Below are 107,457 nucleotides of genomic sequence, written 5' to 3'. Positions count from 1 at the left end.
GCACTCGTAGAACTGGCCGATGTTGCAGGTGCCGTCGCCGAAGAAGGCCGCCGTGACCGAGTCACTGGCGGCATCGCCAAGGGCATCGCGCTTGTAGCGGCTGGTGAAGGCGGCCCCGAGGGCCACGGGGATGCCCTCGCCGATGAAGGCGTAGCCGCCCAGGAGATGGTGTTCCCGTGAAAACAGGTGCATCGAGCCGCCCCTGCCCTTGCTGCAGCCTGTTTCCTTGCCGAACAGTTCGCTCATCACCTGGCGGGCCGGCACACCGCAGCTGAGCGCATGCACGTGATCGCGGTAGGTGCTGCAGAACCAGTCGTGCTGGGCCTTCATGGCCTTGATCACCCCCGTGCTCACGGCCTCCTGGCCGTTGTAGAGGTGCACGAAGCCGAACATCTTGCCGCGGTAGTACATCTCCGCGCACTTGTCCTCGAAGCGCCGGCCGAGGGTCATGTCGCGGTAGAGCATCAAGCCCTCCTCCCGCGTCACCGTGGCGGGGGTGGCCGGATAGAGGTTCTCCAGGCGCTCGGCATGGGGACCCGCCACGTGGGTGGACTCGGCGGAACAGCCCGGAACCCCGGAGTCGGCCAGGCCGGAGGCCGCCGAACTGTTGCGACTGGTGTGTGCCTGGGTCATGGGGGAAAGCTCGTCAAGCGGGCCTGGGGCAACGCCGGATCCTGGAGCGAACTGTACGGGGTCTGGGCACCGGAAATGTTCGTGCCGCTGCCAAAACCGGAGTCCCTGTCTACAGTCGGCCACTGAGGCCAGCGCGGGTTGGAACTGCCGATCGATCACTTCCGGTTGCTCGGTGTCAGCCCGACCACGGACGCCCAGTCGGTGCTGCGCACCCTGGAGCAGCGCCTCAACCGGGTGCCGGAGCAGGGCTTCACCGCCGAGACCCTGCAGGCCCGGGAATCCCTGCTGCGGCTGAGCGCCGATCTGCTCACCGACTCCCACCGTCGCGAGGCCTACGAGTCGGAACTCACCGCCCTGGGTGGTGAGGACCACCCGCTGCAGGCGGCCCTGGAGATCCCCACCAGCCGGGAGCTGGGCGGCCTGCTGCTGCTGCTGGAGGCCGATCAGCCGCTGGAGTGTTTCAGCCTGGCGCGACGGCTGCTGCAGCCCCCCCAGGCCCCCACCCTCGGCAGTGGCCGCGAAAGCGACCTCAGCCTGCTGGCTGGCCTGGCCTGCCTGGCCGGTGGCGCCGAGCTGCAGCGGCAGCGTCGCTACGAGGCCGCCGCCCTCACCCTGCGGGAAGGCCTGCAGTTGCTGCAGCGCATGGGCCAGCACACTCCCCTGCGACAGCGGGTGGCCGAGGAGCTCGCCCAGTTGCGACCGTTCCGCGTGCTCGATCTGCTCAGCCGCAGCCTTGCCGCCAGCGACGAGCGCGCCGAGGGCCTGAAGCTGCTGGAGGAGCTTGTGCAGGAACGGGGCGGCCTCGAGGGAACCAGTTCGGCTGGCATGAGCCCCCAGGAGTTCCAGGCCTTCTTCCTGCAGATCCGCGACTACCTCACCGTGCAGGAGCAGGTGGACCTGTTCAGCCGCTGGGCCGATCAGTCGGCCGTGGCCGACTTCCTGGCCAGCACGGCCCTCACCGCCTCCGGCTTCGCCCAGCGCAAGCCGGAGCGGATCGCCGCGGCCATGCAGCGGCTGCAGGCCTCCGGCCAGGACGGCATCCAGCCCCTGCTGGCCTGTCTGCACCTGCTGCTGGGCCAGGTGGAGGCAGGCCAGCAGGTGTTCAGGCGCGGCGCCAGTGAGGACGCCAAACTGAAGCAGTGGGCCGAGCAGCGCAGCGACGATCCCCTGGCCCAGCTGTGCGACTACTGCCGCGACTGGCTCAAGGGAGACGTGTTGCGCGGCTACCGCGACCTGGAGGCTGACCCCGATCTGGAGGCCTATTTCGCCGACCGCGATGTGCAGGCGTTCATCGAGCGCCTGCCGCAGCCCCTGATCCAGGCCGATCCCCCCGCCGGCGACCTGTTCAGCCAGGCCGGCTGGCCTGACAGCCCTGCTGCTCCGGCTGGCCTGGCGGGGCAGTGGCCTGAGGTCGAGCCAGCCCTGGGCCTGGAGAGCGATCGAGAGCCCATCAGCTCGGAGGACAGCGGGGCCAAGGCCTCCTGGACATCCCGGCTGCGGGGCGCACTGCCTTCCATGGCACTGCCTTCGATGGCACTGCCCTCAATGGCCTTGCCCTCGCTGCGGATCCCCGCGATGCGGAGGCCTGAGCTGCGGCTGCCGGCTGTCGCCCTGCCGCGCTGGAGGCGCTCCAAGGGCCTCAACCTGAGCAAACACAGCAGGCACCTGCGGCTGCCCCGCAGCCGCCGCGGTCGCCTCCTGGTGGCCGTGGCGGCTGCCGGAGTGCTGGGCGCTGGGCTGTGGGCTCTGCTGCGGCCACGGCCCCAGCCCATGCCGATCCCGGTGGAAACCACGCCGGCACAGCCTGCAGCGCCGCCGGCCGGCCCCGAGGCAGCAGCCCCGCCGCCCGCCCAGCCCGCCCGCCCCGTGCCGCTGCAGGTGGCAGAGCCCTCCCAGGCCCAGGTTCAGGCCCTGCTCGAAACCTGGCTGGCGGCCAAGGCCGCCGTGCTGGCCGGCGGCGAGAGCCCGGTTCCGCTCGACTCCATGGCCCGTCAGGGCGAGATCGCCTACCTGCAGCAACAGCGCCGCGAATCGGCCGCCAGGCAGCAGACGCTCAAGCTCAACACCACCGTGACCAATCTCACGATCGAAGAGCGCTCCCCCAGGCGCATCGCCGCCCTGGTGAGCCTGCGCTACAGCTCCCAGCCCATCAACGCCGCCGGGGAGCCTGCCGGCCCGGCAGCCCAGGCCGATCTGCGCAACCGCTATGTGTTCGGCCGCGACGGCGACACCTGGCGGGTGGTGAGCTTCTCGCCCCTGCGCTGAGGCCAGAGCCTGCCACGCCGGTTTTTACCATCGGTGGCAGCGGTGCCCCCGCGCCCACCTCTCCCCAGGCCTCTCCGCGATGTTCGACGAGCTCTCCCAGCGGTTTGAAGACGCCGTCAAGAACCTGAGGGGCCAGGCGGCCATCACCGAGGGCAACGTCGAAGGGGCGCTGAAACAGGTGCGGCGCGCCCTGCTGGAGGCCGATGTGAGCCTGCCGGTGGTGAAGGACTTCGTCGACGAGGTGCGCCGCAAGGCCGTCGGAGCCGAGGTGGTGCGGGGCATCAGCCCCGATCAGAAGTTCATCCAGGTGGTGCACGAGGAGCTGGTGGAGGTGATGGGTGGCGAAAACGCCCCCCTGGCCGCTGGAGGGACGGCGGAGACGCCCTCCGTGGTGCTGATGGCCGGCCTCCAGGGCGCCGGCAAGACCACCGCCACCGCCAAGCTCGGCCTGCACCTCAAGGAGCAGGGGCGCAAGGCGCTGCTGGTGGGCGCCGATGTCTACCGTCCGGCGGCCATTGAGCAGCTCCGCACCCTCGGCGGCCAGATCGGCGTGGAGGTGTTCAGCCTGGGCACTGAGGCCAGACCGGAGGCCATCGCGGCGGCGGGCATCGCCAAGGCGCGGGCCGAGGGTTTCGACACGGTGCTGGTGGACACCGCCGGCCGCCTCCAGATCGACGCCTCGATGATGGAGGAGATGGTGCGGATCCGGGAGGCCTGCAGCCCCGATGAGGTGCTGCTGGTGGTGGACGCGATGATCGGTCAGGAGGCCGCCGAGCTCACCCGCGCCTTCCACGAGCAGGTGGGCATCACCGGAGCGGTGCTCACCAAGCTGGACGGCGACTCCCGCGGCGGTGCCGCCCTCTCGATCCGCAAGGTGAGCGGCGCTCCGATCAAGTTCATCGGCACCGGCGAGAAGGTGGAAGCCCTGCAGCCCTTCCACCCCGAGCGGATGGCCAGCCGCATTCTCGGCATGGGGGATGTGCTCACCCTGGTGGAGAAGGCCCAGAAGGAGGTGGAGCTGGCCGATGTGACGCGCATGCAGCAGAAGCTGCAGGAAGCCAGCTTCGACTTCTCCGATTTCGTGCAGCAGATGCGCCTGATCAAGCGCATGGGCTCCTTGGGCGGGCTGATGAAAATGATTCCTGGGATGAACAAGATCGACGACGGCATGCTGCGCCAGGGCGAAGAACAGCTGGGCAAGATCGAGGCGATGATCAGCTCGATGACGGCCACCGAACGGGAGAATCCCGATCTGCTCGCCTCCACCCCCTCGCGCCGGCGGCGCATCGCCGCCGGCAGCGGCCACAGCCCCGCCGAGGTGGACAAGGTGCTGACCGACTTCCAGAAGATGCGTGGCTTCATGCAGCAGATGACCCGGGGCGGCGGCATGCCAGGCATGCCCGGCATGGGGGGCATGCCTGGCATGGGCGGCTTCCCGGGGATGGGTGGCGGCATGCCTGGGATGGGGGCGCCTGCTGCCGCTGGCCGCAGCCGCAAGGCCCACAAGCCCCCCAAGAAGCGCAAGGGGTTCGGGCAGCTCTAGGGAGGTCGGGCCAGGGGGTACATTGCTTGTTTGGACACCTAGCGGCAAGGCCCCGATGATCAAGCTCCGCCTGAAGCGGTTCGGCAAGAAGCGGGAAGCGAGCTTCCGCCTCGTGGCGACGAACAGCACCTCCCGCCGGGATGGTCGACCGCTCGAGGAGCTCGGCTTCTACAACCCCCGCACCAAGGAGACCCGCCTCGACACCGAGGCGATCCGCGCCCGCCTGGCCCAGGGTGCCCAGCCCACCGCCACCGTGCTGAGCCTGCTCGAGCGGGGCGGTCTGGTCACCAAGACCGTGCGCTCCTCCGTCGTGGTGGGCCAGGCCAAGCAGGCCGCCGCGAGGGAGGCCGCCGCCAAGAAGGAGGCCCGCGAGGCCGCTGAGGCCAAGGCCGCTGCCGCAGCTGAGGCAGAGACCGCTGCGGCAGCCGCCGCCGAGCCTGCTGCCGAGGCTTGAGCTCCAGCCCGGCGGCTGAGCCAGGAGGCCGCAGCGGCGCCTCCGTGGCCCTGCCTGATGCCACCGCCGCCCTGGCTCTTGCCGGTGAGGCGGAGGCCACCCTGCGGCGCCTGGAGGCTCTCACCGGGGCCTCGCTGGTGCTGCATGGCCTTGAGCTGTGGATCGGCGGCCGGCCCCGCCAGATCGAGCGTGCCCAGACCCTGGTGGACATGCTGCGCCCGCTCTGGCAGCAGGGCCAGGCCATCACCCCGGTGGATCTGCAGACGGCCCTGCAGGCCCTCGACACCAACCAGGGGGCCGCGCACCGCTCCCTGGGCGAGCAGGTGCTGGCCAGAAGCCAGAGCGGCCAGCTGTTGCGCCCCCGCACCCTGCGCCAGAAGGCCTACGTGGAGGCGATGGAGCGCCACGACCTCACCCTGGCCCTGGGCCCCGCCGGCACCGGCAAGACCTTTCTGGCCACGGTGCTGGCCGTGCGCATGCTCAACGACCGCAAGGTGCAGCGGCTGATCCTCACCCGGCCGGCCGTGGAGGCCGGCGAGCGGCTGGGCTTTCTGCCAGGCGATCTGCAGCAGAAGGTGGATCCCTACCTGCGCCCCCTCTATGACGCCCTGCATGCCCTGCTGGGCACCGAGCGCACCAGCGCGCTGCTGGAGAAGGGGGTGATCGAGGTGGCGCCGCTGGCCTACATGCGCGGCCGCACCCTGGCCGATGCCTTCGTGATCCTCGATGAGGCCCAGAACACCACCGCCGCCCAGATGCGCATGGTGCTCACCCGGCTGGGCGAGAACTCGCGCATGGTGGTCACGGGCGATCCCACCCAGCTGGATCTGCCGCCCGGGGTCACCAGCGGCCTCAAGGAGGCGGCGGAGGTGCTGGAGGGGGTCGAGGGCATCGCCGTCTGTCGGCTCGGGGCCGCCGACGTGGTGCGCCACCCGCTGGTGCAGCGCCTGGTCACCGCCTACGCCCAGTGCGATGCCCGCCGCCAGAGCCCAGCCCCTCCCAGGCGGTCGTCATAGGGAGATCCACACCTCTCGGAGCCCAACGGGGACGGGCACCGAGGCGCCGGCACTGCCAGGATGAGCCCAGTTCGATTTCCCGGTGCGCCATGCCGGCCAGCAGCAATTTCCAGGAGGCCATCCGCGAGGCTCAATCGAGCGCCCTGGTGGGCCCCAATGTGGTCAACAAGGCCCTTCCCTACGTGGGCGGTGGCATGGTCCTCACCGCCGGTGGGGTGATCGGCGGCCTGGCCCTGATGGCCGCCAATCAGGCCCTGTTCATGCCGCTCTTCTGGGTGGCCCTGATCGGCAACTTCATCCTCTTCTTCGTGGCCCAGAACGTGGCCACCAAGGGCAACAACGCCACGGCCCTGCCGCTGCTGGCGGCCTACAGCCTGATCACCGGCTTCACCCTCAGCGGCATCGTGGCCTATGCCCTCTCGGTGGCCGGTGTGGGGGCCATCGGCACGGCCACCCTGGCCACGGGCATCACCTTCGTGGTGGCCTCCTTCGCGGGCCGCCGCATGAGCGACAGCGTCGGCCAGGCCCTCAGCGCCGTGGTGGGCCTGGGCATCATCGGCCTGCTGATCGCCATGGTGGTGCAGATCGTCGGCAGCCTGTTCGTGCCAGGCATGTTCGGGGGCAACGGCTTTGAGTTGCTGATCGCCGGCTTCGGCACCGTGCTGTTCATCGGCGCAGCCTTCGTGGACTTCTACACGATGCCCCGCACCTACAACGACGACCAGTACCTGGCCGGCGCCCTGGGGATGTACCTCACCTACATCAACCTCTTCATCTTCCTGCTGCGGCTGATCATCGCCCTGCAGGGCGGTGGCCGCCGCGACTGACCATCCCTTGGGGAGTGACATCAGTGCTCCACTTCCGTGCTCCACTGATGCCATCGCTCCACTGATGTCATCCCAGGCTTTTCAAGCCGCTTGCGCCCCCCAGGGGCGCTTTTTTCTGGGAACTGCAGAGGGCAACACCGGACACTGGCCTTGCCCTCCGCCGCTCACCCCTCCGCCACGGCCTCCACGGCTGCGGCGATGGCCTGGCGTTGCTCGGCGTCGTAACCCCAGCGATCGAGAAAGGCCACATCCTCACCCTCAGCAGCGGCGGCGGCCGCCAGCAGCGTTTCCAGCCGCTCCTTGACACCGAGGGGCTCCAGCAGGCGCAGCAGCTCGGTGCAGCGGCTGGCCACCCGCAGCGAGGCCTGCTGCTGTTCAGCATCGTCGGCGCGGCCGTGGTGCAGGGCCATGGCGGTGCTCATGGCCAGATTGCGGGCGGTGAGATCCACCACTCCCACCCCCGCAGTCCTCAGCTGCAGCACCAGCGGCTCGGGAAGCCGGTCCATCAGCGGACAGTCGCCCACCAGGCTCACCACGAAGAAACCGCGGGCCCCATCCCGGCTCGCCACCAGCTCCCCGAGTCGATCGGCGAGCACCTCATCACTGAGCTCGCCGTTCTCCCAGAGCGCCAGCCACTGCGCCGTGATCTCCATGGCCTGCTGGAAAGTCGGTTCAAGGGGTGTGGTGGTCATGGCGATCGCGATGGGAGGGGTCCAGCGATCTCTGAGGTTATGGAATCCGGGCGCCGCTGCCGCTGGCCATGCCCAGACTGGGAAGGCCCTGCCAGCCACCGTGTCCACCAGCGAGTCCAGCCATGCCACAACTGACGCGACGCTGAACGCGACTGCTGAAGCACAGGCGACCGAAGGCGTGCTGCTGCCGATTCCAGATCCAGCCGAATCGGCCCGGATGCTGCAGCCCTCCCCCGCGGAGGGCCCGTTTCGCTCCGGTTTCGTGGCCCTGGTGGGGCGGCCCAACGTGGGAAAGTCCACCCTGCTCAACCAACTGGTTGGGGAAAAGGTGGCGATCACCTCGCCGGTGGCCCAGACCACCCGCAACCGGCTGCGGGCGATCCTCACCACCGCGGCGGCCCAGCTGGTGCTGCTCGACACCCCCGGCATCCACAAGCCCCACCACCTGCTGGGCGAGCGCCTGGTGAAGACGGCCCGCAGTGCCATCGGCGAGGTGGATGTGGTGCTGCTGCTGGTTGATGGCAGCCAGCCGGCCGGCCGCGGCGATGGCTTCATCGTGGAACTGCTGCGCCATTGCCGCGCCCCGGTGCACCTGGCCCTGAACAAGCACGATCTGGTGCCGCCCGAGCAGGCCGCGGCCCTGGCGGGCAGCTACCGCGACCTGCTGGCCGGTCGGGGGGATTTCGCCAGCCCCGGAGGCAGCCAGGCGCTTGGCTGGCCCCTGCACCCGGTGAGCGCCCTCAGCGGCGAGGGCACCACGGAGCTGGTGGATGCCCTCAGCCAGGACCTGCCCCCCGGGCCCCAGCTCTACCCGGCCGATGCGGTCAGCGACCAGCCCGAGCAGCTGCTGATGGCCGAGCTGATTCGCGAGCAGGTGCTCACCCACACCCGCGAGGAGGTGCCCCATTCGGTCGCGGTGAGCATCGATCGGGTGGTGGACGACGGTCCCCGCACCGCCGTGCTGGCCACGGTGCTGGTGGAGCGCTCCAGCCAGAAGGGCATCCTGATCGGCAAGGGGGGCCGCATGCTCAAGACCATCGGCCAGGGGGCCCGGCTGCAGATGGAGAAGGTGTTCTCCGGCCCCGTGTACCTGGAGCTGTTCGTGAAGGTGGTGCCGGGCTGGCGACGCAACGCCGCCCGCCTGGCGGAGCTGGGCTACCGGGGCGACTGAGGGCCACGCAGGGGCAGGCGACTGAGAGGATGGGGCCATGAGCGACACCCCAGCTTTTCCGCCTCAGGAGATCGGAGCCTTCCTGCGCTTCTGCGCCGGTGAGTGGATGGGCCTGCGCAGCCAGTTTGCCCTCGGCGAGGTGGTCGAGGAGGAGGGAGCCAACGGCGATGAATGGCACAGCAGCGAGCGCGGCGAACTGCTGGTGACCTTCCTGGAGCCCACCGACGACGGCCCCGGTGGCCTGCGGGTGGGGCCCAGGAATACACCACCCAGGGAGTTGCTGTTCAGCGCCGACGGCCTCTTCAGCAGCAGCGCCTCTGGAGAGGGCTCCAGTGCAGCGGGCCCTTCCGGCGGCCTGCAGGGCCACTGGCAGCTGTGGCCCGATGGCAGCCTGGAGTTGTGGCTCAGCCAGGGCGATCGCGAGGTGCGCGAGCGGATCTGGTTCACCAAGCCCAACCTGCGCCTGCGCAGCACGGTGGAGCGCCAGAGCGACGGCACCCCAGGCCAGGCCAGCTTCAGCACCGAGATCCGCCGGGTGAGCCAGCCGGCCAGCGGCGGCTGACGGCCATGCGCCTCGATGTGGTCAGCCTCGCACCGGAGGCCTTCACGCCGCTGCTCAGTCTGGGCGTGATCGGCCGCGCCTTTGCCGCCGGCATCGCTGAGCTGCACGTGCACAACCCCCGCGACCACGCCAGTGATCGCTACCGCAAGGTGGACGACGTGCCCTACGGCGGTGGCGCCGGCATGGTGCTCAAGCCCGAGCCGGTGTTCGCCGCCGTGGAGGCGATCCCGGTGCTGCCGCGGCGTCGGGTGCTGCTGATGAGCCCCCAGGGGGTGCCGCTGGGTCAGGGCGACCTGCGCCGCTGGGCCGCGGAGCACGACCAGCTGGTGCTGCTCTGCGGCCACTACGAGGGCTTCGATGAGCGCATCCGCAGCCTCGCCCACGAGGAGGTGTCGCTCGGCGACTTCGTGCTCACCGGCGGCGAACTGCCGGCGGCGGTGGTGATCAACGGCGTGGTGCGCCTGTTGCCGGGAACGGTGGGCACGGCAGCCTGCCTCGACGACGAGAGCCACAGTGCCCTGCTGCTGGAGCATCCCCACTACACCCGCCCGGCCAGCTTCCGGGACATGACCGTGCCGGAGGTGCTGCGCAGCGGCGACCACGGCGCCATCGCCCGCTGGCGCCAGCAGCAGCAACAGCAGCGCACGCGCGAGCGCCGGCCAGACCTCTACAGCCGCTGGCAGCAGGCCAGCGGCGACTCCGGCGGCGGCTGAGCTCAGCCCTTCTCCTGCAGGCCCCTGAGGGCTGTGAGCAGCGAGGCCGGGCTCTGGGGATCCACCATCAGCACAGTGCCCCCCTTGGCATGGGCGAGCTGTTCGCCCATCTCCATCCAGTCGCGGGCCAGGAGCAGCCGCAGGGCCTCGGCGGCGGCGGGGTCGGCGGCGATCGCCCTGGCCAGGCAGGTGGCGGCAGCGGCGCGGGCCTCGGCCTGCAGGCTCTGCTGCTTGGCCTCCGCCTCGGCCTGCAGCAGCAGCGCCTGGGCCCGGCCCCGGGCGGCGTTGAGTTCACTGTCGCGCACCCCCTCGGAGCGCAGGATCGCGGCCCGCTTCTCGCGCTCGGCCGTCATCTGCTGCTCCATCGCCTGCTGCACCCCGGCGGAGGGATGGATGTCGCGCAGTTCCACCCGGGTCACCTTCACGCCCCAGGGGTCGGTGGCCAGATCCAGCTCGCGCAGCAGGGCCTCATTCACCTCCTGGCGGGTGGTGAAGGTCTGATCGAGGTCGAGCTTGCCCATCTCCGCCCGGATCTGGGTGAGCACCAGGTTCACCATGGCGGCCTGCAGGTTGTCGACGCCGTAATAGGCGCGGGAGTGCTCCAGCAGCTGCCAGTACACCACCGCATCCACCTCGATCGACACGTTGTCGCGGGTGATGCACTGCTGGGGCGGGATGTCGAGCACCCGCTCCTTGAGCGACTCGTGGCTCACCACCTTCTCCACCACGGGCAGCACGAAGGAGAGGCCCGGCTGCAGCTGGCGGTCGTACTTGCCGAGACGCTCCACCAGCCGCGACTGGCCGCCGCTGGTGACCTTGACGCTGTTGATGCCCAGAAAGGCCATCACCACCAGGGCCGGCAGGCTGAACAGGGCTTCCATGGCGGGTAGGGGGCTGAGGGGAGAGCGGGGGGGCAGGCGCGACGCCGGGGCTAGACCTGGCCCTGATCAGGCTAGGTCTGCCTGCCCGCCTGGGTGTCCCGGGCCACCGTCTGCCCTGGCACCAGGCCAGCATGGATCCGCCCCATTCCCTGACCCATGGCACTGGCATCGGTGATCTGGCTGCTGGTGGGCCTGGCCCTGCTCGGCCTCGAAGGGCTCGGGGCTGAGTTCGATGGTCTGCTGGAGGCTGCGGTCGCGGCGCTGGTGGTGTCGGCGCTGAGTGCCCTGCTGCCCTGGCCGCCGCTGCTGCAGGTGGTGACCTTTGCCGTGCTCAGCGGCCTGGGGCTGCTGGCGCTGCGGGGCTGGGAGCGGCGCAGCCGTGAGCGCTCGATCCCCGCCAGCGGCCACAGCCAGCGGGCCGCAGTGATCAGCGGCTTTGAGGGCACGGCGGAGGGGCGGGTGCGCTGGCAGGGCCAGAGCTGGGCCGCCACCAACCTCGAGACCAGCCGGACACTGCAACCAGGCAGCGCGGTGACCGTGATGGGCCGCGACGGCAACCGGCTGCAGGTGCTGCCGGACGCAGCTCCAGGCGAGCTGCCTGGTGGGTCAGGGCACTGAGTCCAAACCAGGCGGCAGGCCAACCGTCGCGACCTGAGCGCGGCCAGCCCAGCGAAGCGACTCCACGGTGCGGAGCAGACTCGGAGCTACGGCCTGCCCCCCTTGTGAACGCCATGACAGCCCCCCCGGCCCTGCGGATCGGCAATGGCTACGACATCCATCGCCTGGTGCCGGGTCGGCCCCTGATCCTGGGGGGCCAGAGACTCGCCCATCCCGAGGGCCTGGGTCTCGACGGCCACAGTGACGCCGATGTGCTCGTGCACGCCATCATGGATGCCCTGCTCGGGGCCCTCTCCCTTGGCGACATCGGCCAGCATTTCCCGCCGGAGGACGCCCGCTGGAAGGGGGCCGACAGCCTGGTGCTGCTGGAGCAGGTGATGGCCCTGGTGAGGGAACGCGGCTGGAGGATCGTGAATCTCGACAGTGTGGTGGTGGCGGAACGCCCGAAACTCAAGCCCCACATCGCGGCCATGCGCGCCGCCATCGCCGCTCGACTCGGCCTCGATGACGACCAGGTGGGCGTCAAGGCCACCACCAATGAGCGGCTCGGGGCCGAGGGCCGCGAGGAGGGCATCTCCTGCCACGCCGTGGCCCTGCTGCAACGACCGTGACCGCACCCCGCAAGCCAGTGCCGCGGGACGACCTGCCTAGGCTCACCGGCCCGCCGAGGCCATTGCGACGGCTGCTGCTGGTGCTGCTGCTGGCCGCACTGCTCGGCGGGATCAGTTCACCTGCTGCGGCCCGGGCCCCCATGAGCACCTCCTCCCCCACCACCACAGCAGAGACCGGCGTTGTGGAACTGCTGCGGCTGGGGGTGAAGGCCCAGTACCGCGAGGCCTGGCTGGAGGCCGAAGCGGCCAGCTGGGGGCCCTGGCTGAAGCAGCAGGAGGGCTTCCTGGGGCGGCAGCTGTTCTGGGATCCTGAGCGGCAGGAGGGCACCCTGCTGATCCGCTGGGCCAGCCTGGAGCAGTGGAAGGCGATCCCGATGGCTGAAGTGGGCGAGGTGCAGGAGCGCTTTGAGCGGCTGGCCCGTGAGCTCACCAGCAGCGACACCGGCAGCGAGGCTGCCAATCCCTTTCCGCTGCTCTATGCCGCTGAGCTTCAGCCGCAGCCCCAGCTGGAACGACAGCCCGGTCTCCAGAGCGACGTCCCAGCCGATGGCTGAGGCCCTCTCATGCGCCCTCAGCGAGGCCGACGACTGCTGGATCTGATGGAGATGGTGTGGATCAAGCCCTGACAGCACCCCGGCCATGAACGAACCCACGCCCGCCCTGGACCACCGCCTCGACCTGCAGCGTCGCCAGCGTCTCGGCATGGTGGAAGCGGTGTGGGGGGAGCACAAGAGCGCCGAGCAGATCGCCGCCATTGCCACCAAGCTCTGGGATGCCGGCGAGGTGCTGCTGGTGACCAGGGTGTCGCCGCAGAAGGGCGAAGCCGTGGCCGCCCTGCTGGAGACGCCGGCCCTGCGCTATCACTCCGAGGCCCGCTGCCTCACCTTCGCGACGCCGGCATCCCCGGAGCCAGGCGCATCCCCGGAGCCGGGCGAGGCCTTTGCCGGCGCCGCTACCGCCCGGGTGGCTGTGCTCGGGGCCGGCAGCAGTGATCTGGGCGTGGCCAGCGAAGCGCTCCTGGCCCTGCAGTGCCATGGGGTGGGGGCCGAGCTGGTGCTGGATGTGGGCGTGGCGGGGCTGCACCGCCTGCTGGATCAGCTGCCGCTGCTGCGATCGATGGACGTGCTGATCGCCTGCGCCGGTATGGAGGGCGCCCTGCCGACCGTGCTGGCCGGCCTGTTGCCACAGCCCGTGATCGGCGTTCCCGTGGCGGTGGGCTACGGCGTCAGCGCGGGCGGCATGGCGGCCCTGCACGGCATGTTGGCCAGCTGTGCACCGGGGCTCACGGTGGTGAATGTGGACAACGGCTACGGGGCGGCGATGGCCGCCCTGCGCATCCTCAGAGGTGCTGGAGCTGGGGATAGGCCGTGAGCAGCTCCTCGGTGCTGAACACGTCTCCAGTGCCATCGGGCTGCCAGATCACTTCAATCGCCAGCAGATCGGAACTGGCCACCCCGCCGAGCACCTGCAGTGACTGACGCAGTTCTTCAGCCGTGGAGGCTCCCTTGATGGTGAGGCGTTGGCGCGAGGCCACCAGCAGGGTCACGGCGATGAAATCGCTGCCGACATCGCTGTCACCAGCGGCGGAAGCGGCGCCAGCAGAGCGGCGGCCCGCCACGTTGGAGGTGAGCTCGGCATCGAGCTTGCTGCGCTCGGCCATGGAGAGGCGGTTGAAGGTGGACTCGGCGCTGGCAAAGGGCACCTGGCCCACTTCCGCGTTGGCATAGACCCAGAGATCTGGATGGCGCAGCAGGGAGAGGGTGGTTTCCTGCAGCACGGTCTGCAGCCCACTGGTGGATCCGGTGTCGGCGCGGCCAGCCAGGGCGCGCAGGTCGTTCTGGAGATCGCGGGCCGAGGCCAGCAGGCCCACCTGCAGCTGACTGATGGTGACCGGGCCATCCACCCGGGGGGCGTAGCCGGAACCGCCCGGCAGGGAGGGGCTGCCGCCGCCGACACCGCGCAGGGCATTGGCGATCAGGCCCACCACGGCCATCAGGATCAGGAAGCCGAACAGGCCGCCACCGCCGAAACCGAAGATCGGAATCAGGAAGGGGAAGCCGATGCCGCCACCCCGCATGCCACCACCGCCGCGCATGCCGCCACCGAAGCCGCCACCACCGCCGCCGCGGGGCAGGGAGGGGGCGGCGCGGAAGCTGCCGCCGCCGATGCGGCCGCCCCGGGCCGCCATTGAGGGTTCAGGCGCCCAGAGCAACAGCGTGATCACCAGGGCGGGCAGGGCCAGAAGGCTCACCGTGCGACGCCACCAGCTGCGGCGCCAGCGTGGCTGGCCAGAGAGGGCCTGGGTGGGCTTGGAGGAGTTGGAAAGCGGCAACAGGGCCGGTGCGAGTGGGAAAAATCTAGGAACCACCTCCCACGATGGTGACCACCTCCAGCACATCGGATTCCACCACCTGCTGCTGAGCCCAGTGCTGACGCGGCAGGATCGTGCCGTTGAATTCCACCACCACGAGCTGGGGGCGGTAGCCCAGCTGGGGCAGCAGCTGCTCGAGGCTCTGGTCCGCGGGGCACTGGCGGGCTTCGCCGTTCAGCTGAATCGTGATGGCGGCGCCGGGATCCTCTAGGGGCATGGTGATCGCCTGGCCCCCATGGGCCTCAGGGCTCTGAAGCTAGGGGACTCCCCACGCCCCTGGCTCAACTGGGCCGACCCAGGCCAGTGAGCAGGGCACGGCTGGCGGCGGCGGGGTCGGCGGCCTCCGTGATCGCCCGCACCACAGCGATCCGCTCGGCGCCCACCCGCTGCAGCTGGGGGATCGTCTCCAGGCCCAGGCCACCGATGGCGAAGAAGGGAATCGGGCAGGCCGCCGCGGCCTGGCGCACGTACTGGATCCCCACCGGGGCCCGGCCCGGCTTGGTGGGGGTGGCCAGCACCGGCCCCACGCCCACGTAGTCGCAGCCATCCCGCAGGGCCTGCTGGAGCTGGGGCAGGGCATGGGTGCTGCGGCCGATCAGCCGCCCCTCCCCCAGCAGTCGCCGTGCCACGGCGGGCGGCAGGTCGTCCTGGCCCAGGTGCACCCCATCGGCATCCACCGCCAGGGCCAGATCAATGCGGTCGTTCACCAGGAACAGGGCGCCATGGTCGGAGCAGAGGCGCCGCAGGGCGCGGGCCTGCTCCAACCGCTGCCCGTCGCTGAGCGGGGCACCATCGGGGCCTGGGCTGCCGGGCTTGGCCCGGTACTGCACCAGCCGCACGCCGCCGTCGAGGGCGGCGGCCACCACGGCCTCCAGCTCGGGCATGGGGCTGGTCACCAGATAGAGGTGGCAGCGGGCCAGGAGCTGGCGGCGGCTGGCCCCATCGCGACTGCCCTGCAGCAGGGCCACCTCCAGGTCGTAGAGGCCGTAGCGGATGGCCGCGGCCGCCGCGGCCAGGGGGGGATCACTGCTGCGGCCGAACTCCTCCAGCACCCGCAGGGCCTCCTGCACCCGGGCGGCATTGGCGGCCACCACCTGGGCGGGCTGGCGGCGCTCCGCCTGGGCGGGGTGGCCGAGGCCGGCGCCAGAGTCGCTGGCGGTGTGGCGGGCCAGCTTGTAGGCGTCGCGGTGCAGCCGCCCCAGCGTCTGGCGCATGTCCTTGGTGCGGCTCACCAGGTCGGCGCGCTCCAGAGCGAAGCGGGCCCAGTCCTCCAGCACCCGCAGGCCTTCGCGGGCCCGATCGAGATTGGCGTCGATCAGGCGCCGCACCGCCAGGTCATCGGCAGACTCCTGGGCTGCGCAGGCGTCCTGGGGCTGCTCCTGGGCACTGCTGGGGCCTGGGTGGGGATCGGGAAGGGCCATGGGGCGGCGGCGTGGTGAAATCAGCACAACCGGCTGAAGTTGGGCCGGTCAGGCCTGTCTAGGTTGGAGGCTCTGATCGGGTCGACAGGCCCAACCCGAGGCCCCGATGGATCAAGGCGGTTCGGACAGCCCGATGCTGGTGCTCGTGTCAGGGATTCTGCTGCTGGGCGGCATCGCCGCCTTCATGGGCTGGGGCCTGACCCACGCCTACCCCGGCGGCTAACAGGCTGCGGGCGGCCGCGGCATCGCTGGCGATCTGAGCACAGAGCGCGGCCAGGTCGGCGAAGCGCTCCTGGCTGCGCAGCAGGGCCACGGGCTCCACCCGCAGCTCGAGCCCGCCCAGCTGCAGGTCCTGATCGAGCAGGTGCACCTCCACGGCTGAGCTGGCCTGGGGGTCCACGGTGGGCTGGGGTCCGAGGTTCATCACGGCGGGCAGCCAGCGGCCGTCTGCCGTGGGCTGGCCCTCCAGCTGGCCATTGAGCTGAACCCGGGCGGCATAGACGCCCTCCTTGGGCAGGAACTTGCGCCCGTCCACCCGCAGATTGGCGGTGGGCCAGCCCAGACCCCGCCCCAGCCCCTTGCCAGCCACCACCTGGCCGCTGAAGCGGTAGGGCCGCTGCAGCAACCGCTCCGCCTCAGCGAGATCGCCGGCGGCGAGGGCCCGGCGGATCCGGCTGCTGCTGAGCCGATCGCCGCCGTCACTGAGCATCGGCAGCACCGTCACCGTGAGACCCCGGGCCGACCCCAGGGCCATCAGGGTGTCGGTGTCGCCCTGGCGGCCCACCCCGAAGCGGAAGTTGCTGCCCACGGCGATGCGGCGGGCATCCAGCTGCCCCACCAGCACCTGGTCCACGAAGGCCTCCGGGTCGAGGGCGGCGAGGCGGCGATCAAAGGGCACCAGCACCAGCTGGTGGATGCCCAGGGGACCGAGCAGCTCGAGCTTCTCCGAGGGCAGATCGAGCCGCAGGCGCGTGTCGCCATGCAGCACCTCGCGGGGATGGGGCCAGAAACTCACCACCGTGGGCACCAGGGCCGGCACGGCGGCGTCGGAGCGGCCCTCGCCAGCCACGGCCGCGATCACGCGCCGATGGCCCCGATGCAGACCATCGAAACTGCCAAGGGCAATGGCGGTGGGGCGCTGGGCCTCCTGGGGGGTTCGCAGCGGTATCAACGCGACAGATCCCAACGCCGGGGCAGGCCGCCCAGATCCTCCCATGGCACCTTTGGGGGGGAATTTCAGTGCACCCATGGCTGACCGCCTCGATCTGCAGCAGATGTCCGCCGCTCTGCGGCGTGTGGGCTGGGTACGGTTCTGGACCCAACTGGTGCTCGCCGTGGTGGTGGTGGGGGTGCTGGTGTTCAACAACATCGGCGGACGGCTTGCCGCCGACTCCTCCCGCGCCCTGGGGCTGGGCCCGGGAATCTCCCTCACCACGCTCTCGTTTCTGCTGCTGCTCGGCTGCCTGTGGCAGAGCTGGCTGGTGGTGCGCTGCGGCCGGGCCCTGGCCAGCCCGGTGCGGCCCAGCCGCGGCGAGACCGGCCGGCTGGTGAAACGCGGCCTGCTGATCGATCTGTCCGGCCTGACACTGGCTGCCGTGGGCTACCAGGCCATGGCCGGCAGCCTGTTCGTGCAGGCCTCCCAGCAGGTGCCGGGCTTCTTCGGGGCGCAGTTGCAGGGTCAGGCCGGACGAGGCGGCCGTCTGATCGGCCTGCCGATCACCTCGATCGAAATGTTCTCGGTGCTGGGCAACACCCAGGTGCTGTTCGCTCACCTGATCGGCCTGGGGATCAGCCTCTGGCTGCTGCAGCGGATTTACAGGCCCACCTGAAGCTGGTCATCCCGGGGAAGATCCAGCTGGGGCAGGTCCAGCGTGGCGCCGCGCCAGAACAGCTCCGGCTGCAGGGGCGACAGGGACACCCCGCCGCCGTGAACGTGGGCCACATCCACGGGCCAGTCGGCGGGTCCCGCCACCTTCGCCTCCAGGTCGTTGGCCACCTCCCCCGCCAGCCAGTAGTAGGTGCGGCCGCGGGGGTCGACGCGGCGGTCGAACTGGTCGGTGTAGCGACGCACCGCTGTGCGGCACCAGCGGAGGGGTCCCAGGCTCTCCGCCGGCAGCGGAGGCACATTCAGATTGAGCAGCATGCTGGCGGGCCAGCCTTCGGCCAGCATCGTCTCGGCCACGTCGAGGGCGATGGCGGCGGCGGGCACGAACTGGCGCCACTGGAAATCGGCACTGCTCACCGCCAGCGAGGGCAGGCCCTCGATCGTGCCTTCCATGGCCGCACTCACCGTGCCGGAATAGAGCACATCGGTGCCGAGGTTGGGGCCGTGGTTGATGCCGGAGAGCACCAGATCCGGCCAACTCTCCAGCAGGGAGAACAGGCCCAGCTTGACGCAGTCGCTGGGGGTGCCGCTGCAGGCCCAGGCGGTCACGCCGTCGTCGAACAGCTCATCGGCCCGTTCGGCCCGGATGGGGGTCTGGAGGGTGAGGCCATGGCCGGTGGCGGAGCGCTCCTGGTCGGGGCACACCACCGTGACCTCATGGCCGCGGGCCACAGCCGCGTTGGCCAGGGTGCGGATGCCATCCGCAAAGATCCCGTCGTCGTTGCTGATCAGGATCCTCAGGGGGGTCATCGGCGCACGTCGGGGCTGCTCCGTACAGTCTCCACCTTGCCCATCGAGCCTGCGAACGCCGTGAGCGCCGCCTCCTCCGCCACCTCCAGCTCCAGCGCCGGCTCGGCCTCCGGCGCTGGCTCAGGCCCTGCCGCAGTCAGCCTGGAGCAGCTCAACGGCCAGCTGGAAGCCCTGGAGGCGGAGGCCGCCGCCGCCATCGGCGCCGCCACCAGCGCCAGTGACCTGGAGGATCTGCGGGTGGGCCTGCTGGGCAAGAAAGGCAAGCTCTCCGCCGTGCTCGGGGCCATGGGCCGCCTGCCCGGGGCCGAACGTCCCCTGGTGGGCCAGCGGGCCAACGTGCTCAAGGAACAGCTTCAGGGCCTGCTGGCCCAGCGGCTGGGGGCCGTCAAGGCCGCGGCCATGGCCGAGCGCATCGCCAGGGAAAGCCTCGATGTCACGGCCCCATGCAGCTACGTGCCGCCCGGCCACCGCCACCCGCTGATCAGCACGATCGAGGAAATCGTGGACGTCTTCTCCGGCCTCGGCTACCGGGTGTCGGAGGGCCCCGAGATCGAGAGCGACTACTACAACTTCACCGCCCTCAACATCCCCGAGCATCACCCCGCCCGGGACATGCAGGACACCTTCTACCTCCAGGACAGCCGCCTGCTGCGCACCCACACCTCGCCGGTGCAGATCCGCCATCTGGAGAACAACCCGCCGCCGGTGCGGGTGATCGCCCCGGGCCGCGTCTACCGCCGCGATGCGGTGGATGCCACCCACTCACCGGTGTTCCACCAGGTGGAGGTGCTAGCCATCGACGAGGGGCTCGACTTCAGCCACCTGCGCGGCACGGTGACGGCCTTCCTGCAGCGCTTTTTCGGCGACCTGCCGGTGCGCTTCCGGGCCAGCTACTTCCCGTTCACCGAGCCGAGCGCCGAGGTGGATGTGCAGTGGCGGGGCCGCTGGCTGGAGGTGATGGGCTGCGGCATGGTGGATCCGGCCGTGCTCACGGGCATGGGCCTTGATCCGGAGCGCTGGAGTGGCTTTGCGGCCGGCCTCGGCGTGGAGCGCTTCTGCATGGTGCGCCACGGGATTGACGACATCCGCCGGCTCTACACCAGTGATCTGCGTTTCCTGGAGCAGTTCTGATCACCAGCGGCTCCGCGCCGGCCGTCAGGCTCAGCGCCCATAAACTCAGGCAGCCCCCTGCCCACCGATCGGTGCCCCGAGTCGGACTGATCGTCAATGACGGCAAACACCTGGCCGTGAAGACGGCGGATGCCATCGAAGCGCGTCTGACGGCCAGCGGTCGCGAGGTGCTGCGGGTGAGCAGCTCCGGCGGCATGGTGGGCTTCGCCAATCCCGACCAGCAGATGCGCGCCAAGGGCTACACGGCGTGCGTGCCGGCCAGTTTCAGCGAGGAACTGGAGCTGGCGATCGTGCTGGGCGGCGACGGCACGGTGCTCTCGGCCTCCCGCCAGACCGCACCGATCGGTGTGCCCATCCTCACGATCAACACAGGCCACCTGGGCTTCCTGGCCGAGGCCTATCTGCACCAGCTGGACGAGGTGCTCGAACAGGTGATCGCCGGCAGCTGGACGGTGGAGGAGCGCACCCTTCAGGTGGTGAGCGTGCTGCGCAGCGAGCAGCGGCGCTGGGAGGTGCTCTGCCTCAACGAGATGGCCCTGCACCGCGAGCCGCTCACCTCGATGTGCCACTTCGAGATCGCCATCGGCCGCCACGCCCCGGTGGACATCGCCGCCGACGGCGTGATCCTCTCCACCCCCACAGGCTCCACGGCCTACGCCCTCTCGGCCGGCGGCCCGGTGATCACGCCCGACTGCCCGGTGCTGCAACTCACGCCGATCGCCCCTCACTCGCTGGCCTCGCGGGCGCTGGTGTTCAGCGACCGGGAACCGGTGACGATCTTCCCGGCCACCCCCGAGCGGCTGATGATGGTGGTCGACGGCAGCGCCGGCTGTTACATCTGGCCGGAAGACCGGGTGCTGATCCGCCGCAGCGAGCATGCAGCCCGCTTCGTGCGCCTCAATGACCACGAGTTCTTCCAGGTGCTGCGCAACAAGCTGGGCTGGGGGCTTCCCCACGTGGCCAAGCCCGGCAACGAGCTCGAGCCCCTCTCCGGCGACGAGCCGATGGCCAGCCGCGAAGGTCGGCCATGACTCCGGCCAGCGTCTGGCTGCTGGGGGCGGAGGCGCAAGCGCTGGGACCGCGGCTGCAGGCCTCGGGCTACGCCCTCTGGCAGCCGCAGAGCTCCGGCAGCGCCGGGCCCGATGTGGTGGTGCTCACGGCCTCCCAGGCGGAGAGGATCCCGGCGTTGCGGCAACGGTTCGGCGCCACCCCCCTGCTGCTCAACATCGGCGAGGACACGGTGGAGGCCCGCGCCCACTGCCTCAGTGCCGGCGCCGACGACTTCTGGCTGTCCAGCCTCGGCCCGAGCGATCTACTGATGCGCCTGCGGCTGCAGCTCAGCCTGCGCCAGAGCCTGGTGGTGCCCACCCAGCTGCTGCAGGTGGCCGACCTGACCCTCAACCCCAGCACGCGCGACGTGCGGCGCGGTCGGCGCCATGTGGCCCTCACGGCGCGGGAATACGCCCTGCTGGTGCTGCTGCTGGAGCGGCGAGGCACTGTGGTGAGCCGCGATCAGATCCTGCGCCAGGTGTGGGACGACAACCAGGCCACCAGCAGCAACGTGATCGAGGTGTATGTGCGCTACCTGCGCCAGAAGCTGGAGGAGGGCGGTGCCAGGCGGTTGATCCACACCGTGCGCGGCCAGGGCTATTGCCTCAGCGAGCGGCAGCCGCCTGCGGGAGGGGTCTGATGGGGCTGGCGCGGCGGAGGGGTGTGTCGCGGCTTGTGGGCGGTGCCGGGCTGCTGGCCCTGATCGGGCTCGCGGCGGCAGATCTGGCCTCCAGCCAGCGAACCCTGGCCCAGCCGGCGGAACCACCCCAGACCCTGCCCCTGGAAGCCCGCTGGTGCCTGGAGAGCGAGCGCTGCATCCTGCTGGAGGTGGCCGAAGAACCCCAGGAACAGGCCCTCGGCCTGCAATTGCGGCCGCCATTGCCCCCTCTGCGCGGCATGTGGTTTCCCTTCCCGCAGCCCACGCCGGCCCGGTTCTGGATGCACCGCACCCCCGAGCCGCTCGACATGCTGTTCGTGGCCGGCGGCAAGGTGGTGGCCCTGGAAGCGGCCACCAGCCCCTGCCCGCGCTTGCCCTGCCCCAGCTACGGCCCGGGCGTGCCCGTGGACGGGGTGCTGGAACTGGCGGGAGGTCAGGCGGCGGCCTTAGGCATCCGGGTGGGCACAGCGGTGCGGATCGAGCCCTTCAGGGCCGCTCACCCCTGAGCACCAGCACCGGATTCAACGGCGCCAGGCGAGTACCCGCCGCCAGCGGCGCCCCTCGCCAGCTCTGGTGCTGAGCCACCGTCACGGCCAGGCCGGCCCGCTCCAGCAGGGGGCGCAGCTCAGCCAGGGCTTCCAGGGTGGCCAGGGGGATCACCACCACACCGCCTGGCCGCAGACGCGGCAGCAGCGCCTGCAGGATCGCCGCACGGTCGCTGCCACCGCCGCCGAGGAGTACCCGATCCGGATCGGGCAGCTGGCTGAACACCGCCGGCGCCCGACCCTCCAGCACGGTCTGGGGCTGCACCCCCAGGCGCTCGGCGTTCGCCCGGATCAGGGCGGCGGACCCACCCCTGGCCTCCACCGCCCAGAGCTGCAGCTGCGGCCGCAGCCGCAGGGCCTCCAGGCCGATGGAGCCCACCCCGGCGCCGATGTCCCAGAGCAGCCCCGCTGCCGGCAGATTCAGATCGGCCAGCAGCTGGATCCGCACCTCCCGCTTGGTCATCAGGCCGGGGCGATCGGCATGTTGCAGGAAGATCCCATCCGGCAGGCCGAACAGGGGCAGGGTGGCCGGATCGGGGGGCGGCGGTGGTTCAGCGATCAGCAGCACCAGGTGCAGGGGATCCAGGTCTGCCGGTAGGGGAGCTGTGGGAGCCAGCCGCTGCACCCGCTCCTGGGGGTGGCCCAGCCGCTCGCATAGCCACACGGCGTAGGCCGCCTCCAGGCCGGAGGCACGCAGCATCCGGCGCACCTCCTCGGCACCGCCCCGGCCGGGGTCAGTGAGCACCGCCAGGGCGGCGGGCCGCTTCTGCAGCGCCGCCGCCAGGGGTTGGGGGTCCCGGCCGTGGAGGCTGATCCAGCTGGCGTCCTGCCAGGGACGGCCGAGGCGGGCGAAGGCCAGCTGCAGGGAGCTGGGGGCGGGCTGAAACCGAAGCTGGTCGGGGCTGAAGTGCTGCAGCAGCAGCCGGCCGATGCCGAACCAGAGCGGATCGCCGCTGGCCAGCAGAACGGCCGGCCGGCCGGCTGCCAGGGCCTGCTCCAGAGGCCCATGGATCAGCTCCGGTCTGTCGCTGGCCAGGAGTTCAGGGCCTTCCGCTCCCGCTGGGATCCGGCCAGCCGCCTGCTCCTGCTGCCACCAGGGGGCCAGGTCGGCCAGCAGCCGCGCCGGGGCCAGCACCAGCCGAGCCCTCCGCAGCAGCGCCAGGCTGCTGGGGGCCAAGCCGGCCACACCGGCGGCGTCGGTGCCGATCACCTCCAGCACGCCGCGCTGCGTCGCGGCCGGCTCGCGGCCATCAGTTGCTACCAGCTCGCTGCCCAGGGTGTCCATGGCCATTGGAGCCATGATGCTGAAGCAACTAGGGCTCTTTGCGACCATGCCCGCGCTGCCCGCGCTCCCGGCGGACAGACCGTGGCTGGCCACTGTGGTCTGGACGGTCATGGCTGAACAGAGCGCTCTTCCAGCCAGGCTTCCAGCTCCTGCACGGGGGCCTCATCGTGGGCGTGGGCGCTGAAGTCGCGGTGGCGAATCATCACCATCCAGAGGTCACCATCCAGAGATCGCCATCGCGGATCAATCCCTGGGCAAAGGCTTCTCGGGTGGTGTCGCAGGAACCCAACAGCTCCACGGCTTCCCTAAGCCGCGCCAGAGCGCGGCGGTCATTGGCGAACCGCTGGATCCAGCAGTTGTCAGCCTCCGGCATGGCCCCCGGGGTAAAGAAGAAGCCAGGACTCTCGGATTCAGGATCCCCATTGGCGTGGGGCGCCATCATGGCCAACTGAGCCTTCACCGCCCCGGCATGAGCGACCGCCGCCAGCGCATCCACGAGCTGGTGCTCACCCTGCTGGCCCAGCAGCAGGACCTGGAACTGCTCAGTGGCGACAGCACAGCCCTGCCCAGCGGTGATCCCGGCAACTGGATCGAGCGCAATCGGCGCGTCGTGCAGCGCTACCAGGCCCTGGTGCGCTCCGCCGTCACCCTCGATGCCCTGATCGACCAGGAAGACACCGGCCATCTCTGACAAGCTGGCCCCACTTCCCTCCGCTCCATGGCGCGCCTCGGACTCTCCACCCTCAAGACCCTGCTGCAGGGCCGGGGGGCCGGGGCACCGGGCAACCCACCGCCGGCCAGCTGGTCGCGGCCCTTCGGCCTGGGCTGGGAGCAGCCCTACACGGTGCGCTACGCCAGCAACCTCGATGACGGCCCCAACCACGGCATGCCCCTCGGGGGCTTCGGCGCCGGCTGTCTCGGCCGCGCCCCCGATGGCAGCTTCAACCTCTGGAACCTCGATGGCGGTGAGCACTGGTTCGGCTGCCTGCCCGACTGCCAGTTCGCCCTCTATGAGAGCGATGGCGACAGCAGCCGCGCCCACGCCCTTGCCGTGGCCCCCGGGGCCGATGCCTCCCGCCCGGAGGCCGGAGCACCCCTGACGGCCTGGAGCTGGTATCCGGCCAGCTCCAGCGAGCGCAGCACCGGCACCTACGCCGCCCGCTATCCGCTCAGCTGGACGAGCTACACGGGGGTGTTCGCCGCCCAGGTGGGCTGCGAGGCCTTCAGTCCGATCCTGCCGGGCGACTACCAGCGCAGCAGCTACCCGGTGGCGGTGTTCCGCTGGAGCCTCAGCAACCCCAGCCGCCGCCCCCTCGATCTCTCGTTGCTGCTGAGCTGGCGCAACACCACCGGCTGGTTCACCAACACCGACCCCACAGCAGCCGTCAAGTTCCGCGACGACGGCAGCCCTGAGCACAACTACCTGCCCGCCATCGGCCGCAGCGAGGGTCAGCGCAACCGCTGGGTCGACGACGGAGCGCTCAAGGGCGTGCTGCTGGAGGGCCAGGTCGCCGACCCGATCGCCGAGGGGCAGGGCCAGTGGTGCATCGCCACCGATGCCGGCCTGGAGCAGCGTCACCCAGGGCTGCGCATCCAGCGCTGCAGCCGCTGGAACCCTGCCGGTGACGGCGCTGAGCTGTGGGAGCCCTTTGAGCGCGATGGCTCGATTCCCGACAGCAACAACGACCGCCGCAGCGGGGCGAACGACCCCGCCAGCGCCGCCCTGGCCGTGCAGCTGCGGCTCGAACCGGGCGAAACGATCGAGATCCCGGTGGTGATCAGCTGGGACCTGCCCGTGACGGCCTTCGCCACCGGCAGCTCGGCCCTGCGGCGCTACACCGACCACTTCGGGGCCAGCGGCGCCAACGCCGCGGCCATCGCCGCCGAGGCCCTGCGCGACTGGGGTGGCTGGCTGGAGCAGATCGAGGCCTGGCAGCGGCCGGTGCTGGAGCGCACCGACCTGCCGGAGCCGCTGCGCATGGCCCTGTTCAACGAGCTCTACGACCTGGCCTCCGGCGGCAGCCTCTGGAGCGCCGCCAGCCCCGAGGACCCGGTGGGCCGCTTCGGGGTGCTGGAGTGCCTCGACTACGCCTGGTACGAGAGCCTCGATGTGCGGCTCTACGGCTCCTTCGCCCTGCTGCAGCTGTGGCCGGAGCTCGACAAGAGCGTGCTGCGCAGCTTCGCCCGGGCCATCCCGGCGGCCGATGCCACGGCCCGGCCGATCGGCTGGTATTTCACTCAGGGCAAGGGCCGGGTGGAGGCCCCCCGCAAGCTGGCCGGCGCCACCCCCCACGACCTCGGCGCCCCCAACGAGCGCCCCTGGGACGCCACCAACTACACCGCCTACCAGGACTGCAACCTCTGGAAAGACCTGGCCAGCGACTTCGTGCTGCAGGTGTGGCGCACCTTCCGCCTCGCCCCCGGCGGCGAAGACCTGCGCTTCCTGGCCGACTGCTGGCCGGCGGCGGTACAGGCCCTGCAATACCTCAAGAGCTTCGATGCCAACGACGACGGCCTGCCCGACAACGGCGGCGCGCCTGACCAGACCTTTGACGACTGGCCGCTCAAAGGGGTGAGCGCCTACTGCGGCGCCCTCTGGATCGCCGCCCTGGAGGCGGCCCTGGCCATGGGGCAGCGGCTGCAGCTGGAGCTGGGGCTCGACACCTCCAGCCAGCAGCGGCAGTTCAGCAGCTGGCTGGAGCAGTCGCGCGCCAATTTCGATCGGCTGCTCTGGAATGGCGAGTACTACAACATCGATGCCGAGAGCGGCACGCCGGTGGTGATGGCCGACCAGCTCTGCGGCGACTTCTACGCCCGCCTGCTGGGTCTGCCTCCGGTGGTGGCCGACGAGCGGGCCCGCAGTGCCCTGCAGGCGGTGAAGGAGGCCTGCTTCGAGGGCTTCGCCGGCGGCAGGCTGGGCGTGGCCAACGGCCTGCGCCGCGATGGCACCCCGCTCGATCCCAACGGCACCCACCCCCTGGAGGTGTGGACCGGCATCAACTTCGGTCTGGCTGCCTACTACCGGCTGATGGGCGAGCAGGCCACAGCGCTGGCGATCACCGGCGCCGTGGTGGAGCAGGTGTACAGCGGCGGCCTCCAGTTCCGCACGCCGGAGGCGATCACCGCCGTGAACACCTTCCGGGCCTGCCACTACCTGCGGGCGATGGCGATCTGGGCCCTGTGGGCCACCCACACCAACTGGCAGCCGATCCCCGGTGCCGAGCGGGAGGCGCTGGCATGAGCGGCGTCGTCAGCCTCGTGCTCGCCCTGCTGCTGGGCCTGGCTGGCGGGGCGCCGGCCCTGGCCCAGGTGCACGCCCACCCGGATGAGAACGGCGTGCCCGTGGTGCGCAGCCTCGAGAGCCTGCGCGACCTCGACTACCAGAGCTGGCAGCTGGTGGCCTACCGCCAGGGCCGCCCCGGCGGTCCGCTGCGGCTGCGTGTGGTGGGCTACCCCGGCAGGGTGCGCCTGAATCACCCCACGGCCTTGCTGGTGCGCAGCGGCCGCAACAGCTGGGAGCTCGGCGACCTCACCCTGGACAACCCCCAGCTGGCGGCCGATGGCCGCGATGCCGCCGCCGAGTTCGATCTGGCGCCGCTGCTGGCCGACCTGCAGCAGGATCGGCCCCTGCGGCTGCAGCTGCCCGGCGTGTTCGTGGAGTTGCCGGTGCCGCCCTTCGTGGTGGCGGAATGGCGCAGCCTGTCCAGCGCCCCCCTGGGATGACGGCCCGGCAGCGGGCCTGGCGCCCCTGGATGCAGCGGGCCCTGCAGCTGGCAGCCCTGGGCGCCGGCCGCACCAGCCCCAATCCGATGGTGGGCTGCGTGGTGCTGGATGCACAGGGCCAGCTGGTGGGGGAGGGCTTCCATGCCAGGGCCGGCGGGCCCCATGCCGAGGTGGGCGCCCTGGCCCAGGCGGGCGAAAGAGCCCGGGGCGGCACCGCCGTGGTGAGCCTGGAGCCCTGCTGCCACCACGGCCGCACGCCGCCCTGCACTGAGGCGCTGCTGGCGGCGGGCCTGGCCCGGGTGGTGGTGGCGATGGCCGACCCCAATCCCCAGGTGGCCGGCGGCGGCCTGCAGCAGCTGCGCCAGGCGGGGCTGGAGGTGATTGAGGGCGTCTGTGAAGCCGAGGCGCGGGAGCTGAACCGGGCCTTTCTGCACCGGCTCAGCCACGGCCGCCCCCTCGGCATTCTCAAGTGGGCCATGGGGGTGGACGGCCGCACCGCCCTGGCCAATGGGGCCAGCCAATGGATCACAGGACCTGAGGCCCGCGGCTGGGTGCATGGCCTGCGGGCCCGCTGTGACGCCGTGATCGTAGGCGGCGGCACCGTGCGGGCCGACGATCCCCTGCTCACCTCCCGCGGGCGGCGCCGGCCGGAGCCGCTGCGGGTGGTGATCAGCCGCAGCCTCGATCTGCCCAGGCAGGCCAGGCTCTGGAACACCAGCGCAGCCCCCACCCTGGTGGCCCACGGCTACGGCGCCCCGGCCCGCAGACGCTTCCAGCTCGACCGGCTCGGCATCGAACGGCTGGTGCTGGAGCAGTGCGAGCCCCAGGCCCTGCTGGAGCACCTGGCGCGGCGCGGCTGCAACCAGGTGCTGTGGGAATGCGGCGCCGAGCTGGCCAGCGCCGCCCTGCATCAGCAGTGCGTGCAGGAGCTGGCGGCACTGATCGCCCCCAAAGTGATGGGCGGCACCCCGGCCCGCACCCCCCTGGGGGATCTGGGGTTCACTGGCATGGAGCAGGTGCCCAGCTGGCAGACCAGCGCCCCCCGCGGCCTGGGGCCCGATCTGTTGTGGCGGCTGCGCAGTCCGAAGAGCTGATCGCCATGTCCCCGTCCACCGCTGCCGCCGCGGCCCTGCCCTTCAACCTGCAGCTGCTGCTGGCGGGGCTGCTGCTGGCCGCGGCGCTGTGGCTGGTGCTCGACCAGCTGGCCCGCCGCTTCCGCAGCGACTCCCTCTGGCGCGCCCTGCTGCTGCTGAGCAAGCTCAGCCTCTGCCTCACCCTGGCCCTCGGCACAGCCCTCTGGTGGGCCGCCGGCCTGGCCGCTCCGGATCTGCTGGCCCAGGCCCGGGGTGGCGCCGCCCTGCGGGATGGCCTGATCGCGGTGGGGGTGTTCTGGACCCTGCTGCGCTGGAAGGCTGAACTCAGCGGCAAGGCCGAGCGCTACGCCGGCCAGTTGCTGCCACAGCTGGACGGCAAAGACCGGATGTTCCTGTTCGACGTGCTCACCAAGCTGCTGAGCATCCTGATCTGGGTGCTGCTCAGCTTCCAGGTGCTGCAGATGTTTGGGGTGTCGCCGTCGGTGCTGATCACGGCCGGGGGCTTCGGGGCGGCGGCCCTGGGCTTCGGGGCCCGCACGATTGTGGAGAACGCCCTCAGCGGCCTGAGCATCTACATCAACCGGCCCTTCACGATCGGCGAAACGATCAGCCTGCCCCAGCTCTCCCTGCTGGGCACCGTGGAGAACGTGAGCTGGTTCTACACCCGCCTGCGCGATCCCGATCGGCAGCGCATCTATGTGCCGAACGGCGTGTTCACCACCCAGCCGGTGCAGAACGTGGCCGAGATCGACAACCGGCGCCTGGTGATTCCCTTCGGCCTCAGCTACGGCGACCGCCACCTGATTCCGGCCATCTGCTCAGCCCTGCAGGAGCGGGTGCTCGAGGTGGAGGGTGTGGATCGCGCCAAGGACCACCTGGTGCACTTCATCGGCTACGGCGACTCGAGCCTGGACCTGCGCCTGATCTGCTTCGCCCTTAGCGGCGACATCAAGGTGGCCTGGGCCGTGCAGCACCGGGTGCTGCTGCTGATCGGTGCAGTGGTGGCCGAGCACGGCGGCGGCATGCCCTTCCCCACCCGCACCCTCATCTCAGCTCCGGGTGGGCAGGATCTCCCTTGAACGGGCCCTGCAGCCAGGGCAGGATCCAGCCGCCGTAGAAGCCGCCGGGCTGGGGCTGCACCGGCTCGCCATCCACCCAGCAGCCGTCCATCAGGGCCGGATAGAGAGAAAACCAGCCCGCCAGGGCGCTGAAGCGCTCGGTGGGCTGGGGATAGCTCCACAGGGCGCGGCTCAGCCGGCGCTCCTGCGGGCCACCGTCATCCCGCAGCAGATCCCAGTAGCTGGCCACCCCCTTCCACTCGCAGAAGGAGCGGCCGGAGCCGGGCCGCAGCCATTCGCTGCGCAGGGCCTGAGGCGGCAGGTAGATCGTGGGCGGGTGGAAGGTTTCGAGCACCCAGAGGGAGTGATCGCTGCTGGCCAGCTCCTCGCCCAGGGCCCGCACCTGCACGGGCAGGCTGCAGGCCACCAGGGCCGGAGGTCGTGGATAGCGCGCCACCTGATCTGGCCGGCGGCTGGTGATCGGCTGGTCCCAGTCGGAAGGCTCAGGGCCGCCGCCTTGGGGTGGGGGGAGGCTCTGGCCCATGGGATCAGGCCTGGATGAAGTGGCGCAGCTTGCGGGCCTCGATGCCCGCCCGGTGCTGCAGTTCCACATCACTGAGCTGGGCGTCCTGGCGCTCCTGGGCGGCGAGCACATCGGCTTCCTCCACGCCGTAACCACAGGAGCGGGCCAGCTCCAGGAACTCCACCAGCTCCAGGGGCTGGTTCAGGCGGGCGGCCAGGCTCTCCTGGCTGCGGGCTTCGGCCAGAAAGGCATCCAGTTGCTCCAGGCTCACCAGGGCAGCTCCAACTGTTCCTGGTCTAGCGGTGCACACTGCGGCGCTGGCTTCGGGAGGGGCTCCAGTCGCCAGGCGCTGCCATCCCAGGGCTGCAGCAGGGGCTCCAGGGCCCGCAGGGCGGGGCCGTCGCAGGGGGCCAGCCAGGGCTCCTCCAGGCCGTCCGGCACCACCACGGGCATGCGGTGGTGAACGGGAGCGATCAGGTCGTTGGGCGTGGTGGTGAGCACGCAGCAGGTGTCGAGCTCGCTGCCTTCGGCGCCGATCCAGCGCTCCCACAGCCCCCCCAGCCAGAACGGCGCCCCGTCGGCGCGGCGCACCTGATGGCCCTTCTCCTGGAAGGCATCGGCGGGGATCAGGCAGCGGTGATGGCGCCAGGGCCCGCGAAAGCTGGCCTTCTCGGCCACGGTTTCAGCGCGGGCGTTGATCGGCCGCCGGCAGCCGCCGGGGTCCTTCACCCAGCTTGGCAGCAGACCCCAGAGGGCCAGGGCCGCCCCCAGCTGGCCATGCTCCTGCCGCAGCAGCAGCAGCGGTTCCCCGGGGCGGATCTGGGGCCGGGGGGCGTAGTGCTGCCGCAACCCCGCTGGCAGGGGGCCCTGGAGCCTGGGCAGCAGGCGGTCGAGCTCGCTGGTGAGGGAATAGCGGCCGCACATGGCAGGGACGGTGAAGGATCGGTTCTCCCAACCCCGGGTCGGTTCGGGCTCTCACCCACCAGGCCTAGCTTGGGCACACCTATGGCTGCCGCACCATGCCGATCCGACAGGATGACAAAGGGCCCTCGCGGCGCTTCGGCCTGATCAATCTGATTCTGATCGGCTTCGGCGTTCTGCTGCTGTTCAGCAACTTCCTTCCCAACGGCTCCTCCCAGGTGCCCCGGGTGCCCTACTCCCTGTTCATCGACCAGGTGAACGACGACGGCGTCAAGCGCGCCTTCATCACCCAGGAGCAGATCCGCTACGAACTCAAGGAGGCCCCTGCCGAAGGAGCCCCCACGGTGCTGGCCACCACACCGATCTTCGACATGGACCTGCCCCAGCGACTGGAGCAGCACGGCGTGGAGTTTGCCGCCGCACCGCCCCAGAAGCCCAACTTCTTCACCACCCTGCTGAGTTGGGTGGTGCCGCCGCTGATCTTCATTCTGGTGCTGCAGTTCTTCGCCCGCCGCAGTGGCATGGGCGGTGCCCAGGGGGCCCTGAGCTTCACCAAGAGCAAGGCCAAGGTGTACGTGCCCGATGAGGAATCCCGCGTCACCTTCGCCGATGTGGCCGGGGTGGATGAGGCCAAGACCGAACTCACTGAGATCGTCGACTTCCTCAAGACCCCGGAGCGCTACGCCGCCATCGGTGCCCGCATTCCCAAGGGGGTGCTGCTGGTGGGGCCTCCAGGCACCGGCAAAACCCTGCTCTCGAAGGCCGTGGCAGGCGAGGCCAGCGTGCCCTTCTTCATCATCTCCGGCTCGGAGTTCGTGGAGCTGTTTGTGGGCGCCGGTGCGGCCCGGGTGCGCGATCTGTTCGAAGAGGCCAAGAAGAAGGCGCCCTGCATCATCTTCATCGACGAACTCGACGCCATCGGCAAGAGCCGCTCCGGCTCGATGGGCGTGGTGGGCGGCAATGACGAGCGCGAGCAGACCCTCAACCAGCTGCTCACCGAGATGGATGGCTTCACGGGCCAGGACAAGCCGGTGATCGTGCTGGCGGCCACCAACCAGCCCGAAACCCTCGACGCCGCCCTGCTGCGGCCCGGCCGTTTCGACCGCCAGGTGCTGGTGGATCGCCCCGACCTCTCCGGCCGCAAGATGATCCTCGAGATCTATGCCAAGAAGGTGAAGCTGGCCGAGGGCGTTGACCTCGATCGCATCGCCCAGGCCACCAGCGGCTTCGCCGGCGCCGATCTCGCCAACCTGGTGAACGAGGCCGCCCTGCTGGCCGCCCGGGTGAAGCGCACCAGCGTGGAGCAGGGCGACCTCAATGAGGCGATCGAGCGGGTGGTGGCCGGCCTTGAGAAGAAGAGCCGGGTGCTGCAGCCCGAGGAGAAGAAGGTGGTGGCTTACCACGAGGTGGGCCACGCGATCGTGGGTCACCTGATGCCCGGTGGCGCCAAGGTGGCCAAGATCTCGATCGTGCCCCGTGGCATGAGCGCCCTCGGCTACACCCTGCAGCTGCCCACCGAGGAGCGCTTCCTCAATTCCAAGGAAGATCTCGAAGGCCAGATCGCCACCCTGCTGGGCGGCCGCAGCGCCGAGGAGATCGTGTTCGGTGAGGTCACCACCGGTGCCGCCAACGACCTGCAGCGCGCCACCGACATCGCCGAGCAGATGGTGGGCACCTACGGCATGAGCGAGATCCTCGGCCCCCTGGCCTACGACAAGCAGGGCGGCAGCCGCTTCCTCGGCGCTGGCAACAACCCCCGCCGGGTGGTGAGTGATGCCACGGCCCAGGCGATCGACAAGGAGGTGCGCAGCCTGGTGGACCGGGCCCACGACCGGGCCCAGGCGATCCTGCGCCACAACCGCTCCCTGCTGGAGAGTATCTCCCAGGAGATCCTTGAGAAAGAGGTGATCGAAGGCGACAACCTGCGCGATCTGCTGGCTGAGAGCGTCATGCCCGAAGACGCCAAGGCCCTGGCCTGAGCCTGAGCCCCCCTTGACTGGGGGGCTCACCATCTCCGATAAGGGATGTTTGAACGGGGCCCGATGGCCAGTCAGCCCACGTCTGCCGGCGCCAGCCTCGCCGCTCTCCAGGCCCTGCGCGGCCTCGACCTGCTCTCCTCAGCCGACCTCAGCGCCGAGCAGACCGCCGCCCTGCTGGATCTGGCCGCAGCCCTCAAGCGCGGCACCCGCAACATCGACCTGCGCGACAAGGTGCTCGGCCTGATCTTCACCAAGGCCTCCACCCGCACCCGCACCAGCTTCAACGTGGCGATGGCGCGGCTGGGCGGCCAGACCATCGACCTGCAGCCGGGCATCACCCAGGTGGGCCGCGGCGAGCCGGTGGCCGACACCGCCCGGGTGCTGAGCCGCTATGTGGATGTGCTGGCCGTGCGCACCTACGACCAGGAGGAGCTGGCCGAGTACGCCCGCTGGGCCTCGGTGCCGGTGGTGAACGCCCTCACCGACCTGGAACATCCCTGCCAGGCCCTGGCCGACTACCTCACCCTGCAGGAGGCCTTCGGCGACCGGGCCAGCGACCTGGCCGGCCTCACGCTGAGCTACGTGGGCGATGGCAACAACGTGGCCCACTCCCTGATGCTCTGTGGCGCCCTGCTGGGCGTGAACGTGCGCATCGGCTGCCCGGTGGACTACAGCCCCGATGCCGCCGTGCTGGAGCGCTCCCAGGCCCTGGCGGCTGAGCGTCAGTGCGTGGTGGAGGTGCACCACGAGCCGGTGGCGGCGGTGCGGGGTGCCCATGCCCTCTACACCGACGTCTGGGCCTCCATGGGCCAGGAGGACGAACAGGAGCGCCGCGACGCCGCCTTCGCCGGCTGGTGCCTCGATGAAGACCTGATCGCCGAGGCCGACAGCCGCGCCATCGTGCTGCACTGCCTGCCGGCCTACCGGGGCAAGGAGATCAGCGCCGGCGCCATGGAGGGTGCCGCCAGCCGCATCTTCGATCAGGCCGAGAACCGCCTGCATGCCCAGCAGGCCCTGCTGGCCGCCCTGCTGGGAGGCATCTGAGCGGCATCCGGGCGGCCCACTGGACAAACCGACCAGGGGGCGGTACATCTGTATCAGTGACAGCGCCGCGGTGCCCCGATCCCAGCCTGACGTGCTCACCCAGGCCCAGCAGGAGCTCTACGACTGGCTGGCCGACTACATCGGCGCCCATCGCCACAGCCCCTCCATCCGCCAGATGATGGAGGCCATGGGGCTGCGCTCGCCGGCGCCGATCCAGAGCCGGCTGCGGCATCTGCAGCAGAAGGGCTGGCTCACCTGGCAGGAGGGCCAGGCCCGCACCCTGGAGCTGCTGGGGGGCGGCAGCGGCGGCATCCCGGTGCTGGGCGCCGTGGCCGCCGGCGGGCTGGTGGAGCCCTATGACGACCTGCAGGAACGGCTCGACCTGGCCCCCGTGCTCGACACCCGCGGCCTGTTCGCCCTCACCGTGAACGGCGACTCGATGGTGGAGGCCCACATCGCCGATGGCGACGTGGTGCTGCTGGAGCCGGTGGTCGATCCCGCCCGCCTGCGCCAGGGCACGATCGTGAGCGCCCTGGTGAACGGCAGCGGCACCACCCTCAAGCACTTCCACCGTCAGGGCGCCACCGTGACCCTGGAGGCCGCCAACCCGGCCTATGAGCCGATCGTGCTGCCCGCCGACCAGGTGACCGTGCAGGGCAAGCTGGTGGCCGTCTGGCGCCAGGTGTGAGGGCCCACCGCGTTGTAAGCTCCAGCAGCGCCAGGCAAGGCCACCAGGCCTAACGGTTGAGCGACCAGCGTTCTTCCAGCCGTGCGTTCACAACGGGGCCATAGCTCAGCTGGTAGAGCACCTGCATGGCATGCAGGGGGTCAGCGGTTCGAATCCGCTTGGCTCCATTCCAAGTACGCTTTCCCACCTGGCTTCTGAAGCGGGTGGACCTTCTTCTTGTCTCCACTCCATCAGTGAGCGCAGAAATGGGCGCAGAATCGCCCCTTCCTGGCTGCTTGCCTCGATTGCCTCACTGAGATGCGGCTTTCACGGTCGTTGATCCGGTGACGATCATCCAGCCCAGCTTCTGCGCGGGGCCCACCCGGGCCAAGCCACAGTCGCTCCATACCCTGCTGGTCACCTGCTTGCTACGGCATAGCGATGACCAAGCACCCCTAGTCCACCTCAGAAGAGCTCCACGGTCTCACGGTCCAGGCGGCCATCGGGTGTCTCAGACTGGTTTCAGTCTGGATCTGATTGATGCCGGGCAGAAAGTCCAGGATTCACTTGGCTTATTCCTGCCGCTGCGGTTGGCGACACGGCGAACCACTCCTCCAGATCAGCCGGCTTGAATTGGTCCGCCTGGCCCTCGCCAGCGGCAAGGCACGCCCGCAAGCGGCTGAGGATCGGGCGGTTCCTGATGGGCCTGAAGGGCTTCGGCGCGCTGGGCCAGATCCGCAGCAGCCTGCTGGATCACATCCACGAAGTAGCTGAGCCAGGCGCTGTGGTCAGGGTCATGGCGCCCTTGGTAGAAGTCCACGGGACAGCCGATCTGCAGGGCTCCGTAGTAGCGCTCCCGAGCCCCCAACTTGGTCTTCCATAACGATTGATTGCTGTTACTGTCCACAGGATCAGCTTCGGCAGGCATGGCTCTGTCTGGGGACATTCCCCCGCTCTATCAGGAGCCAAAACTCCACTCCGGCCTGCGGCGATGGCGTGAGACTCGTGCCATCTGCTTCGACCTCAAGACGCTGCGAAGGCACCGATCGAAGGTTCAGGAGGCATCCCAGACCCTCTCTCGCACTGGCCTGATCGTGATTCGTGGCGCGGCGTCCAGGCAGGCCGTTGACGCACTAGCCACCATGGCAGAACGCACCTGGGACGACGTTGCCGCGTTGACGCCGGGGCGTGAGCTACCGCACTTGATCCTCAACCGCGGTGAGCATCGGCTGCTACGTGGCTACAAGGCCCTTGTGGAGAGCACCAAGCCGGTGGTGAATTTCCGGCATGAAGAAGACGACGGCATGATGGATGTTTTCCATCCTGAGAATCTTGTTCCGGAGAATCGGCAACTGATTCTCAACTGCCAGCATGAAGACCTCGTTGAGACCCTGGCCCGCAGAGCTTTCGACAGAAAGCTGAAAGTGAAGTGCCGAAACCTCTACGTCAGCAAGGGAGTGGAGAACACGCGCTTCTACCACTGCGACGGAGAGAGAATCAAGGTCAAGTCATTTGTTTATGCCAACGACGTCAATTGTTTTGATACAGGCCCCTACTGCTACATCATGTGTTCACACCACGATGCAGCCCTGCGACAGAAGAACCAGGCCTTTAACGAGCACCACGGCCTCAACAAGCATGAATACCGCTTGCTGGCTGGACATGTCGCTCTTCCCGTTTTCTGCCGCGCCGGCGACATGGTGATTTCAGCGCAACATGGTGTCCACCGAGGCCACCCGCAAGCGGCCTCTGCCACACGCATTGTCCTCGTCAATCTGTATCAATAGCCTCGTTGAATCAGGTTTAACCGCCCATGCAGAGGGCGAGCTCAACCTCCCCAGATGAACTTCAGGGCCGCCACATCGGAGCTGGTGTAGCCGAAGTTGCGGCGGACGTTGTAAGACATCACCGTGTCCTTGGTGGTGTAGCGGGGGTTGAAGCCGTTGCCGAAGGGGTGATCGAGCCCGAGCACGTGGCCGATCTCATGGTTGATGATGCGCCGCTCACTGCGGGTGAGCCGGCCTCCGCGGCGTCCTTCCCAGGCCACCTCAAACCAGCCGGGGCGGCGGGAGGCGAGGCCGATTGTGCTGCCGCCCAGGTCTTGCACGGCGCTGATATCGAGATCCGAAACGCGGCGGCTGGTGTAGGCGAAGCGCAGGCCTGTGATGCGATCCAGCCGCCGGAAGGTGCCGCGGATGAACCGCGCTTCGACGCGCGACACCGGCAGAGCACCGAAGGCCCCGCGGCGGTTGATCCACACGTTCACCACGCCATCCCGACCCGAGAAGCGATCCAGGGAGCGGGCCCATGACGGATCGATGATTCCTGCGACAGCGATGCCCACGACGGCCCAGGCCTACCGCACTAATCCTCTCTTAACCGCAGCTTGGCCAGCGGGGGCTATCCATGGACCTGTCCTCTGCGAGGACCCTGTCGCTGTCCTCCCCATGTCCCTCAGCTCCACGAACGCCCTCAGCACCATCGAGGCCCTGGCACAGAAGCGCAGCGTTCTGACCATCGCTGCCGGGGACGTGCTGTTCCACAGCAACGACCCCGGTGATTGCCTCTACGGCCTGCTGGAGGGCACGGTGGAACTCGACTGGGATGCCGGCAGCCTGGTGGAGACCATCGGCCCGGGCGAGACCTTCGGCATCGGCGCCTTCCTCGATCCCTCGCACCGCCGCTTCGGCACCGCCACCGCCAAGACGCCCTGCAAGCTGCTGGTGATGAACCAGCAGGAATTCCTGTTCGCCGTGCAGGAGATGCCGATGTTCGCCCTGGAGATGCTGCAGTCCCTGGGCAGCCGCCTGCGCGACCTCAAGCGCCGGGCCCGGGTGTGAGGGCGGCCTGGAGCAGCGCCAGCCGCTTGGCGTTCACGCCCAGGTCGGAATCCCCCAGCCGCGACACCGAACGGGCCTGCAGCAGCCCGGCATCGGGATCGGCGTAGAGCTCCACGTCATCCACGAAGCCGAACAGGGCACTGCTGGCGGTGGCATGCACCTAGCCGCCCTGCTGCTCGACCAGCTCAACCCGGGGCTGCTCCAGCAGCACCGGCAGCACCAGCTGCAGCGCCGCCTCAGGGTCGGCCACCGGCCAGCTCTCCCTGGCGCAGTGGGCGGGCGATGGGCAGGCCGCCAGGGCCCCCTGCTCCAGGCCCAGGTCGGTCGGCACCGGACCCACCAGGTGAAACAGGCCCAGGCTCAGGGCCAGCAGGCTCTGGATCAGGAACGGAGGCAGCAGCATGGTCACGGTGATTCCAGGCGAGGGGAGGGGCTCAGCGTTGGGGTGGGTGGCGACACCGGCGGCTCCAGGAACGGATCCAGGAAGCTCAGCGGTCTCGCCATGGTGGCCGAATAGCCCAGCAGGCCGGGATCGCGGTGGCTGTACAGGAGGGTGTCGTCGGTCTCCAGCAGGAAGGTGCCGCCGCGCTGGGTGAGGTGGCGGTCGTGGGGCACATAGGTGCGCCAGCGGCCGAGCACTTCCGCCATGTTGCCCAGCCGCAGCAGGGCCAGCTCGAAGGGCCGCAGGAACCCCTCCCCGCCGGCCAGGGCCAGCAGCGAGCCGCGGATCGGCGGCAGGGGCGGCACCAGCACGGTGTCTTCGGCGGCAAGGCGCTGGGCGGCGCTGCGGTCGCCGCTGTAGCCGCGCAGCACCTCCGCCAGGGTGCCGGGCGAGGCGATCCCAGCGCACATCAGCAGCAGCGATGGCCAGGGTCCGCCCGGAGCCTGCAGGCCTGGGGAGAGGCCCAGGGCCCGGTGCAGCCAAGGCTCCGACTCCACCTGCAGCCGGTCAGCGGGAAACCCGGTGAACGCGCAGAAGCGCTGCGCACCGGCCGCCTCACCGAGGCCGATCGCCAGCAGCGCGATGCCGGCCGCCTCGAGCCGGGGCAGCACGGGCACGAGTTGCTGGGCGTATTCGAGGCTGTCGAAATCCCCCAGCTGGGGCAGGATCAACACCAGGCGGCGCTGCCCCGGCCCCATGCCGCTCACCCCTGCCAGCCTCTGCAGCAGGGGCTCCACCTTTCCTTCCGCTTCCATGGCCGGCGATGACAGCACCCGTGGCCCAGACCCTGGCATGGGCGGCGGGGCACTCGCGGATCTGCGCCAGGAGTATCGCCGCGGCGGCCTGCGGCGCTCGGAGCTGGCCGCGGATCCGGTGGAGCAGTTCCGGCTCTGGTTCTCCCAGGCCCAGGCGGCCGCCGTGCCGGAGCCCAACGCCATGGTGCTCTGCAGCAGTGATGGCCAGCGGCTGAGCTCCCGCACGGTGCTGCTCAAGGCCTTCGACCAGCGCGGCTTCGTGTTCTTCACCAACTACGAGAGCCGCAAGGCGCGCCAGATCGCCCAGCAGCCGGCGGTGTCGCTGTTGTTCCCGTGGTATGTGCTCGAGCGTCAGGTGGCGATCGAAGGACAGGCCGAGCGGATCTCCGCTGCCGAGTCGCTGGCCTACTTCCGCTCACGGCCCTGGGGAAGTCGCCTGGGGGCCTGGGTGTCGCAGCAGAGCCAGGTGATCAGCTCCCGCCAGATCCTGGAGATGCAGTGGGAGCACATGCGGCAGCGCTTCGCCGCCGGGGAGATCCCGAGGCCGCCCAGCTGGGGCGGCTTTCGCGTGGTTCCGGCCACGATCGAGTTCTGGCAGGGCCGCGAGAACCGCCTGCACGACCGCTTCCTCTACAGCCGTCAGAGCGCGCCGCCCTGGCGCCTGGAACGGCTGGCCCCCTGAGATCTCAGTGGCTCCACAGCCCCAGCCACTCCTGCTGGCGCTGGGGCACCGAGCCCTCGGCCGGTTGCCAGAGCTGCTGCACCAGGCCAGCCCCGGCAAAGAGCGCGGCAATGGCCTCCGGATCGCTGCCCCAGGGCGGGCCGCCGGGGCGTCCATGGCACCAGAACAGTCCCAGCAGCCAGCCCCCGGGCCGCAGCAGCCGGGCGATGGTGTGGGCGTAACTGGGGCGCTGGGCGGGGTCGATGGCGCAGAAGCAGGTGTGCTCCAGCACGCCATCGAGGCTGGCGGCAGCGAGCCCCGTCTGCTCCAGGGCAGGGGGATCGAGCAGATCGGCCTGCAGCCACTGCAGCCCGGGGCGATCGGGACCATGCCGCCGGCGGGCCTCCTCCAGGGCCAGGGCACTGAGATCAAGGCCCACCGCGTTGAACCCGGCCCCGGCGAGCAGGGCCACCTCATGGCCGCGGCCGCAGCCCGGCACCAGCACCCGCCCAGGCGGCCGGGGAGCCAGCTGGTGGTGGAGCAGAAAGCGCTCCAGGGGAGGCGCCGGCTGGCCCAGTTCCCAGCCATCACGCCCCTCGCGGTAGCGCCGATCCCAGCGCTGGGCTTCGGCAGAGGAGGAGGGCGTCATCCGGAGCTGGCGCGACTGGGGCCAGGCTGACAGCAGCAGCCGGGCAGGGAACCCGTCCCCAGCAGCCCTGGCCTATTGCAAAGCGGAGTCATTATGAGTTAACTTCAGCAGCATCTGGCCCCGGCCAGCGCTTCGCCTGTTCCATCCGCCCGTTTCCACAACCCCCATGGCCATCCTCAACCGCGTTCCCAGCGTCACCTTCAAGACCCGCGTGCGCGATGCATCCGTGCCCGGCCCCAACCCCTTCCGCTGGCAAGACCTCAGCAGCGACGAGATCTTCGCCGGCAAGCGCGTGGTGATCTTCTCCCTGCCCGGCGCCTTCACCCCCACCTGCTCCTCCAACCACCTGCCCCGCTACGAGGAGCTCTACACCGAGTTCCAGGCCCAGGGCATCGACACGATCGTGTGCCTCTCGGTGAACGACGCCTTCGTGATGTTCCAGTGGGGCAAGCAGGTGGGCGCCAACAACGTGATGCTGCTGCCCGATGGCAACGGCGAGTTCACCCGCAAGATGGGCATGCTCGTCGACAAGTCGAATCTGGGCTTCGGGCTGCGCTCCTGGCGCTACTCGATGCTCGTCAACGACGGCGTGATCGAGAAGGTGTTCGCCGAGCCCGAGTTCGGGGACAACTGCCCCATCGACCCCTTTGAGGTGTCCGATGCCGACACGATGCTGGCTTACCTCAAGGGCACCAGCCCTGCCGGGGTGAGCGAGGCGCGCCGCAGCTTCGAGGGATGAGCTGAGCGGGGCTGGACTGTGTTGAGCGGCTGGACTGTGACGATTGGTAGGAGGGTGACGAACGCTACGGGCGCTTCCTTAAGGTTTTCGTCAGAATCTCGCCATCAAGGTTCACCCCCGCACCGCCCCTGGCGCTCATGCTGATGACCAGCTCCGGATCCCTCCTCGCCCTCGCCGGGCTGCTCGGCTTCACCCTGGTGGAGGTGGCGCTCCAGTTCACGGGTTGAGCCGTGCCCTGCGCCCCTCCCAGCGGCGCAAGCCCAGGCCCAGCAGCGCCAGCAGCAGCAGGGGCGTCTCCCGCCAGTGGCCGTAGGGGCTGAGCCGGGTGATCGGCACGGGTTCAAACAGAGCCGTGCCGGCCCGGCCTGGGGCCATCCGCCCCTTCACCTCACCGCGGGAGTCCACCAGCAGCCCCGGACCCGTGTTGGCCGAGCTCACCAGCCAGCGGCCGGCTTCGATGGCCCGCAACTGGGCCAGGGCAGCGAACTGCTGCTGCAGCATCAAGGGATAGGGATCGAGATTGGCGCTGGCCAGCAACCAGGTGGCGCCCTCCCGGGTGGCCGCGCTCAGGGCCATGCCATCGGAGAGCTCGTAGCAGATCGCCACTCCCAGGGGGCCCTGGGGCCGCGCCAGCAGCCGGGACGGCGGCCCAGGCTCCACGCCGCCCACGGCTGAGAGGCCGCTCCAGCGCAGCCAGCCAGCCAGGGGCACCCACTCCCCGAGTGGCACCAGCCGGTGCTTGTCCACCGCCGTGGCGGGCCGGCTGTCACCCACGCCGAACCGCAGCAGGGCACTGCGCTGTTCGGGACCGCCGGGCCCCTCCTGCCAGCGAAAGCCGCCGCTGAGCAGCTCCACCGGGGCCGGCTGGGGCAGCCGGGGCTCCAGCCCCAGCGCCCCCTCCGGCAGCAGCACCGCCACGGCCTGCCGCTGCTGGGCCTCCAGCAGGGCCGCCTGCAGCTGCTGCTCCAGCTGCCGCCGCGCTTCCCCGGTGTGTTTCTCGCGGGTGGGAATCGCGGGCTGCAGCACCAGCACCCGCTCGGCGGCCCCCTCGCCCGCGGGTTGCAGCGCCAGCAGGGCGGCGCCGCTGCCGTGCAGCACCACAACCACCAGCAGCCACCCCCCCAGCCGCCGCCAGCGGAACGCCGACGCCAGGCGCCAGAGGCCCCAGCCCAGCAGCACCTGAACCGCCGCCACCAGGCCACTGCCGCCAAGCGCCGCCAGGCCGGCAAGCGGCAGATCGCCGGGCAGGGGAGCCGCCCCCAGCCCCAGCCAGAACAGCGGCCCCCGGGCCAGGGCCAGTTCAGCGGCGCCCCAGAGGCAGGCCAGCAGCAGGGCCGTGCTCCAGCGCTCAGGCCCCAGCAGGCCGGCCAGCCAGGTCCAGCCCGCCACCAGCAGCGCCCCCAGGGCCGCCAGCACCAAGAGCAACAGCAGACAGAGGGGCAGGCTCAGGGGCAGGGGCACGCCGATCCAGTCGAGGGGGTGGAGGCCGAGCAGCCAGCGGTGGCTCACCAGCACCGCCAGAGCTCCCCACAGCCCTCCCGTGGCCAGGCGGCGGGTCCCCGAACCGCTGCTGCCATGCCAGAGCACGGCCAGGGCCAGCCAGAGCAGGGGGGGGAAGCCCAGCGGCGGCAGGGCGACGCCCGCCAGCAGGCCAGCGGCGGCGGCCCGGATCGAGGCGGCCCGTGCCCCGGCCGTCAGAGCGATCCCGCGCAACCGTCCCTCGACCGCCATTGGCAGGCCACCGTAGGAAGCGCCAAGGTTGAACCACACGCGACTCACGCGAGGCCTCACTGATGGATTCCTCCAACCCCCTGCACCAACTGCTGCTGCGGGGCCTGGGCACCACCTCCCTGGTGAACGACAGGCTGCGCTACGTGAGCCAGGAGTGGGTGCGCAGCGGCAAGCTCGACCCCAGCCACGCCTCCGCCCTGGTGGAGGACGTGATGCGGGCCCTGCGCGGCGACACGCCTGGCCTGGAGGAGCAGGCAGGCCGCCAGCTGGAGCGCAACCGCGACCAGCTGCTGCAGGACCTCGGCATCCCGATGCAGCGCGAGCTCGACGAACTGCGCGGTCGCATCGATCGCCTCGAGCAGTCGCTGCGCCAGCGCAACGGTGAGTCAGCCGCCGAGTAGGCCGATGCCGGCGAGTCGGCAGAATCGGAGCCTCTACGGGCTTGCCATGCGCGACATCCTGATCAGCTCCACCGTTTGTGTGCTGTGCCTGCTGCTGGCCTTTGTGAGCCAGTTGGTCAGCCCCACCACCGTGGCCGCCGCCGCCCCGGCTGAGCCGGCCCCCCTCAGCGCCCCGGCCGTGGCGAAAACTGCCGCCGTGGTCAGCACGGCCCCCTATGAACTCGATCCCGACGACCCCAACCCCACCCTGTTCGCCATGGCTCCGGAACCCAGCCCCGAGATCGCCCAGGCCGACATGCTCGGCGACCCCATGACAGCCCCGAAGGAGCGGGTCACCGCCAGTGGCCTGCGCATCACCGACCTGGTGATCGGCGACGGCCCCGAGGCCAGCGCCGGCCAGAGCGTCAGCGTCAACTACCGCGGCACCCTCCAGAACGGCAAGGAGTTCGACAGCAGCTACGGCCGCGCACCCTTTTCCTTCCCCCTCGGCGGCGGTCGGGTGATCAAGGGCTGGGATGAGGGCGTGGCCGGCATGCAGGTGGGCGGCAAGCGCAAGCTGGTGATCCCCCCCGATCTGGCCTACGGCGAGCGGGGTGCCGGCGGCGTGATCCCCCCCAACGCCACCTTGATCTTCGAGGTGGAACTGCTGGAGATCGGCCGCTGAGCCCGGGCCGCTGCGGCCCCGCCCTGGCCGGGAACGGCCAGGGAATCTTTAGCGATCGTTAGGATGGATGTGCCGTCGGTCACGCCGGCGGGCACTTTTCAGAACGACATCCCATCCATGGCCCACACGCTTCCCGCGCTTCCCTACGGCCAAGATGCGCTCGAGCCCCATATCTCCCGTCAGACCCTCGAGTTCCATCACGGCAAGCACCACAACGCCTACGTCACCAACCTGAACAAGCTGGTTGAGGGCACCGAACTCGACGGCAAGAGCCTCGAGGACACCATCACCGCCGTGGCCGGTGATGCCGCCAAGGCGGGGGTGTTCAACAACGCCGCCCAGGTGTGGAACCACAGCTTCTACTGGCAGTGCATGAAGCCCGGTGGCGGCGGCCAGCCCACCGGCCCCTTGGCCGAGAAGATCAATGCCGACTTCGGCAGCTTCGAGGCCTTCGTGGAACAGTTCAAGACCGCCGGCGCCACCCAGTTCGGCAGCGGCTGGGCCTGGCTGGTGCTCGATGGCGGCAGCCTCAAAATCACCAAGACCGCCAACGCCGACCTGCCCCTGGCCCATGGCCAGAAGGCCCTGCTCACCATGGATGTCTGGGAGCACGCCTACTACCTCGACTACCAGAACCGCCGGCCTGACTACATCACCACCTACCTCGAGAAGCTGGTGAACTGGGACTTCGTGGCCGCCAACCTGGCCGCCGCTTGAGCCCCACTGCTCCATGCCCGGCCCATCAGGGCCCAGGGCCAGCCCCCGCCAGAACGGGGGCTTTTTTCATGGAGCTCACGGCGAAACCGCTTCAGGCAGCACCGCCTCAGGCGGGATCCACATGGCATCGCCATAGGAAAAGAAGCGATACTCCCGCTCGATCGCCTCGGCGTAGAGCGCCAGCAGGCGCCGCCGGCCGACCAGGGCGCTCACCAGCAGCAGCAGAGAGCTCCTGGGCAGGTGGAAGTTGGTGAGCAGGCCCTGCACCACCGCGAAGCGGAAGCCGGGCTGGATCACCAGGTTCACCGGGCCCGTGTGGGGCCGGAGCTCGCCGCCGTGGAGGGCGGCCACCCCCTCCAGGCTGCGCACGCTGGTGGTGCCGATGGCGATCACCCGGCCGCCGCGGGCACGGCAGGCCTGCACCGCCGCCACCAGCTCGGGGCTCACCTCCACCCACTCGCTGTGGAGCTCCAGGCCCCTGAGGTCTTCGGTTTCCACCGGCCGGAACGTGCCCAGCCCCACGTGCAGGGTGGTGGTGGCGAGGGCCACTCCGCGGACCTGGATGGCTGCCAGCAGCGCATCACTCAGGTGCAGGCCGGCGGTGGGGGCGGCCACAGCGCCGGGCCTGGCGGCGTAGCGGGTCTGGTAGCGGTCGTTGTCGCCGGCATCGTGCTCGTGGATGTAGGGCGGCAGCGGGATGGCGCCGTAGCGCACCAGCAGCGGCTCCAGGGAGGCGGCATCGGCGCAGGCCGCCGGAAACTGCACGATGCAGCCGCCGGTTTCGGCATCGCGGCCACAGATCTCCACCGGCAGGGGGTCCTGGCCCTCGGCGATCACCTCCAGAACCTCGCCGCTCTGGAGGCGCTTGGCCGGCTTGGCCAGGCAGAGCCAGCGGCCCGGCGCCGGCGGCCCGGGCTCCTCCAGCCAGGGCTCCAGCACCAACAGCTCCACGTGCCCACCTGAGCGGCGGCGCGCCTGCAGCCGGGCCCGCAGCACCCGGGTGTCATTCACCACCAGCAGGTCGCCCGGTCTCAGCTCCTGCTGCAGATCCCACACGCGCAGGTGGCGGCAGTCAGGCCCATTCCCAGCGGACGCGCTGGCGGCAGGGACGCCCACCGCCAGCAGTCGGGCACTGTGGCGCGGCTCAACGGGCCGCTGGGCGATGCGCTCCTGCGGCAGCTGAAAGTCGTAGCTCGAGAGCTTGAGGTCGTCGGACGCTCCGCCACCGCAGGCGGGGGGGAAGGGAACGGAATCGCTGGACAAGCACAGCGGGCCGGGCACGGCCGATCAGGCCGGCAAGTACTAGCGCACCACGGTGAGCCGCTGGTTGTGCTGACCATCCAGTGGCCGATGGGATCAGAGGGCCAGGCTCTCGGTGTTGGTTTCGATCAACAGGGCCAGATCCTTGAGGAAGGCGGCGGCGTGGGCTCCGTAGATGGTGCGGTGGTCGCAGGTGAGATTCACCTGCATCTGATGGGCCACGCGGATTGAGCCGTCCTTGTTGGCCACTACACAGGGACGCGACGCCGCCACCGCCAGGATGGCGCCCGTGCCAGGCGGCAGGATCGCGTCGAAGCGATCCACCCCGAACATGCCCAGGTTGCTGAGCGTGAAGGTGCCGCTGCTGTACTCCTCGGGCTGCAGCTGCTTGCTGCGGGCCCGGGCCACCAGATCGGCCCAGCTGCGGCCCAGGGCGTAGATGTCGGTGGTGTCGGCGTGGGCCAGCACGGGGGTGATCAAACCACCGTCTTCCATCGCCACAGCCACGGCCACGTTCACGGCGGTGGGATACACCATGGCGCTGCCATCGGCCGAGGTGGCGGCGTTCACCTGGGGGTGGCGGGCCAGGGTCAAGGCCACGGCCTTGGCGATCAGCACCGTGGTGGTGACCCCTTTGCTCTTCACCTGCCGGGTGAGGGCATCGAGCTTGGTGGTGGTGATCGTGTAGCCCACCCGGTAGGTGGGCACGGCCAGGCTGGCCACCATGTTGCGGTTGACCGCGCTCTGGAGGGTGTTGAAGGCCACGGCCTCGCCAGGCCGGCCAAAGCTCTGGCCCACCGCCGTGGGCGCCCCTGGGGCCGTGGCCCCTGCCCCGGCAGCCCCGCTGCCATTGGCGGCGGCCACGGCGGGCCCGGTGCCCTCCGCCACCCGCGGCACACTCACCGGCTGGCCACTGGCGGCCAGCACGTCCTCGGCCTGAATGCGGCCATGGGGACCGCTGCCCCGCAGGCCATTGAGGTCCACCCCCAGCTGACCCGCCAGCTTTCTGGCACGGGGCGAGGCCACCACCCGGCCAGTGGCGACAGGGGCTGCCAGCGGAACAGCCTGGGGCGCAGGCGCCGCCACAGTTGCCGCGCTGGTCACCGGAACGGGGGCCGCTGCGGGGGCCGCCGCAGGGGGAGCCGGGGCTGCAGGGGCCTCAGGGGCAGGAGCGGGCGCGGCCGGTGAGGCGGCGGGAGCCGCCGCGGCCACGGCGGCGATGTCGGCCTCGCTCTCCACGATCAGGCCGATCGTTTCACCCACCGGCGCCGTGCCACCGGCCGGCATCAGCACGGCGGCCAGGAAGCCCTCCTGGAAGGCCTCCACGTCCATGTCGGCCTTGTCGCTCTCCACCACGAGCACCGATTCGCCCCGCTCGACCCGATCGCCGGGCTGCTTGAGCCACTCCACGATCTTGCCCTCCGTCATGGTGGAGGAGAGGGCGGGCATGAAGATTTCGTGGGTGGCCAACGGGGTGCGCCGCGCGGAATGGGCGGATTTTACGAGGCGCCTTCCACCGCTTCGATCACGCCATCGCGCACCAGCACCGAGGCCTGCAGTTTTTCCACCAGGTTGTCGCCCACCTGCACCGTGCAGAAGCTCTCCAGCTGCCCCTGCTCCACGATCTGCTCCATCTCCAGCTCGCGCACCTGGCGTTGCTGCTCCAGCATCTGGCGCTTCTGTTCCTCGAGCTCGGAGCGCTTCGCCGCCACCTGCTGCTGCACTGACCCCACCTGCTCCTGCACCCGGGGGTCGAGGGGGTTGGCGCTCTGGCGGCGGATCTCATCGATCACCTGCTGCCCCTCCTGCTCCAGCTGGGCCAGCTGGGCGTCGCTGGCGGCGAGGCCATTGCTCAGTTCCCGCTCCGCATCCTCCTTCCAGCGCGGGGTGACCACAGCGCGCACGGTGATGGAGCGCTTGATCGAAAGACTGGCGTCGGCCATGGGGGAAGGGATGCAGCAGTCAGGTTGTCAGCGCGGCGGGTGCTGGTCAACCGACGGACGCTCAGTGGGGCCGATACAGCGCCTCGATCGCGGCGGCATCGCGGCTGGCGATGCGGTCACGGCGCTGCTTGAGGGTCTGGGTGAGCAGGCCGTTGTCGAGGCTGAAGGGCTGCACCAGCGCCACCCCCCCCAGCCGCTCCTCGGGCCGGGAGCCTGGCCGGGCAGCCAGCAGGCGGTTGCACTCACGGGTCAGGGCCCGCAGCAGGGCCGGCTCCGCCGGCTGCCCCTGAGCCCAAGTGAGGCCCGCCTCGGCCGCGAACGCCACCAGCTGCTCGGGCCGGGGCACCAGCAGGGCCCCCAGCTGCTTGCGGTCCTGCCCCACCAGCATCACCTGCTCCAGCAGCGGACTGGCCACCAGGGCATCCTCCAGGGGGCCGGGCTCGATGTTCTCACCGCTGCTGAGCACGATCGTGTCCTTGGCCCGGCCGGTGAGCACCAGGGAGCCATCGGGCAGCAGATGGCCCAGATCCCCCGTGTCGAACCAGCCCTCGGCGTCCAGCACACGGGCGCTGGCCTCGGGCTTGTGCCAGTAGCCCCCCATCACCTGGGGGCCGCGGGCCAGCACCAGCCCCCGCTGCCCCAGGGTCAGGGGCCGATGACTCTCGGGGTCGGCCACTCTGATCGCCGTGCCCGGCAGGGGCTGGCCGGCGCTGCCGCGGCGATTGGCCCAGGGGCGGCGGCAGGTGAGCACCGGGCTGGTCTCGGTGAGGCCGTAGCCCACCAGCAGCTCGATGCCGATCGCCTCGAAGAAGCCATCCACGTGCAGGGCGAGGGCACCACCACCGCTGATCGCCGTGCGCAGCCGTCCGCCCACCAGCTGGGTGCGCACCTTCGGCCACAGCACCGCGCCGGCCAGACGATGCAGCGGCCAGCGCAGCAGCGCCTCGAGGGCGGCCCAGGCCCGGCTCGCCGGCGGCTCGGGGCTGAGGGTGAGATCGAGCATGCGGCGACGGGCCAGCCCCTGGGCGCGGCTGTTGGCCAGGGCGGCGCCGATCAGCCGCTGGCGGGGGGCCGGCATGCTGCGCAGGGCGTCCTCGAAGCCCGCCAGGATCGCCTCCCACAGCCGTGGCACGCTGATCAGATAGTGAGGTTGCACCCGCTGCAGGTCGGGCCGCAGCTGCTTGAGCGTGGTGTAGGTCTGGTGGCAGCCGCAGGCCAGCAGGAAGTACTCGGCGCTGCGCTCATAGGAATGCCAGATCGGCAGCACGCTCACCACCCGGTCGCCGGGCTGGGGCGTGACGGCCACGCCCAGGTGGCGCAGCTGGTGCAGCAGGTTGGCGTGGCTGAGCGGCACACCCTTCGGCTGGCCTGTGGTGCCGGAGGTGTAGAGGATCGTGGCCAGGGCCTGGGGATCGGCCGGTGGCGGCGGGGCCGGCCGGCCGGCCGCCAGGGCTTCAGCACCCCGCCGGGCCAGCTCCTGCCAACCCATCAGCGCCGTGCCTGAGGGGGTTGCGCCGGCAGGCGGCTCCCCCTCGATCAGCACCACGAAGCGCAACGCCGCCAGAGCGGCTGGCGGCAGCTCGAGCTGCCGCCACAGGGCCGCCGACTCCACCACCAGGCCGATGGCGCCGGAGTCCTCCAGGATGTAACGCAGCTCCTCCACCGGAGCGGCGCTGCCGCGCACGGCATCGGCAGCACCGCAGCGCATCAGCCCCTGGTCGGCCTGCAGCCAGCGGCTGCCGTTCTCGGCAAAGATCGCCACCACGTCACCGCTGGCCACGCCCAGGGCCGCAAAGCCTGCCGCCAGCTGCTCAATCCGCTCCTGGAGCTGGCGGTAGCTCAGCGACTCGGGCACCGCCGCATGGGGGGCCTCCAGGGCCGGCGCATCGCCGTAGCGCTCGGCCAGCAGCGGCCAGAGGCCGTGAATCCCGCTGAGCTGGCTCCAGTCGCTGTGCAGGGCCAGGGCCTGCTGGTCGCGACGGCTGCCGCTCCAGTGGATCTCGGCAAGCTCAGGAGCGACCTCAGGAGCGGCAGATGAGGGAGCTGGCGACACGGGCTCTGCCCAGAGAGTCACCATCGTTACCATCCCTGGAGCTGTTCGTGGGACGCCGGGGGGCGCAGGTTCAGCTGGAACCGCTGGGCGAAGGCCGCCAGCAGCGGGGCGCGCAGCCCCGCGGCCGTGAGGCTGGGATCCAGGTCGGCGAGCCGACCCACGCGCTGATCGGCGAGGCCGCACGGCACCACCGCCTCGAAGCCCGCCAGATCGGCCTCCACGTTCAGGGCCAGGCCGTGCTGGCTGATCCAGCGCCGGGCCCCCACCCCGATCGCCGCCACCTTGCGGCCCTCCAGCCACACGCCGGTGAGCCCCTCGATGCGCTCACCACGCAGGGCCAAGCCCGCCAGCAGGTCGATCACCACCTGCTCCAGCTGGCGCAGATAGAGGTGCAGGTCGGCCCCGTGGCGGCGCAGGTTGAGCACCGGGTAGAGCACCAGCTGGCCCGGGGTGTGGTGGGTCACCTCGCCGCCGCGGTCGATGCGGTGCAAGGGGAAGGGCAGGGCGCTGGGGGAACAGCGCAGGAAGGCCTCGGAGGCTCCGCGCCCCAGGGTGTAACAGCTTTGGTGCTCCAGCAGCAGCACGGCATCGGGTCCCTCAGGGGCAACCAGCAGGCGCTGCTGCAGCTGCCGCTGGGCCCGCCAGGCCGGCTCGAACGCCACTGGAAGGCGGGATTCAAAAAGGATTGCGTCGAGCGGGGGGGGCACCGGCAGGCGTTCCTAGCGTGGGGATGAACCAGCAACGGAGCCGGCTGCTATCTGATGAAACTGCTGATCCATGGCCGCAATCTTGAAGTCACCCCCGCCATCCGGGAGTACACCGAAACCAAACTGACCCGAGCCATCAGCCACTTTGAGGGCATGGTCAAGGAGGCTGACGTGCACCTCTCGGTGGCCCGCAACCCCCGCGTGCCCCAACAGATCGCCGAGGTGACGATGTTCGCCAACGGCACCGTGATCCGGGCCCAGGAGCACAGCGACAACCTCTACGCCAGCATCGACCTGGTGGCCAGCAAGCTCACCCGTCAGCTGAACCGCTACAAGGAGCGCATCCACGAGCGCCATCAGGGCCCGGTGCATCGCTCCGCCCGCGACGAGGAGGCCGGTGCCGCCGCCCTGCCACCCCCCGGCGGCAGCCTCACCGATGGCAAGGAGCCGGAACTCCCCAACCGCGGCGTGCGGCGCAAGTACTTCTCCATGCCGCCCATGACCCTGGATGAGGCCACCCACCAGCTGGAGTTGATCGACCACGACTTCTACGTGTTCCGGGAGGCCGAGACGGGGCAGATCCAGGTGGTGTATCACCGCAACCATGGGGGCTTCGGGGTGATCCAGCCGAAGGAGGCGTGAGCCGCGAACGCCCCGATCTCATCCCCCTGATCGAGCACGCCCTGCTGGATCCCCTGCAGGGCAGCGAGGCCATCCAGCAGGGCTGCGATCAGGCCCGCCACTACGGCTTCGCCGGCCTGTGCGTGGCCTCACGCTGGGTGGATGAGGCCCGCCAGCGCCTGCCGCTGGCGAGCTCGGGCCGCGGCTCCGGGCCGCGCCTGATTGCCGTGGTGGGATTCCCGTTCGGAGCGGTGCCCACCGCCGTGAAACGGGCCGAGGCCGAGGCCGCCGCCGCCGCCGGGGCCGACGAGCTCGATGTGGTGCCCGACTTCGGCGCCCTGGCCGACCGGGACAGCGCCAGGGTGCTCGATGAGCTCTCGGCCCTCTGCGAGCTCGGGCTGCCCGTGAAGGTGACCCTGGAGGCGGGGCGCCTGGAGCCCGAGGCCCTGGCCCTGCTGGTGGAAATCAGCATCGATGCCGGCGCCCGCTTCCTCAAGAGCGGCGCCGGCTTCGGGCCGCCGGTGACCGCGGCCCTGGTGGCCCAGCTGCGCGACCTGGCCCGGGGCCGGGCCGGCATCCAGGCCTCCGGCGGCATCAGCGGCCTCGAGCAGGCCGTGGAGCTGGTGGAGGCTGGCGCCAGCCGCCTGGGCACCAGCCGGGGGGTGGCCCTCGCCCTGGCCCAGAAGAGCTGAGGCGCCTGTGGCTGAGGAACGGCTGGACAGCCTGGCCCTGAGCAGCAGGCCCCTGGGAGAGAGCGACCGCCTGCTCACTGTGCTCAGTGAGGCGCACGGGCTCAGCCGCCTGGCCGTGCCCGGGGCCCGCAAACCCCGCAGCAGCCTGGCGGCGGCCGTGCCCCTTGCCCATCTGCAGCTGCAGGTGGGTGGACGCAGCGGCCTGCGACGGGTGCGCCAACTACGGGTGCTGCACAACTACAGCCAGCTGGCCCAGCGCCTGGAGACCCTCGCAGCCGCCCAGGCCCTGGCTGAACTCTGCATGGCCCTGGTGCCCACAGACGAGCCGGTGCCGGGCATGCTCACCACCGTGCTGATGCATCTGGGTCGGCTGGAGCTGCTGGTGCGCGATCGCAGCGACAACCTGGAGGCCCTCGCCGTGGCCGTGCAGGCGGCAGTGCACGTGCTGGCCCTCGGCGGCTACGCCCTGCCCCTGAGCAGCTGCTGCCGCAGCGGGGCGCCCCTGGACCCTCCCGTGGGCACCTGGGAGTGGCGCTGCAGCCTGCTGCCCGGCGAGGGCTTCGCGATCGGCGCCATCGCCGGAGCCAGGGTGGTGCTGAATGCCTCCGAACTGGCCCTGCTGCAACGGCTGCCGCGGGCCACCCTGCCCCGCCGCCGCGACGGGGCCCTGATGGGCCCCCAAGTCGTGTGGCTGCACCTGCTGGAGCTGCTGGAGTGCTGGTGCGGCGAGCATCTGAGCCGGCGCCCCCGATCCTTCCGGCTGCTGCGGCAGGGGATTGAAACCGCCTCCGGACCGCCCTGAAACGGCCCTGAGCCATCATGGGCAGCCGTGCTCGGGGCCAATCCAGCTTGACCGGCAGTCCAGAGGGCTCCCCTGTGAGCAGGGGGCCGGGCCCAGGCAGGACGAGATCAGGGATCCAGGCCGTGCTGGCCTTGCCCGACTTCCGCCTGCTCTGGCTGGGGCAGATCTTCTCCCAGCTGGCCGACAAGTTCTACATCGTGCTGATGGTGTTCCTGATCGCCCAGACCTGGGTGCGCGGTACGCCGGATGCCAACCCCGCCCTGGCCGAGGCCGCCACGGCGATGCGGATGGATCTGCCCGAGACCAGGGCCCAGATGATCACGCTGCTGGCCACGGGCATCTACGTGGCCAACACCCTGCCCGCGATGCTGCTGGGCACCGTGGCCGGCGTCTGGGCCGACCGCTGGCCCAAGCGCACCGTGATGGTGGCCTCCAATGGCCTGCGGGCAGCGCTGGTGCTGTTCGTGCCCTTCTGTCTGGTGGACAGCCCGCTGTGGCTGGGGCTGAGCGTGGGCTACTGGGGCCTGGTGCTGATGACCTTTCTGGAATCGGTGCTCACCCAGTTCTTTGCGCCGGCTGAGCAGGCCGCCATCCCCCAGCTGGTGCCGAGCCAGCACCTGCTGGCGGCCAATTCCCTCTATCAGGCCACCAGCATGGCGGCCACCATCGTGGGCTTTGCCCTCGGCGATCCGATCCTGCGGCTGCTGCAGCGGGTCCTGGCCGGGATCGGCATCGAGGGGGGTGAATTCCTGTTGCTGCCCGCCTGCTACGGCATCGCGGCCCTCTCGATCTCCCGCATCCGCTGGCGGGAATCGCCCCGGCCGGTGGCCCGCACGTCGGTGCTGTCAGAGATCCGCCAGGGACTGGCCGTGGTGCGGGAGCGGCCGCCGGTGGCCCGGGCCATGGGCCAGCTGGTGCTGCTCTACAGCCTGCTGGCGGCCCTCTACGTGCTGGCCATCAGCCTGGCCTCGGCGGTGCCGGGGCTCGGTCCAACCCGTTTCGGCACGCTGCTGGCCATGAGTGGCCTGGGATTGGGGATCGGCGCCCTGGCCGTGGCCCAGCTGGGTCAGCGGCTGCCGCGCCGCAGCCTGGCCGCCGCCGGCCTGGGCACGATTGGCTGGAGCCTGCTGCTGCTGGGCCAGCTGCGCGGCAGTCTCGTGTTCACCCTGCTGCTCTGCGGCGTGCTGGGGGTCGGCGCCGCGATGCTGGCGATCCCGGCCCAGACCACGATCCAGGAAGACACCCCCGAGGCGATGCGGGGCAAGGTGTTCGGCCTGCAGAACAACCTGATCAACATCGCCCTGAGCCTGCCCCTGGTGCTCGCCGGTGCGGTGGTGAGCCGCTGGGGTCTGCTGCCGGTGCTGTGGGCGCTGGCCTCGATCGCCCTGGTGGCGGCCCTGGCCGAGCAGCCCTGGCGCCGCTGGTAGCGTCAGGGGAAGACGCGCGAGGCTGGGTGGCTCAGATTGCCTGGCTAGGCAAGAAATCTCCCTTCTGCGGCAACGTCACCTACGGCCTCACCACGACGTATGCCCTGCGGGAGCGCGGCCACGGCGTGAGCTTCATCCACTTCGACACCCCTGCTGCCCAGCTCGGGCGCCCTGGGGTCGAGCCCGGTGGCCTGTCGCCTGAGGCCGTCGGTCGCTGGGGGGGCTCGAACCTGAGGCGCCGCGGGCAGCGCAGCCGTGCTGGTGGTGCCGGGGGCAGGCTGGGGGACGGGGCAGTGCTGGACCTGCCGGAGGCGGTGCATGACCTGGGCCCGGTAGGGGCGCCTTCCCCAGGCGGGACGGACCCGGAGGTGATCCTCTCCTACCTGGTGAAATCCCAGGTGTACACGATTCCCTCACCCGGGGCCCAGCGGGAGTTGCGGGAGTCGCTGGAGCGGCTGCGCCCCGATCTGGTGCACGCCAGCCTCACCCTGTCCCCGCTCGACTTCCGGCTGCCGGACCTCTGCCAGCAGCTGGGCCTGCCGCTGGTGGCCACCTTCCATCCGGCCTTTGACGCCAGCCTGCGCAACCTCACGGCCGGCACCCAGCAACTCACCTACCAGCTTTACGCCCCCGCCCTGGCTCGCTTCGACCGGGTGATCGTGTTCTCCGATCGCCAGGCAGAGGTGCTGATGCGGCTGGGGGTGAGGCCCGAACGCCTCGCCGTGATCCCCAACGGCGTGGACAGCGACACCTGGACGCCCGCTCCAGCCGCTCCCTCCAAAGAACTGCAGGCCCTGCGCCACCAGTTCGGCGGCAGCCGCGTGTTCCTGTACATGGGCCGGATGGCCACCGAGAAGAACGTGGAGGCCCTGCTCAGGGCCTGGCGGCTGGTGCGCCCCACTGGCTGCAGGCTCGTGATCGTCGGTGATGGGCCCCTGCGGGCCGCCCTCCAGGGCGCCTCCCAGGACGATGACGTGGTGTGGTGGGGCTACGAGCCCAACCTGGCCACCCGGGTGGCGCTGCTGCAGCTGGCCGAAGTGTTCCTGCTGCCCTCCCTGGTGGAGGGCCTCTCCCTGGCCCTGCTGGAGGCCATGGCCTGTGGCACGGCCTGCATCGCCACCGATGCCGGCGCCGATGGCGAGGTGCTGGATGGCGGGGCCGGCATCGTGATCAGCACCCAGGGGGTGACCACCCAGCTGCGCACCCTGCTGCCGGTCCTGCGGGACCAGCCCGTGCTCACCACCGAGCTGGGGCGGCGGGCGCGGGCCCGGGTGCTGGAGCGCTACACCCTCAGCCGCAATCTCGACGCCCTCGAGCGGCTCTACGGGGAGCTGATCGGCAAGCCCACGTTGGCGGCCTGATCCCCAACCCCCTCAGCCCCTGGCCCCATCGGCACCGGCTTGAAGCAGCGTGGCTTCGAGTCCCTGCCGCACCTGGGCGGTGAGGGCCTCAACCGATCGGCGGCGATCGCGTCGATAGGCCGCATAGCGCTCCGTGACCTCGATCGGGGCCTGCACCTGCAGCCGTGCCCGGCTGCGGCCCAGCGACGGCGGCGAGGCCCCCGGGCGGCCTTCGATCCAGGCCACGGCCCGCCAGAGGATCTGCAGCACCTCGGCGTAGCGATCCGGCGTGGGTGCCTCGGCCACGTAGTGACCGCTGATGGCCGCAAACGGCTCCACCAGGTGCATGTGCTCCAGGCAGAGGCTGGCCTCGGCGGCGGTCCAGTCGGCCAGGCCCAGGGCCACCGGTGAGAGCTGCTGGCCATCGCTGCGGTAGATCCGCTCCCAACCGGCCTGCTCGATGCGGCGGCAACGCTCCTGCAGCGTGCCCTGGGGCCTGAGCCCGAAGCGGGCCTCAGCCAAGCCGAGCATGGCCTCCCGCAGCCGCGCCAGGCGATCGACGAAGGGGGCGTTGGCATCGAACACCAGCCCATGGGCCTGCCGGTAGAACACCTCCATGGCCCCCAGCAGGGCCGTGGACACTGCCTGCAGCCGCCCATAGCGCCGCGCCTCGGGCGACGGGAAGGCGGGATCGCCCGCGGCGGGGGCAGCCACCCCCAGCTGCCGCTCCAGCAGCAGCAGCAGCTCGTCGATGCGCGGCCAGCTGGGCCGCAGCAGCTCGTAGCGCACACCGATGGGCACGATCAGCACCCGCTCGTCGCGCCCCGCCGCCGCCAGGTCATCACAGGTCCAGAAGGCGATCTGGGCCAGCCCCGGTTCCAGGGGAGCGATCAGATCCCCATGTTCATTGGTGGCCCCCTCCGGGGCGATGGCCAGGGGGAAGGGGCCCCGGGCCGCCACGTCCCGGGCGAGGCGGAGGGCCTGGCGATCGAGCTTGCCGCGCTGGATCGGGATGCCCCCCAGCCGGCTCAGCAGCCAGCCCACCGCGGCGCCGGCCCAGAGCGGCACACCCCGGTCGTAGAGAAACTGGGCATGGCAGGGCTGGGGCAGCCGCAGGCCCTGGCGGCGGGCCTGGCGCGGCAGGGCACACCAGAACAGCCAGGCCAGCACCAGGGGGTCGCGAGTGCTCGGGTGGCGGAAGGCCAGCAGCAGCCGCAGCTCACCGCGCTGGTGGGCCTGGAACAGCCTGGCGAGGTCGTCGCCGCCGGCCACCTCGATGCGCCACACCCCCTGGCAGCGGTGCAGCAGGGGCAGCAGACCGCGCAGCAGCAGCCGCACCCAGGGCCGGCGCATCGGCGGGATGAAGCGGAGCGGGGGCTGGACCCCCCCGACGTGCAGACGGGGCATGAGACAGGCCTCGACTCAGGACAGCTCAGCGCAACAGGTGGCGAAGGCCGCCGCCGGATCAGGCACCGCGGTGATGGGCCGGCCGATCACCAGCTGGCTGGCCCCGGCGGCCAAGGCCTCAGCCGGCGTCAGCACCCGCCGCTGGTCGCCGGCGGGAGAGCCTGCAGGCCGGATGCCCGGGGTCACCAGATGAAAGGGCCGGGGATGGGCCTGCCGCAGGGCCGCCACCTCCAGGGGAGAGCACACGGCACCGGCGATGCCGGCAGCGGCGGCGAGCCGGGCCAGTTGCAGGACGTAGGGCTCCAGGGGGGTCTCGATGGCCAGCTCGGTGCGGAAGCGCTGCGCCTCCCAGCTGGTGAGCACGGTCACGGCCAGCAGGGAGGGAGCGCCCAGGCCGGCCCCCTCTGCTCCCTCGGCGGCGCCGGCCTGGGCAGCGGCGAGGGCCTCGGCCCCGGCGCAGGCATGCACGGTGATCAGCTGCGCTCCCAGGGCCGCCGCGCTGCGACAGGCCCCGGCCATGGTGGCCGGGATGTCGTGCAGTTTGAGATCGAGAAACACCGACAGGCCCTCGTCCCGCAGACGACGGACCACCTGGGGACCGGCCGACACGAACAGCTCCAGACCCACCTTCACCCAGCGCAGGCCGGGGATGGCGATGGCCAGGGCCAGGGCCTCCCCGGCCTGGAGGCCATCGAGGGCCACGATGATCTGCTCGGCAGGTTCCTGGTGGCCCGGAGCCGGGCTCGGCGAGGCAGCGTGCCAGGAAGCAACGGCCAGGGTGGGATCGACGCTCACCGGCAGTGGCGGAGGCTGAGCCGCACCCTAGGTGGGTCGGAGCACCGGGCTCGGGCCAGGGCGTCCTGATCCAGAGCGGCTCAGCCCGGCACCAGGCGCCGGAAGGTCTTTCTGCCGAGCTGCAGCACCCTGCCGGCCAGGTCGTCGGGCGCGGCGAAGGTCTGGTTGGGGTCGGAGAGCTTCTCGCCATCGAGCCGCACGCCACCGCCCTGGATCTGGCGACGGGCCTCGCTGCTGCTGGCACAGAGGCCAAGAGCCCGCAGCAGGTAGAAGGCCGTCGCCGGGAAGCTCACGGCCGCCAGGGAGGCCTCCGGCACCTGAGCCGCCTCGGCCCCGGCCACCAGCGCAGCGGCATCCCGCTGGGCCTGCTCAGCGGCCGCCAGACCATGCCGCTGGGCGGTGATCGCCAGGGCCATGGCCTGCTGGCGCTCTCGGCAGCCGGCGCCCAGGGCAGCGGGATCGAGATCGGTGAGCAGCGTGAGGTAATCCCCCACCAGGGCATCGGGAAGCTTCTCCAGCTTCGCGTACATCGACAGCGGGTCCTCGTCGAGACCCACGGTGTTGCCCAGGCTCTTGCTCATCTTCTGCACCCCGTCGAGGCCCGGAAGGATCGGCAACAGCAGGCCGAACTGGGGGCGCTGGCCGAAGTGGCGCTGCAGGTCGCGCCCCATGGCCACGTTGAACTTCTGGTCGGTGCCGCCCAGCTCCAGATCGGCCTGGATCGCCACGGAATCGTAGCCCTGCAGCAGCGGGTAGAGGAATTCGTGCAGGGAAATCGGCGTGCCGGAGCCGTAGCGCCTGGAGAAGTCGTCCTTGGCCAGCATCTGGCCCACGGTGGAGGTGGCGAGCAGGTCGATCACGGCGGGGAGATCGAGATCGGCCAGCCACTCGCCGTTGCGGCGCACTTCCAGCCGCCCTGGGGTGTCGAAGTCGAGCAGGGAGCGTTCCGGGGGCTGGCCCTGGCCCAGCTGGCTCAGGTAAGTGGCGGCATTGGCTTCCACGGCGGCAGCACTGAGCTGCACCCGGGTTGCGCTCTTGCCGGTGGGGTCACCGATCCGGGCCGTGAAGTCCCCCAGGATCAGCACCGCCGTGTGGCCGGCGTCCTGGAAGGCCCGCAGCTTGCGGAACAGGATCGCGTGGCCCAGGTGGATGTCGGTGCCCGTGGGGTCGATGCCCAGCTTGATCCTCAGCGGGCGTCCCTCCCGCTCGGCCTCCTGCAGGCGCAGGGCCAGACAGTTGTCTGCATCCGGGTCCGCTCCCGCAGACGTCGCGGGAGCGACGGCTGGGAACAGGTCGGCGAGGCCCCGCTCCAACCAGGTCGGAAGCTCCACTGTGTGCTCAGCCATCGACCTGCCCCGCTCAGCGGCGGATCGTAGGCAGGCCCCGGGCCCCGGCACTGCCTCAGCTGGAAGCGGAGGCCATGGCTGGTCAGGTCTGGGCTTCGAGCTGGCCCTTCATCCGCTCCAGGGTGTGGTGCATCTGCTCAAACATCGCTTCCGGCGTGAGACCGAACTGGCCCAGCTGGGTGCGGAGCTGCTCCACCGTGAGCTTGGCCTGGAAGTCCTCCGAGAGCTCGAACCGCTTCATGAACACCCGGTAGCGATCCATCATCGCCTCCATCTGCTCGATGTAGAGCTTCTTGCCTTCGCGATCGAACTTGCCGTAGTCGCCACCGATCTGCATCAGTTGCTGGTAGTCGAGAAACAGCCGCTTGGCCTCGTCCTGGACGATCTCGGAATCGAAGAAGGCCATTGGCTGCCCAGCTCCACGGATCTGCGTGCCTTCAATTGTGAGCAGGAAGGCAGGGCCCTGGGGAGTGTGGATTGGCGTAATCGCCGCATCCTGCGCCGCCAGGACCAACCCTGCAGACAACCCGGCTGAGCGCAGCCAGGATGGGGCCTCAGGCGGCCCTGACCTGAGTTCGCGCCCCGTGGACTACACCCCCAATCTCGACGCCATCCGCGAGCGGGGGCGGCAGGCAGCAGCGCTGCTGAAGGACAGCAGGGTGGTGCTCTGCCTCGGCAACCGGGTGAGCCTGAGCGTGTGGGTGGCGGGGTCGATGGCCTCCAGGGCCGTGGTGGGAGCCGCCACGACGGCAGCGGAGGGCCTGGCCCTGGTGGAGCGGCTTGCCCCCTCCCTGCTGGTGGTGAGCGATCAGCTCGAGCAGGGCAGCGGCATCGGCCTGCTGCTGGCCGTGAAGGCTCGCTGGCCAGACCTGGCCGTGCTGGTGGTGGTGGGGCGGCAGCAGCGGAGACGACAGCTGCGCCAGGCCATGGCGGCCGGCTGCGAGGGGCTGGTGCCCGAGTCCCGCTTCGGCCAGGGAGCCGGGCTGGCCGCCCTGTCCACGATCGCCGGTGGCGGCATCTACCTCGATCGCACCCTGCGCGCCCTGATCCAGGGCTGGGCACCCGGCGAGGGGCCGCTTGAGCTGCTCTCCCCGCGGGAACTGGAGGTGCTCTCCCTGGTGGCCCGGGGCACCAGCAACGCCGAGATCGCCCGCAGCCTCTTCCTCAGCGTCGACACCGTGAAGACCCATCTGCACAACGTGCTGCGCAAGCTGCCGGCCCGGGACCGGGCCCATGCCGCCGTGCTCGGACTCTGCTGGGACCTGATCGACTGGCCTGACCCCTGATCCAGCCGCTAGGTTCGGGCTCACGAAAGCAGATGGCATCCACCCATGGCCAGCAGGCACTGGCTGGACCCCCTGGCGCGGCAGCTGCTGGTGGCCACGGGCCAGATCCCCGCCAGCCCATCGCCCGCGCCTGCTGCTTCCCAGCAGGCGCCGCCCCCGTCCACCTGCTCAGGGGCCTCCCGCGAGGACGAGATCGAGCGGGAGTTGCTGGCCCTGAAGCTGCGCCAGGACCCCTCCCAGCCCCTGCGTGACGCCGACGCTGTGCGCCATGCCGCGGCCCTCGGCTGGCGCCTGGACGTGAACCGGGCCACCGCTGCGGACTGGTGGCGGCTGCCTGGCATCGGTGCAGAGCAGGTGGACCTGCTGCTCAGGCTCCAGGCCGGCGGCATCCAGCTCAGCGATGCAGAAGACCTGCACAAGGCCCTGGGCTGGTCGGCAGCGCAGGTGGCGCCCTGGCTGCCGGTGCTCGCCTTCCGCTGGTACGGCGAGCCCCCCACCAGCCCGGAACGCAGCCGCGTCGACCTGAATCGGGCCAGCGCCTCAACCCTGCTGGCCCTGGGGCTGTCCAGCCAGCAGTCGCAGCGCCTGCAGCGGGAGCGGGCGCGCCGGCCCTTCCAGGACCTGGCTGAGCTGCAGGAGCGACTGCAGCTGCCACCGGCCCTGGTGGAGCGCTGGCTCGGAAGGGTGCGCTTCGGGGCGGGTCCCGCCGGCCCCGTGCTGCCCCCGGGACCCCGGCGCTAGGCGATGGCTCGCCAGGGGGAACTGTTTGGCGTGGCCGGACACGGGGCCCCTGGCACCCCAGGGGCCGAGCACCGACTGGAGCGACATCAGCTGCTGAGCTGGCAGCAACGGGTTGCCGCCTTTCAGAAACCGCTGTTCGACGCTGAGCCGGAGCCGGCGAGCCAGCCCTCGCTGTTCGCCGCGCCTGCGCTCACGCCGGCCCCGGCAGAGGCCCCAATCAGCGGAGCGGAGGCAAGCGCCACCAGGCTCCAGCCCCTGAGCCTCCAGCCCCAGTCGCTCTTGTTCTGGCGTTGGCCCGAGCCCCCCCAGACCGGCGCGGCGCTCTATCTGGTGGTCGACCAGGAACCCTCCCTGCCCGGCCCGCTGCTGCTCTATGTGGGCGAAACCGGCGAGGCCAGCCGGCGCTGGAAAGGCACCCACGACTGCAAGAGCTATCTGGAGGCCTACGGCGAAGCCCTCAGCCACACGGGTCTGCCCAGCCGCCTCAGCATCCGCTTCTGGCTGGATGTGCCCCAGGCGATCCGGCCCCGGCGAGCCCTGGAGCAGGCCCTGATCCGCCGCTGGCAGCCCCCCTTCAACAAAGAGACCCGCGGCCGCTGGGCCACGCCGTTCACGGCCGAGGCCGGCACCTGACGCTGGCTACGATCGCGTCCCCTAAGGGCAGTCCATGGAGTTCCGCTGCATCCCCGCGTCGCTGAGCAGCTCACTGGGGGCGTGTGACACGGTGGCCATCGGCCTGTTTGCCAGCCCCCAGAACGGCCCGGAAGGCTCCTCCGGCCCCAGCCACGAGGGCGGCTTCGAGCCCCTCGATCCCGCCCTGGCCGAAGCCCTCGGCGCTGAGCTTGAGCCGTGGTTACGCCAGCGGCGCTTCAAGGCCAAACCCGGCGAGTGCCTCAGCCTGCAACGCCTGGGCCAGCAGCCCGGCAGCGTGATCCTGGTGGGGCTCGGCGAAGCGGCGAGCTACGCACTCACCAGCCTGCAGGAGGCGGCGGCCGCCGCGGCCCGCTGCGCCCTGGCCAGCGGCAGTGAGCAGCTGGGCCTGGCCTTGCCGCTGGCCGGCCTGGATCCAGCTGAGGCGGCGGCGGCGATGGCCATCGCGGTGCGCCTCAGCCTCTACGAGGACCAGCGCTTCAAGGGCGAGCCCAAGGCCCGGCCCCTGCCACAGCGGATCGATCTGATCGGTCTGCCGGCCGAAGCCAGCAACGGCCTGGCGCGGGTGGAGGCCACCTGCGCAGGGGTTGAGCTGGCCCGCCAGCTCGTGGCGGCTCCGCCCAACGTGGCCACGCCCCAGCACCTGGCGGACACAGCAGCCTCGATCGCCCAGAACCATGGCCTCAGCCTCAAGGTGCTGGAGCGGGCCGACTGCGAGGCGGCCGGCATGGGGGCCTTCCTGGCGGTGGCCCAGGGCTCCGATCTGCCCCCCAAGTTCATCCACCTCACCTACACCCCCCAGGGAGGCGCCCAGCGCCGGGTGGTGCTTGTGGGCAAGGGGCTCACTTTCGATTCCGGCGGCTACAACCTCAAGACCGGTGGCTCCCAGATCGAGATGATGAAGTACGACATGGGCGGCAGCGCGGCCGTACTGGGGGCGGCACGGGCGATCGGTCAGCTGCAGCCCGCCGGCGTGGAGGTGCATGTGATCGTGGCCAGCTGCGAAAACATGATCAGCGGCGGTGCCGTCCATCCCGGCGACGTCGTGACGACGTCCAAGGGCAAGACGATCGAGATCAACAACACCGATGCGGAAGGGCGCCTCACCCTGGCCGACGCCCTCGACTACGCCTGCGGCCTGGAGCCCGATGCCGTGGTGGATCTGGCCACCCTCACCGGCGCCTGTGTGATCGCCCTGGGCGACGAGATGGCCGGGCTGTGGTCCAACAGCGATGGGTTGGCCGAGGCCCTGCTGACGGCGGGCGCGGCGGGCGGTGAGGCCTTGTGGCGCATGCCCCTGCGCGCTTCCTACAAGAAGGGTCTCAAGAGTGGCGTGGCCGATCTCAAGAACACCGCCCCCCGCCCGGGGGGCTCGATCACCGCTGCCCTGTTCCTGCAGGACTTCGTGACCAAGGGGCTGCCCTGGGCCCACCTGGACATCGCCGGCACCGTCTGGAGCGACAAGGGCCGGGGGCTGGACCCCGCTGGTGCCACCGGTTACGGGGTGCGCACCCTGGTGGAGTGGGTCTGCCGCGGAGCCAGCAGCGGCAGCTGAGGCTCGGGCCGCCGAGGCTCGGGCCGCGGGTGCTCACACCGTTGCTGGCTAAGCGGCAATCGGGCCCGCCGGGCCGGCACAGTCGGCCCTGGCCTCAGCCGGGGCTTCGAGGGCATGGATCAGCCAGCGGGCCCGGTTGCTGCAGTAGGGCAGCAGGCGGTCGAGGTCGTCAGCAGCCTGCTTGGGGCTGGCATAGGGACCGATATGGCGGGTCTGCAAGCCTTCGCGGATGGTCAGCAGATACATACAAAACTCTGCCCGTCAGTTCGTCCAGCCTAAGCGGATTGGGCCGCTTCTGAACCGCCCCGGCAGGGAAACCGGCCGTCAAGGTGACGCAGAGAACACTCCACAACCAGGCGATCTTTATCTTTTCTTTTGCAAGGCCCCCTTGCGGCGGCGGCCTTGCTCACCACGGATCGGCCGCTCGCGCCTGGTCCCCCCACACCGCCCGCAGCCGCCGGTCGCGGCCACAGGCCCAGCGGTAGTAGCCGTAGCTCGTGCCGTTCTGATCGGCGTAGTTCTGGTGGTACGCCTCCGCCGGCCAGAACCGCTGCAGCGGTCTGATCGCCACCTGCAGCGCCGAGACCTCCACAGTCAGGGCCTGGGCGGCTGACTCCTGGCTTGCTTCGGCCTGGGCCTGCTGATCGCCGCCGGAGGTGAAGATCACCGGCCGGTAGGAGTCGCCGCGATCGCAGAACTGCCCCGCCCCATCGAGGGGATCCACGTTGCGCCAGTAGGCCCGCAGCAGGGTGGGGTAGCTGATCTGCGCGGGATCGAAGCGCACCTGCACGGCTTCCTGGTGGCCCGTTCCCCCGGCGGACACCTGGGCGTAGGTGGGATTGGCGAGGTCACCGCCGCTGTAGCCGCTCACCACCTCCAACACCCCGTTCAAGCCTTCGAGATCGTGCTCCAGACACCAGAAGCAGCCCCCTGCCAGCACCGCCTGCTGCGGTTCGGACGCCAGGGCCGGCCGGGGCGTGAACACCACCCCCAGCAGCAGAAGCAGGGCCAGCAGCGCGCCCAGGAGGCGCCGCCCGCTGCAGCTCAGCGGCCAGGGAACTGGCGACCGAGAGCTGGCGTGGCGAGGCGATGGCGGGCTCATGGGGTCTCCAGCACCAGATCGAGGATGGCGGCGGCGGCTCGGCGAGTGACGCCAGGTTCGCCCAGCACCGCCCGCAACCTGGCATAGCCCTCCAGCATCGAGCCATGGGCGCCGCTGTCCGGCTGCAGCAGGGGCCGGGCAGCCCGCACGATCGCCTCGGCGGTGAGGTCGGCCTGCAGCAGCTCCGGCACCAGCCGCTCCCCCAGCACCAGGTTCACCGGCGAGATGTGGGGCACGCTGAAGCGCAGGATGCGTCGCGCCACGAAGGCCGTGAGCCCGCTCACCCGGTACACCACCACCTGGGGCACCCCCCGCAGGGCCAGTTCCAGATTCACCGTGCCCGACTTGGCCAGGGCCAGGTCGGCGGCCGCGCAGAGGGCCGGCTTGAGCCGGTCGGCATCGGCGGCAGGAATCACCAGGGCCTTCACCCCGGCCTGATCGAGCTGGCGGCTGAGGTGGGCCTCGAAACCCGAGAGCCCAGCGGGCACCACCACCTGCAGCTCCGGCTGGCAGCGCTGCAGCTCGGCGGCGGCCGCCACGATGTAGGGGAGCATGTAGCGCAGCTCCTGGCGCCGGGAGGCGGGCATCAGCAGCAGCACCGGTGCCTCGTTGACCAGACCCAGAAGGGCTCTGGCCTCACTGCGGCTGGGGGATTCCTCCACGGTGTCCACCAGGGGGTGGCCCACATAGGTGACGTTGGCGCCCCGGCAGCCGTAGTAACGGGCCTCCTCCTGGAAGATGGCCAGGATCTGGTTGGTGAAGCGGATCAGGTTGGTGCGGCCTTCGGATCCGAATTTGAAGGCCCACTCCTGGGGAGCGATGTAGTACGTCACCGGCACCCCCGGAAAGCGCCGCTTCAGCCGCAGGCCCAGGTTCACGTTGGGGCCCATGTAGTCGATCAGCACCACCCCGTCCGGCGGGGCCTGGCGAAACCAGCGCTTGAGGCGGCGCTGCAGCCGCAGGGTGGGCAGCACGAAGGGCATCACCTCCAACAGGCCAATGGCGCCCATGCGGGTGGTGTCGGCCAGCAGTTCGGCACCGGCCCGGGCCATGCGGTCGCCACCGAGGGCCACCACCTGCAGCTCCAGCCCGCGCCGACTCGCCTCCTCATAGAGCGCCTGCACCAGCAGCGCCCCCTGCAGATCGCCGGACACCTCACCGGTGCTGACCAGCAGTCGCAGCATCAGCGGGCTCCGGGGATCGGACCGCGACGCCCTGGCTGGAGCGAGGACTCCAGAAAGGCCACCAGCGTCTCAGCGGCAGCCGTGAGCGGAGTGGCCCGCAGCTGATCCAGCGCCTCGGCCAGGGTCAGCTCCTGCCGGTAGAGCAGGGACCAGCAGCGCTTGAGATCGGCGAACTGCAGGCCCCCATCCAGCTCGGTGAGCCCGCTGCGGCGCAGGCCGATCGTGTTGAGAGCCCGCACCCGCGACGGGTGGCCTTCCACCAGAGTGAAGGGCGGCACGTCGCGTTCGATGCGGCTCATCCCCCCCACCATCGCCAGGCTGCCGATCTGCACGAACTGGTGGATGCCCAGCACCCCACCGATCACGGCCCGATCGCCGATCACCACATGGCCGGCCACGGCCACGCCGTTGGCGATCACGATCCGATCGCCCAGGGCACAGTTGTGGCCCAGGTGGCTGTAGGCCATCAGCAGGTTGCCATCGCCGATGCGGGTCTGCTGGCTGTCGGTGGTGGCACGGTTGATGGTCACGTACTCGCGGATCGTGTTGTCATCGCCGATCACCACCTCGGTGGGATCGCCGGTGTACTTGAGATCCTGGGGTTCCAGGCCGATGCAGGCCCCGGGGAAGATGCGGTTGCCGCGGCCCATGCGCACCCGGCCATCGAGCACCACATGGGGGCCGATGCTGCAGTCCGGGCCGAGGCGCACCTGGGGCCCGATCACCGCATAGGGACCCACCGCGACACCGGCGGCCAGCTCGGCGCGCGGGTCGACCACGGCGGTGGGATGGATCGTGGTGGCCATCAGTCCACCAGAGAGAACATCAATTCACCGGAACAGGCCAGCTCACCATCCACGAGGGCTTCGGCGGCCACTTTGCCGAAGCGCCGGCGCTTGAGGGTGAGCAGAGTGCAGGTGATCACGAGCTGATCGCCGGGCACCACCGGGCGGCGAAAGCGCACGCCATCGATGCCGGCAAACACGAACATGCCCTTGGGCAGGTCGGGCATCTGGGTCACGATCAGGCCGCCCACCTGGGCCATCGCCTCCACGATCAGCACCCCGGGCATCAGGGGCCGACCGGGGAAATGCCCCTGGAAGTGGGGTTCGTTGACGGTCACGTTCTTGATGGCCACGGCCCGCTTGCCCGGCTCGTGCAGGATCACCCGATCCACCAGGGCAAAGGGATAGCGGTGGGGCAGCAGCCCCTGGATCTGCTCGGCGCTCAGCACCACGGACGGCGGCACCGGCTCAGCAGCCGCGGGGTTCTCGGGGCAGGCGGCGGAAGGGTCGGGGGAGGTGGGCAAGGGGGTCAAGCGGCAAACGACGAACGGGGCAGGTCCGCCAGGGCGGCCGCGAGGGCGGTGTGGAGTCCATGGGAGCCCCGGAAGGCAAACACCTGGGCCCGTGGCAGACCGACCAAGGCCAGATCGCCCAACAGGTCCAGGATTTTATGGCGCACCGGTTCATCGGCAAACCGGAGCGGCGGGTTGAGCCAGTGATCGCCATCACAGACGAGGGCGTTGTCGAGGGCACCGCCCTGGATCAGGCCGGCCGCCCGCAGCTGCTCCACCTGGGAGAGCAGGCCGAAGGTGCGTGCCGGGGCGATCTCCGCCACGAACGCCGCCGGGCTGAGCTCCAGGCCATAGAGCTGGCGACCGATCGCCGCCTCGCCAAACTCGATGCCGGCCCCCAGCCTCAGGCCTTGAGCTGGCAGGGCCGTGACGAAGCCGGCCCCCTGGTGCAGCGTGAGCGGCGCCTCCAGCTGGGGCGAGGGCGGTGTGCCCTCCACCGGCTCCAGACCGGCTTCAGCGATCGCCTCCACCCAGGGGAGAGCGGAGCCATCGAGCAGGGGAACCTCCGGACCATCCACCAGGATTTCGGCCTGGCTCACGCCGGTGCCGGCCAGGGCGGCCAGCAGGTGCTCCACGGTGGCCAGCTGACGGTCCCCCAGCGCCACCGCCGTGCAGAGGGTGGTGACATGGACGGCCGCCGGCCCCAGCTGCAGCAGGGGGGCATCCGGCTGGTCCAGCCAGCCCAGCCAGTAGCCCGGTCGCCTGGACGACTGCAGCCTGACCCGGGAGAGGGCGCCGCTGTGCAAACCCACACCCGAGCGCTCCACGGCAGCGCTGAGGGTCCAGGCCCGGGAATAGTCGGCGGGCCAGAGCCCCACTAGAACTTCCAGCCCACACCGAGGTTGAAGCGCCAGTTGTCGGTGAAGTTCTCCGTGGCCACCTCCAGCCGCAACGGCCCCACGGGGGTGGTGACGATCACGCCGACCCCGGGTGAGAAGCCCTCACCCTCCTTGCCGAGCAGGCCACCAGGGTTGCCGGGGATGTCGCTCTGGGTGCCGAAGGTGGTGCCGGCGTCAAAGAACACCGAGCCGCTGATGATGCTGAACAGGGGGAAGCGGTATTCAACCGTGAACTCGGCATAGCTCTTGCCCACCCCCAGGTCGCAGTCGAAGTAGCCCCGCACCGAGTTGCCACCGCCGAGGCAGAAGGCTTCGTAGGGGGGGATGTCATCGCCGATCAGGGTGCCGGCGGACACCTGAAACGCCAGGGCCTGCTTGCAATCGCGGGTCTCGCCCGGCTTGGGACGGCAGCCCTTGTAGATCTTCAGCCAGTCCACCGGGATGAAGTGGGTGAAGGTGGTGCGCAGACGGTTGAAGGTGGGGGAGTCCTCTCCCACCGAGAGGAACTGCTCGGTGCCGATGCTGAAGAAGTTGCCACTGGTGGGATTGCGGGGGTCGTCGAGGGAGCTGAAGGTGGCTCCCACCCTGAAGCTGAGCAACTGGTTTTCCGAGGCGCAGTTGAAGGCCAGGCAGATCACCTGATTGCTGCGCACCCGCACCGGCTGGGGCAGGTCGTCGTCGACGCCGACCACGGCCTGGCTGAACTTCGAGCCCGAGAAGTTCATCGGCGTGACCTCCTGGCCACCGAAGGCCAGGATCAGGTTCCAGGGGGCCCGCTTGAAGGGATCTCCACCGTTGAGGGGGCGGATGAACTGCACGTTGGCCCCGACCCGCTGGATCGCCACGGTGTCGAAGTTGGTGCGCACCTCAGCGAACGGCCCGGAGGTGTCCACAGGGCTGTTGGTGACGACGTCGAAATCAGCGCCGTTGAAGTCCTTCAGGTCAAAGGTGGTGTCGTTGTTCTCGCTCTGGAACAACTGGGGCACTTCCCGGCTGAAGAAGATCCGGGCGCGGAAAGAGGTTCGGAAGCGATCACCCTTGATCCAGGGATCGGTGAAGGTGATATCGCCCAGGCCACCGAACTGGCCATAGGAGAAGTTGGTACCCAGATTCCAGGCTCTGCCCAACAGATTGCTCTCCTGGAGCTGGATCTGTCCGAACACGCCCTGAGTCTGGCTGTAGCCGATGCCGCCCGAGATGGAGCCGGTGGACTGCTCCACCATGCCCAGCACGATCACCACCTTGCCGGGTTCGGCGGGCACCGGGCGCAGGGTGACCTTGACATCGCCGAACAGACCTGTGCCGTAGAGGCGGCGGATGTCTTCCTCCAGCTGGCGGCGGTTGAAGACATCTCCATTCTTCATGGAGATCTCGCGGCTCACCACCCAGGGCTTGCTCTTGCCGCGGATCGGCTCACCGTTTTCGTTGGTGGCCGAACCCTCCTTATCCAGGAACTGGACTTCCACCCCCTCCACGGTGCCTTCCCGCACCAGCAGTTCCACCGTGCCGTCGGGGCTCACCCGGGTGGGGCCGGTGACCCTTGCCAGCGAATAACCCTGATCGGCATACCACCTCTGCAGATCCTGCATGCGGGACTGCATGGCGTTCAGGTTGAGGGTCTTGCCGAAGTCGGCGGCAAAGGTGTCGCTGACGACCTGCTCCGGCAGCTTCAGATCCGTGGGCTCCAGCTCCACGGCCTGAAGCACGGGGTTGGGCACCACCGAGACGATCAGCCTCACCCCCAGGGGCCCATCCTGGGGCTGAATGCGCACATCGGAAAACCAGCCCGTGGCATAGATGGCCGAGAGGTCGGTCTGCAGTTCACTGCGGGTGACCCGGGTGCCGGGGGTGACCGCCATGGCGGCATAGGCGGCCAGCTCAAGGCGCTCGCTCTCGGGATGCCCTTCGAGGCCCTCCACCACGATCTCAGCGATCTGAACCCGCGGCTCCTCAGGAACATCGGACTGCTCAGGCACCCCGAAAGCGTCAGCGGGAGCCGGGCTTTCCTGGGCTGGGGCCGGTGTCGACCCCTCTGGTGCCGGTGCCGTCCGCTGCGGTGCGGGCGTGGCCGGCTGCTCGGCCGGGGCGGGGATGGGGAAGTCAAACTCCCCCTCGCCCGGCGCTGTGGGCGGACTCTCCTCCGGCTGCACGGCGGGAGCGGCCGTCTCCTGCTGCTGGTCCTGGGCCAGCACCGGCGAGCCTGCCAGAAGTGCAAGACCCAGGAGCGGACCCGCACCTTTCCAGCCGAATGAACCCACCATGCCAGTCACGAAGAGCGCGGGATGGCCGCAAATGCCGTGACCTTACCGGTAGACCTCCGGTTGGGGACAGACCCCTTGGAGCCGTTTGAGAACCTGCCCATAGGCCTCCACCACTCCGCCAAGATCGCGGCGAAAGCGGTCTTTGTCGAGGATGCGATCGTCGCTGTCGGCAATCCCTCGGTCCCAGAGCCGGCAGGTGTCGGGGCTGATCTCATCGGCCACCACCAGCTGCCCGTCGGCCGTGAAGCCCAGTTCAATCTTGAAATCCACCAGGATCAGTCCCACGCTGGCCAGCATCTCCTGGAGCGCAGCATTCACCTCACGGGCCAGCCGCTCCAGCTCCTGGCGCTGGCTGGAATCCAGCAGGCCGAGATGCTGCAGGCGCGCCTCGGTGAGCAGGGGGTCTGCAAGGCCATCATCCTTGTAATAGAGGTCGAGCAGCGGCGGCTCCAGAGGGGTGCCCGCCTCGATCGGCATCTGGCGGCAGAGGGAGCCGGCCGCCAGATTGCGGATCACCACCTCGATCGGCACGATGCGCACCGGCCTCACCAACATCCAATGGCCGCCGTGCTCCCCCTCGCCCAGTCCGAGGTAGTGGGTGGGGATGCCCTGACGGGCCAGGAGCTCGAACAGCAGGGCCGAGATCTGGCAGTTGAGTTCCCCCTTGCCCACCAGCTGGGCCGTTTTGAGCGCATTGAAGGCGGTGGCATCGTCCTTGAACTCCACCGCCACCAGGTCGGGCTGGTCGGTGGCGTGCACCCGTTTGGCCTTGCCTTCATGGAGCAGGGAACCGAGGCTGTAGGCGCTCATGGCAGGGATGGGTCAGGGGGCTGGACGGCATGGCCGCCGGGATCACGGGGGGAGCGCAGCAGCCGATCCAGCTGGGCGGCCCGGGCCGGATCCGCCGCAAAGCGGCGCTGCAGCAGCCACTCACCGTAGGCATCGTCAATCCGGCCGCTGAGCCGCAGGCGCCGCTGCAGCGCCTGGGCCTCGGCCGCTGAGAGCTGGGTGATGGGGCCGGACGGGGCTGCGGCGAGCTGCTGATCGAGCAGGTCGGCCACCAGCCCCCAGGCACCGCTGGCGGCGGCCTGTTCGAGGGCCCGCTCCAGCAGGCTGTCTCGCAGATCAGGCTCCAGGCCTGTGCTCAGGGCCACCGCTCGGCCCCAGCGCCGGGCGTCGCTCTCCGGCGTGCCGCGGCTGGCCAGCAGCACCACGGCGGCCTCGTCGGCGCGGCCCAGGCTTTCGAGGTGGTCGGCCAGCTGGTCGAGGGCGGAGCGGGTCTGCGGCGATGCTCCCTGCCGCGGGGCCAGGGGCAGGCTGACCTCCTGAAGGCGCACCGGGTCGCCCTCCGCCAGCCAGCGCAGGGCCTGGGCGGCGCGCTCGTGGTCGAGTCCCGCATCGGCGGCCCGCCACTGCAGCAGCAGCCAGGCCCGGCGGCCAGGACCGGGAGCGGGAGAACGGCGCGCCAGCACGGTCAGGGCGGCGTCGGGGGCCTCACAGCGCACCAGGGCATCGGCGCTGGCCAGCACCGGCTCCAGTCCCTGGTCCGTGGGCAGGGCCAGCAGGCGATCCTGCAGGCTGCGCAGCTGAACCGCGTCCGCCGCGGCCCGGGCCTGCTGGCAGAGGTCCAGGAGTGGGGGGATGGCCTCAGGGGCGGGCTGGGCCCTCAGCCGGCCTCCGCCTCCCCCGGGCAGCAACGTCGCCCAGGCCAGGCCCAGAGCCAGCGCGGTGCTTCGCGATCGACCAGCCTGCATGGGGAGAGAATGGAGCGGGAGTTCAGGAACGAGACCCCTGATGGGCCAGAAGCGGGCACCCGGTCCACTCCTGGACCGGGCCTGGCAGGCCTGTCGGGCCAGGGGCCAGCCATGCTGGTGGTTTCAACCTAGCCACTGACCTCTCTCCCTACCCCAGTTCCGAGCCCGATGGCCCCTGAGGCAACGCAGCACGACCTCCGCATCCTTGTGGTGGGTTCCGGTGGCCGGGAGAACGCCCTCGGCTGGGCTCTGGCCCGCTCCACTGGAGTAGGCCAGGTGTGGCTGAGCCCGGGCAATGGCGGCAGCGGCGATCTACCCGGCTGCCGCCAGCTGGAGATCGGCGAGGGCGATGGGCCCGCCCTGCAGCAGTGCTGCCGCGAGCTGGCCATCGATCTGGTGGTGATCGGCCCGGAGGTGCCGCTGGCGGCTGGGCTCGCTGACCAGCTCAGGGCCTGCGGTGTGGCGGTGTTCGGTCCCGGCGCCGATGGAGCCCAGCTGGAGTCCAGCAAGCGCTGGGCCAAGACCCTGATGCAGGAGGCCGGGGTGCCCAGTGCGGGCTTCTGGCCTGCAGCCAACCGCGAGGAGGCCCTGGCGCTCCTGGAGGCCCAGGGCCAGCCCCTGGTGGTCAAGGCCGATGGCCTGGCCGCCGGCAAGGGGGTGACCGTGGCCGAAACGCTGGAGGAGGCCCGCGCAGCCATCGAGGCGATCTTCGCGGGCCGTTTCGGCCCCGGCGCCTCCCTGGTGCTTGAGGAGCGCACCCACGGTCCGGAGGTCTCCGTGTTCGCCCTCTGCGATGGCGAGCGTTTGCTGCTGCTGCCTGCGGCTCAGGACCACAAGCGGATCGGCGAAGGAGACACCGGCCCCAACACCGGCGGCATGGGGGCCTATGCCCCGGCCCCGCTCCTCGACGCCGCCGCCATGGAGGAGGTGCGGCAGCAGGTGCTTGAGCCCACCCTGCGGGCCCTGCAGGCGCGCGGCATCGACTACCGCGGCGTGCTCTATGCGGGCCTGATGCTGACGCCGCAGGGGCTGAGTGTGATCGAGTTCAACTGCCGTTTCGGCGATCCCGAGTGCGAAACCCTGATGCCCCTGCTGGGCGAGGAACTGGCCCAGGTGCTGCTGGCCTGCGCCGAGGGCCGGCTCGACACCGCTCCACCGCTCAGCCTGCGCAGCGGCTGCAGTGCCTGCGTGATCGCCGCCGCCGAGGGCTACCCGGGCACGATCCGGCAGGGCGACCCCGTGGAGGGCGTGGCCAGCCCGGGCGACGAGCTGCAGATCTTCCACGCCGGCACCAGGCGCGCCCCCGATGGAACCTGCGTCAGCAGCGGTGGGCGGGTGCTCGCCGTGGTGGCCCAGGCGGAGGATTTCGACGCGGCCTTCGCCAGGGCCTATGAAGGACTGGCCCAGGTGCACTTCACCGGCATGACCTACCGGCGCGATATCGGTCACCAGGTGCGTCGCCGATGAGCCCGTCGAGCAGCACCGCTCCCCCCCCGTTCTCCTGGCGCCAGGCCCTGGCGCGCTGGTGGGCCGAGTTCAGCCTGCAGACCAAGTTGCTGGCGGTGGCCACCCTGGTGGTGAGCCTGCTGATGACCGGCATCACCTTCCTGGCGCTCAACGGCATCCAGCGGGACGCCCGCATGAGCGACACCCGCTATGCCCGCGACCTGGGGTTGCTGCTCTCCGCCAACGTGACGCCCCTGGTGGCGGAGGGCAACGACCGCGAGCTGGCCATGTTGGCCGAGCGCTTCTGGCAGACCAGCCGCAGCCTGCGTTACATCTTCTTCGCCGATCCTGACGGGATCATTTATCTGGGCATCCCGATCGGCGGCACCTCGGGGGGCAGCGAACTGCTGCTGAGTCGGCGTCTGGAACTTCCCCCCGACATCCAGAAGCGGCCAGACAATCCCCTGGTGCGCCAGCACCTCACCCCCGACGGCCAGGTCACGGACGTGTTCGTGCCGCTGGTGAATGAGGGGCACTTCTTTGGGGTGATGGCCATGGGCATCAACCCCAACGAAACCCTGCTGGCCAGCGCGGCCCTCACCCGGGAGGTGACGGTGGCCGTGTTCATCTCGATCTGGGTGCTGGTGATCCTGGGGGCCGTGTTCAACGCCCTCACCATCACCCAGCCGGTGAAGGAGCTGCTGCGGGGCGTGCGCCAGGTGGCGGTGGGCGACTTCGAAACCCGCATCGCCCTGCCGATGGGGGGAGAACTGGGGGAACTGCTGGAGGGCTTCAACGCGATGACCTCCCAGCTGGAGGTGTACAAGGCGGCCAACATCGAGGAGCTCACTGCCGCCCAGGTGAAGCAGGAATCGCTGATCGCCACCATGGCCGACGGCGCCGTGCTGCTCGATGCCGCCGGGGGCATCGTGCTGGCCAACCCCACCGCCCGGCGCCTGTTCCGCTGGGAGGGCCGCAATCTCGAGGGCCAGGAACTGATCGGCGAGCTGCCGGAACGGCTGGCCCTGGAGCTGCATTCCGCCCTCGACAACATGATCATCGGCCAGCAGGATGCCGCCGACGTGCGCTGCAGCGTCGGCGATCCCGCCCGCACCCTGCGCATCGTGCTGCAGCCGGTGCGCGATGCCAGCGGCGAATCGCTCAAGGGCATCGCCATGACCATCCAGGACCTCACCCGGGAGGTGGAGCTCAACGCCGCCCAGAGCCGTTTCATCAGCAATGTGTCCCACGAGCTGCGCACGCCGCTGTTCAACATCAAGAGCTACGTGGAAACCCTCTACGACCTGGGCGACCAGCTCTCTGACCAGGAGAAGCACGAATTCCTCGGCATCGCCAACGCCGAAACCGACCGGCTCACCAGGCTGGTCAACGACGTGCTCGATCTGTCGCGGCTGGAATCGGAGCGATCCTGGAGCTTTGAGCCGCTGGATGTGGCCGAGGCGATCGAGCAGATCCTGCGCACCTACCGGCTGAATGCCGAGGAGCGAGGCGTGAAGCTTCGGTTCGAAGCCGAAACGCTGCTGCCCAGGGTGCTCGGCAACTGGGACCTGCTGCTGCAGGTGTTCGGCAACCTGGTGGGCAATGCCCTCAAGTTCACCCCGCCCGGTGGACAGATCGTGCTGAGGGCCTATCCCTGGCCCGATCTCTGCCTGCTCCACGACGACCAGGTGCCCAGGGAAGACAACCCCCGCTGCGAGCTCACCTCACCGCTGCCGCGGTTGCGGATCGAGATCGGTGACAGCGGCTGCGGCATCTCCGAAGCCGACCAGGCCCGCATCTTCGAGCGTTTCTTCCGGGTCGAGAATGCGGTGCACATCGAGGCGGGCACGGGCCTTGGACTCTCGATCGTGCGTGGCATCCTCGACAAGCACGGCACCCAGGTGAAGATGGCCAGCGAGCCGGAGGTTGGCAGCGTGTTCTGGTTTGATCTCTCCCTTGAAGAATCCGACCAGGATGAACTGCAGCTCAGCGCCGAGCGCAGGGCCCAGAGCCTGGAGCTTGCGCCGCTCCCAGCCCTGGCTGCACAGCCGGTGAGTCTCTAGTCCAGGCTCAGCGCTGGTGCTCAGCGCTCATCAGCCACGCCGCGCACAATCCGGGAGAGCTCACTGCGCTCATCGGTGGTGACCCGGTGGGGCACACCACTGATGATCCGCTCGAAGTTGGAGAAGGAGTCTTTGATCTCAGGGCCGTTATCGGTGATCACAAATTCGCGGATCCCCTTGTCATGCCAGGAGCCTCGCATCTTGAACACATTCAGGGCGCGAGCCATCTCACCACGGATCTCCACATACTGGAGCAGGAGGATGGTATCGGTGATCGTGGAGATATGGGAATCGGTGATGGAGTGGCTGCCCATGAACTCTTCTGATGTGTTCGTGAAGAATCCGGCAATTTCCTCCTGCTTGGCATAGCCCGTAACCCCGATCACAAACTGGCGGAAGGCGTTGTGGCTGACGCCGCGGGCCAGGGCACTGAGCGAGTCAATGGCCATCCTCGACGGCTTGAACTGACTGATTTCGGTCTTGATGATCTGGAGGTGATCCTCCAGGCCAGTGGATTCCGGATAGGCACAGATGATCTTGAGCAGGCCATCCTGCTCCATCTGCTCAAAGTCAATGCCCCAGCTGGTGCCGTTGCGCAGCAGCTGGGCCCGGGATTCCTCGTAGGCGAACAGAATGGCGCGTTGCTTGCTGCGGCAGGCGTCTTCAATGAACTTGGACACCAGCAGCGTCTTGCCCGTGCCGGTGGCTCCCGTGGCCAGGATGATGGAGTCCTTGAAAAAGCCACCGCCACACATGGCATCCAGCCGGGGGACACCCGAGCTCACGCGCACATTGGAAGACCGCTGGGTGAGCCGCATCGCCCCCAGCGGGAACACGCTCATGCCATGGCTGCCCATCGTGAACGGAAACTCGCCTTTCATGTGGGTCGTACCCCGCAGCTTGAGAATCTCCACGGTGCGCCTGCGCCGTTCGCCCTCCAGCACATTGCGCAGAATCACCACATTATCGGACACAAACTCTTCAACTCCGTAGCGAGCGATCGGCCCATACTCATCAATGCGCTCGGTGGTCATGACGGTGGTGACACCGATCTCCTTGAGCCGGGCAATCAGTCTGAAGATCTCCCGGCGCACCACCGAAACGGCGTCATACTGCTGGAAGACAGCGGTGATCGAATCGATGGCTACCCGTTTGGCCTTGTATTTGCGAATGGCGTAGTTGATGCGCTCAATCAGTCCGGAAAGGTCAAAGTTTCCAGCCACGTCCTGGCCATCTGGGTCTGGTGATGCATCCAGAACAAACAATTTGTCCTGTTCGATCATCTCCTGAAGATCCCAGCCAAAGCTGGCCGCATTGCGCATGATATCGAGCGGCGACTCCTCAAAAGTCACAAAGATGCCGGCTTCTTTGTACTGTCGGATGCCGTTGTAGAGAAAATTCAACGACAGCACGGTCTTCCCCGTTCCCGAGGTGCCGCTGATCAGCGTCGAGCGGCCGATCGGCAACCCCCCATGGCAGACATCGTCAAAGCCATCGATGCCGGTGGGCAGCTTCTGGACCTGCATCAACTGAGCGTCGATTGGACTGTTTTCCTGCATGACCTGGGGAGACGTGGACAAAAGGGCTGGGGGCAGATCAATGCCCTGATCAAGCTCGGGGATTCAGACCATCATCAGGAAGCGATCCTTCCTGAACGAGATCAGCCAGAGCATCATCCTCTCCAGAGAGGCGCGAAGCAGCCAGGCCCTGGCTGGCGTGCAGAAGCTCATTGAGCTCACCATCGTCGGTCAGCTCGTCGTAGAGCAGATCCAGGCCGATCAGCACCCGTTCGCGGTCGCTGAGATCGCCGATGATGCGGCGCACCGGGGGTGGCAGGATCTTGGTGAGGGTGGGCGTGGCCAGAATCTTGTCCTCCTCGGCCAGTTGTGGGTTCACGAGCACATCGATCACCTTGAGGGCATAGACCCCCTTGAATTCGGTTTCCAGAATGTCGCGCAGCGTTTTCAGCGCGCGCATCGAGTTGGGAGTGTTGCCAGCCACATACAGCTTCAGAATGTAAGTTTTACGGGGTGTCATGACAGGAATGTCCAGGTGTGCGAATGCATCTGCGCCTCAAGCCTCTGAAGCGAATGGCATCAGCGGCACATCGGGAGGGATTGAGCGTCGGTACATCTCGCAGAGATGGGCCATCACATCCAGCAGAGCCAGCCTGTAATCCTGAAGAAAATCACTCTTGTGACCCTCCAACTGCAGACGCTTGGAAAACAGATCGATCAGGTCCATGTGGATTTGAACGGTTGTCGTGATGGATAGATCACTGAAAAAGGCCGTGTTCACGAAGCTCTCCAGCGCTTGGTTGGCCGCCGAGGGGTTGCGGAAGTAATGGATGAGCAGATCCCGATAGCTGCGCTCCAGCGAACGCAGCAGGTCGTCCTGCTCCCCCTTGGGCAGGTTGCGCAGGAAGCGGGAGGGATCGCGCTTGTAGAACACCCCCAGCAGTCCAAGCCGCTCCTTGAGGCGGCCATCCAGTCGCCAGGGCCGGGGGGCCTCGCTGGTCGCGACAGCGGCTCCAGCCTTCGCGGCGGAGGGCTGATCATCCTGGCCCCCGGTCGGGGGCGACACACTGACGGCGAAGCCGGGTCCGGGGTTGGCTTCAGCGGGATTGCCCAGGCCCTGACGCAGAAAACGCGACACCGCAGCATCGAGGCAGTAGCTGAGTTGCTCCAGCTGATCAGCCTGCAGCCTCACCTCCGCCTCGTGAAAGCTGACCTCGCCATTGACCTCACCGATCACCACCGCGGGCAGCACCAGACCCCGCTCGGTGAGACCGCTCAGCACCGAACCATCCACGGCATCGGCCTCGATCAGCAGGGCGTCGAACTCCTCGCGCAGGCGGTCGAGGTCGGCCACAGGGTCGGCCAGGGGGTCGACGCTGACGAGGGTGTAGCGGCCAGCGGCCAGCCAACGGGACACCCCGGCCTGCATGGTGGGATCGCGGACAAGGGAGGCAACGGTGAGGGCCGACTTGGGCATAGGGGCGGTCCGCAGCCAGGGGAATCTGGCGGACAGGTGCCCCAATGTTGACGAAAGGCAGCTTGGAATCGGAGGATTTGCCATTGTCTTTCGATTGTGCGTCTGGCCCAATCGGCCGGCGGTCACCCGCCGGTCAGCCTGACCACGCCCCATCCCCATGACCCAAGACCCCGCCGCAGCCCCGGCGCCCTACGCCATCGTGGAGGCCTCCGGCCAGCAGTTCTGGCTTCAGGCCAACCGCTACTACGACCTCGACCGCCTGCCCGCCGCCGTCGATGAGACCGTCACTCTCGAGAGCGTGCTGCTCGTGAACGACGGCCAGGCCGCCACCCTGGGCCAGCCCTACGTGAGCGGAGCCAGCGTGACGCTCAAGGTGATGGCTCACCGCCGCGGTCCCAAGCTGATCGTCTACAAGATGCGTCCCAAGAAGAAGACCCGTCGCAAGAACGGCCACCGCCAGGAGCTCACCCGTGTGATGGTGGAAGCCATCACCGTGGCTGGCAAGGCCCTGGGCTGAGGTCCTCTGGCCAGAACAAGCTGACCAGATCCCCACGATCGTTTCCATCCACCCTCTCCGCGTTCATCACCCCCCTGATCCATGGCCCACAAGAAAGGCACAGGCTCCACCCGCAACGGCCGCGACTCCAACTCCAAGCGCCTGGGCGTCAAGACCTCCGGCGGCACGAGCGTGAGCGCCGGCTCCATCCTCATCCGCCAGCGCGGCACCTCCGTACTGCCCGGCCTCAATGTGGGCCGCGGCTCTGACGACACCCTGTTTGCCCTCAGTGATGGCGTCGTGGGCTTTGACACCATCAAGCGCGGCCTGCGTACCCGCAAGCGCATCAACGTGGCCCTGGCCGTCTGACGCGAGCCCCAAGCCCTCTGGGCCTATCGGCTGTGCTCTCAGCGCAGTCGGTAGGCCCTGGTGGTGATCAGGTAGGGGTGGAACACCTCCAGAAAGCGCTCCTGGAGGGTGTGGAAGAAGCGGTCCACCAGGGCCGGCTCATCCACGTGAAATGGGTATTCGCCGTTGAAGCCCTTGAAGAAATACCAGTTGAGCAGAGCGGTTCCAGAGGGCGCCAGGCGCTGGGCGAACTGTTCGAGCTGACCTGCTGGATCGGGCAGATGCTCCAGCACGTCCAGGCACACCAGGGTGTCGAACCGCCCTGGCAGCCTGGCGTCGTCCAGGTCGCGGTGACAGGAGAGGCGCGCTCCCAGCCCCAGGCTGTCGGCCCGCGCCTGCACGCAGGCCCGGTTGTGGGGGTTGAGATCGACGAACCACACCCGCTCCACCTGCGGCAAGGCGGCGGCGGCCAGGGCATGGCTGCCGATGCCGCCGCCGAAGTCGAGCACCTGGCCCTCGGCAAAGCGCTGCTGCAGCCTGAGGGTGTCGGCGATGTACTCAGCGCTGCCCAGGTGCCAGGCGGCCAGCTCCAGCAGGTGGGCCGTGCCCACGGTGTCTTCATAGAAGCGGCCGGCCTGGGCGAAGTCGAAGGCGCCGGGGTGGAGGGCGGCCAGCTGCTCGGTGCTGCTGGGCAGCCGCTGCTCCAGCTCACTGGGCTCGAGGCGCAGGTAGTCGGCCAGGTGCTGCTTGAGCGAAAAGCCATCCGCCAGGAAGTGCTCCACTCCCAGCCCCGTGCCCACTGCCGTCGTCACTGCTGCGCTGGTATCGGTGGCGCCAACTTAGTTGGCGGGGGCTCAGCCGATCTCCGCCCCCTGGCCGGGCACCTCGAGCCAGCGCCGCAGCCAGGCCGTGAGGGCATAGAAGGGCAGGGTGTCGACCAGGGCGGCCAGAGCCTTGAACAGATAGCCGCTGGCGATGTAGCTGCCGAGCTGGGGCAGCACGGCCTCGTCGGCACGGATCGGCAGCACATGGCTGGCGTAGTGGCTCACCAGCACCACCGCCGTGGTGTCCACCAGCTGGCTGCCCAGGGTGGAGCCGTTGTTGCGCAGCCACAGGGCACCGCCGCCGCTGAAGCGCTTCCAGAAATGGAACAGCCGCACATCGGCGAACTGGGCGGCCAGGTAGGCCAGCATCGAGGCCCCCACGGCCCCGAAGGCGAGGTGCTGCACCTCAAAGAAGGTGGCCTCCGGTGCCCCCGCCAGGCCAGGCAGCACGCCCCCCAGCCAGAGGATCAGCACCACCCAACCGTTGAGGGCCAGCCCCACCCACACCAGCTGGGTCGCCTTCTGCTCGCCCCAGAGCTCACTGATCAGGTCGGTGCAGAGGAAGGTCACCGGGTAGGGCAGGGCGCCCACCGCCACCACGATCGGCCAGGAGCCGATCGCCCCCAGCTGCAGAAAGCGGGTGAGGCCCAGGATGTTCAGCATCGCCATGCTGCCCAGGAAGAGGCCGGCCAGCACCAGGAACGCCAGGTCGCGGCGCTGCTGCAGGGTCATCGGGGAGGGTGGCGTGGGACTGTTCCAGGCTGATGGGTGCCGGCATGGCTGACCAGCCCTGTGGATTTCTGGTGTTGGACAAGCCCGCCGGACTCACCTCCCACGGCTGCGTGGCCCGGGTGCGGCGGGCCTACGGCCTGCGGCGGGTGGGCCACGGCGGCACCCTCGATCCCGCCGTGACCGGCGTGCTGCCCCTGGCGCTCGGACCGGCCACCCGGCTGCTGCCCTACCTGGTGGGTGACAAGCACTACGAGGGCACGATCCAGTTGGGGCTGTGCACCGACACGGACGATCTCAGCGGCACCGTGCTGGAGCGCCACCCCCTGCCGCCACTGCCACACGACGCCCTGGAGCGGGCCCTGGCGCCCTTCCGCGGATCGATCCTGCAGGTGCCGCCCCAGGTCTCCGCCGTGCACGTGCAGGGCGAGCGGGCCTACGCCCGCGCCCGCCGGGGCGAGGCCCTCAGCCTGCCCCCCCGGGCCGTGACCATCACGCAGCTGGAGCTGCGCCACTGGGAGCCGGGCACGGGGCGCCTGCAGCTGGAGGTGCAGTGCTCGGCGGGCACCTACATCCGCTCCCTGGCGCGGGACCTCGGCACAGCCCTGGGCTGCGGCGGCGCCCTGGCGGAGCTGCGACGCACCGGGGCCCTGGGCTTCAGCCTGGCCCAGGCCATGCCCCTTGAAGCCCTGGAGCAGCCGCCGCTGCCACCGCTGTTGAACCCGCTCGCGGCCCTCGGCCATCTGCCGCGCCGGCAGCTGGAGCCGGGCGAACTGGAGGGCTGGCGCTGCGGCAGGAGCCTGGAGGGCCAGGCGGACTGGCCACCCGGGCAGCCGGTGGCGGTGCTCGGTCCGGATGGCAACCTGGTGGGCATGGCCCTGGCCTGCGCCGCTGATCGGCTGCAACCGAAGCTGGTCTTCGATGCGCTCGGCTGAGCCGGCTCGCTCCTCTCCTTCGACCACCTCCCAGCTCCGATGGCCGGCCACAGCAAATGGGCCCAGATCAAGCGCACCAAGGCGGTGGTGGATGCCAAGCGGGGAGCTGTGTTCACCCGTCTGGGCCGGGAGATCAGCGTGGCCGCCCGCGGCGGCGCCGACCCCAGTGGCAACTTCCAGCTGCGCACCGCGATCGAGAAGGCCAAGGCCGCCGGCGTTCCCAACGCCAACATCGAGCGGGCAATCCTGAAGGGATCAGGGCAGCTCAGCGGTGGCGGGGAGCAGTTCGCTGACGTGCGCTACGAGGGCTACGGGCCAGGCGGCGTGGCGGTGCTGATCGAGGCCTTCACCGACAACCGCAACCGCACCGCCGCCGACGTGCGCCTGGCCTTCAACAAGCACGGCGGCAACCTGGGGGAAAGCGGCTGCGTCAGCTATCTGTTCGAGCAGCGCGGCGTGGTGAGCCTCTGTTCACCCCTCGCCCCGGAACGGCTGGAACTGTCCCTGCTGGAGGGGCTGGAGGCGATCGAGGCCGCCGGTGGTCCCCCAACCCTGGACTACGAGCTCCAGGCAGGGGGAGTGGAGCTGCAGTGCCACTTCAGTGCCCTGGAAGCCCTGCAGGAGGCTCTGCAGGGAGCAGGTTTCACGGTGGAAGGCTGGGAGCACCGCTGGATTCCCCAGACCCCCTGCCCGCTGCACGAGGCCGAGCAGCTGCGGGGATGCCTGGGCCTGCTCGATGCCCTGGAGGATCTCGATGACGTGCGCGGCGTGACCTCCAACCTGGAGGCCGAGGACGCCCTGCTGGAGGCCCTGATGGCGGAGTGAATCCCGCTCTGGCGCCCGGTCAGGCCAGGCTGAGGGCGGCCTGGTCGGCCAGCAGCGTGACGGCGGGGTGCCTGCGCAGCCAGCTCGCCGGCAGCAGGGCGCTGGGGGGATCCTGCAGCAGCCGCCGCAGCACGGCCGCCTTGGCACCGCCCGTGACCACCAGCACAATCGCGCGGGCAGCGAGGATCTCCGCCAGTCCAAGGCTGATTGCCCTGGCCGGCACGGCCGCCAGGTCGCCGCCGAAAGCCCCGCTGTTCTGCTCACGCGTCGTGGCGCTGAGGGCCACACAGCGGCAGGGGGCATCGGCAGCGCAGGGAGGTTCGTTGAAGCCCACGTGGCCATTGAGGCCAAGCCCAAGCACCTGCAGGCCGATCCCCCCCGCAGCGGCCACAGACGCCCGATAGCTCGCGGCCGCAGCAGCGGGGTCGGCGGCGAGGCCATCGGGCAGCCGCACCTGGCTGGACTTCAGGCCCAGGGGGCCGGCCAGCCGCTCCTGCATGAAAGCCGCAAAGGAGCGGCCATCACCGGGGGCCAGGCCCACGTACTCATCCAGATTGAAGCTGAGCCAGGAACGGCGCACAGAGCGGCGCTCCGCTTCGGGTGCCCGGTGCCACCGCTTGACCAGAGCGGCGTAAACCGGCTCCATGGTTCGTCCTGTGGCCAGTCCCAGGGGTTGCTGGGGAGTCTCCAGGCGCTGCTGCCAGAGGCGCTCTGCCAGATGGTCCGCCACGGCTGCGGCGTTCTCAAACCGGATCAGCTCCAGCTCCTCAGAGCGGCTCAAGCTAGGGGTAGCGGCGCAACTGAGTGCCCCTGAAGTAGTGGCTCAGGATGGTCTCATGGCTGCGGCCCTGTTCCGCCATGGCCAGGGCGCCCCACTGGCTCATGCCCACCCCGTGGCCGAAGCCTCGACCGATCGCCAGCAGGGAAGGGGCCTCGGTGGCCGAATCCACGGCGGGGAACGGCTGAGCCAAGGGGGTCGTGGAGACCCTGGAGACCGCCAGCACAGGCGGCGGCGGCGTGGGCAGGCCCCGGGTGAGGGGACGGCTGGGCTCCACCACCTCAAAACGCACCTTGGTGCTGCGCAGGCCCAGGCGGCTGCGCAGCTGGGGGCCGGTCACCACCAGGGTGCCGGCCGGGCCGATCACCCTGGCCTGCCGCACCCGGCCGGTGGCCGTGGTGGCCAGCACATCGATGCGCCGCACCCCCCCGGTTTCGGCGAAGGCCTGGCGCAGAGCCTGCGGGGGCAGAGGCTTCTCCCACTGGTGCACAGGGCTGTTGTGGTCGAAATCAGGCACGCTCACCAGGTAGGGAAGCTGGCGTGTCCAGAGATCGCCGCTGTTCTCAGTGCGGCCGCCACTGCTGCTGTGGAACACCGTGGTGGCCAGTTTGCCCTGGTAGAAGAGCACCTGGCTGCGGGTGCTGGCCACGGCGCTCCGGGTGGAGTCGGTTTCGGCCTCCACACCCTTGTACACCTGGCTGCTCACCGTGGCGGTGACGTCGAAGGCGGAGCCTGGCTTGCGTTGGCGCAGGGCGTAGGTGCGGGCCGCGACGGCCTGGGCCCGCAGGGCGGCCTGGGGCCAACTGGCCGGCATCTCGCTACCCACCACACTCGGGAGATAGGTTTCGAGGCCGATGTGATTGATGGCCTGGAGGGTCTGGCCCTCGCGGCGCAGCATCAACCGTCCGCGGTAGTGCCGTTTCTGCAGCTGGAACAAGGCCTCCCGGGCGCCCACGCCGGGCTCTTTGGCCTCCAGCCAGAGGCCCTTGGCGGCAGGCAGTTCCCTGGAGCCCGCCTCGCTCTGAACCTGCAGGCGCCCCCCCTGCAGCCGAAGCACCAAGGCAGTGGCCGGAGCCAGCTCCAGCAGCGCGGGCGAGCGGGCCCCGCTGCGCAGCACCAGGGGCTGCCGCAGCGAGCTGAGGCGGATTTCGTTGCCCTCAGCCAACAGCACCCGGATCTCTGGCTCCCCCTGCTGGGCCTGGAGCTCGCTGCCACTGGGCACCAGGGCAACCACCGGCAGCGCCAGGGCCAGGGGGAGGATCACATCCGAGCGGCGGGAGATCAGGGAGTGCAGCGCCACAGGTGGGCCGGCAGAAGGCCCCCCATTGTGGCGATGCTGTTGGCAGCCCGCCAGCCCCGGCGTGGCAGCATGCGCAGGAGGCACAAGGCCCGTGCAGGTCACGTTTCTCGGCACCAGCTCCGGCGTTCCCACCCGTAGCCGCAATGTTTCCGCCGTGGCGCTGCGCCTGCCGCAGCGCAGCGAGCTCTGGCTGTTCGACTGCGGCGAGGGCACCCAGCACCAGTTTCTACGCAGCTCCCTGCGCGTGAGCCAGCTGCGCCGGGTGTTCGTGACCCACATGCATGGCGACCACATCTTTGGCCTGCCGGGCCTGCTCGCCAGCCTTGGCATGGCCGGCAGCTGCAGCGGCATCGACCTCTACGGCCCCGATCGCCTGCGCGACTACCTGGAGGGGGTGCTGCACACCAGTTCCACCCGCATCGGCTATCCCCTGCGGCATCACCAGGTGCGCCAGGCGGCCGAGCAGGGCCATCTGCTGCTGGACGACGGAGATCTCACCGTGCGCTGCACCCCCCTCACCCACCGGGTGCCGGCGTTCGGCTACCGCGTGGACCAGAAACCGAGGCCGGGGCGCTTCGACGTGGCCAGGGCCCAGGCTCTGGGCATCCCGCCCGGGCCCGTCTATGCCGAGCTGAAGCAGGGGCGGACTGTGAGCCTGGAGGACGGCCGGATCATCCGCGGCGGCAGCCTCTGCGGCCCGCCCCAGCCCGGCGCCAGCATGGTGTATTGCACCGACACGGTGTTCTGTGAGGCCGCCGTGGAGCTGGCCCGCGGCGCCGATCTGCTCATCCACGAGAGCACCTTCTCCCATGGGGAGGCGGAGCTCGCCTACCAGCGCCAGCACTCCACCAGCACCATGGCCGCCCAGACGGCCCTGGCCGCCGGGGTCAAGCAGCTGGCACTGACCCATCTGAGCCCGCGCTACGTGGCCGGCAACGCGATCAGCGCCGAGGACCTCGTGGAGGAAGCACGCGCCATCTTCGCCAACACGCTGCTGGCCAAGGACTTTCTGACGCTCGACGTGGTGCCCGGCCCCGCCGAGCCACTGGCCGAGGCCGCGACTGCCCCCAGCAGCGGCGCCGCTGCCCCCAGGGCCAGCCCAAGACGCCGAGCACGGGCGGCCCCACAGCCCTAGCCCTGCAACAGTTCTCCCGACTGCGCCGCTACGGCCCCGTTGCCCGTGATACAAGGTCTCCGATGCGGTTTCCGTCGCCCCACCTCCCTCTGCCACACCGCCGGCTTCCCCCAATGGCCTCAACCTTCTCCCCATCGGCCCTTCGCAGAGTGCTGCGGGCCGCTGCCCGTGCCCTGCTGGCGCTGCCCCTGGCCCTGCTGCTCTGCCTCGGCTTCGGCGGCCAGGCCCTGGCCGCCCAGTGGACCAGCGAGCAGCTCACCGTTCCCGCCAGCCCTGACGGCACCGCGGTGACCTTCAGCGAAGCGGAGATCAAGGGCGGTCGCAAGCTGTTCAACAACAGCTGCGGCGAGTGCCACGCCGGCGGCATCACCAAGACCAACCAGAACGTGGGGCTCGATCCTGAAACCCTGGCCCTGGCCACCCCGGCCCGCGACAACGTCGAGGCCCTGGTGGACTACATGAAAGACCCCACCAGCTACGACGGTGAATACAGCATTGCCGACCTGCATCCCAGCATGCGCAGCAGCGACGTGTTCGTGAAGATGCGCGATCTCGATGACGACGACCTGCGCCTGATGGCCGGCTACATCCTGGTGGCGCCCAAGGCCCAGGGCCTGCAGTGGGGCGGCGGCAAGATCTACTTCTGAGCCCGCTGGGTTCCAGCGGTCCTGTGAAGCCTCAGCCGGTGTCCCCCACACCGGCTTTTTGCTGGCTGGACGGCGGGGGAGCGGCCCTTGGAGGCTGTTGGTTGGTGGGGTCGAAGGAACTGGGCAACTTGCTGTACCACCACTCCTGCAGGCCGCCGGCGAGGCGCACCGGGAACAGGGTGATCACCGTGGCGGTGGGCCGGGAGCCAGGCTGGAGCAGCTCCACGGCATAGGAAGGACAGCGGCGGGCGGCCAGGTCGGCCACGAAGCGCCGGCCCACCCGCCGCCAGCTGGGCTCCTTGCTGCGCCAGGCCAGCCGGCAGCACGGCCAGGGCAGGTCTTCCCGGTCGAACAGCCGGCAGCAGGCCCCCAGCACCCGATAGCTGTACTGGCCGCCTGGACTGGCGTGCACACTGCCTGGCTCCAGCAGCTCCTGATCGGGCCGAGGCAGCGGGGCGGGAGGCGGCTGGGAGGGCATGAAAAAGCCACCCATCAGGGTGGCATGGTCAGAACGGGAAGACGAGAGGCCTGGGGCCTGCCGTCAGACAGCCTGAGAACTCAGTAGAGCTCTTCTTCGGAGTGGGTCTTGATGGTGCAGTCGCTGGTGGGGTAAGCCACGCAGGTGAGCACGAAACCAGCTTCGATCTGGTCGTCGTCGAGGAAGCTCTGGTCAGACTGGTCAACGGTTCCGGAGGACAGCTTGCCGGCGCAGGTGCTGCAGGCACCGGCGCGGCAGGAGTAGGGGAGGTCGATGCCCTGCTCTTCAGCGGCGTCGAGGATGTACTGATCGTCAGGAACCTCGATGGTCTTGTTGAGGCCTTCGCTCTCGTTGATGAGGGTGACCTTGTAGGAAGCCATGGAAGGGATTGGGGCTCACAGGCACCCGGGCAACCGGGCCTGTAGGACCCGCCCTTCATACATCCGCCACAGGCCGTTCCTGTCGATTTCGGGGCCCGAGGGCCGGAAGGCCAATCAAAGGGCAGACACAGATCAGCGTGCCTTATGCGACATCAGGCCTCGGCCTCAGGCCCTGCGGATCCGCAACAGCGCCCAGCCGCTCTGCCGGCGCGCCAGGCTGCTGAGCCAGCCTTCGGCCGCGAGAACCCTCTGCAGGCGCGGTGTCTGATCCTCCAGCAGGCCACTGAGCACGCCCACCCCCCCAGGAGCCAGCAGGCTGCTGAAGGCGGGGCAGAGGGCCTCGAGCACCGGCGCCAGGATGTTGCAGAGCAGCAGGTCGGCCCGCTGGCCGGCCTGCAGGGCCGCGAGCTCCGCTGCTGAGCCCTGCACCACCTGCAGCTGCTCGCCACAGCCGTTCATGGTGGCGTTCGCCCGGGTGGCGCGCACAGCCAGGGCATCGGTGTCGGCGGCGGCCACCCGGGTGGCGCCCTGCAGCAGGGCCGCCATGCCGAGGACGCCGCTGCCGCAGCCCAGGTCGGCCACGCTGAACTCCCCTGCCGGGCTGAAGCCCGCCGCCCCCTGCTGCGCCAGCAGCGCCTCGATCTCCTCGAGGCAGAGGCGGGTGGTGGGATGGCTGCCCGTGCCGAAGGCGCTGCCGGGGTCCATGCGGATCACGAGCCTGTCGGCGTGCTCCGCAGGGCGATCCAGCCAGGCGGGCAGGATCAGCAGCCGCTGCCCGACTGGATCGGGTCGCCAGTGCTGCTTCCAGCTGCTGCTCCAGTCTTCGTCGGCCTGCTGTTGCCAGGACACGGGCGGGAACACCAGCCCAAAGGGATCGGCCAGCTGGGCCAGGGCAGCCTCCAGCTGGCGCCGCTCTGGCTCAGGCCAGTCGATGGCCGGCAGCCAGGCCTGCAGCAGGCGCTGGTCTGGTCGCTCAGGCCGATGCCGGATCGCCACCCGGGGAAGGCCCAGGTCCTGCAGTTTCCACAGCAGCGACTCCTCCAGCTGGGGCGGCACAGGGAGTTCCAGCCGCCACCAGCACAGGGTCATGGTTGATCGCGGCGGGGGAACAGGCCTGTTCAGAGGGTCACCGGATGGGCCTCCTGGATGCCGGTGATCTCATGCACCAGGGCCAGCAGGCTGGCCGGAATCGGATCGTCGAGGCTGAGCACCATCACCGCATCCCCCCGCACGATGCGGCGGCCCACCTGCATCGAGGCGATGTTGACGTTGTTCTCGCCCAGCACCGAACCGATCTGGCCAATGATGCCTGGCATGTCCCGGTGACGGGTGAACAGCATGTGGCGGCTCGGGTTCACGCTCACGGGAAACTCGTCGATGCAGGTGACCCGTAACTCCCCATCGGCGAACACGGCTCCGGTGACGCTGTGGTTGCCGAGACTGCTGCGGGAGCTGAGCTGCAGCGAGCCGCCGGCGTAGTCGCGGGCGGCGTCATCCTTCACCTCAAGCACGTGGATGCCGCGCTCCTTGGCCTCCAGGCTGGCGTTCACATAGTTGATCGAATCCCCGAGCGCGGTGGAAAGCATTCCCTTGAGGGCGGCCACCACCAGGGGCTGGGCCGGATGGCTGGCGAATTCCCCCTGCAGGCGCACCTCCAGTTCGCTGATGCCGCCGCCGGCCAGCTGGCTGAGCAGCTGCCCCAGGGTCTCGGCCAGCTGCAGATGGGGCTTCAGCTGCTCCATCACCTCGGCGTTGAGGCCGGGGATGTTCACCGCACTGCGGGCGGGCAGGCCCTGCAGCACGTCCCGGATCTGCTCGGCCACATCGATGGCCACGTTCTCCTGGGCCTCGGCGGTGCTCGCCCCGAGGTGGGGGGTGAGCAGCAGACGTTCCTTCACGAGCCGCAGGGGCGAGTCGGCGGCCAGGGGCTCCTTGGCGTACACGTCCAGGGCGGCGCCGGCGATCACGCCGGCCTCCACGGCCTCGGCCAGGGCCGCCTCATCGACGATGCCCCCCCGGGCGCAGTTGACCAGGCGGGCCGTGGGCTTCATGGTGCGCAGCAACGCCGCGTTCACCAGATTCTCGGTGTCGGGCGTGCGGGGCAGGTGCAGGGTGACGTAGTCGGCCTCGGCGAACAGCTCGGCCAGGGGCAGCAGCTTCACCTGCATCGTCTGGGCCCGCTCGGGGGAGACGAAGGGGTCGTAGGCGAGCAGCTCCATCCCCATGGCCTTGGCCACCCGGGCCACGTGGGAGCCGATCTTGCCGAGGCCCACCACGCCGAGCTTCTTCTTGTAGAGCTCATTGCCCACGTAGGTCTTGCGGTCCCAGCCACCGGCCAGGGTGCTGGCGTGGGCCTGGGGCACGTGGCGCGACAGCGACAGCATCAGGGCCAGGGCGTGCTCGGCGGCCGCGATCGTGTTGCCCTCAGGCGAATTCACCACCAACACGCCGCGACGGGTGGCCGCAGGCACGTCCACGTTGTCGACGCCGACGCCGGCCCGACCGATGATGCGCAAGCGGTCGGCGGCTTCGATCACCTCGGCGGTCACCGTGGTGCCGGAGCGGATCATCAGAGCGTCGTAGCCACCGATGCAGGCCTTGAGCTCCGCGGCCGAGAGACCGGGGCGGAGGTCCACCTGGGCCACCTCGGAGAGGATGTCGATCCCCGCCTGGTCGATGGGATCGGAGACGAGAACCTTTGTCATGCCCGGCAGGTGGGGTGGGTAAGCCGGAGGTGAAGTGTAGTGAGCAGCGAGAATGCCGCGCAGACCGAATTTCTGAGGCAAGGCGGCGTGGGCACGAGCGTGGTGGTGGTGTTCAACGACCGCAAGCGGTTGAAGCAGTGCCAGGAGAGCCTGGCCGAGCGGCAGCCTCCCCTGGCGGAGCTGGTGGCCATCGGGGCCCAGGAGAGCAGCCTGGATGACGTGCCCCGCCTCAATCCAGCGGTGGCGCGCCGCAACAGGCAGCGCAGCATGGCCCGCTGGCTGCTGCCCTTCGGCTTCATGGCCGGGCTCACCTTCACCTACATCACCGATCTCGACACCTTCGCCTTTGCGGGGGCCTGGAGCCAGCACCTGATCGGAGCCCTGCTGGGTCTGGTGTCGGGCTGGATGGGCAGTTTCGCCGCCGCGGCCAGCGTGAGTTCCGAGGACGACGACAGGATCCGCGGCCTGCGCAACCGGCTGGAGGAAGGCAGCTGGCTGCTGCTGGCTGAGACCGCCAGCGGCGTGGACATGCCCTGGCTGCTGCTGCAGCAGCACCGGCCCCTGGCGGTAGTGCGCCTGGCAGACCGCTGATGCTGCCCCGCCGCGACCTGCTGTCGGGCAGCCGCCATCCAGGCGAGCTGGAGGCCCTGATCGCCAGCGCCGAACGGGTGCTGCACACCTGGCAGCCCCTCTGGAGCGGTTTTCTGGAGGGCTCGGTGCTGGAGGAGGCCCAGCAGCGCCTGGGCGATCTGGCCGAACTGCAGCTCCATGCCGAGGGGGGCTACAGCGGGGCGGAGCGCCGCCGGCTGCTGCTCAGCCGGCGGGACGGCGCCCAGGAGTGCGATCCGGTGGAAGCAGCCCTGGGTGGCCTCAGCCTGAACGGCAATTTCCTGTTCGATCCGGCTGAACCAGCCGATTTCCGCGCCAGCCTCACCACCGCGGGGCTACCGCCGCAAGCCCTGGGCGATCTCTGGCTGCGCGGCGACCGTGGCGCCCAGGCCGTGATCGCCACCAGCTGGGCCCTCCCCGAGGCGGTGGACCTGAGGGTGCGCAGCGTGCCGGTAAGCCTGGAGCCCCTGCCCCTGGAGCAACTGCAGCCTCCGGGGCGCCGCCTGCCGCGCCGTATCGACACGGTGGAGGCCTCCAGGCGGCTGGACGCGGTCGCCTCCGCCGGCTTCGGCGTCTCGCGCAGTCGGATGGGCAGCTGGATCCGCGACGGACAGGTGCGGCTCAACTGGGCCGCGGTGACCCGCCCCGGCCACGAACTGGTGGAGGGCGACCGGGTGCAGCTGAGCGGCAAGGGGGAGCTGCAGGTGGAGGCGATCAGCCCCACCAAGCGCGACCGCTTCCGCATCACCCTGCAGCGCCGCTGATGGCGGCTGGTTGCAGGAGCTCCGACTGCTAGGTTCCAATCACCTTGTCATGGCAGGGCACGGCAGCGATGGCATCCCGCTCCAGAACGGGATCCGTTGATCACTGAATCCAGGCTTCCGGCCTGGTCATTGCTCACCACCAGCGTCGTCGTCATTTCGTTGTTTGACGTTCCTGGGCTGATCTATCCGTTCAGGGTTTCGTTCAGCATCAAGCCGTTCAACATCAAGCCGATCAGCATCCAGCTTCAGGCTTGAACCGTCACACCTCAAACCCGTCCTACGGGCGATTAGCTCAGAGGTAGAGCACTACCTTGACACGGTAGGAGTCACTGGTTCGATTCCAGTATCGCCCACTTGTCTGAACCGGCGCCCTGCAGCGCCGCCCCCGATGTCCACCACGCCCCTGCGCCGTGAGGGTCTGACCGCCGTGGTGGGGATCGGACGCTCCGGCTCTGGCGCCGCTCGATTGCTCCACCGGGAGGGCCATCGGGTGTGCGTGATCGATTCGGCCACTGACGCCGAGCAGCGCCGGCGTGCTGAACAGCTGCGGCAGCTGGGGATCGAGGCACGCCTGGGCATCCCCCTGGAGGTCAAGGCGCTCGACAGCCTGGGACCCCAGCTGGAGCGGCTGATCCTGAGCCCCGGCATTCGCTGGGACCATCCGGCCATGGAGGATCTGCGGCGCCGCGGCGTGCGCGTGGATGGGGAACTGGTGCCGGCCTGGGAGGCCAGCCGACCGGTGCCCTGGATCGGCATCACGGGCACCAATGGCAAGACCACGGTGACCCATCTGGTGCACCACCTGCTCAACAGCAACGGCATCGATGCGCCGATGGCCGGCAACGTGGGCCTCTCCGCCGCGGAGCTGGTGCTGGAGCGGCTGAGCGCCCCCGAGGGGCTGCCGCAATGGATGGTGGTGGAACTGAGCAGCTATCAGATCGAGGCGGCTCAGGTGGTGGCGCCCCGGGTGGGCCTCTGGACCACGCTCACCCCTGACCACCTGGAACGGCACGGCAGCCTGGAGGCCTACCGGGCGATCAAGCGGAGCCTGCTGGAGCACAGCGCCGTGCGCCTGCTGAATGCCGACGACCCCGATCTGCGCCGCCATGCCGACAGCTGGCCGGGAGCCCATTGGGTCAGCGCCGGGCCGCGACAGGCCCTGCCGCCCTCGATCCAGCCCCTGCTCTGGATCGAGCGGGGCCGCATCTGGCAGGAGCGAGGCGGCCACGCCCACGATCTGATGGACGCCACCTGTCTGCAGATGCCAGGGCAGCACAACCTTCAGAACATGCTGCTTGCCGCCGCCGTCGGCCTGGAAGCCGGCCTCGAGGGCCCCAGCATGGAGCGGGCCTTCCGCCTGTTCCAGGGGGTGCCGCACCGCCTGGAGCGCATCGAGGTGTTGGAGGGCATCACCTATTACAACGACAGCAAAGCCACCAACTACGACGCCGCCGTGGTGGCCGTGCGAGCCCTCGAGGGTCCCCTGGTGGTGCTGGCCGGGGGGCAGGCCAAGCTCGGTGAGGCCCGCCAGTGGCTGGATGCCCTCCGGCAGAAGGCCCTGGCGGTGGTGCTGTTCGGCGCGGCCCGTGAGCGGTTCGGGACCCTGCTGCAGCAGGCAGGATTCGCAGGCGTGGTGCATCACTGTGAGGGACTGGAGGACGCCGTGCCCCTGGCTCGGCAGGCCGCCGAGAGCCTGGCGTGCCGGGCCGTGCTGCTCTCACCAGCCTGCGCCAGCTTCGATCAGTACAGCGATTTTGAGGCGCGCGGCAACCACTTCCGCGAGCTGGTGCTCAACCTCAAGACCTGATCATGCCGGCCCCTGTCACCCTCCGGCGCTGCCTCTAGCATGGGTTTCTGGCTGGCGGTGCGATGGCCTACTGGTTAATGAAGAGCGAGCCCGGGGTCTACGGCATCGACCACCTGCGGCGGGAAGGCACCACGCTCTGGGATGGGATCCGCAACTACCAGGCGCGCAATTTCATGCGCAGCATGGTGCCGGGAGATCTGGCCTTTTTCTATCACTCCAACACCAAGCCACCGGGCATCGTCGGCCTGATGGAGGTGATTGAAACCCACCTGGTGGATCCCAGCCAGTTCGATCCGGCCTCGAAGTATTTCGATGCCGCCGCCTCCCCGGAAACCCCCCGCTGGGACTGCGTCCGCCTGCGCTATCGCACCACCTACCCCCGGATGCTGAGCCTCGATGCCCTGCGGCAGGCTTTTACCCCTGAGGCGCTGGGCGTGGTGAAACGGGGCAACCGGCTGTCGATCCTGCCCGTGCCGGAGGCCACCGCCCGGCGACTCGAGACGCTCCTCGCCGCCGGCCCCGGGGAAACCTGATGGCTGATCCAGTGGCCGCGGCCACACCCGCCATCGCGATCCGACGGGCCGTGGAGGAGGGCTGGCAGGCCTTCATCAGAACGCCGGTTCCCTTCGTGCTGTTCACCACAGTGCTGGGAACAGCGAACCTGCTCTGCCAGCTGGCGATCCGCTTTCAGCAGGACCAGCTGCTGACGCCCTTCGGCCAGCCGGACGCCGGCGCCCAGCTGTTGCTCGTGATCGCGTGGTTCTGCTGGGGACTCAGCAATCTCTGGCTGGCCGTGGGGCTGCTGCACGGCGCCAGCACGGCTCTGGACCATGGCCGACCCCGGCTGCGCCGGATGCTGCGGCCCGATGGCCGGGCGATGCTGCGGGGAGCAGGCACCCTGGGGCTGGTGCTGCTGGTGCTGGGCGCCATTGCCCGGCTCGCCCAGGCCAGCGGCTGGCTGCTGGCCCTGATTCAGCCGCTGCTGTCGTGGCTGCCGCTGCTGGCGGGCTGGGCCGTGACGGTGTACCTGGCCACCGACCAACTGCTCTGCCTGCCGATCAGCGTGCTCGGCCAGGCCTCGCCGCTTGGGGCCTTCCGAGAGGGGCGCCGGGCGATTGATCCCCACTGGCTGCAGGCCCTGGGGCTCACCCTGGTGTTGATCCTGGTGGTGTTGGCAGGGTTCCTGGGCCTGCTGCTGGGGCTGGTGGTGGCCCTGCCGGTGGCCACCTGCATCCAGACCGCCGCTTACCGCCAGCTCTTCGGCATCCCGGCTCAACGGCCCCTGAACTCCGCCTGAGTCGGGAACAGGGTGGCCAGGTAGGTGCGGGTGAGCTCGCGGCTCGGCTCTCCGTTCTGCACCAGGAATCCCGCCAGGGCCGCCTGCACCAGGCGGTATTGATCCCAGTGGGGGTGACGTTCGATGAACAGCCGCATGCTGCGCAGCAACCCTTCGGGGACGCAGGCCTGCAGGCTCACGGTGGGGGAGGGCTCAGGGGCAGAGGCGTCGACCGAACCATCCCTGCCATCGGCGTTGGTCATAGCGGCTTCAGCCCGGCGATCGTCACCCAGTAGCCCATAGGTCGTGCGGAGGGTCAAATGCCGCCGGTCCGGGCCACGCAGAGGGGCTCCCACCCTGAGATCGCCTGCTGCAGCAGGGGTGCTCCCGCCACGGCGCTCCCCTACCAAGGCTCACCAGCCTCGAGAGCGACCTGTCAAGGGGAGCGAGGCGCCAAGCCCCTCACTGCGCCCCCTCTCCCCAGGACCGGGCAGGTGCCAGGCCGGGGCGACAGGCCCCCCGGGAAAACCTGTGGAAAAAGAGGGGCTGGCCTGGGGGATCTCCAGCAGGGCAGGAACAATCAGCACTGCTGATCACCTCAGGCTGAACCGGAACCGTCTCAGCCGGGATCAGCGGCACAAGCTGGGGGCCCCCGGAGTCCGCCGATGCCTACTGCCGCCCCGATCGCCCTGCTCGGCACCGGACTGCTGGGAGGCGCCATCGCCGAACGGCTGCTGCGGCAGGGCTACAGCGTTCAGGCCTGGAACCGCAGCCCTGCCCGGCTGCGGGCCCTGGAGACCTGCGGTGCCCTGGCCTGCGCGAGCCCCGCCGCCGCGACGCAGGGCTGCAGCTGGGTGATCACCGTGCTGTCAGATGCCAGCGCCTTCCGCCAGGTACTGCTGGAGCAACCAGAGCTGGAGCTGGCAGGCCTGCGGGTGGTGCAGATGGGCACCATCGGGCCATGGGAAAGCCAGGAGCTGGCGGAGTCGATCGCGGGCCGTGGCGGCCGCTACCTGGAGGCACCGGTGCTGGGCAGCAGGCCGGAAGCCCTGGCCGGCCGCCTGCAGGTGATGGCGGCGGGGCCGGCCGAGCTGTTTGCCGAGGCCCTGCCCCTGCTGCGGGAGCTGGGGCCCCAGCCCATCCATCTGGGTCCGGTGGGCCGGGCCATGCACACCAAACTGGCCCTCAACCAGCTGATCGCCAGCCTTACCCATGCCTTCAGCCTCTCGCTGCAGCTGGTTCAGGCGGCCGGGGTGGAGAGGGAAAGCTTTCTGGCCGTGCTGCGGGGCAGTGCCCTGCATGCCCCCACCTTCGACAAGAAGCTCCCCCGGATGGTGGCTGGCGACTACGCCAATCCCAACTTCCCCACCGCCCACCTGCGCAAGGACCTGAACCTGTTCCTGCAGGCAGCCCAGCGCCAGGGCCTGCACACCGAAGGGCTGGCGGGCCTGGCGGCGCTGCTGGAACGGGCAGCCGGCAGCCCCCTTGATGGGCTCGACTACAGCGCCCTGCATGAGCTCACGGGCCCCTGCTGGGAAGCTGAAAGCTCCGGGGCTTGAAGCTCCAAGCCCTGCAGGGCCTGCTCCAGGGCTGCCGCGATGGCGGCGCTGCCCTGAGGGCACCAGCGCCCCTCGATGCCGCGCCGCTCCGGGCCCGGGGCCAGCACGAGCCGCAGGGCCCAGGCCCTGCGGTGGCCCTCGATCTCCAGCCAGAGGGAGCCGGCGCCACAGGGTCGCTCCAATTCCAGGGTGATGGACTCTTCCGCCATCAGCTGATCGGCCAGGGCCTCCAGCTGGGCAGCGAGCTCCTGCACACCGCTCGCCAGCAGGCGGGCCTCGCCAGCACTGAGTTCGGCGGCCCACCCCTCAGCGCCGATCAGCACGGGCCAGGGGGCGCGGCAGGGGTCCACCACCAACCGCCATCCCTGACCCTCGAGAACCTCCACAGCCAGGGGGACTGCGTCGGTCAGCCAGGCAACAGGGCCGGCTGATCCTGCTCGTCGCTCAGTTCGACAATCGCCCGCTGCACGGGTTTGATCATCGACTCGTCCAGCAGACCGTCGAAGTCGTCAAAACGACGCTGCTTGGCGCGGAAGGCGATGCGAACCGTGGTGAGGTAGCGGTTGCTGGAGTGGCGGATCAGGCTCTCCGCCCGCTGGGCCAGTTCCTTGGCATTCACGTCCAGACCACGTTGCATCGGATCGATTACCACAGAGCATCAAGCGTAGGCCACTACCCCGGGAACTCCCGTACCCCCACTCCGACCGTCTAGAAGGACGCCATGGCTGGCACGCTCGCCATTGATCTCGGCAGCAGCACCACCGTGGTGGCCTATCAGGCACCAGGGGGGGTTCCGGTGTTGCTGGCCCTCTCCCCCTTCAGCCTGGAGGAGCCGCCGGTCATCCCCTCGCTGCTGTGGCTGGCCAGCGCCGACAGTCCCAGACCCCTGGTGGGCCGCCAGGTGCTGGAGGCAGGTCTGGCCCAGTCCACCGGAGTGGAGCTGCAGCGGGATTTCAAACGCCGGATCGGCGCTGGCCCGGCGCCGACCGCTGCCGCTAGCAACGACGCCAGCGCCCTGCCGCTGGCCCCGGAGACCAGCGCCAGCCTTCTGCTGCGGCTGCTCTGGGAGGCCCTGCCGCCCGACCTGGAACCCGGCCGGCTTGTGCTCACCGCCCCGATCGAGGGCTACCGGGGTTATCGGAACTGGCTGCTGCAGGCCTGCAGCGCGCTGGATGTGGCCGAAGTGGCCCTGGTGGATGAGCCCACCGCAGCGGCGATCGGCGCCGGGCTGGCGGCCGGCAGCACCGTGCTGGTGGTGGACGTGGGAGGCGGCACGATCGACCTCTCCCTGGTGCGGCTGGAGGGGGGCGAGGGCCGGGCGATGCCGATTGCCCAGCTGCTCCGCTTCGCGGGCCGCGACCTCGGCAGCAGCCGCCAGGCCCTGCGCTGCGCCACGGTGATCGGCAAGGCCGGCGTGGCCCTGGGCGGCCGCGACATCGATCGCTGGATCGCCCACCATCTCTGCGGCGAGCTGGGCAGCGACGGCCAGGCCGAGCCGGCCCTGCTGGATGGGGCCGAACGGCTCAAGTGCCGTCTCAGCCAGGTGCCCGAGGCGCGGGTGCTGGTGAGTTCACCCGGCAGGGCGCCGCTGGAGTGGCGGCTCAACCGCAGTGAACTCGACGCGCTGCTGGAGCAGCAGGGCCTGCTGGAGGAACTCGACGCCTTGCTGGAGCAGGTCCTGGCCGCCGGACGCCGCGCCGGGATGGGCCTGGGCGACATCGGGGCGGTGCTGCCGGTGGGGGGAGGCAGCCAGTTGGGAGCCGTGAGGGAGTGGCTGGCCAGACGCTGCCCAGGGGTGACCATCCGCGACCAGCGGCCGGTGGAGGCCGTCGCCCTCGGCGCCCTCGCCCTCACCCCGGGCGTCCGCGTCAATGACGTGCTCAGCCATGGCGTGAGCCTGCGCTGCTGGGATCGGCGCAGCGCCTGCCACCACTGGCATGCCCTGTTCGTGGCAGGCCAGAGCTGGCCCACGGAACATCCCCTGGAGCTGGTGCTGGCCTGCAGTCAGGACGGGCAGCGGGAACTGGAGCTGATCTTCGGGGAGCCCGTTGATGAGCAACGGCGCGAAGTGCTGTTCGAAGACGGCTTGCCCGTGCTGCGCCGACGCCAGGCCGGTGAGGCCGGCGTGCGGCGCTGGAGCCAGCCGCTGGTGGCCCTGCCCCTCGATCCGCCCGGCAGCCAGGGGGTGGATCGGCTGCGCCTGAGCTTCGGGATCGATGCCCAGGGGCAGCTGGTGCTGCGCGTCACGGACCTGCTCACCGAGGAGCAGGGCCCAGAGCGGTCCCTGGGGCCGGTCCGCTGAGACGGATTCACCGGATCGGCTCTGCATGGCCCAGGCCCCCAGGCCTTGGCAGGGCCTGCCAGAGCGCAGCGGGGGCGCTTACATGGGAGCTGCATAGCTGGGATCTGCCCCCTTTTGGCCCTGCGTCCGCTTCGGCGACCTCGCGTCTGGATTGCTGTTGCTGTCGGGCTGGTGGCCGCGATGGCGGGGGGGGCCTGGTGGTGGGAACGCCAACTGCCTGGCCGTCTTGAGACGGCCGCCGAACGCGGCGACCTGGACGCCTGCCTGCGCTATGGCGCCCAGCTGCAGGCCCTGCGCTGGCTGGGCGGCGGCGCTGCTCAGGAGCAGGGCCAGTGCCGCCGGCGTCAAGCCGGCCAGTTGTGGGAGGAAGAGCAGTGGGGCGAGGCCCTGCGGCTGCAGCTGCAGCTGGTCAATTCCGAAGCGGCCCGGCCGGAAGACCGCCAGCGCCTCGACGCCTGGCAGGTGGCCCTTCAGGATCGGGCCATGGCCCGCTTTGAAGCCGGCGATCTCGAGGGAAGCCTCGCCCTGCTCGAACCCATGGGCGAGCACGAGCGCCCCGACCGGCGGTCCCTGGGCAACCGGCTCAGGGAGATCTGGAGCCGCAACCAGCAGCAGCTGAAGCGGGCCCAGCGCCTGAGTCAGGAGAAGCGCTGGTGGGAGGCCCTTGAGGCCCTCAACCGCATCGACCATCCCTGGTGGAAGCAGCAGAGTGAGGCCGTCAGGGAGGAGGTCCAAGTGGGCATCGGCAGCCTGCGCGGTCCAGATCGCCAACGGGATGGCCATGGCGCCCTGCCCCACTCGGTGCCCCTTGAGCAGCTGGACCGGCAAGTGCAGCAGCGCATCGCTGCCGGCATGGATGAATGGGCCGCCTTCGAGGCCGCCTGCCGGGCCCTCGGCGGCGAGGTGGTCGAGGCCGGGCCGGAGAGCGGTTGTCAGCGCTGAGGAAGGCTCAGGCGCGCCATGACAAGATTGGGGCCTTGAGTGTCGGGTCGTTCATGCAGCCAGGGGATCAGGTCAGGGTCTGCCAGAGCGTGGTGGTGTATCACCATCCCGAACACCGCGGCGAGGCCTTTGATCTGAAGGGTCAGCAGGGTGAAGTGAAGACGGTGCTGAACGAATGGAAAGGACGGGTGATCAGCCCCACCCTGCCCGTGATCGTCGTGTTCGGAAAATTCAGGGCCCACTTCCGCCCCGATGAGCTCGAAGCCGCCTGAGCCGGGCCCATGTCCAGTCCCCGCTCTCTCAGGTTGAGGGGCGGATCAGAAAGACACCCTCTTCCGGGTCGATGCCGCGCAGACAGAGCTGAATCGACTCCTGGCGGCTGGTCGGCACCACGCGGCCGCAGAAGTCGGGCTGGATCGGCACTTCCCTGTGCCCCCGGTCCACCATCACCAGCAGGCCCACCCGTTTGGGGCGCCCCCAGGCCTGCAGCGCCTCCAGGGCAGCCCGCACCGTGCGGCCCGTGAAGATCACGTCATCCACCAGCAGCACATGGCGTCCCTCCAGGGCCACCGGCAGGGCCGTGGGCTGCACCAGACGGGTGCCCACCCGATCGAGGTCGTCCCGGTGAAAGGTGGGATCGAGGGCGCCCCGGTCCACGCACTGGCCGCTGAGCTGCTCCAGCCTTGAGGCCAGCACCTCGGCCAGGGCCACGCCCCTGGTGGGGATTCCCAGCAACAGCAGCGCCTCAGCGTCCGGCTCGGCCTCCAGCACCTGGGTGGCCAGCCGATCGAGGGTGCGGGCCAGCTCACCGCTGGAGAGAAGTGCCAGCCTGGCCATGCGCAGAGAAAGCTCCAGGGCACTCAGACTGAATCGTAGGCAGAGCGAGGCTCCAGCCAGCCCGGCTATCGGAGAACTGGCAGGGCCGCCCATCGCCAGGAGTGTGACCAAAACCTGACGCTGAATGGAAGCAACGCAAGACCGTTACAAACGGGCTGTAAGTTGACTCCCGAAGACACTTTCCAGCATGTGAGGTGAGCCGGGTGTCAGCAAAGCCCTCCCAGCAGTCAGCCGTGGGTTCCAGGGAGGGTGCGTCGGCCTCCAGGCTGCAGGGGCGCTCAGCTGATGGCTCCGGCTCCGTGGCTCCCGTGGTGTTGGCCATCCTCGACGGCTGGGGCCACCGCCGCGAACAGACCAACAACGCCATCCGCCTCGCCGACACCCCGGTGATGGATGCCCTCTGGCACGCCTATCCCCACACCCTGATCGAGGCCAGCGGCGCCGCCGTGGGCCTGCCGGATGATCAGATGGGCAATTCCGAGGTGGGCCACCTCACGATTGGCTCAGGTCGGGTCATCCGCCAGGAACTGGTGCGTATCACCCAGGCCGTCCGCGATGGCTCCCTGGCCCGCAACGGCGCCCTCAACACCCTGGCCGATTCCCTGCTCCAGAGCGGCGGCACCCTGCACCTGCTGGGCCTCTGCTCCGATGGCGGGGTGCACAGCCACATCAGCCACCTCGGGGGCCTGCTGCAGTGGGCCGCCGGGCGGGGTCTGAGCGATGTGTGTGTGCATCTGATCACCGATGGCCGCGACACAGCCCCCACCAGCGCCCTCACCTACGCGGCGATGGTCGAGGCCCAGATCGCGGCGGCAGGGGTCGGCCGCATCGCCACCGCCTGCGGGCGGTACTGGGCCATGGACCGCGACAGTCGCTGGGAGCGCACCGAGCGGGCCTATCGCCTCTACACCGAGCCCGGAGAGCCCACGGGTCAGTCAGCGGCGGAGGTCATCGCCGCCTCCCATGGGGCCGACGTGGGCGATGAATTCCTGGAGCCGGTGCGGCTGAGCGAGGGCCATCTGAAGTCCGGCGACGGCCTGATCTGCTTCAACTTCCGTCCCGACCGGGTGCGGCAACTGGTCCGCGCTCTGGTGCTCAGCGACTTCGAGGGCTTCCCCCGCACCGATCCCCCCAGGCTGCAGGTGGTCACGTTCACCCAGTACGAGCGGGGCCTGCCGGTTGAGGTGGCCTTCCCACCGGAATCCCTCGATGGCCTCCTGGGGCAGGCGGTGTCGGAGGCGGGCCTGCGCCAGTTCCGAACCGCAGAAACGGAGAAATACCCCCATGTCACCTACTTCATGAATGGCGGGATTGAGCAGGCCTTCCCGGGGGAAGACCGGCACCTGGTGCCTTCGCCCAGGGTCGCCACTTACGACCAGTCCCCGGCCATGTCGGCCGAACAGCTCACCGAGAGCTGCGTGGCGGCGATCCGCAAGGGCCTCTATGCCCTGGTGGTGATCAACTACGCCAACCCCGACATGGTGGGACACACCGGCCAGATCCAGGCCACCACCGAGGCGATCGGCACCGTGGACCGCTGCGTGGGCCGCCTGATGGAAGCCACCAATCGCATGGGCGGCACGCTGCTGATCACCGCCGACCACGGCAATGCCGAGGTGATGGTGGGCAGCGATGGCCGCCCCTGGACAGCTCACACCACCAACCCGGTGCCGGTGATCCTGGTGGAGGGGGAGCGGCGCAAGCTGCCTGGCCACGGCAACGCCGTGACCCTGCGCGAGCACGGCGGACTGGCCGACATTGCCCCCACCCTGCTGGAGATCCTGGGGCTTCCCAAGCCAAGCCTGATGACCGGCACCTCCCTGGTGGAGCCGAGCACCGTCACCGTGGCGGAGAACCGGGTGCCGCAGACCCTGAGCGTCTAGCCTGCGACAACCGCACCCGCAGCCATGGTTGCTTCCGTGATGGCCTGGGTCTGGGCCGCCACCGGCATTCTCCTGATCCTGACCATTCTCCTGCACAGCCCCAAAGGCGACGGCATGGGTGGCCTGGCGTCCAGCGGCGGCTCGATGTTCACCAGCGCCCGCAGCGCTGAACAGACCCTCAACCGCGTCACCTGGACCCTGCTGGTGCTGTTCCTGGCCCTGGCCGTGGTGCTGAGTGCCGGCTGGCTGGCCTGAGCCCGCCCCTTGCCTTCCCCTCTCTGATGCCGATGTCCCGTCGCAACCTGCTCACCGGCGTCGCCTCGGGCCTGGCCGGTCTGCTTGCCACAGGATGCCGGGCCGATGCCTCTGCAGAGGCCAACGACCCGAGTTGGCAGCTGAGCGAAGCGGAGTGGCGCAAGCGACTGAGCCCCGAGGCCTTCAAGGTGCTGCGCCAGGAGGGCACCGAGCGCCCCTTCTCCAGCCCGCTCAATGACGAAAAGCGTCAGGGCACCTACAGCTGCGCCGGCTGCGACCTGCCCCTGTTCAGCTCCAGCACCAAGTACGACAGCGGCACCGGCTGGCCGAGCTTCTGGGACCCCCTGCCCAACGCCATCGGCACCAAGAAGGATTTCAAGCTGATCGTGCCCCGCACCGAATACCACTGCCGTCGCTGCGGCGGCCACCAGGGCCATGTCTTCGCTGACGGCCCCAGGCCCACGGGCAAGCGCTACTGCAACAACGGTGTCGCCCTGCGCTTCGTGCCCAGCTGATTGTCCGCAAACCGTGCTGATTGCCCGTGACGAGTCCCTACAGCGCCCTGCCGAGCAGGGCTTTCTGGCGCAAGGCGGTGGTGGAGGCCTCCCCCTTCGATCAGAGCGATCTCTATCAACCCAAGTGGAAGATCAGCCCAGACACCAAGATTGCGACCGCCGGCAGCTGCTTTGCTCAGCACATCACCAGCCATCTGAGGGCGCATCACTTCAACGTCCTTGACCTGGAAAGACCGCCCTTTTCCTTGCCGGAAGAACACCATCAGCGTTTCGGATTCTCGCTTTATTCCTGCCGCTACGGCAACATTTACACCGCCCAGCAGCTGCTCCAGCTGGCCCAGGAAGCACGGGGCCGCTTTCAGCCCCAGGAACCCGCCTGGGAGCGGGACGGCCGCTGGTTTGATGCCCAGCGGCCGGGCGTCGAACCTGAAGGCCTGGACAGTGCAGATGCCGTGAGGGAGCATCGCCGCCATCACCTCACCCGGGTGAGACTGATGTTCAAGCGCATGGATCTATTCATCTTCACCCTCGGCCTCACGGAAGCCTGGGTGCGCCCCGGCGGGCTGCAGGACACGGTGTACCCCACCGCTCCCGGCACGATCGCCGGCCAGTTCGAGCCACAACGGTATGCCTTCAGAAATTACGGCTGCGCCAGTGTGATTCAGGCGCTGCAGAGCTTCCGTCGGGTGGTGCTGAGCCTGCGGCGCGGCCGTTCCTTTCAGATGCTGCTCACCGTGTCGCCGGTGCCGCTCACGGCCACAGCCAGTGGTGACCACGTGCTCGCTGCCACCACCTACTCCAAGGCCGTGCTGCGGGCGGCGGCAGGTGATCTGGCGGCCGGCTCTGAGGCCATCGACTATTTCCCTTCCTACGAGATCATCACCAACCAGGCGGCCCGCGGTGTCTTCTACGAGGCCAATCTGCGCTCGGTGCGCAGCCAGGGCGTGAGCGTGGCGATGGACACCTTCCTGGAAGCCCACAGGTCCGAGGCCCTCAGCCGCAATGGCCTGGGAGCTGACACCAGCCCAGGGGCGACGATGCCTACCAGAGTGCGGGGCAAAAGCGCCTCCCGGGTGCGGCGCCAGGGCCAACGGGCCGAACGACAGACCAACCAGCGACAGCGGAGCGGCGATCTGCAGTGCGAAGAGGCCCTGCTGGAGGCCTTCGGCCCATGAAGCGGGTCCTCTGGTGCGGAGGCTCCCACCTGGGTAATACCAAGAATTCAGCGATTCGCCGCCTGCACGAAGGGCTGCTGCGCGACTACAGCGCCGAGTTCTATATCACCGCTGCCCCCGCCAACCGCAACTGGAGTGCCAGGGGTGGGCGTTACGGCGTGGAAGGCAGCACGGTGTTTGGCAACCGCACCATGCCCACAGAGCGGCGTGATCTGAGCCTCTATGCCGCCATCATCTTCGTCGGCCAGTGGATTCAGCCCTGGTTCGCCTTCCGGGATGGCCTTCCACTCTCGGAGGCCCTGCTGCGGCTGAGCCTGGAGGGATTGCCCCTGCATCCCTGGATCACCCGTCAGGGCCAGCGCTTTCGCTGGTTCAATGAGCCCCTGGCCCTGTTTCCCCAGCTCACCGAGGCCCCCGTGATCCTGATTCGCGACCCCGAGGCCCGCATGAAGCACTACCGCGTGGTGCCAACGGCGGTGAAACGGCGCTTCCAGACCCATCTGGAGGCGTTCTGCCAGGAGGCCGGCATCCTTCTGTGTCCCCAGGCCTCAGACACCCTGGATCGCGACCTGGTGACCATGCCCCGTTATCTCCGCAACAGATCAGGGGACGATTGCGTGCACATGTCGGATGCGTACTGGCAGCGGCTGTTCGTCAACCAGCTGGAGCCGCTGTTGAGGGTTCAGCTACAGCAGCAGAAGGCGAGCATGAGGGCGGCCAACCTGGCAACAGCTAGAGTAATGTCATCAGGGCAATCCTGAAAGATGAGCAGGTTTCAAGCAACAATCTCCACATTTGCAGCGATCGGCACAATTGCCCTCACTGTTGTCACGGTCTACCGTTTTGTTGATAATCAGCGGCAGCGCGAGCTGCAGAATCAGAAGGAGATTCAAACCCTCAGAGAGCAGCTCAACCAGCAATTGCTCGACAGGTCCCTCGAACCTGAGCCTGAGGCTCCCACTCCCACACCACGAGAGCCATCAAGGCCGTCCCAGCAATCTGCCGGGCCATCCGAGCCGGCCCAGTCCCCGCCGCCGGTGTTCCAACCCTCAGTGATCCAGCCCCTCGAGCCCCCGCCGCAATCGCCGCCAGTGCATTCCGGCCCCTAGAAAGCTGGCAGGGCCACAGCCCAACAGCCGGCAAGGACGACCAAAAAAAGCGCCCCCGGAGGGGCGCTTGCTGGAGGCGGGATGACAGCATCCCGCCCGGATGACACCGTGGCGAATCAGTAGTCGAAGTCGCCGCCCATGCCACCGCCGCCGGCGGGAGCTGCTTCCTTCTTCTCGGGCAGGTCAGCCACGATGCACTCGGTGGTGAGCACCATGCCGGCGATCGAGGCGGCATTCTGGAGACCGGAGCGCGTGACCTTGGCGGGGTCCACGATGCCGGCGGCCAGCATGTCCACGTAGTCGCCGGTGGCCGCGTTGTAGCCCTCGTTGAAGGGCTTGTTCTTCACGTTTTCGGCCACCACAGCACCATTGGCGCCGGCATTCTCAGCGATCCGCTTGAGCGGAGCGGTGAGGGCGGAAGCCACGATGGTGGCGCCGATCAGCTCTTCGCCTGAGAGGTTGGCCGCGGCCCACTCCTCGAGGGCGGGAGCCAGGTGGGCCAGGGTGGTGCCACCGCCGGGAACGATGCCCTCCTCAACAGCCGCCTTGGTGGCGTTGATGGCGTCTTCGAGGCGCAGCTTCTTGTCCTTCATCTCGGTCTCGGTGGCGGCGCCCACCTTGACCACGGCCACACCACCGCTCAGCTTGGCCAGACGCTCCTGCAGCTTCTCCTTGTCATAGGAGGAGTCGGTTTCGTCCATCTGCTTGCGGATCTGCTCGCAGCGGGCCTTCACCGCCACCTCGTTGCCTTCGGCCACGATGGTGGTGGTGTCCTTGTTGATGGTGATGCGGCGGGAGGTGCCCAGCATCTCCAGCTTGGTGTTCTCCAGTTTGAGGCCGGCGTCCTCGGTGATCAGCTGACCGTTGGTGAGAACGGCGATGTCCTCGAGCATGGCCTTGCGGCGGTCACCGAAGCCGGGGGCCTTGACGGCGGCCACGTTGAGCACACCGCGCAGGCGGTTCACCACCAGGGTGGCGAGGGCTTCCTTCTCGATGTCCTCGGCGATGATCAGCAGAGGCTTGCCGGTGCGGGCGATCTGCTCGAGCACGGGCACCAGGTCCTGCACCAGGCCGATCTTCTTGTCGGTGAGCAGGATGTAGGGCTCTTCGAGCACCGCTTCCATCCGCTCGGTGTCGGTGGCGAAGTAGGGCGAGATGTAGCCCTTGTCGAAGCGCATGCCCTCGGTGACCTCCAGCTCGGTGGTCATCGACTTGCCTTCTTCCAGGGAGATCACCCCCTCCTTGCCCACCTTGTCCATGGCGTCGGCGATCATCTGGCCGACTTCTTCGTCGTTACCGGCGGAGATGGTGCCCACCTGGGCGATGGCGTTGGAGTCGGAGATCGGCTTGGCGTGCTCCTCGATCTTCTTGACGAGGAAGTCGGAGGCCTTGTCGATGCCCTTCTTGAGGGTGATGGCGTTGGCACCGGCGGCCACGTTGCGCAGGCCCGCCTTGACCATGGCGTGGGCCAGGACGGTGGCGGTGGTGGTGCCGTCACCGGCAGCGTCATTGGTCTTGGAAGCGGCCTGACGGATCAGGGCCACACCGGTGTTCTCGATGTGATCCTCCAGCTCGATCTCCTTGGCGATCGTGACGCCGTCGTTGATGATCTGGGGGGCACCGAATTTCTTCTCGAGCACCACATTGCGGCCCTTGGGACCGAGGGTGACAGCCACTGATTCGGCAAGGATGTCGATGCCTTTTTCGAGCGCCCGACGGGCTTGCTCGTTGTAGATGATGCGCTTGGCCATGGGAGGCAAAGGTCGTAGGAAAGAACAGTGAAAGGAGTGTTCAGCGCGTCAGCGCGCCACAGCACTCAGCGTGGAGCTGGAATTCAGCTGACGACGGCGAGGATGTCCTTCTCGGACAGCAGCACGTATTCATCGGAGCCGAGCTTGATGTCGGTACCGGCGTACTTGCTGTAGAGCACCTGATCGCCGATGCTCACTTCCGGAGCCTGGCGGGAACCGTCGTCATTGCGCTTGCCGGCACCCACTTGAACCACTTCCCCGACCTGGGGCTTTTCCTGGGCGGTGTCGGGCAGAAGGATGCCGCCGGCGGTTTTTTCGTCTGAGGCAGAGACTTTGATGAAAATGCGATCTCCGAGGGGCTTAACCGTGGAGACGCTGAGGGAAACAGCAGCCATGGATAGATGCGATAGCAACGACATGGCGCCAGAGACGCCATGCAAGACCCGAGTTGGCACTCTGGCCCTGCGAGTGCCAACCTATGCGGCGCGACCGCCCTCCAGCCACCCCATCCGGTGTGCGGGTCACCGAACCCTGCTCAGCCCGCCAGGCGCCTTTGCTGAGCGGCCCGGTGGTAAGGTTGCCCGGCTCCCAGCGGGCAGGGATCGTTCCAGCACCCCACCCGCCCAGCGCCCTCCACGACTTCCTCCCATATGGCTGCTGCTACTGCCTCCGGCACCAAAGGCATCGTCCGGCAGGTGATCGGCCCCGTGCTTGACGTTGAATTCCCAGCCGGACAGCTGCCCAAGATCTTCAACGCGCTCCGCATCGAAGCCAAGAACTCCGCCGGCCAGGACGTGGCCCTCACCGCCGAAGTGCAGCAACTACTCGGCGACCACAGGGTCCGCGCCGTGGCGATGAGCGGCACTGATGGTCTGGTGCGGGGCATGGAAGCCCTCGACACCGGTGCTCCGATCTCCGTCCCTGTGGGTGAAGCCACCCTGGGCCGGATCTTCAACGTGCTGGGCGAGCCGGTGGACGAGAAGGGTCCTGTGACCACCACCCTCACGGCGCCGATCCACCGCGAGGCTCCCAAGCTCACCGAGCTCGAAACCAAGCCCAAGGTGTTCGAGACCGGCATCAAGGTGATCGACCTTCTGGCTCCCTACCGCCAGGGCGGCAAGGTGGGTTTGTTCGGCGGCGCCGGCGTGGGCAAGACCGTGCTGATCCAGGAGCTGATCAACAACATCGCCAAGGAGCACGGCGGCGTATCGGTGTTCGGCGGCGTGGGTGAGCGCACCCGTGAGGGCAACGACCTCTACGAAGAGTTCAAGGAGTCGGGCGTGATCAACGCCGATGACCTCTCGAAGTCGAAGGTGGCTCTCTGCTACGGCCAGATGAACGAGCCCCCCGGCGCCCGCATGCGCGTGGGCCTCTCGGCACTCACCATGGCCGAGCATTTCCGCGATGTGAACAAGCAGGACGTGCTGCTGTTCGTGGACAACATCTTCCGCTTCGTGCAGGCCGGCTCCGAAGTGTCCGCGCTGCTGGGCCGCATGCCCTCAGCGGTGGGCTATCAGCCCACCCTCGGCACCGATGTGGGCATGCTGCAGGAGCGCATCACCTCCACCCTGGAAGGTTCGATCACCTCAATCCAGGCGGTGTACGTGCCTGCCGACGACCTCACCGACCCCGCCCCCGCCACCACCTTTGCTCACCTGGATGCCACCACGGTGCTGAGCCGTGGCCTGGCTTCCAAGGGCATCTATCCCGCCGTGGATCCCCTGGACTCCACCAGCACCATGCTCCAGCCCGCCGTGGTCGGCGATGAGCACTACCG

General features: G+C 69.5%; 117 protein-coding genes, 2 tRNA genes and 2 pseudogenes (2 of these 121 running past the window's edge). 67 read left to right on the top strand and 54 right to left on the bottom strand.

Translation table 11 applies throughout. The features are described from left to right. Positions 1-633: the 5' portion of a pyruvate dehydrogenase (acetyl-transferring) E1 component subunit alpha gene (pdhA, locus tag CyaNS01_RS03940; protein ID WP_186699049.1), read on the bottom strand. It extends 498 nt beyond the left edge of the window; the window shows 633 of its 1,131 coding nt (coding positions 1-633); the start codon lies at positions 631-633; its stop codon lies off the left edge, out of view. A gap of 138 nt (positions 634-771) precedes the next feature. On the opposite strand from pdhA, the gene CyaNS01_RS03935 reads away from it, so the two are divergent. The 5 genes from CyaNS01_RS03935 to CyaNS01_RS03915 all read left to right on the top strand — a co-directional run bounded on the left by CyaNS01_RS03935 (position 772) and on the right by CyaNS01_RS03915 (position 6,738). Next, a complete protein-coding gene (locus tag CyaNS01_RS03935; protein ID WP_186699047.1) occupies positions 772-2,898 on the top strand; it encodes an IMS domain-containing protein in 2,127 nt (708 codons plus the stop codon). 79 nt (positions 2,899-2,977) lie between these two features. Beyond that, positions 2,978-4,441, top strand: a complete 1,464-nt coding sequence (gene ffh, locus CyaNS01_RS03930; protein WP_186699045.1) for a signal recognition particle protein — start codon at positions 2,978-2,980, stop codon at positions 4,439-4,441. A gap of 55 nt (positions 4,442-4,496) precedes the next feature. After that, positions 4,497-4,895, top strand: coding sequence for a 30S ribosomal protein S16 (gene rpsP / locus CyaNS01_RS03925; protein ID WP_186699043.1), 399 nt, complete (start codon positions 4,497-4,499; stop codon positions 4,893-4,895). Then, positions 4,892-5,911 (top strand): PhoH family protein, encoded by a 1,020-nt coding sequence (locus CyaNS01_RS03920; protein ID WP_186699041.1) that lies wholly within the window; start codon positions 4,892-4,894, stop codon positions 5,909-5,911. The genes rpsP and CyaNS01_RS03920 overlap by 4 nt, the downstream gene beginning before the upstream one ends. Positions 5,912-6,000: 89 nt before the next feature. Next, positions 6,001-6,738, top strand: coding sequence for a Bax inhibitor-1 family protein (locus CyaNS01_RS03915; protein WP_186699039.1), 738 nt, complete (start codon positions 6,001-6,003; stop codon positions 6,736-6,738). Positions 6,739-6,902: 164 nt separating this feature from the next. On the opposite strand, the gene CyaNS01_RS03910 is transcribed toward CyaNS01_RS03915, so the two are convergent. Further along, a complete protein-coding gene (locus tag CyaNS01_RS03910) occupies positions 6,903-7,430 on the bottom strand; it encodes a hypothetical protein (protein WP_186699038.1) in 528 nt (175 codons plus the stop codon). Positions 7,431-7,614: 184 nt separating this feature from the next. On the opposite strand from CyaNS01_RS03910, the gene era reads away from it, so the two are divergent. The 3 genes from era to trmD are packed head-to-tail and all read left to right on the top strand — an operon-like array spanning position 7,615 to position 9,876. Further along, entirely contained in the window at positions 7,615-8,601 is a 987-nt protein-coding gene (gene era / locus CyaNS01_RS03905) for a GTPase Era (protein WP_370561764.1), read from the top strand. A gap of 37 nt (positions 8,602-8,638) precedes the next feature. After that, complete coding sequence (locus tag CyaNS01_RS03900; RefSeq protein WP_186699036.1) at positions 8,639-9,163, top strand: phycobiliprotein lyase; 525 nt, start codon at positions 8,639-8,641, stop codon at positions 9,161-9,163. Positions 9,164-9,168: 5 nt separating this feature from the next. After that, positions 9,169-9,876: a tRNA (guanosine(37)-N1)-methyltransferase TrmD gene (gene trmD, locus CyaNS01_RS03895; protein WP_186699034.1), complete on the top strand. Its 708-nt coding sequence runs from the start codon at positions 9,169-9,171 to the stop codon at positions 9,874-9,876. Between the two features lie 2 nt (positions 9,877-9,878). On the opposite strand, the gene CyaNS01_RS03890 is transcribed toward trmD, so the two are convergent. Further along, the gene (locus tag CyaNS01_RS03890) at positions 9,879-10,757 is read right to left on the bottom strand and encodes an SPFH domain-containing protein (protein WP_186699032.1); all 879 of its coding nucleotides are present in this window, start codon (positions 10,755-10,757) and stop codon (positions 9,879-9,881) included. A 156-nt stretch (positions 10,758-10,913) separates the two neighbouring features. Between CyaNS01_RS03890 and CyaNS01_RS03885 the strand changes: the two genes are divergently transcribed. The 4 genes from CyaNS01_RS03885 (at position 10,914) to larB (ending at position 13,357) form a co-directional block, all read left to right on the top strand. Further along, positions 10,914-11,375, top strand: a complete 462-nt coding sequence (locus tag CyaNS01_RS03885; protein ID WP_186699031.1) for an NfeD family protein — start codon at positions 10,914-10,916, stop codon at positions 11,373-11,375. 113 nt (positions 11,376-11,488) lie between these two features. Next, positions 11,489-11,986, top strand: a complete 498-nt coding sequence (ispF, locus tag CyaNS01_RS03880; protein ID WP_186699029.1) for a 2-C-methyl-D-erythritol 2,4-cyclodiphosphate synthase — start codon at positions 11,489-11,491, stop codon at positions 11,984-11,986. Continuing rightward, entirely contained in the window at positions 11,983-12,540 is a 558-nt protein-coding gene (locus CyaNS01_RS03875) for a TIGR03792 family protein (RefSeq protein ID WP_370561663.1), read from the top strand. Before ispF ends, CyaNS01_RS03875 begins: the two co-directional genes overlap by 4 nt. Positions 12,541-12,625: 85 nt before the next feature. Continuing rightward, positions 12,626-13,357: a nickel pincer cofactor biosynthesis protein LarB gene (gene larB / locus CyaNS01_RS03870; protein WP_186699027.1), complete on the top strand. Its 732-nt coding sequence runs from the start codon at positions 12,626-12,628 to the stop codon at positions 13,355-13,357. Here the strand turns inward: larB and CyaNS01_RS03865 are convergent. From CyaNS01_RS03865 to CyaNS01_RS03850, 4 genes are all read right to left on the bottom strand, one after another. Then, positions 13,326-14,237 (bottom strand): DUF1517 domain-containing protein, encoded by a 912-nt coding sequence (locus CyaNS01_RS03865; RefSeq protein ID WP_225875900.1) that lies wholly within the window; start codon positions 14,235-14,237, stop codon positions 13,326-13,328. The genes larB and CyaNS01_RS03865 overlap by 32 nt on opposite strands. Before the next feature lie 106 nt (positions 14,238-14,343). Then, positions 14,344-14,574: a sulfur carrier protein ThiS gene (gene thiS, locus CyaNS01_RS03860; protein ID WP_186699023.1), complete on the bottom strand. Its 231-nt coding sequence runs from the start codon at positions 14,572-14,574 to the stop codon at positions 14,344-14,346. A 64-nt stretch (positions 14,575-14,638) separates the two neighbouring features. Further along, positions 14,639-15,778, bottom strand: a complete 1,140-nt coding sequence (locus CyaNS01_RS03855; protein ID WP_186699021.1) for a thiamine phosphate synthase — start codon at positions 15,776-15,778, stop codon at positions 14,639-14,641. A 148-nt stretch (positions 15,779-15,926) separates the two neighbouring features. Next, positions 15,927-16,949 (bottom strand): bifunctional riboflavin kinase/FAD synthetase, encoded by a 1,023-nt coding sequence (locus CyaNS01_RS03850; protein ID WP_186699019.1) that lies wholly within the window; start codon positions 16,947-16,949, stop codon positions 15,927-15,929. Positions 16,950-17,025: 76 nt separating this feature from the next. On the opposite strand from CyaNS01_RS03850, the gene CyaNS01_RS03845 reads away from it, so the two are divergent. Further along, the gene (locus CyaNS01_RS03845) at positions 17,026-17,607 is read left to right on the top strand and encodes a DUF3611 family protein (RefSeq protein WP_186699018.1); all 582 of its coding nucleotides are present in this window, start codon (positions 17,026-17,028) and stop codon (positions 17,605-17,607) included. Here CyaNS01_RS03845 and surE read toward each other — a convergent pair. Then, the gene (gene surE, locus CyaNS01_RS03840) at positions 17,592-18,413 is read right to left on the bottom strand and encodes a 5'/3'-nucleotidase SurE (protein ID WP_186699016.1); all 822 of its coding nucleotides are present in this window, start codon (positions 18,411-18,413) and stop codon (positions 17,592-17,594) included. The genes CyaNS01_RS03845 and surE overlap by 16 nt on opposite strands. A 141-nt stretch (positions 18,414-18,554) precedes the next feature. Here surE and pheS point away from each other — a divergent pair, with 141 nt between their 5' ends. From pheS to CyaNS01_RS03820, 4 genes are all read left to right on the top strand, one after another. Further along, positions 18,555-19,544 (top strand): phenylalanine--tRNA ligase subunit alpha, encoded by a 990-nt coding sequence (gene pheS / locus CyaNS01_RS03835; protein WP_225875899.1) that lies wholly within the window; start codon positions 18,555-18,557, stop codon positions 19,542-19,544. 71 nt (positions 19,545-19,615) lie between these two features. Continuing rightward, positions 19,616-20,575, top strand: a complete 960-nt coding sequence (locus CyaNS01_RS03830) for an NAD(+) kinase (RefSeq protein WP_186699012.1) — start codon at positions 19,616-19,618, stop codon at positions 20,573-20,575. Next, positions 20,572-21,234 carry a winged helix family transcriptional regulator gene (locus tag CyaNS01_RS03825; RefSeq protein WP_186699010.1) on the top strand — a complete coding sequence of 221 codons (663 nt, stop codon included), beginning with the start codon at positions 20,572-20,574 and terminating at the stop codon, positions 21,232-21,234. The genes CyaNS01_RS03830 and CyaNS01_RS03825 overlap by 4 nt, the downstream gene beginning before the upstream one ends. Before the next feature lie 23 nt (positions 21,235-21,257). Further along, positions 21,258-21,758 (top strand): DUF192 domain-containing protein, encoded by a 501-nt coding sequence (locus tag CyaNS01_RS03820; RefSeq protein WP_370561662.1) that lies wholly within the window; start codon positions 21,258-21,260, stop codon positions 21,756-21,758. On the opposite strand, the gene cbiE is transcribed toward CyaNS01_RS03820, so the two are convergent. Beyond that, positions 21,739-23,016: a precorrin-6y C5,15-methyltransferase (decarboxylating) subunit CbiE gene (gene cbiE, locus CyaNS01_RS03815; RefSeq protein ID WP_225875897.1), complete on the bottom strand. Its 1,278-nt coding sequence runs from the start codon at positions 23,014-23,016 to the stop codon at positions 21,739-21,741. The genes CyaNS01_RS03820 and cbiE overlap by 20 nt on opposite strands. Before the next feature lie 268 nt (positions 23,017-23,284). After that, on the bottom strand, positions 23,285-23,578 hold the full coding sequence (locus CyaNS01_RS03810) for a hypothetical protein (protein ID WP_186699006.1): 294 nt from the start codon (positions 23,576-23,578) through the stop codon (positions 23,285-23,287). Between CyaNS01_RS03810 and CyaNS01_RS03805 the strand changes: the two genes are divergently transcribed. The 5 genes from CyaNS01_RS03805 to CyaNS01_RS03785 are packed head-to-tail and all read left to right on the top strand — an operon-like array spanning position 23,552 to position 28,978. After that, on the top strand, positions 23,552-23,773 hold the full coding sequence (locus tag CyaNS01_RS03805; RefSeq protein ID WP_186699004.1) for a hypothetical protein: 222 nt from the start codon (positions 23,552-23,554) through the stop codon (positions 23,771-23,773). The genes CyaNS01_RS03810 and CyaNS01_RS03805 overlap by 27 nt on opposite strands. 27 nt (positions 23,774-23,800) lie before the next feature. Beyond that, complete coding sequence (locus tag CyaNS01_RS03800; protein ID WP_186699002.1) at positions 23,801-26,323, top strand: GH116 family glycosyl hydrolase; 2,523 nt, start codon at positions 23,801-23,803, stop codon at positions 26,321-26,323. Then, positions 26,320-26,805, top strand: coding sequence for a DUF3122 domain-containing protein (locus CyaNS01_RS03795; protein WP_186699001.1), 486 nt, complete (start codon positions 26,320-26,322; stop codon positions 26,803-26,805). Before CyaNS01_RS03800 ends, CyaNS01_RS03795 begins: the two co-directional genes overlap by 4 nt. Then, a complete protein-coding gene (ribD, locus tag CyaNS01_RS03790) occupies positions 26,802-27,899 on the top strand; it encodes a bifunctional diaminohydroxyphosphoribosylaminopyrimidine deaminase/5-amino-6-(5-phosphoribosylamino)uracil reductase RibD (protein WP_225875786.1) in 1,098 nt (365 codons plus the stop codon). Before CyaNS01_RS03795 ends, ribD begins: the two co-directional genes overlap by 4 nt. A gap of 5 nt (positions 27,900-27,904) precedes the next feature. Then, positions 27,905-28,978: a mechanosensitive ion channel family protein gene (locus CyaNS01_RS03785; protein ID WP_186698999.1), complete on the top strand. Its 1,074-nt coding sequence runs from the start codon at positions 27,905-27,907 to the stop codon at positions 28,976-28,978. On the opposite strand, the gene CyaNS01_RS03780 is transcribed toward CyaNS01_RS03785, so the two are convergent. The 3 genes from CyaNS01_RS03780 to CyaNS01_RS03770 are packed head-to-tail and all read right to left on the bottom strand — an operon-like array spanning position 28,944 to position 30,404. Next, the gene (locus CyaNS01_RS03780) at positions 28,944-29,501 is read right to left on the bottom strand and encodes a DUF427 domain-containing protein (RefSeq protein WP_186698997.1); all 558 of its coding nucleotides are present in this window, start codon (positions 29,499-29,501) and stop codon (positions 28,944-28,946) included. The genes CyaNS01_RS03785 and CyaNS01_RS03780 overlap by 35 nt on opposite strands. A gap of 4 nt (positions 29,502-29,505) precedes the next feature. Further along, positions 29,506-29,751, bottom strand: coding sequence for a Nif11-like leader peptide family RiPP precursor (locus tag CyaNS01_RS03775; protein WP_186698995.1), 246 nt, complete (start codon positions 29,749-29,751; stop codon positions 29,506-29,508). Next, positions 29,748-30,404, bottom strand: a complete 657-nt coding sequence (locus CyaNS01_RS03770; RefSeq protein ID WP_186698993.1) for an SOS response-associated peptidase — start codon at positions 30,402-30,404, stop codon at positions 29,748-29,750. Before CyaNS01_RS03770 ends, CyaNS01_RS03775 begins: the two co-directional genes overlap by 4 nt. A 95-nt stretch (positions 30,405-30,499) precedes the next feature. Here CyaNS01_RS03770 and ftsH point away from each other — a divergent pair, with 95 nt between their 5' ends. The 4 genes from ftsH to CyaNS01_RS03750 all read left to right on the top strand — a co-directional run bounded on the left by ftsH (position 30,500) and on the right by CyaNS01_RS03750 (position 34,279). Beyond that, positions 30,500-32,380, top strand: a complete 1,881-nt coding sequence (gene ftsH, locus CyaNS01_RS03765; protein WP_186698991.1) for an ATP-dependent zinc metalloprotease FtsH — start codon at positions 30,500-30,502, stop codon at positions 32,378-32,380. A 63-nt stretch (positions 32,381-32,443) separates the two neighbouring features. Next, positions 32,444-33,424 (top strand): ornithine carbamoyltransferase, encoded by a 981-nt coding sequence (gene argF / locus CyaNS01_RS03760; RefSeq protein ID WP_186698989.1) that lies wholly within the window; start codon positions 32,444-32,446, stop codon positions 33,422-33,424. A gap of 70 nt (positions 33,425-33,494) precedes the next feature. Next, positions 33,495-34,112, top strand: a complete 618-nt coding sequence (gene lexA / locus CyaNS01_RS03755; RefSeq protein ID WP_225875785.1) for a transcriptional repressor LexA — start codon at positions 33,495-33,497, stop codon at positions 34,110-34,112. A 94-nt stretch (positions 34,113-34,206) separates the two neighbouring features. Continuing rightward, positions 34,207-34,279 (top strand) — tRNA-Ala (locus CyaNS01_RS03750). 431 nt (positions 34,280-34,710) lie between these two features. Here the strand turns inward: CyaNS01_RS03750 and CyaNS01_RS03745 are convergent. Then, the gene (locus tag CyaNS01_RS03745; RefSeq protein ID WP_186698985.1) at positions 34,711-35,019 is read right to left on the bottom strand and encodes a hypothetical protein; all 309 of its coding nucleotides are present in this window, start codon (positions 35,017-35,019) and stop codon (positions 34,711-34,713) included. Positions 35,020-35,233: 214 nt separating this feature from the next. On the opposite strand from CyaNS01_RS03745, the gene CyaNS01_RS03740 reads away from it, so the two are divergent. Beyond that, positions 35,234-35,878 (top strand): hypothetical protein, encoded by a 645-nt coding sequence (locus CyaNS01_RS03740; RefSeq protein ID WP_186698983.1) that lies wholly within the window; start codon positions 35,234-35,236, stop codon positions 35,876-35,878. Between the two features lie 41 nt (positions 35,879-35,919). On the opposite strand, the gene CyaNS01_RS03735 is transcribed toward CyaNS01_RS03740, so the two are convergent. Next, positions 35,920-36,435 carry a hypothetical protein gene (locus tag CyaNS01_RS03735; protein WP_186698981.1) on the bottom strand — a complete coding sequence of 172 codons (516 nt, stop codon included), beginning with the start codon at positions 36,433-36,435 and terminating at the stop codon, positions 35,920-35,922. A gap of 103 nt (positions 36,436-36,538) precedes the next feature. Here CyaNS01_RS03735 and CyaNS01_RS03730 point away from each other — a divergent pair, with 103 nt between their 5' ends. Then, positions 36,539-36,931: a Crp/Fnr family transcriptional regulator gene (locus CyaNS01_RS03730; protein WP_186698979.1), complete on the top strand. Its 393-nt coding sequence runs from the start codon at positions 36,539-36,541 to the stop codon at positions 36,929-36,931. On the opposite strand, the pseudogene CyaNS01_RS03725 reads toward CyaNS01_RS03730, so the two are convergent. Next, positions 36,909-37,334 (bottom strand): annotated as a pseudogene (locus tag CyaNS01_RS03725) (DUF1499 domain-containing protein). The gene CyaNS01_RS03730 and the pseudogene CyaNS01_RS03725 overlap by 23 nt on opposite strands. 2 nt (positions 37,335-37,336) lie before the next feature. Next, positions 37,337-38,128, bottom strand: coding sequence for an AhpC/TSA family protein (locus CyaNS01_RS03720; RefSeq protein ID WP_186698977.1), 792 nt, complete (start codon positions 38,126-38,128; stop codon positions 37,337-37,339). A gap of 37 nt (positions 38,129-38,165) precedes the next feature. On the opposite strand from CyaNS01_RS03720, the gene pdxH reads away from it, so the two are divergent. Then, positions 38,166-38,810, top strand: a complete 645-nt coding sequence (pdxH, locus tag CyaNS01_RS03715; RefSeq protein WP_186700192.1) for a pyridoxamine 5'-phosphate oxidase — start codon at positions 38,166-38,168, stop codon at positions 38,808-38,810. A 4-nt stretch (positions 38,811-38,814) separates the two neighbouring features. Here pdxH and CyaNS01_RS03710 read toward each other — a convergent pair whose 3' ends face one another. Further along, complete coding sequence (locus tag CyaNS01_RS03710) at positions 38,815-39,438, bottom strand: methyltransferase domain-containing protein (RefSeq protein WP_186698975.1); 624 nt, start codon at positions 39,436-39,438, stop codon at positions 38,815-38,817. Positions 39,439-39,604: 166 nt separating this feature from the next. Between CyaNS01_RS03710 and CyaNS01_RS03705 the strand changes: the two genes are divergently transcribed. Next, positions 39,605-40,177 carry a peroxiredoxin gene (locus CyaNS01_RS03705; protein WP_186698973.1) on the top strand — a complete coding sequence of 191 codons (573 nt, stop codon included), beginning with the start codon at positions 39,605-39,607 and terminating at the stop codon, positions 40,175-40,177. 216 nt (positions 40,178-40,393) lie between these two features. Here CyaNS01_RS03705 and CyaNS01_RS03700 read toward each other — a convergent pair whose 3' ends face one another. Then, positions 40,394-41,908 (bottom strand): apolipoprotein N-acyltransferase, encoded by a 1,515-nt coding sequence (locus CyaNS01_RS03700; RefSeq protein ID WP_222934198.1) that lies wholly within the window; start codon positions 41,906-41,908, stop codon positions 40,394-40,396. 62 nt (positions 41,909-41,970) lie between these two features. Between CyaNS01_RS03700 and CyaNS01_RS03695 the strand changes: the two genes are divergently transcribed. From CyaNS01_RS03695 to CyaNS01_RS03685, 3 genes are all read left to right on the top strand, one after another. Continuing rightward, the gene (locus tag CyaNS01_RS03695; RefSeq protein ID WP_186698971.1) at positions 41,971-42,309 is read left to right on the top strand and encodes a phasin family protein; all 339 of its coding nucleotides are present in this window, start codon (positions 41,971-41,973) and stop codon (positions 42,307-42,309) included. 46 nt (positions 42,310-42,355) lie between these two features. Further along, a complete protein-coding gene (locus tag CyaNS01_RS03690) occupies positions 42,356-42,973 on the top strand; it encodes an FKBP-type peptidyl-prolyl cis-trans isomerase (RefSeq protein WP_186698970.1) in 618 nt (205 codons plus the stop codon). Between the two features lie 117 nt (positions 42,974-43,090). Further along, positions 43,091-43,690, top strand: coding sequence for a superoxide dismutase (locus tag CyaNS01_RS03685; protein ID WP_186698968.1), 600 nt, complete (start codon positions 43,091-43,093; stop codon positions 43,688-43,690). Between the two features lie 75 nt (positions 43,691-43,765). Here CyaNS01_RS03685 and queA read toward each other — a convergent pair whose 3' ends face one another. The 5 genes from queA to lipB form a co-directional block, all read right to left on the bottom strand. Next, positions 43,766-44,953: a tRNA preQ1(34) S-adenosylmethionine ribosyltransferase-isomerase QueA gene (queA, locus tag CyaNS01_RS03680; RefSeq protein WP_186698966.1), complete on the bottom strand. Its 1,188-nt coding sequence runs from the start codon at positions 44,951-44,953 to the stop codon at positions 43,766-43,768. 93 nt (positions 44,954-45,046) lie between these two features. After that, positions 45,047-46,420 carry a dihydrolipoamide acetyltransferase family protein gene (locus CyaNS01_RS03675; RefSeq protein WP_186698964.1) on the bottom strand — a complete coding sequence of 458 codons (1,374 nt, stop codon included), beginning with the start codon at positions 46,418-46,420 and terminating at the stop codon, positions 45,047-45,049. Between the two features lie 29 nt (positions 46,421-46,449). Next, positions 46,450-46,893 (bottom strand): YlqD family protein, encoded by a 444-nt coding sequence (locus tag CyaNS01_RS03670; RefSeq protein ID WP_186698962.1) that lies wholly within the window; start codon positions 46,891-46,893, stop codon positions 46,450-46,452. A 61-nt stretch (positions 46,894-46,954) separates the two neighbouring features. After that, the gene (locus tag CyaNS01_RS03665; RefSeq protein ID WP_225875784.1) at positions 46,955-48,946 is read right to left on the bottom strand and encodes an AMP-binding protein; all 1,992 of its coding nucleotides are present in this window, start codon (positions 48,944-48,946) and stop codon (positions 46,955-46,957) included. 26 nt (positions 48,947-48,972) lie between these two features. Further along, positions 48,973-49,653 (bottom strand): lipoyl(octanoyl) transferase LipB, encoded by a 681-nt coding sequence (gene lipB, locus CyaNS01_RS03660; RefSeq protein ID WP_186698958.1) that lies wholly within the window; start codon positions 49,651-49,653, stop codon positions 48,973-48,975. A 54-nt stretch (positions 49,654-49,707) separates the two neighbouring features. Between lipB and hpf the strand changes: the two genes are divergently transcribed. The 5 genes from hpf to CyaNS01_RS03630 are packed head-to-tail and all read left to right on the top strand — an operon-like array spanning position 49,708 to position 54,556. After that, a complete protein-coding gene (gene hpf, locus CyaNS01_RS03655; protein ID WP_186698956.1) occupies positions 49,708-50,295 on the top strand; it encodes a ribosome hibernation-promoting factor, HPF/YfiA family in 588 nt (195 codons plus the stop codon). Beyond that, on the top strand, positions 50,292-50,966 hold the full coding sequence (deoC, locus tag CyaNS01_RS03650) for a deoxyribose-phosphate aldolase (protein WP_186698954.1): 675 nt from the start codon (positions 50,292-50,294) through the stop codon (positions 50,964-50,966). The genes hpf and deoC overlap by 4 nt, the downstream gene beginning before the upstream one ends. A 7-nt stretch (positions 50,967-50,973) precedes the next feature. Beyond that, positions 50,974-51,768: a DNA repair protein RecO gene (gene recO / locus CyaNS01_RS03645; RefSeq protein WP_186698952.1), complete on the top strand. Its 795-nt coding sequence runs from the start codon at positions 50,974-50,976 to the stop codon at positions 51,766-51,768. Positions 51,769-51,785: 17 nt separating this feature from the next. Further along, positions 51,786-53,195, top strand: a complete 1,410-nt coding sequence (locus tag CyaNS01_RS03640) for an MFS transporter (RefSeq protein WP_186698950.1) — start codon at positions 51,786-51,788, stop codon at positions 53,193-53,195. A gap of 26 nt (positions 53,196-53,221) precedes the next feature. Beyond that, on the top strand, positions 53,222-54,556 hold the full coding sequence (locus CyaNS01_RS03630; protein ID WP_225875783.1) for a glycosyltransferase family 4 protein: 1,335 nt from the start codon (positions 53,222-53,224) through the stop codon (positions 54,554-54,556). 12 nt (positions 54,557-54,568) lie between these two features. On the opposite strand, the gene CyaNS01_RS03625 is transcribed toward CyaNS01_RS03630, so the two are convergent. The 4 genes from CyaNS01_RS03625 to CyaNS01_RS03610 form a co-directional block, all read right to left on the bottom strand. Beyond that, entirely contained in the window at positions 54,569-55,942 is a 1,374-nt protein-coding gene (locus CyaNS01_RS03625; protein WP_186698948.1) for a 1-acyl-sn-glycerol-3-phosphate acyltransferase, read from the bottom strand. Between the two features lie 15 nt (positions 55,943-55,957). Continuing rightward, on the bottom strand, positions 55,958-56,719 hold the full coding sequence (gene pyrF, locus CyaNS01_RS03620; protein WP_225875896.1) for an orotidine-5'-phosphate decarboxylase: 762 nt from the start codon (positions 56,717-56,719) through the stop codon (positions 55,958-55,960). A gap of 98 nt (positions 56,720-56,817) precedes the next feature. After that, entirely contained in the window at positions 56,818-58,083 is a 1,266-nt protein-coding gene (gene tyrS, locus CyaNS01_RS03615; protein WP_186698945.1) for a tyrosine--tRNA ligase, read from the bottom strand. 82 nt (positions 58,084-58,165) lie between these two features. Beyond that, positions 58,166-58,489 carry a DUF1825 family protein gene (locus tag CyaNS01_RS03610; protein WP_186698943.1) on the bottom strand — a complete coding sequence of 108 codons (324 nt, stop codon included), beginning with the start codon at positions 58,487-58,489 and terminating at the stop codon, positions 58,166-58,168. Between the two features lie 178 nt (positions 58,490-58,667). On the opposite strand from CyaNS01_RS03610, the gene CyaNS01_RS03605 reads away from it, so the two are divergent. The 4 genes from CyaNS01_RS03605 to CyaNS01_RS03590 are packed head-to-tail and all read left to right on the top strand — an operon-like array spanning position 58,668 to position 62,316. Next, on the top strand, positions 58,668-59,369 hold the full coding sequence (locus CyaNS01_RS03605) for a response regulator transcription factor (RefSeq protein ID WP_186698941.1): 702 nt from the start codon (positions 58,668-58,670) through the stop codon (positions 59,367-59,369). Between the two features lie 45 nt (positions 59,370-59,414). Continuing rightward, positions 59,415-60,110: a helix-hairpin-helix domain-containing protein gene (locus CyaNS01_RS03600; RefSeq protein ID WP_186698939.1), complete on the top strand. Its 696-nt coding sequence runs from the start codon at positions 59,415-59,417 to the stop codon at positions 60,108-60,110. A gap of 3 nt (positions 60,111-60,113) precedes the next feature. Beyond that, the gene (locus CyaNS01_RS03595) at positions 60,114-60,743 is read left to right on the top strand and encodes a GIY-YIG nuclease family protein (protein ID WP_186698937.1); all 630 of its coding nucleotides are present in this window, start codon (positions 60,114-60,116) and stop codon (positions 60,741-60,743) included. A 34-nt stretch (positions 60,744-60,777) separates the two neighbouring features. Then, a complete protein-coding gene (locus tag CyaNS01_RS03590) occupies positions 60,778-62,316 on the top strand; it encodes a leucyl aminopeptidase (protein ID WP_186698935.1) in 1,539 nt (512 codons plus the stop codon). 48 nt (positions 62,317-62,364) lie between these two features. On the opposite strand, the gene CyaNS01_RS03585 is transcribed toward CyaNS01_RS03590, so the two are convergent. The 9 genes from CyaNS01_RS03585 to CyaNS01_RS03545 form a co-directional block, all read right to left on the bottom strand. Next, complete coding sequence (locus CyaNS01_RS03585) at positions 62,365-62,562, bottom strand: hypothetical protein (RefSeq protein WP_186698934.1); 198 nt, start codon at positions 62,560-62,562, stop codon at positions 62,365-62,367. Positions 62,563-62,722: 160 nt separating this feature from the next. Continuing rightward, positions 62,723-63,418, bottom strand: a complete 696-nt coding sequence (gene msrA, locus CyaNS01_RS03580; RefSeq protein ID WP_186698932.1) for a peptide-methionine (S)-S-oxide reductase MsrA — start codon at positions 63,416-63,418, stop codon at positions 62,723-62,725. Next, positions 63,415-64,602: a lipid-A-disaccharide synthase gene (gene lpxB, locus CyaNS01_RS03575; protein ID WP_186698930.1), complete on the bottom strand. Its 1,188-nt coding sequence runs from the start codon at positions 64,600-64,602 to the stop codon at positions 63,415-63,417. Before lpxB ends, msrA begins: the two co-directional genes overlap by 4 nt. Further along, the gene (gene lpxA, locus CyaNS01_RS03570) at positions 64,602-65,408 is read right to left on the bottom strand and encodes an acyl-ACP--UDP-N-acetylglucosamine O-acyltransferase (RefSeq protein ID WP_186698928.1); all 807 of its coding nucleotides are present in this window, start codon (positions 65,406-65,408) and stop codon (positions 64,602-64,604) included. The genes lpxB and lpxA overlap by 1 nt, the downstream gene beginning before the upstream one ends. Beyond that, positions 65,408-65,851: a 3-hydroxyacyl-ACP dehydratase FabZ gene (fabZ, locus tag CyaNS01_RS03565; protein ID WP_186700184.1), complete on the bottom strand. Its 444-nt coding sequence runs from the start codon at positions 65,849-65,851 to the stop codon at positions 65,408-65,410. Before fabZ ends, lpxA begins: the two co-directional genes overlap by 1 nt. A gap of 65 nt (positions 65,852-65,916) precedes the next feature. Continuing rightward, the gene (gene lpxC / locus CyaNS01_RS03560; RefSeq protein WP_186698926.1) at positions 65,917-66,777 is read right to left on the bottom strand and encodes a UDP-3-O-acyl-N-acetylglucosamine deacetylase; all 861 of its coding nucleotides are present in this window, start codon (positions 66,775-66,777) and stop codon (positions 65,917-65,919) included. Beyond that, positions 66,777-69,059 (bottom strand): BamA/TamA family outer membrane protein, encoded by a 2,283-nt coding sequence (locus CyaNS01_RS03555; protein ID WP_186698924.1) that lies wholly within the window; start codon positions 69,057-69,059, stop codon positions 66,777-66,779. Before CyaNS01_RS03555 ends, lpxC begins: the two co-directional genes overlap by 1 nt. Before the next feature lie 42 nt (positions 69,060-69,101). Then, on the bottom strand, positions 69,102-69,869 hold the full coding sequence (purC, locus tag CyaNS01_RS03550) for a phosphoribosylaminoimidazolesuccinocarboxamide synthase (RefSeq protein WP_186698922.1): 768 nt from the start codon (positions 69,867-69,869) through the stop codon (positions 69,102-69,104). Next, positions 69,866-70,813, bottom strand: a complete 948-nt coding sequence (locus CyaNS01_RS03545) for a hypothetical protein (RefSeq protein WP_186698920.1) — start codon at positions 70,811-70,813, stop codon at positions 69,866-69,868. The genes purC and CyaNS01_RS03545 overlap by 4 nt, the downstream gene beginning before the upstream one ends. 168 nt (positions 70,814-70,981) lie before the next feature. On the opposite strand from CyaNS01_RS03545, the gene purD reads away from it, so the two are divergent. Both purD and CyaNS01_RS03535 read left to right on the top strand, forming a co-directional pair. Further along, positions 70,982-72,280, top strand: coding sequence for a phosphoribosylamine--glycine ligase (purD, locus tag CyaNS01_RS03540; protein ID WP_186698918.1), 1,299 nt, complete (start codon positions 70,982-70,984; stop codon positions 72,278-72,280). Next, entirely contained in the window at positions 72,277-74,322 is a 2,046-nt protein-coding gene (locus CyaNS01_RS03535; protein WP_186698916.1) for an ATP-binding protein, read from the top strand. The genes purD and CyaNS01_RS03535 overlap by 4 nt, the downstream gene beginning before the upstream one ends. Positions 74,323-74,342: 20 nt before the next feature. Here the strand turns inward: CyaNS01_RS03535 and kaiC are convergent, their stop codons facing one another. The 3 genes from kaiC to CyaNS01_RS03520 form a co-directional block, all read right to left on the bottom strand. Beyond that, a complete protein-coding gene (gene kaiC / locus CyaNS01_RS03530; protein ID WP_186700182.1) occupies positions 74,343-75,848 on the bottom strand; it encodes a circadian clock protein KaiC in 1,506 nt (501 codons plus the stop codon). Between the two features lie 82 nt (positions 75,849-75,930). Next, on the bottom strand, positions 75,931-76,359 hold the full coding sequence (kaiB, locus tag CyaNS01_RS03525; RefSeq protein ID WP_225875782.1) for a circadian clock protein KaiB: 429 nt from the start codon (positions 76,357-76,359) through the stop codon (positions 75,931-75,933). 36 nt (positions 76,360-76,395) lie between these two features. Continuing rightward, complete coding sequence (locus CyaNS01_RS03520) at positions 76,396-77,316, bottom strand: circadian clock protein KaiA (RefSeq protein WP_186698915.1); 921 nt, start codon at positions 77,314-77,316, stop codon at positions 76,396-76,398. Positions 77,317-77,473: 157 nt separating this feature from the next. On the opposite strand from CyaNS01_RS03520, the gene rplU reads away from it, so the two are divergent. Together rplU and rpmA are read left to right on the top strand one after the other, a co-directional pair. Then, positions 77,474-77,833 (top strand): 50S ribosomal protein L21, encoded by a 360-nt coding sequence (gene rplU, locus CyaNS01_RS03515; protein ID WP_186698913.1) that lies wholly within the window; start codon positions 77,474-77,476, stop codon positions 77,831-77,833. Positions 77,834-77,914: 81 nt separating this feature from the next. Continuing rightward, positions 77,915-78,181, top strand: coding sequence for a 50S ribosomal protein L27 (rpmA, locus tag CyaNS01_RS03510; RefSeq protein ID WP_186698911.1), 267 nt, complete (start codon positions 77,915-77,917; stop codon positions 78,179-78,181). A 38-nt stretch (positions 78,182-78,219) separates the two neighbouring features. Here the strand turns inward: rpmA and CyaNS01_RS03505 are convergent, their stop codons facing one another. Together CyaNS01_RS03505 and CyaNS01_RS03500 are read right to left on the bottom strand one after the other, a co-directional pair. After that, positions 78,220-78,972 carry a bifunctional 2-polyprenyl-6-hydroxyphenol methylase/3-demethylubiquinol 3-O-methyltransferase UbiG gene (locus CyaNS01_RS03505; protein WP_186698909.1) on the bottom strand — a complete coding sequence of 251 codons (753 nt, stop codon included), beginning with the start codon at positions 78,970-78,972 and terminating at the stop codon, positions 78,220-78,222. Positions 78,973-79,014: 42 nt separating this feature from the next. Continuing rightward, complete coding sequence (locus tag CyaNS01_RS03500; protein WP_186698907.1) at positions 79,015-79,716, bottom strand: queuosine precursor transporter; 702 nt, start codon at positions 79,714-79,716, stop codon at positions 79,015-79,017. Between the two features lie 44 nt (positions 79,717-79,760). Between CyaNS01_RS03500 and truB the strand changes: the two genes are divergently transcribed. Together truB and CyaNS01_RS03490 are read left to right on the top strand one after the other, a co-directional pair. After that, positions 79,761-80,648 carry a tRNA pseudouridine(55) synthase TruB gene (gene truB, locus CyaNS01_RS03495; RefSeq protein ID WP_186698906.1) on the top strand — a complete coding sequence of 296 codons (888 nt, stop codon included), beginning with the start codon at positions 79,761-79,763 and terminating at the stop codon, positions 80,646-80,648. A gap of 39 nt (positions 80,649-80,687) precedes the next feature. Next, entirely contained in the window at positions 80,688-81,473 is a 786-nt protein-coding gene (locus tag CyaNS01_RS03490) for a YebC/PmpR family DNA-binding transcriptional regulator (protein WP_186698903.1), read from the top strand. Between the two features lie 19 nt (positions 81,474-81,492). On the opposite strand, the gene CyaNS01_RS03485 is transcribed toward CyaNS01_RS03490, so the two are convergent. Next, positions 81,493-82,254 carry a glucosamine-6-phosphate deaminase gene (locus tag CyaNS01_RS03485; protein WP_225875781.1) on the bottom strand — a complete coding sequence of 254 codons (762 nt, stop codon included), beginning with the start codon at positions 82,252-82,254 and terminating at the stop codon, positions 81,493-81,495. A 1-nt stretch (position 82,255) separates the two neighbouring features. Beyond that, positions 82,256-83,551 carry a SpoIID/LytB domain-containing protein gene (locus tag CyaNS01_RS03480; RefSeq protein ID WP_222934197.1) on the bottom strand — a complete coding sequence of 432 codons (1,296 nt, stop codon included), beginning with the start codon at positions 83,549-83,551 and terminating at the stop codon, positions 82,256-82,258. A gap of 91 nt (positions 83,552-83,642) precedes the next feature. On the opposite strand from CyaNS01_RS03480, the pseudogene rnz reads away from it, so the two are divergent. Together rnz and psbV are read left to right on the top strand one after the other, a co-directional pair. Then, positions 83,643-84,581: pseudogene (rnz, locus tag CyaNS01_RS03475) on the top strand (ribonuclease Z); the annotation flags it as partial. A gap of 218 nt (positions 84,582-84,799) precedes the next feature. Then, positions 84,800-85,333 (top strand): photosystem II cytochrome c-550, encoded by a 534-nt coding sequence (psbV, locus tag CyaNS01_RS03470; protein ID WP_186698899.1) that lies wholly within the window; start codon positions 84,800-84,802, stop codon positions 85,331-85,333. Between the two features lie 31 nt (positions 85,334-85,364). On the opposite strand, the gene CyaNS01_RS03465 is transcribed toward psbV, so the two are convergent. The 4 genes from CyaNS01_RS03465 to serA all read right to left on the bottom strand — a co-directional run bounded on the left by CyaNS01_RS03465 (position 85,365) and on the right by serA (position 88,896). Beyond that, positions 85,365-85,811 carry a hypothetical protein gene (locus CyaNS01_RS03465; RefSeq protein ID WP_186698897.1) on the bottom strand — a complete coding sequence of 149 codons (447 nt, stop codon included), beginning with the start codon at positions 85,809-85,811 and terminating at the stop codon, positions 85,365-85,367. A gap of 80 nt (positions 85,812-85,891) precedes the next feature. Beyond that, positions 85,892-86,191 (bottom strand): ferredoxin, encoded by a 300-nt coding sequence (locus CyaNS01_RS03460; protein ID WP_186698895.1) that lies wholly within the window; start codon positions 86,189-86,191, stop codon positions 85,892-85,894. Between the two features lie 165 nt (positions 86,192-86,356). Beyond that, positions 86,357-87,280 (bottom strand): 50S ribosomal protein L11 methyltransferase, encoded by a 924-nt coding sequence (gene prmA / locus CyaNS01_RS03455; protein WP_186698893.1) that lies wholly within the window; start codon positions 87,278-87,280, stop codon positions 86,357-86,359. A gap of 29 nt (positions 87,281-87,309) precedes the next feature. After that, the gene (serA, locus tag CyaNS01_RS03450) at positions 87,310-88,896 is read right to left on the bottom strand and encodes a phosphoglycerate dehydrogenase (protein ID WP_186698891.1); all 1,587 of its coding nucleotides are present in this window, start codon (positions 88,894-88,896) and stop codon (positions 87,310-87,312) included. An 87-nt stretch (positions 88,897-88,983) separates the two neighbouring features. On the opposite strand from serA, the gene CyaNS01_RS03445 reads away from it, so the two are divergent. From CyaNS01_RS03445 to CyaNS01_RS03415, 7 genes are all read left to right on the top strand, one after another. Next, the gene (locus CyaNS01_RS03445) at positions 88,984-89,487 is read left to right on the top strand and encodes a hypothetical protein (RefSeq protein ID WP_186698889.1); all 504 of its coding nucleotides are present in this window, start codon (positions 88,984-88,986) and stop codon (positions 89,485-89,487) included. Continuing rightward, positions 89,487-90,269, top strand: a complete 783-nt coding sequence (locus tag CyaNS01_RS03440; RefSeq protein WP_186698887.1) for a photosystem II S4 domain protein — start codon at positions 89,487-89,489, stop codon at positions 90,267-90,269. Before CyaNS01_RS03445 ends, CyaNS01_RS03440 begins: the two co-directional genes overlap by 1 nt. Positions 90,270-90,365: 96 nt before the next feature. Continuing rightward, entirely contained in the window at positions 90,366-90,524 is a 159-nt protein-coding gene (locus tag CyaNS01_RS03435; RefSeq protein ID WP_186698885.1) for a hypothetical protein, read from the top strand. A 26-nt stretch (positions 90,525-90,550) separates the two neighbouring features. Then, a tRNA-Val gene (locus tag CyaNS01_RS03430) sits at positions 90,551-90,622 on the top strand. 35 nt (positions 90,623-90,657) lie between these two features. Beyond that, a complete protein-coding gene (gene murD, locus CyaNS01_RS03425; protein ID WP_186698883.1) occupies positions 90,658-92,076 on the top strand; it encodes a UDP-N-acetylmuramoyl-L-alanine--D-glutamate ligase in 1,419 nt (472 codons plus the stop codon). Positions 92,077-92,138: 62 nt separating this feature from the next. Continuing rightward, on the top strand, positions 92,139-92,609 hold the full coding sequence (locus CyaNS01_RS03420) for an EVE domain-containing protein (RefSeq protein WP_186698881.1): 471 nt from the start codon (positions 92,139-92,141) through the stop codon (positions 92,607-92,609). After that, positions 92,609-93,373 (top strand): hypothetical protein, encoded by a 765-nt coding sequence (locus CyaNS01_RS03415; protein WP_186698879.1) that lies wholly within the window; start codon positions 92,609-92,611, stop codon positions 93,371-93,373. Before CyaNS01_RS03420 ends, CyaNS01_RS03415 begins: the two co-directional genes overlap by 1 nt. Here CyaNS01_RS03415 and CyaNS01_RS03410 read toward each other — a convergent pair. Then, positions 93,349-93,615: a DUF2811 domain-containing protein gene (locus tag CyaNS01_RS03410; RefSeq protein WP_186698878.1), complete on the bottom strand. Its 267-nt coding sequence runs from the start codon at positions 93,613-93,615 to the stop codon at positions 93,349-93,351. The two genes, CyaNS01_RS03415 and CyaNS01_RS03410, sit on opposite strands and share 25 nt — an antisense overlap. A gap of 402 nt (positions 93,616-94,017) precedes the next feature. On the opposite strand from CyaNS01_RS03410, the gene CyaNS01_RS03405 reads away from it, so the two are divergent. Then, entirely contained in the window at positions 94,018-94,911 is an 894-nt protein-coding gene (locus tag CyaNS01_RS03405; protein WP_186698876.1) for an NAD(P)-dependent oxidoreductase, read from the top strand. On the opposite strand, the gene CyaNS01_RS03400 is transcribed toward CyaNS01_RS03405, so the two are convergent. Continuing rightward, positions 94,851-95,297, bottom strand: coding sequence for a DUF1818 family protein (locus CyaNS01_RS03400; protein ID WP_186698874.1), 447 nt, complete (start codon positions 95,295-95,297; stop codon positions 94,851-94,853). The two genes, CyaNS01_RS03405 and CyaNS01_RS03400, sit on opposite strands and share 61 nt — an antisense overlap. Before the next feature lie 20 nt (positions 95,298-95,317). Next, positions 95,318-95,548: a DNA-directed RNA polymerase subunit omega gene (locus tag CyaNS01_RS03395; protein WP_186698872.1), complete on the bottom strand. Its 231-nt coding sequence runs from the start codon at positions 95,546-95,548 to the stop codon at positions 95,318-95,320. A gap of 84 nt (positions 95,549-95,632) precedes the next feature. Here CyaNS01_RS03395 and CyaNS01_RS03390 point away from each other — a divergent pair, with 84 nt between their 5' ends. The 3 genes from CyaNS01_RS03390 to CyaNS01_RS03380 all read left to right on the top strand — a co-directional run bounded on the left by CyaNS01_RS03390 (position 95,633) and on the right by CyaNS01_RS03380 (position 98,427). Beyond that, positions 95,633-97,213, top strand: coding sequence for an Hsp70 family protein (locus tag CyaNS01_RS03390; protein ID WP_186698870.1), 1,581 nt, complete (start codon positions 95,633-95,635; stop codon positions 97,211-97,213). A gap of 180 nt (positions 97,214-97,393) precedes the next feature. Further along, positions 97,394-98,155: a hypothetical protein gene (locus CyaNS01_RS03385; RefSeq protein WP_225875895.1), complete on the top strand. Its 762-nt coding sequence runs from the start codon at positions 97,394-97,396 to the stop codon at positions 98,153-98,155. A 53-nt stretch (positions 98,156-98,208) separates the two neighbouring features. Beyond that, a complete protein-coding gene (locus CyaNS01_RS03380; protein ID WP_186698868.1) occupies positions 98,209-98,427 on the top strand; it encodes a ferredoxin-thioredoxin reductase variable chain in 219 nt (72 codons plus the stop codon). A 28-nt stretch (positions 98,428-98,455) separates the two neighbouring features. On the opposite strand, the gene pyrR is transcribed toward CyaNS01_RS03380, so the two are convergent. Beyond that, positions 98,456-98,992 carry a bifunctional pyr operon transcriptional regulator/uracil phosphoribosyltransferase PyrR gene (gene pyrR / locus CyaNS01_RS03375; protein WP_186698866.1) on the bottom strand — a complete coding sequence of 179 codons (537 nt, stop codon included), beginning with the start codon at positions 98,990-98,992 and terminating at the stop codon, positions 98,456-98,458. A gap of 308 nt (positions 98,993-99,300) precedes the next feature. On the opposite strand from pyrR, the gene gpmI reads away from it, so the two are divergent. Genes gpmI through CyaNS01_RS03350 form a run of 5 tightly spaced genes read left to right on the top strand, consistent with a single transcriptional unit; the run spans position 99,301 to position 103,581 of the window. Continuing rightward, complete coding sequence (gene gpmI, locus CyaNS01_RS03370) at positions 99,301-100,875, top strand: 2,3-bisphosphoglycerate-independent phosphoglycerate mutase (RefSeq protein ID WP_186700173.1); 1,575 nt, start codon at positions 99,301-99,303, stop codon at positions 100,873-100,875. A gap of 24 nt (positions 100,876-100,899) precedes the next feature. Continuing rightward, the gene (secG, locus tag CyaNS01_RS03365) at positions 100,900-101,130 is read left to right on the top strand and encodes a preprotein translocase subunit SecG (RefSeq protein ID WP_186698864.1); all 231 of its coding nucleotides are present in this window, start codon (positions 100,900-100,902) and stop codon (positions 101,128-101,130) included. 32 nt (positions 101,131-101,162) lie between these two features. Then, on the top strand, positions 101,163-101,645 hold the full coding sequence (gene msrB / locus CyaNS01_RS03360) for a peptide-methionine (R)-S-oxide reductase MsrB (protein WP_186698862.1): 483 nt from the start codon (positions 101,163-101,165) through the stop codon (positions 101,643-101,645). Between the two features lie 26 nt (positions 101,646-101,671). After that, positions 101,672-102,820: a GSCFA domain-containing protein gene (locus CyaNS01_RS03355; protein WP_222934196.1), complete on the top strand. Its 1,149-nt coding sequence runs from the start codon at positions 101,672-101,674 to the stop codon at positions 102,818-102,820. Then, positions 102,817-103,581, top strand: coding sequence for a hypothetical protein (locus CyaNS01_RS03350; RefSeq protein WP_186698845.1), 765 nt, complete (start codon positions 102,817-102,819; stop codon positions 103,579-103,581). Before CyaNS01_RS03355 ends, CyaNS01_RS03350 begins: the two co-directional genes overlap by 4 nt. Before the next feature lie 464 nt (positions 103,582-104,045). Here the strand turns inward: CyaNS01_RS03350 and groL are convergent, their stop codons facing one another. After that, on the bottom strand, positions 104,046-105,680 hold the full coding sequence (gene groL, locus CyaNS01_RS03345) for a chaperonin GroEL (RefSeq protein ID WP_186698843.1): 1,635 nt from the start codon (positions 105,678-105,680) through the stop codon (positions 104,046-104,048). A gap of 83 nt (positions 105,681-105,763) precedes the next feature. Next, positions 105,764-106,075 (bottom strand): co-chaperone GroES, encoded by a 312-nt coding sequence (groES, locus tag CyaNS01_RS03340; protein ID WP_186698842.1) that lies wholly within the window; start codon positions 106,073-106,075, stop codon positions 105,764-105,766. Positions 106,076-106,330: 255 nt separating this feature from the next. Here groES and atpD point away from each other — a divergent pair, with 255 nt between their 5' ends. After that, a protein-coding gene (gene atpD, locus CyaNS01_RS03335) for a F0F1 ATP synthase subunit beta (RefSeq protein ID WP_186698840.1) crosses the window boundary here: on the top strand, positions 106,331-107,457 show its 5' portion. It continues 334 nt past the right edge of the window; 1,127 of the gene's 1,461 nt are visible here — the first part of the coding sequence; it begins with the start codon at positions 106,331-106,333; the stop codon falls past the right edge of the window.

Origin of the sequence: Cyanobium sp. NS01, assembly GCF_014280235.1 — a bacterium.
GTDB lineage: Bacteria > Cyanobacteriota > Cyanobacteriia > PCC-6307 > Cyanobiaceae > NIES-981.
Note: the sequence above shows the minus strand (reverse complement) of the source record. Positions and strands in the feature narration are given on the sequence as shown.

What these genes read in the sequence shown, in the direction of transcription:
- CyaNS01_RS03555 (WP_186698924.1), bottom strand. Translation starts at nt 69,059, where the DNA reads ATGGTGGGTTCATTCGGCTGGAAAGGTGCGGGTCCGCTCCTGGGTCTT.
- CyaNS01_RS03710 (WP_186698975.1), bottom strand. Translation starts at nt 39,438, where the DNA reads ATGACGCCCTCCTCCTCTGCCGAAGCCCAGCGCTGGGATCGGCGCTAC.
- CyaNS01_RS03440 (WP_186698887.1), top strand. Translation starts at nt 89,487, where the DNA reads ATGCTGCCCCGCCGCGACCTGCTGTCGGGCAGCCGCCATCCAGGCGAG.
- purC (WP_186698922.1), bottom strand. Translation starts at nt 69,869, where the DNA reads ATGAGCGCCTACAGCCTCGGTTCCCTGCTCCATGAAGGCAAGGCCAAA.
- CyaNS01_RS03885 (WP_186699031.1), top strand. Translation starts at nt 10,914, where the DNA reads ATGGCACTGGCATCGGTGATCTGGCTGCTGGTGGGCCTGGCCCTGCTC.
- msrA (WP_186698932.1), bottom strand. Translation starts at nt 63,418, where the DNA reads ATGAGCCCGCCATCGCCTCGCCACGCCAGCTCTCGGTCGCCAGTTCCC.
- CyaNS01_RS03795 (WP_186699001.1), top strand. Translation starts at nt 26,320, where the DNA reads ATGAGCGGCGTCGTCAGCCTCGTGCTCGCCCTGCTGCTGGGCCTGGCT.
- CyaNS01_RS03420 (WP_186698881.1), top strand. Translation starts at nt 92,139, where the DNA reads ATGGCCTACTGGTTAATGAAGAGCGAGCCCGGGGTCTACGGCATCGAC.
- groL (WP_186698843.1), bottom strand. Translation starts at nt 105,680, where the DNA reads ATGGCCAAGCGCATCATCTACAACGAGCAAGCCCGTCGGGCGCTCGAA.
- CyaNS01_RS03740 (WP_186698983.1), top strand. Translation starts at nt 35,234, where the DNA reads ATGGCAGAACGCACCTGGGACGACGTTGCCGCGTTGACGCCGGGGCGT.
- CyaNS01_RS03910 (WP_186699038.1), bottom strand. Translation starts at nt 7,430, where the DNA reads ATGACCACCACACCCCTTGAACCGACTTTCCAGCAGGCCATGGAGATC.
- CyaNS01_RS03410 (WP_186698878.1), bottom strand. Translation starts at nt 93,615, where the DNA reads ATGACCAACGCCGATGGCAGGGATGGTTCGGTCGACGCCTCTGCCCCT.
- CyaNS01_RS03535 (WP_186698916.1), top strand. Translation starts at nt 72,277, where the DNA reads ATGAGCCCGTCGAGCAGCACCGCTCCCCCCCCGTTCTCCTGGCGCCAG.
- truB (WP_186698906.1), top strand. Translation starts at nt 79,761, where the DNA reads ATGGCTGACCAGCCCTGTGGATTTCTGGTGTTGGACAAGCCCGCCGGA.
- rpmA (WP_186698911.1), top strand. Translation starts at nt 77,915, where the DNA reads ATGGCCCACAAGAAAGGCACAGGCTCCACCCGCAACGGCCGCGACTCC.
- groES (WP_186698842.1), bottom strand. Translation starts at nt 106,075, where the DNA reads ATGGCTGCTGTTTCCCTCAGCGTCTCCACGGTTAAGCCCCTCGGAGAT.
- rplU (WP_186698913.1), top strand. Translation starts at nt 77,474, where the DNA reads ATGACCCAAGACCCCGCCGCAGCCCCGGCGCCCTACGCCATCGTGGAG.
- pyrR (WP_186698866.1), bottom strand. Translation starts at nt 98,992, where the DNA reads ATGGCCAGGCTGGCACTTCTCTCCAGCGGTGAGCTGGCCCGCACCCTC.
- CyaNS01_RS03385 (WP_225875895.1), top strand. Translation starts at nt 97,394, where the DNA reads ATGGCGGGGGGGGCCTGGTGGTGGGAACGCCAACTGCCTGGCCGTCTT.
- CyaNS01_RS03825 (WP_186699010.1), top strand. Translation starts at nt 20,572, where the DNA reads ATGACTCCGGCCAGCGTCTGGCTGCTGGGGGCGGAGGCGCAAGCGCTG.
- CyaNS01_RS03685 (WP_186698968.1), top strand. Translation starts at nt 43,091, where the DNA reads ATGGCCCACACGCTTCCCGCGCTTCCCTACGGCCAAGATGCGCTCGAG.
- CyaNS01_RS03745 (WP_186698985.1), bottom strand. Translation starts at nt 35,019, where the DNA reads ATGCCTGCCGAAGCTGATCCTGTGGACAGTAACAGCAATCAATCGTTA.
- prmA (WP_186698893.1), bottom strand. Translation starts at nt 87,280, where the DNA reads ATGACCCTGTGCTGGTGGCGGCTGGAACTCCCTGTGCCGCCCCAGCTG.
- CyaNS01_RS03695 (WP_186698971.1), top strand. Translation starts at nt 41,971, where the DNA reads ATGGATTCCTCCAACCCCCTGCACCAACTGCTGCTGCGGGGCCTGGGC.
- CyaNS01_RS03380 (WP_186698868.1), top strand. Translation starts at nt 98,209, where the DNA reads ATGCAGCCAGGGGATCAGGTCAGGGTCTGCCAGAGCGTGGTGGTGTAT.
- CyaNS01_RS03465 (WP_186698897.1), bottom strand. Translation starts at nt 85,811, where the DNA reads ATGCCCTCCCAGCCGCCTCCCGCCCCGCTGCCTCGGCCCGATCAGGAG.
- kaiC (WP_186700182.1), bottom strand. Translation starts at nt 75,848, where the DNA reads ATGCAGGTCCAGAAGCTGCCCACCGGCATCGATGGCTTTGACGATGTC.
- serA (WP_186698891.1), bottom strand. Translation starts at nt 88,896, where the DNA reads ATGACAAAGGTTCTCGTCTCCGATCCCATCGACCAGGCGGGGATCGAC.
- CyaNS01_RS03670 (WP_186698962.1), bottom strand. Translation starts at nt 46,893, where the DNA reads ATGGCCGACGCCAGTCTTTCGATCAAGCGCTCCATCACCGTGCGCGCT.
- CyaNS01_RS03415 (WP_186698879.1), top strand. Translation starts at nt 92,609, where the DNA reads ATGGCTGATCCAGTGGCCGCGGCCACACCCGCCATCGCGATCCGACGG.
- CyaNS01_RS03520 (WP_186698915.1), bottom strand. Translation starts at nt 77,316, where the DNA reads ATGCCCAAGTCGGCCCTCACCGTTGCCTCCCTTGTCCGCGATCCCACC.
- surE (WP_186699016.1), bottom strand. Translation starts at nt 18,413, where the DNA reads ATGACCCCCCTGAGGATCCTGATCAGCAACGACGACGGGATCTTTGCG.
- CyaNS01_RS03585 (WP_186698934.1), bottom strand. Translation starts at nt 62,562, where the DNA reads ATGTATCTGCTGACCATCCGCGAAGGCTTGCAGACCCGCCATATCGGT.
- ftsH (WP_186698991.1), top strand. Translation starts at nt 30,500, where the DNA reads ATGCCGATCCGACAGGATGACAAAGGGCCCTCGCGGCGCTTCGGCCTG.
- CyaNS01_RS03390 (WP_186698870.1), top strand. Translation starts at nt 95,633, where the DNA reads ATGGCTGGCACGCTCGCCATTGATCTCGGCAGCAGCACCACCGTGGTG.
- purD (WP_186698918.1), top strand. Translation starts at nt 70,982, where the DNA reads ATGGCCCCTGAGGCAACGCAGCACGACCTCCGCATCCTTGTGGTGGGT.
- ribD (WP_225875786.1), top strand. Translation starts at nt 26,802, where the DNA reads ATGACGGCCCGGCAGCGGGCCTGGCGCCCCTGGATGCAGCGGGCCCTG.
- CyaNS01_RS03625 (WP_186698948.1), bottom strand. Translation starts at nt 55,942, where the DNA reads ATGCCCCGTCTGCACGTCGGGGGGGTCCAGCCCCCGCTCCGCTTCATC.
- CyaNS01_RS03595 (WP_186698937.1), top strand. Translation starts at nt 60,114, where the DNA reads ATGGCTCGCCAGGGGGAACTGTTTGGCGTGGCCGGACACGGGGCCCCT.
- tyrS (WP_186698945.1), bottom strand. Translation starts at nt 58,083, where the DNA reads ATGGCTGAGCACACAGTGGAGCTTCCGACCTGGTTGGAGCGGGGCCTC.
- CyaNS01_RS03610 (WP_186698943.1), bottom strand. Translation starts at nt 58,489, where the DNA reads ATGGCCTTCTTCGATTCCGAGATCGTCCAGGACGAGGCCAAGCGGCTG.
- larB (WP_186699027.1), top strand. Translation starts at nt 12,626, where the DNA reads ATGAACGAACCCACGCCCGCCCTGGACCACCGCCTCGACCTGCAGCGT.
- psbV (WP_186698899.1), top strand. Translation starts at nt 84,800, where the DNA reads ATGGCCTCAACCTTCTCCCCATCGGCCCTTCGCAGAGTGCTGCGGGCC.
- kaiB (WP_225875782.1), bottom strand. Translation starts at nt 76,359, where the DNA reads ATGACACCCCGTAAAACTTACATTCTGAAGCTGTATGTGGCTGGCAAC.
- hpf (WP_186698956.1), top strand. Translation starts at nt 49,708, where the DNA reads ATGAAACTGCTGATCCATGGCCGCAATCTTGAAGTCACCCCCGCCATC.
- msrB (WP_186698862.1), top strand. Translation starts at nt 101,163, where the DNA reads ATGTCCCGTCGCAACCTGCTCACCGGCGTCGCCTCGGGCCTGGCCGGT.
- CyaNS01_RS03350 (WP_186698845.1), top strand. Translation starts at nt 102,817, where the DNA reads ATGAAGCGGGTCCTCTGGTGCGGAGGCTCCCACCTGGGTAATACCAAG.
- CyaNS01_RS03500 (WP_186698907.1), bottom strand. Translation starts at nt 79,716, where the DNA reads ATGACCCTGCAGCAGCGCCGCGACCTGGCGTTCCTGGTGCTGGCCGGC.
- CyaNS01_RS03770 (WP_186698993.1), bottom strand. Translation starts at nt 30,404, where the DNA reads ATGTGCGGCCGCTATTCCCTCACCAGCGAGCTCGACCGCCTGCTGCCC.
- CyaNS01_RS03780 (WP_186698997.1), bottom strand. Translation starts at nt 29,501, where the DNA reads ATGGGCCAGAGCCTCCCCCCACCCCAAGGCGGCGGCCCTGAGCCTTCC.
- CyaNS01_RS03900 (WP_186699036.1), top strand. Translation starts at nt 8,639, where the DNA reads ATGAGCGACACCCCAGCTTTTCCGCCTCAGGAGATCGGAGCCTTCCTG.
- CyaNS01_RS03690 (WP_186698970.1), top strand. Translation starts at nt 42,356, where the DNA reads ATGCGCGACATCCTGATCAGCTCCACCGTTTGTGTGCTGTGCCTGCTG.
- CyaNS01_RS03915 (WP_186699039.1), top strand. Translation starts at nt 6,001, where the DNA reads ATGCCGGCCAGCAGCAATTTCCAGGAGGCCATCCGCGAGGCTCAATCG.
- CyaNS01_RS03800 (WP_186699002.1), top strand. Translation starts at nt 23,801, where the DNA reads ATGGCGCGCCTCGGACTCTCCACCCTCAAGACCCTGCTGCAGGGCCGG.
- secG (WP_186698864.1), top strand. Translation starts at nt 100,900, where the DNA reads ATGGTTGCTTCCGTGATGGCCTGGGTCTGGGCCGCCACCGGCATTCTC.
- CyaNS01_RS03705 (WP_186698973.1), top strand. Translation starts at nt 39,605, where the DNA reads ATGGCCATCCTCAACCGCGTTCCCAGCGTCACCTTCAAGACCCGCGTG.
- rpsP (WP_186699043.1), top strand. Translation starts at nt 4,497, where the DNA reads ATGATCAAGCTCCGCCTGAAGCGGTTCGGCAAGAAGCGGGAAGCGAGC.
- CyaNS01_RS03890 (WP_186699032.1), bottom strand. Translation starts at nt 10,757, where the DNA reads ATGGAAGCCCTGTTCAGCCTGCCGGCCCTGGTGGTGATGGCCTTTCTG.
- CyaNS01_RS03405 (WP_186698876.1), top strand. Translation starts at nt 94,018, where the DNA reads ATGCCTACTGCCGCCCCGATCGCCCTGCTCGGCACCGGACTGCTGGGA.
- CyaNS01_RS03855 (WP_186699021.1), bottom strand. Translation starts at nt 15,778, where the DNA reads ATGGCCCTTCCCGATCCCCACCCAGGCCCCAGCAGTGCCCAGGAGCAG.
- CyaNS01_RS03490 (WP_186698903.1), top strand. Translation starts at nt 80,688, where the DNA reads ATGGCCGGCCACAGCAAATGGGCCCAGATCAAGCGCACCAAGGCGGTG.
- CyaNS01_RS03600 (WP_186698939.1), top strand. Translation starts at nt 59,415, where the DNA reads ATGGCCAGCAGGCACTGGCTGGACCCCCTGGCGCGGCAGCTGCTGGTG.
- murD (WP_186698883.1), top strand. Translation starts at nt 90,658, where the DNA reads ATGTCCACCACGCCCCTGCGCCGTGAGGGTCTGACCGCCGTGGTGGGG.
- ffh (WP_186699045.1), top strand. Translation starts at nt 2,978, where the DNA reads ATGTTCGACGAGCTCTCCCAGCGGTTTGAAGACGCCGTCAAGAACCTG.
- CyaNS01_RS03720 (WP_186698977.1), bottom strand. Translation starts at nt 38,128, where the DNA reads ATGGAAGCGGAAGGAAAGGTGGAGCCCCTGCTGCAGAGGCTGGCAGGG.
- argF (WP_186698989.1), top strand. Translation starts at nt 32,444, where the DNA reads ATGGCCAGTCAGCCCACGTCTGCCGGCGCCAGCCTCGCCGCTCTCCAG.
- pdxH (WP_186700192.1), top strand. Translation starts at nt 38,166, where the DNA reads ATGGGCGGCGGGGCACTCGCGGATCTGCGCCAGGAGTATCGCCGCGGC.
- CyaNS01_RS03640 (WP_186698950.1), top strand. Translation starts at nt 51,786, where the DNA reads ATGGGCAGCCGTGCTCGGGGCCAATCCAGCTTGACCGGCAGTCCAGAG.
- CyaNS01_RS03805 (WP_186699004.1), top strand. Translation starts at nt 23,552, where the DNA reads ATGAGCGACCGCCGCCAGCGCATCCACGAGCTGGTGCTCACCCTGCTG.
- CyaNS01_RS03460 (WP_186698895.1), bottom strand. Translation starts at nt 86,191, where the DNA reads ATGGCTTCCTACAAGGTCACCCTCATCAACGAGAGCGAAGGCCTCAAC.
- CyaNS01_RS03545 (WP_186698920.1), bottom strand. Translation starts at nt 70,813, where the DNA reads ATGCAGGCTGGTCGATCGCGAAGCACCGCGCTGGCTCTGGGCCTGGCC.
- CyaNS01_RS03730 (WP_186698979.1), top strand. Translation starts at nt 36,539, where the DNA reads ATGTCCCTCAGCTCCACGAACGCCCTCAGCACCATCGAGGCCCTGGCA.
- lpxB (WP_186698930.1), bottom strand. Translation starts at nt 64,602, where the DNA reads ATGCTGCGACTGCTGGTCAGCACCGGTGAGGTGTCCGGCGATCTGCAG.
- ispF (WP_186699029.1), top strand. Translation starts at nt 11,489, where the DNA reads ATGACAGCCCCCCCGGCCCTGCGGATCGGCAATGGCTACGACATCCAT.
- CyaNS01_RS03700 (WP_222934198.1), bottom strand. Translation starts at nt 41,908, where the DNA reads ATGGCGGTCGAGGGACGGTTGCGCGGGATCGCTCTGACGGCCGGGGCA.
- CyaNS01_RS03845 (WP_186699018.1), top strand. Translation starts at nt 17,026, where the DNA reads ATGGCTGACCGCCTCGATCTGCAGCAGATGTCCGCCGCTCTGCGGCGT.
- thiS (WP_186699023.1), bottom strand. Translation starts at nt 14,574, where the DNA reads ATGCCCCTAGAGGATCCCGGCGCCGCCATCACGATTCAGCTGAACGGC.
- lpxA (WP_186698928.1), bottom strand. Translation starts at nt 65,408, where the DNA reads ATGGCCACCACGATCCATCCCACCGCCGTGGTCGACCCGCGCGCCGAG.
- CyaNS01_RS03785 (WP_186698999.1), top strand. Translation starts at nt 27,905, where the DNA reads ATGTCCCCGTCCACCGCTGCCGCCGCGGCCCTGCCCTTCAACCTGCAG.
- CyaNS01_RS03590 (WP_186698935.1), top strand. Translation starts at nt 60,778, where the DNA reads ATGGAGTTCCGCTGCATCCCCGCGTCGCTGAGCAGCTCACTGGGGGCG.
- CyaNS01_RS03395 (WP_186698872.1), bottom strand. Translation starts at nt 95,548, where the DNA reads ATGCAACGTGGTCTGGACGTGAATGCCAAGGAACTGGCCCAGCGGGCG.
- trmD (WP_186699034.1), top strand. Translation starts at nt 9,169, where the DNA reads ATGCGCCTCGATGTGGTCAGCCTCGCACCGGAGGCCTTCACGCCGCTG.